Source organism: Herbiconiux gentiana, assembly GCF_024978135.1.
Taxonomy (GTDB): domain Bacteria; phylum Actinomycetota; class Actinomycetes; order Actinomycetales; family Microbacteriaceae; genus Herbiconiux; species Herbiconiux gentiana.
In genome coordinates, this window is the sequence record NZ_JANTEZ010000001.1 from 57,672 (window position 1) to 173,014 (window position 115,343).

The 115,343-nt window shown below is 70.5% G+C and carries 102 protein-coding genes and 5 tRNA genes (2 of these 107 cut by a window edge); 85 read left to right on the forward strand and 22 right to left on the reverse strand.

The features are described from left to right. A protein-coding gene (locus NVV95_RS00235; protein WP_259484541.1) for an ammonium transporter crosses the window boundary here: on the forward strand, positions 1–192 show its end. The gene continues 1,047 nt to the left of window position 1, outside the view; only the last 192 of its 1,239 coding nucleotides appear in the window; the start codon falls outside the window, past its left edge; the stop codon is at positions 190–192. On the opposite strand, the gene NVV95_RS00240 is transcribed toward NVV95_RS00235, so the two are convergent. Together NVV95_RS00240 and NVV95_RS00245 are read right to left on the reverse strand one after the other, a co-directional pair. Then, positions 171–977: an EI24 domain-containing protein gene (locus NVV95_RS00240; RefSeq protein WP_259484542.1), complete on the reverse strand. Its 807-nt coding sequence runs from the start codon at positions 975–977 to the stop codon at positions 171–173. The two genes, NVV95_RS00235 and NVV95_RS00240, sit on opposite strands and share 22 nt — an antisense overlap. Before the next feature lie 56 nt (positions 978–1,033). Beyond that, positions 1,034–1,109: transfer RNA gene (locus tag NVV95_RS00245), tRNA-Val, on the reverse strand. Positions 1,110–1,247: 138 nt separating this feature from the next. Here NVV95_RS00245 and NVV95_RS00250 point away from each other — a divergent pair. From NVV95_RS00250 to NVV95_RS00315, 14 genes are all read left to right on the forward strand, one after another. Beyond that, positions 1,248–1,319: transfer RNA gene (locus NVV95_RS00250), tRNA-Gly, on the forward strand. Positions 1,320–1,372: 53 nt separating this feature from the next. Beyond that, positions 1,373–1,446: transfer RNA gene (locus tag NVV95_RS00255), tRNA-Cys, on the forward strand. Between the two features lie 29 nt (positions 1,447–1,475). Beyond that, positions 1,476–1,550 (forward strand) — tRNA-Val (locus NVV95_RS00260). A 74-nt stretch (positions 1,551–1,624) separates the two neighbouring features. Next, positions 1,625–2,182 (forward strand): alpha/beta fold hydrolase, encoded by a 558-nt coding sequence (locus NVV95_RS00265; RefSeq protein WP_259484543.1) that lies wholly within the window; start codon positions 1,625–1,627, stop codon positions 2,180–2,182. Between the two features lie 61 nt (positions 2,183–2,243). After that, entirely contained in the window at positions 2,244–4,223 is a 1,980-nt protein-coding gene (gene thrS / locus NVV95_RS00270; protein ID WP_259484544.1) for a threonine--tRNA ligase, read from the forward strand. Further along, entirely contained in the window at positions 4,223–4,798 is a 576-nt protein-coding gene (locus NVV95_RS00275; protein ID WP_259484545.1) for an HIT family protein, read from the forward strand. The genes thrS and NVV95_RS00275 overlap by 1 nt, the downstream gene beginning before the upstream one ends. Positions 4,799–4,823: 25 nt before the next feature. Further along, positions 4,824–5,588: a YebC/PmpR family DNA-binding transcriptional regulator gene (locus tag NVV95_RS00280; RefSeq protein WP_259484547.1), complete on the forward strand. Its 765-nt coding sequence runs from the start codon at positions 4,824–4,826 to the stop codon at positions 5,586–5,588. Between the two features lie 33 nt (positions 5,589–5,621). Beyond that, a complete protein-coding gene (ruvC, locus tag NVV95_RS00285) occupies positions 5,622–6,263 on the forward strand; it encodes a crossover junction endodeoxyribonuclease RuvC (RefSeq protein WP_259484548.1) in 642 nt (213 codons plus the stop codon). Continuing rightward, positions 6,263–6,889, forward strand: coding sequence for a Holliday junction branch migration protein RuvA (gene ruvA, locus NVV95_RS00290; protein WP_259484549.1), 627 nt, complete (start codon positions 6,263–6,265; stop codon positions 6,887–6,889). The genes ruvC and ruvA overlap by 1 nt, the downstream gene beginning before the upstream one ends. Then, the gene (ruvB, locus tag NVV95_RS00295) at positions 6,886–7,923 is read left to right on the forward strand and encodes a Holliday junction branch migration DNA helicase RuvB (protein WP_259484550.1); all 1,038 of its coding nucleotides are present in this window, start codon (positions 6,886–6,888) and stop codon (positions 7,921–7,923) included. The genes ruvA and ruvB overlap by 4 nt, the downstream gene beginning before the upstream one ends. 79 nt (positions 7,924–8,002) lie before the next feature. Further along, complete coding sequence (gene yajC, locus NVV95_RS00300) at positions 8,003–8,440, forward strand: preprotein translocase subunit YajC (protein ID WP_259484551.1); 438 nt, start codon at positions 8,003–8,005, stop codon at positions 8,438–8,440. 68 nt (positions 8,441–8,508) lie between these two features. After that, the gene (gene secD, locus NVV95_RS00305) at positions 8,509–10,224 is read left to right on the forward strand and encodes a protein translocase subunit SecD (RefSeq protein WP_259484552.1); all 1,716 of its coding nucleotides are present in this window, start codon (positions 8,509–8,511) and stop codon (positions 10,222–10,224) included. Continuing rightward, positions 10,224–11,228 (forward strand): protein translocase subunit SecF, encoded by a 1,005-nt coding sequence (gene secF, locus NVV95_RS00310; RefSeq protein WP_259484553.1) that lies wholly within the window; start codon positions 10,224–10,226, stop codon positions 11,226–11,228. Before secD ends, secF begins: the two co-directional genes overlap by 1 nt. A gap of 121 nt (positions 11,229–11,349) precedes the next feature. Then, on the forward strand, positions 11,350–13,608 hold the full coding sequence (locus tag NVV95_RS00315) for a RelA/SpoT family protein (protein WP_259484554.1): 2,259 nt from the start codon (positions 11,350–11,352) through the stop codon (positions 13,606–13,608). 30 nt (positions 13,609–13,638) lie between these two features. Here the strand turns inward: NVV95_RS00315 and NVV95_RS00320 are convergent, their stop codons facing one another. The 3 genes from NVV95_RS00320 to NVV95_RS00330 all read right to left on the reverse strand — a co-directional run bounded on the left by NVV95_RS00320 (position 13,639) and on the right by NVV95_RS00330 (position 16,428). Next, positions 13,639–14,214: a type IV toxin-antitoxin system AbiEi family antitoxin gene (locus NVV95_RS00320; protein WP_259484555.1), complete on the reverse strand. Its 576-nt coding sequence runs from the start codon at positions 14,212–14,214 to the stop codon at positions 13,639–13,641. A gap of 92 nt (positions 14,215–14,306) precedes the next feature. Next, positions 14,307–15,536: a DUF349 domain-containing protein gene (locus NVV95_RS00325; RefSeq protein WP_259484556.1), complete on the reverse strand. Its 1,230-nt coding sequence runs from the start codon at positions 15,534–15,536 to the stop codon at positions 14,307–14,309. Between the two features lie 79 nt (positions 15,537–15,615). Continuing rightward, positions 15,616–16,428 carry a peptidylprolyl isomerase gene (locus NVV95_RS00330; RefSeq protein WP_259484557.1) on the reverse strand — a complete coding sequence of 271 codons (813 nt, stop codon included), beginning with the start codon at positions 16,426–16,428 and terminating at the stop codon, positions 15,616–15,618. A gap of 60 nt (positions 16,429–16,488) precedes the next feature. Here NVV95_RS00330 and NVV95_RS00335 point away from each other — a divergent pair, with 60 nt between their 5' ends. From NVV95_RS00335 to NVV95_RS00405, 15 genes are all read left to right on the forward strand, one after another. Further along, positions 16,489–17,892, forward strand: a complete 1,404-nt coding sequence (locus NVV95_RS00335; RefSeq protein WP_259484558.1) for a replication-associated recombination protein A — start codon at positions 16,489–16,491, stop codon at positions 17,890–17,892. A 193-nt stretch (positions 17,893–18,085) separates the two neighbouring features. Continuing rightward, positions 18,086–18,715 (forward strand): 30S ribosomal protein S4, encoded by a 630-nt coding sequence (gene rpsD / locus NVV95_RS00340; protein WP_259484559.1) that lies wholly within the window; start codon positions 18,086–18,088, stop codon positions 18,713–18,715. A 101-nt stretch (positions 18,716–18,816) separates the two neighbouring features. Next, a complete protein-coding gene (locus NVV95_RS00345) occupies positions 18,817–19,254 on the forward strand; it encodes a DUF948 domain-containing protein (protein WP_259484560.1) in 438 nt (145 codons plus the stop codon). A 57-nt stretch (positions 19,255–19,311) separates the two neighbouring features. After that, entirely contained in the window at positions 19,312–19,521 is a 210-nt protein-coding gene (locus NVV95_RS00350; protein WP_259484561.1) for a hypothetical protein, read from the forward strand. Positions 19,522–19,607: 86 nt separating this feature from the next. Beyond that, positions 19,608–22,298, forward strand: coding sequence for an alanine--tRNA ligase (gene alaS, locus NVV95_RS00355; RefSeq protein WP_259484562.1), 2,691 nt, complete (start codon positions 19,608–19,610; stop codon positions 22,296–22,298). A 2-nt stretch (positions 22,299–22,300) separates the two neighbouring features. Beyond that, positions 22,301–22,801: a Holliday junction resolvase RuvX gene (gene ruvX, locus NVV95_RS00360; RefSeq protein WP_259485183.1), complete on the forward strand. Its 501-nt coding sequence runs from the start codon at positions 22,301–22,303 to the stop codon at positions 22,799–22,801. Beyond that, entirely contained in the window at positions 22,794–24,230 is a 1,437-nt protein-coding gene (gene mltG, locus NVV95_RS00365) for an endolytic transglycosylase MltG (RefSeq protein ID WP_259484563.1), read from the forward strand. Before ruvX ends, mltG begins: the two co-directional genes overlap by 8 nt. 8 nt (positions 24,231–24,238) lie before the next feature. Continuing rightward, positions 24,239–25,159, forward strand: a complete 921-nt coding sequence (locus tag NVV95_RS00370; protein WP_259484564.1) for a shikimate dehydrogenase family protein — start codon at positions 24,239–24,241, stop codon at positions 25,157–25,159. Positions 25,160–25,218: 59 nt separating this feature from the next. Further along, a complete protein-coding gene (gene aroC / locus NVV95_RS00375) occupies positions 25,219–26,430 on the forward strand; it encodes a chorismate synthase (RefSeq protein ID WP_259484565.1) in 1,212 nt (403 codons plus the stop codon). Further along, positions 26,427–26,975, forward strand: a complete 549-nt coding sequence (locus NVV95_RS00380) for a shikimate kinase (RefSeq protein ID WP_259484566.1) — start codon at positions 26,427–26,429, stop codon at positions 26,973–26,975. Before aroC ends, NVV95_RS00380 begins: the two co-directional genes overlap by 4 nt. Continuing rightward, entirely contained in the window at positions 26,972–28,051 is a 1,080-nt protein-coding gene (gene aroB / locus NVV95_RS00385) for a 3-dehydroquinate synthase (RefSeq protein ID WP_259484567.1), read from the forward strand. Before NVV95_RS00380 ends, aroB begins: the two co-directional genes overlap by 4 nt. Before the next feature lie 47 nt (positions 28,052–28,098). After that, positions 28,099–28,536 (forward strand): type II 3-dehydroquinate dehydratase, encoded by a 438-nt coding sequence (locus NVV95_RS00390; RefSeq protein ID WP_259485184.1) that lies wholly within the window; start codon positions 28,099–28,101, stop codon positions 28,534–28,536. Between the two features lie 90 nt (positions 28,537–28,626). After that, positions 28,627–29,187: an elongation factor P gene (gene efp / locus NVV95_RS00395; RefSeq protein WP_259484568.1), complete on the forward strand. Its 561-nt coding sequence runs from the start codon at positions 28,627–28,629 to the stop codon at positions 29,185–29,187. A 9-nt stretch (positions 29,188–29,196) separates the two neighbouring features. Then, positions 29,197–29,607: a transcription antitermination factor NusB gene (gene nusB / locus NVV95_RS00400; protein ID WP_259484569.1), complete on the forward strand. Its 411-nt coding sequence runs from the start codon at positions 29,197–29,199 to the stop codon at positions 29,605–29,607. A gap of 24 nt (positions 29,608–29,631) precedes the next feature. Next, complete coding sequence (locus NVV95_RS00405; RefSeq protein ID WP_259484570.1) at positions 29,632–30,567, forward strand: hypothetical protein; 936 nt, start codon at positions 29,632–29,634, stop codon at positions 30,565–30,567. 111 nt (positions 30,568–30,678) lie between these two features. On the opposite strand, the gene NVV95_RS00410 is transcribed toward NVV95_RS00405, so the two are convergent. After that, the gene (locus tag NVV95_RS00410; RefSeq protein WP_259484571.1) at positions 30,679–32,640 is read right to left on the reverse strand and encodes a choice-of-anchor I family protein; all 1,962 of its coding nucleotides are present in this window, start codon (positions 32,638–32,640) and stop codon (positions 30,679–30,681) included. Positions 32,641–32,851: 211 nt separating this feature from the next. Here NVV95_RS00410 and pyrR point away from each other — a divergent pair, with 211 nt between their 5' ends. The 30 genes from pyrR (at position 32,852) to NVV95_RS00560 (ending at position 68,003) form a co-directional block, all read left to right on the forward strand. Then, the gene (pyrR, locus tag NVV95_RS00415) at positions 32,852–33,388 is read left to right on the forward strand and encodes a bifunctional pyr operon transcriptional regulator/uracil phosphoribosyltransferase PyrR (RefSeq protein ID WP_259484572.1); all 537 of its coding nucleotides are present in this window, start codon (positions 32,852–32,854) and stop codon (positions 33,386–33,388) included. Further along, a complete protein-coding gene (locus tag NVV95_RS00420; protein WP_259484573.1) occupies positions 33,385–34,341 on the forward strand; it encodes an aspartate carbamoyltransferase catalytic subunit in 957 nt (318 codons plus the stop codon). The genes pyrR and NVV95_RS00420 overlap by 4 nt, the downstream gene beginning before the upstream one ends. Then, positions 34,338–35,657 (forward strand): dihydroorotase, encoded by a 1,320-nt coding sequence (locus tag NVV95_RS00425; RefSeq protein WP_259484574.1) that lies wholly within the window; start codon positions 34,338–34,340, stop codon positions 35,655–35,657. The genes NVV95_RS00420 and NVV95_RS00425 overlap by 4 nt, the downstream gene beginning before the upstream one ends. Beyond that, positions 35,657–36,190: a PH-like domain-containing protein gene (locus NVV95_RS00430; protein ID WP_259484575.1), complete on the forward strand. Its 534-nt coding sequence runs from the start codon at positions 35,657–35,659 to the stop codon at positions 36,188–36,190. The genes NVV95_RS00425 and NVV95_RS00430 overlap by 1 nt, the downstream gene beginning before the upstream one ends. After that, positions 36,190–37,347, forward strand: coding sequence for a glutamine-hydrolyzing carbamoyl-phosphate synthase small subunit (gene carA, locus NVV95_RS00435; RefSeq protein WP_259485185.1), 1,158 nt, complete (start codon positions 36,190–36,192; stop codon positions 37,345–37,347). The genes NVV95_RS00430 and carA overlap by 1 nt, the downstream gene beginning before the upstream one ends. After that, positions 37,347–40,655, forward strand: coding sequence for a carbamoyl-phosphate synthase large subunit (carB, locus tag NVV95_RS00440; RefSeq protein WP_259484576.1), 3,309 nt, complete (start codon positions 37,347–37,349; stop codon positions 40,653–40,655). Before carA ends, carB begins: the two co-directional genes overlap by 1 nt. Next, positions 40,652–41,518, forward strand: a complete 867-nt coding sequence (gene pyrF / locus NVV95_RS00445) for an orotidine-5'-phosphate decarboxylase (RefSeq protein WP_259484577.1) — start codon at positions 40,652–40,654, stop codon at positions 41,516–41,518. Before carB ends, pyrF begins: the two co-directional genes overlap by 4 nt. After that, complete coding sequence (gmk, locus tag NVV95_RS00450; RefSeq protein WP_259484578.1) at positions 41,515–42,429, forward strand: guanylate kinase; 915 nt, start codon at positions 41,515–41,517, stop codon at positions 42,427–42,429. The genes pyrF and gmk overlap by 4 nt, the downstream gene beginning before the upstream one ends. 5 nt (positions 42,430–42,434) lie before the next feature. Next, the gene (rpoZ, locus tag NVV95_RS00455; RefSeq protein ID WP_259484579.1) at positions 42,435–42,698 is read left to right on the forward strand and encodes a DNA-directed RNA polymerase subunit omega; all 264 of its coding nucleotides are present in this window, start codon (positions 42,435–42,437) and stop codon (positions 42,696–42,698) included. Between the two features lie 31 nt (positions 42,699–42,729). Then, positions 42,730–43,986 carry a bifunctional phosphopantothenoylcysteine decarboxylase/phosphopantothenate--cysteine ligase CoaBC gene (gene coaBC / locus NVV95_RS00460; RefSeq protein WP_259484580.1) on the forward strand — a complete coding sequence of 419 codons (1,257 nt, stop codon included), beginning with the start codon at positions 42,730–42,732 and terminating at the stop codon, positions 43,984–43,986. Further along, positions 43,983–45,191, forward strand: a complete 1,209-nt coding sequence (gene metK / locus NVV95_RS00465) for a methionine adenosyltransferase (protein WP_259484581.1) — start codon at positions 43,983–43,985, stop codon at positions 45,189–45,191. Before coaBC ends, metK begins: the two co-directional genes overlap by 4 nt. A gap of 44 nt (positions 45,192–45,235) precedes the next feature. After that, complete coding sequence (locus NVV95_RS00470; protein ID WP_310796042.1) at positions 45,236–47,347, forward strand: primosomal protein N' family DNA-binding protein; 2,112 nt, start codon at positions 45,236–45,238, stop codon at positions 47,345–47,347. Beyond that, complete coding sequence (gene fmt / locus NVV95_RS00475; RefSeq protein ID WP_259484582.1) at positions 47,344–48,258, forward strand: methionyl-tRNA formyltransferase; 915 nt, start codon at positions 47,344–47,346, stop codon at positions 48,256–48,258. Before NVV95_RS00470 ends, fmt begins: the two co-directional genes overlap by 4 nt. Further along, positions 48,255–50,081 (forward strand): RsmB/NOP family class I SAM-dependent RNA methyltransferase, encoded by a 1,827-nt coding sequence (locus NVV95_RS00480; RefSeq protein ID WP_310796043.1) that lies wholly within the window; start codon positions 48,255–48,257, stop codon positions 50,079–50,081. Before fmt ends, NVV95_RS00480 begins: the two co-directional genes overlap by 4 nt. Positions 50,082–50,094: 13 nt before the next feature. Beyond that, on the forward strand, positions 50,095–50,712 hold the full coding sequence (locus NVV95_RS00485; protein ID WP_259484583.1) for a GNAT family N-acetyltransferase: 618 nt from the start codon (positions 50,095–50,097) through the stop codon (positions 50,710–50,712). A gap of 9 nt (positions 50,713–50,721) precedes the next feature. Beyond that, positions 50,722–51,402, forward strand: coding sequence for a ribulose-phosphate 3-epimerase (rpe, locus tag NVV95_RS00490; protein WP_259484584.1), 681 nt, complete (start codon positions 50,722–50,724; stop codon positions 51,400–51,402). Between the two features lie 9 nt (positions 51,403–51,411). Beyond that, a complete protein-coding gene (locus tag NVV95_RS00495; protein WP_259484585.1) occupies positions 51,412–51,675 on the forward strand; it encodes a phosphoribosyl-ATP diphosphatase in 264 nt (87 codons plus the stop codon). 54 nt (positions 51,676–51,729) lie between these two features. Continuing rightward, complete coding sequence (hisG, locus tag NVV95_RS00500; protein ID WP_259484586.1) at positions 51,730–52,569, forward strand: ATP phosphoribosyltransferase; 840 nt, start codon at positions 51,730–51,732, stop codon at positions 52,567–52,569. Beyond that, positions 52,569–53,339 (forward strand): imidazole glycerol phosphate synthase subunit HisF, encoded by a 771-nt coding sequence (gene hisF, locus NVV95_RS00505; protein WP_259484587.1) that lies wholly within the window; start codon positions 52,569–52,571, stop codon positions 53,337–53,339. The genes hisG and hisF overlap by 1 nt, the downstream gene beginning before the upstream one ends. Further along, entirely contained in the window at positions 53,336–53,701 is a 366-nt protein-coding gene (hisI, locus tag NVV95_RS00510) for a phosphoribosyl-AMP cyclohydrolase (RefSeq protein ID WP_259484588.1), read from the forward strand. The genes hisF and hisI overlap by 4 nt, the downstream gene beginning before the upstream one ends. Then, a complete protein-coding gene (locus NVV95_RS00515; protein WP_259484589.1) occupies positions 53,698–55,224 on the forward strand; it encodes an anthranilate synthase component I in 1,527 nt (508 codons plus the stop codon). The genes hisI and NVV95_RS00515 overlap by 4 nt, the downstream gene beginning before the upstream one ends. Continuing rightward, positions 55,224–55,964, forward strand: a complete 741-nt coding sequence (locus NVV95_RS00520) for a Trp biosynthesis-associated membrane protein (protein WP_259484590.1) — start codon at positions 55,224–55,226, stop codon at positions 55,962–55,964. The genes NVV95_RS00515 and NVV95_RS00520 overlap by 1 nt, the downstream gene beginning before the upstream one ends. A gap of 82 nt (positions 55,965–56,046) precedes the next feature. Then, a complete protein-coding gene (locus tag NVV95_RS00525) occupies positions 56,047–56,277 on the forward strand; it encodes a DUF6704 family protein (RefSeq protein ID WP_173181022.1) in 231 nt (76 codons plus the stop codon). 4 nt (positions 56,278–56,281) lie between these two features. Continuing rightward, the gene (gene trpC / locus NVV95_RS00530) at positions 56,282–57,055 is read left to right on the forward strand and encodes an indole-3-glycerol phosphate synthase TrpC (RefSeq protein ID WP_259484591.1); all 774 of its coding nucleotides are present in this window, start codon (positions 56,282–56,284) and stop codon (positions 57,053–57,055) included. Beyond that, entirely contained in the window at positions 57,052–58,281 is a 1,230-nt protein-coding gene (gene trpB / locus NVV95_RS00535) for a tryptophan synthase subunit beta (RefSeq protein ID WP_259484592.1), read from the forward strand. The genes trpC and trpB overlap by 4 nt, the downstream gene beginning before the upstream one ends. Continuing rightward, positions 58,278–59,075 carry a tryptophan synthase subunit alpha gene (gene trpA, locus NVV95_RS00540; protein WP_259484593.1) on the forward strand — a complete coding sequence of 266 codons (798 nt, stop codon included), beginning with the start codon at positions 58,278–58,280 and terminating at the stop codon, positions 59,073–59,075. Before trpB ends, trpA begins: the two co-directional genes overlap by 4 nt. Before the next feature lie 277 nt (positions 59,076–59,352). After that, the gene (gltB, locus tag NVV95_RS00545) at positions 59,353–63,951 is read left to right on the forward strand and encodes a glutamate synthase large subunit (RefSeq protein ID WP_375163769.1); all 4,599 of its coding nucleotides are present in this window, start codon (positions 59,353–59,355) and stop codon (positions 63,949–63,951) included. Further along, positions 63,944–65,401 (forward strand): glutamate synthase subunit beta, encoded by a 1,458-nt coding sequence (locus NVV95_RS00550; RefSeq protein ID WP_259484594.1) that lies wholly within the window; start codon positions 63,944–63,946, stop codon positions 65,399–65,401. The genes gltB and NVV95_RS00550 overlap by 8 nt, the downstream gene beginning before the upstream one ends. 97 nt (positions 65,402–65,498) lie before the next feature. After that, positions 65,499–66,944 carry a pyruvate kinase gene (pyk, locus tag NVV95_RS00555; RefSeq protein WP_259484595.1) on the forward strand — a complete coding sequence of 482 codons (1,446 nt, stop codon included), beginning with the start codon at positions 65,499–65,501 and terminating at the stop codon, positions 66,942–66,944. 240 nt (positions 66,945–67,184) lie between these two features. Next, positions 67,185–68,003, forward strand: coding sequence for a hypothetical protein (locus NVV95_RS00560; RefSeq protein ID WP_259484596.1), 819 nt, complete (start codon positions 67,185–67,187; stop codon positions 68,001–68,003). On the opposite strand, the gene NVV95_RS00565 is transcribed toward NVV95_RS00560, so the two are convergent. The 5 genes from NVV95_RS00565 to NVV95_RS00585 form a co-directional block, all read right to left on the reverse strand. Beyond that, positions 68,000–68,263, reverse strand: coding sequence for a hypothetical protein (locus NVV95_RS00565; RefSeq protein WP_259484597.1), 264 nt, complete (start codon positions 68,261–68,263; stop codon positions 68,000–68,002). The two genes, NVV95_RS00560 and NVV95_RS00565, sit on opposite strands and share 4 nt — an antisense overlap. Positions 68,264–68,271: 8 nt before the next feature. After that, positions 68,272–69,486, reverse strand: coding sequence for a cupin domain-containing protein (locus tag NVV95_RS00570; protein ID WP_259484598.1), 1,215 nt, complete (start codon positions 69,484–69,486; stop codon positions 68,272–68,274). Between the two features lie 188 nt (positions 69,487–69,674). After that, positions 69,675–70,040: a hypothetical protein gene (locus NVV95_RS00575; RefSeq protein ID WP_259484599.1), complete on the reverse strand. Its 366-nt coding sequence runs from the start codon at positions 70,038–70,040 to the stop codon at positions 69,675–69,677. A 15-nt stretch (positions 70,041–70,055) separates the two neighbouring features. Next, positions 70,056–70,730, reverse strand: coding sequence for a YoaK family protein (locus NVV95_RS00580; RefSeq protein WP_259484600.1), 675 nt, complete (start codon positions 70,728–70,730; stop codon positions 70,056–70,058). A gap of 120 nt (positions 70,731–70,850) precedes the next feature. Next, positions 70,851–70,933, reverse strand: a tRNA-Leu gene (locus NVV95_RS00585). Positions 70,934–70,972: 39 nt separating this feature from the next. Here NVV95_RS00585 and NVV95_RS00590 point away from each other — a divergent pair. Continuing rightward, positions 70,973–71,578 carry an ANTAR domain-containing response regulator gene (locus tag NVV95_RS00590; RefSeq protein WP_092552903.1) on the forward strand — a complete coding sequence of 202 codons (606 nt, stop codon included), beginning with the start codon at positions 70,973–70,975 and terminating at the stop codon, positions 71,576–71,578. A gap of 40 nt (positions 71,579–71,618) precedes the next feature. Here NVV95_RS00590 and NVV95_RS00595 read toward each other — a convergent pair whose 3' ends face one another. Next, entirely contained in the window at positions 71,619–72,035 is a 417-nt protein-coding gene (locus NVV95_RS00595; RefSeq protein ID WP_259485189.1) for a PaaI family thioesterase, read from the reverse strand. 135 nt (positions 72,036–72,170) lie between these two features. On the opposite strand from NVV95_RS00595, the gene polA reads away from it, so the two are divergent. After that, positions 72,171–74,873, forward strand: a complete 2,703-nt coding sequence (gene polA / locus NVV95_RS00600; RefSeq protein WP_259484601.1) for a DNA polymerase I — start codon at positions 72,171–72,173, stop codon at positions 74,871–74,873. Between the two features lie 146 nt (positions 74,874–75,019). Here polA and NVV95_RS00605 read toward each other — a convergent pair whose 3' ends face one another. The 3 genes from NVV95_RS00605 to imuA' form a co-directional block, all read right to left on the reverse strand. Next, positions 75,020–78,475: an error-prone DNA polymerase gene (locus NVV95_RS00605; protein ID WP_259484602.1), complete on the reverse strand. Its 3,456-nt coding sequence runs from the start codon at positions 78,473–78,475 to the stop codon at positions 75,020–75,022. A 63-nt stretch (positions 78,476–78,538) separates the two neighbouring features. Beyond that, a complete protein-coding gene (locus NVV95_RS00610) occupies positions 78,539–80,419 on the reverse strand; it encodes a DNA polymerase Y family protein (RefSeq protein ID WP_259484603.1) in 1,881 nt (626 codons plus the stop codon). Further along, positions 80,416–81,207, reverse strand: coding sequence for a DnaE2-dependent mutagenesis accessory factor ImuA' (gene imuA', locus NVV95_RS00615; protein ID WP_259484604.1), 792 nt, complete (start codon positions 81,205–81,207; stop codon positions 80,416–80,418). Before imuA' ends, NVV95_RS00610 begins: the two co-directional genes overlap by 4 nt. Before the next feature lie 120 nt (positions 81,208–81,327). On the opposite strand from imuA', the gene NVV95_RS00620 reads away from it, so the two are divergent. From NVV95_RS00620 to NVV95_RS00655, 8 genes are all read left to right on the forward strand, one after another. Beyond that, entirely contained in the window at positions 81,328–83,001 is a 1,674-nt protein-coding gene (locus tag NVV95_RS00620) for a DUF885 domain-containing protein (protein ID WP_259484605.1), read from the forward strand. Between the two features lie 2 nt (positions 83,002–83,003). Next, complete coding sequence (locus tag NVV95_RS00625; protein WP_259484606.1) at positions 83,004–83,747, forward strand: DUF4166 domain-containing protein; 744 nt, start codon at positions 83,004–83,006, stop codon at positions 83,745–83,747. After that, the gene (locus tag NVV95_RS00630; RefSeq protein WP_259484607.1) at positions 83,744–84,760 is read left to right on the forward strand and encodes an epimerase; all 1,017 of its coding nucleotides are present in this window, start codon (positions 83,744–83,746) and stop codon (positions 84,758–84,760) included. Before NVV95_RS00625 ends, NVV95_RS00630 begins: the two co-directional genes overlap by 4 nt. Positions 84,761–84,954: 194 nt before the next feature. After that, complete coding sequence (rpsA, locus tag NVV95_RS00635; protein WP_259484608.1) at positions 84,955–86,406, forward strand: 30S ribosomal protein S1; 1,452 nt, start codon at positions 84,955–84,957, stop codon at positions 86,404–86,406. A 110-nt stretch (positions 86,407–86,516) separates the two neighbouring features. Then, positions 86,517–87,164: a dephospho-CoA kinase gene (gene coaE / locus NVV95_RS00640; protein WP_259484609.1), complete on the forward strand. Its 648-nt coding sequence runs from the start codon at positions 86,517–86,519 to the stop codon at positions 87,162–87,164. A 34-nt stretch (positions 87,165–87,198) separates the two neighbouring features. Beyond that, positions 87,199–87,963, forward strand: coding sequence for a LamB/YcsF family protein (locus NVV95_RS00645; RefSeq protein WP_259484610.1), 765 nt, complete (start codon positions 87,199–87,201; stop codon positions 87,961–87,963). After that, positions 87,960–88,673, forward strand: a complete 714-nt coding sequence (locus NVV95_RS00650) for a 5-oxoprolinase subunit B family protein (RefSeq protein ID WP_259484611.1) — start codon at positions 87,960–87,962, stop codon at positions 88,671–88,673. Before NVV95_RS00645 ends, NVV95_RS00650 begins: the two co-directional genes overlap by 4 nt. Continuing rightward, complete coding sequence (locus NVV95_RS00655) at positions 88,663–89,589, forward strand: 5-oxoprolinase subunit C family protein (protein ID WP_259484612.1); 927 nt, start codon at positions 88,663–88,665, stop codon at positions 89,587–89,589. The genes NVV95_RS00650 and NVV95_RS00655 overlap by 11 nt, the downstream gene beginning before the upstream one ends. A 71-nt stretch (positions 89,590–89,660) precedes the next feature. Here NVV95_RS00655 and NVV95_RS00660 read toward each other — a convergent pair whose 3' ends face one another. Next, the gene (locus NVV95_RS00660; RefSeq protein WP_259484613.1) at positions 89,661–90,686 is read right to left on the reverse strand and encodes a 6-phosphofructokinase; all 1,026 of its coding nucleotides are present in this window, start codon (positions 90,684–90,686) and stop codon (positions 89,661–89,663) included. 101 nt (positions 90,687–90,787) lie between these two features. Here NVV95_RS00660 and uvrB point away from each other — a divergent pair, with 101 nt between their 5' ends. The 12 genes from uvrB to NVV95_RS00720 all read left to right on the forward strand — a co-directional run bounded on the left by uvrB (position 90,788) and on the right by NVV95_RS00720 (position 104,803). Further along, entirely contained in the window at positions 90,788–92,857 is a 2,070-nt protein-coding gene (uvrB, locus tag NVV95_RS00665) for an excinuclease ABC subunit UvrB (protein ID WP_259484614.1), read from the forward strand. 83 nt (positions 92,858–92,940) lie between these two features. Continuing rightward, positions 92,941–93,312, forward strand: a complete 372-nt coding sequence (locus tag NVV95_RS00670) for a hypothetical protein (RefSeq protein ID WP_259484615.1) — start codon at positions 92,941–92,943, stop codon at positions 93,310–93,312. Positions 93,313–93,397: 85 nt separating this feature from the next. Next, a complete protein-coding gene (uvrA, locus tag NVV95_RS00675) occupies positions 93,398–96,376 on the forward strand; it encodes an excinuclease ABC subunit UvrA (protein ID WP_259485190.1) in 2,979 nt (992 codons plus the stop codon). Between the two features lie 9 nt (positions 96,377–96,385). Continuing rightward, complete coding sequence (gene uvrC, locus NVV95_RS00680; protein ID WP_259484616.1) at positions 96,386–98,308, forward strand: excinuclease ABC subunit UvrC; 1,923 nt, start codon at positions 96,386–96,388, stop codon at positions 98,306–98,308. A gap of 43 nt (positions 98,309–98,351) precedes the next feature. Beyond that, positions 98,352–99,227, forward strand: coding sequence for an RNase adapter RapZ (rapZ, locus tag NVV95_RS00685; RefSeq protein WP_173180998.1), 876 nt, complete (start codon positions 98,352–98,354; stop codon positions 99,225–99,227). A gap of 26 nt (positions 99,228–99,253) precedes the next feature. Continuing rightward, the gene (gene whiA / locus NVV95_RS00690; protein ID WP_259484617.1) at positions 99,254–100,231 is read left to right on the forward strand and encodes a DNA-binding protein WhiA; all 978 of its coding nucleotides are present in this window, start codon (positions 99,254–99,256) and stop codon (positions 100,229–100,231) included. Between the two features lie 85 nt (positions 100,232–100,316). Beyond that, complete coding sequence (locus NVV95_RS00695) at positions 100,317–100,940, forward strand: superoxide dismutase (protein WP_259484618.1); 624 nt, start codon at positions 100,317–100,319, stop codon at positions 100,938–100,940. A gap of 103 nt (positions 100,941–101,043) precedes the next feature. After that, the gene (gap, locus tag NVV95_RS00700) at positions 101,044–102,051 is read left to right on the forward strand and encodes a type I glyceraldehyde-3-phosphate dehydrogenase (RefSeq protein ID WP_259484619.1); all 1,008 of its coding nucleotides are present in this window, start codon (positions 101,044–101,046) and stop codon (positions 102,049–102,051) included. Between the two features lie 73 nt (positions 102,052–102,124). Then, positions 102,125–103,339: a phosphoglycerate kinase gene (locus tag NVV95_RS00705; protein ID WP_259484620.1), complete on the forward strand. Its 1,215-nt coding sequence runs from the start codon at positions 102,125–102,127 to the stop codon at positions 103,337–103,339. Further along, the gene (tpiA, locus tag NVV95_RS00710; protein WP_259484621.1) at positions 103,330–104,118 is read left to right on the forward strand and encodes a triose-phosphate isomerase; all 789 of its coding nucleotides are present in this window, start codon (positions 103,330–103,332) and stop codon (positions 104,116–104,118) included. The genes NVV95_RS00705 and tpiA overlap by 10 nt, the downstream gene beginning before the upstream one ends. Positions 104,119–104,177: 59 nt before the next feature. Next, on the forward strand, positions 104,178–104,429 hold the full coding sequence (secG, locus tag NVV95_RS00715; RefSeq protein WP_173180992.1) for a preprotein translocase subunit SecG: 252 nt from the start codon (positions 104,178–104,180) through the stop codon (positions 104,427–104,429). Positions 104,430–104,440: 11 nt separating this feature from the next. Continuing rightward, positions 104,441–104,803, forward strand: a complete 363-nt coding sequence (locus NVV95_RS00720; protein ID WP_173180991.1) for an RNA polymerase-binding protein RbpA — start codon at positions 104,441–104,443, stop codon at positions 104,801–104,803. Between the two features lie 103 nt (positions 104,804–104,906). Here the strand turns inward: NVV95_RS00720 and pgl are convergent, their stop codons facing one another. The 6 genes from pgl to tkt are packed head-to-tail and all read right to left on the reverse strand — an operon-like array spanning position 104,907 to position 113,080. Further along, a complete protein-coding gene (gene pgl / locus NVV95_RS00725) occupies positions 104,907–105,677 on the reverse strand; it encodes a 6-phosphogluconolactonase (protein ID WP_259484622.1) in 771 nt (256 codons plus the stop codon). A 20-nt stretch (positions 105,678–105,697) separates the two neighbouring features. After that, positions 105,698–106,672 carry a glucose-6-phosphate dehydrogenase assembly protein OpcA gene (locus NVV95_RS00730; RefSeq protein ID WP_259484623.1) on the reverse strand — a complete coding sequence of 325 codons (975 nt, stop codon included), beginning with the start codon at positions 106,670–106,672 and terminating at the stop codon, positions 105,698–105,700. Then, on the reverse strand, positions 106,669–108,210 hold the full coding sequence (gene zwf, locus NVV95_RS00735; RefSeq protein ID WP_259484624.1) for a glucose-6-phosphate dehydrogenase: 1,542 nt from the start codon (positions 108,208–108,210) through the stop codon (positions 106,669–106,671). The genes NVV95_RS00730 and zwf overlap by 4 nt, the downstream gene beginning before the upstream one ends. Before the next feature lie 29 nt (positions 108,211–108,239). Then, entirely contained in the window at positions 108,240–109,844 is a 1,605-nt protein-coding gene (locus tag NVV95_RS00740; RefSeq protein ID WP_259484625.1) for a glucose-6-phosphate isomerase, read from the reverse strand. Further along, complete coding sequence (gene tal / locus NVV95_RS00745) at positions 109,841–110,947, reverse strand: transaldolase (protein ID WP_259484626.1); 1,107 nt, start codon at positions 110,945–110,947, stop codon at positions 109,841–109,843. Before tal ends, NVV95_RS00740 begins: the two co-directional genes overlap by 4 nt. Before the next feature lie 39 nt (positions 110,948–110,986). Then, the gene (gene tkt, locus NVV95_RS00750) at positions 110,987–113,080 is read right to left on the reverse strand and encodes a transketolase (RefSeq protein ID WP_259484627.1); all 2,094 of its coding nucleotides are present in this window, start codon (positions 113,078–113,080) and stop codon (positions 110,987–110,989) included. Positions 113,081–113,218: 138 nt separating this feature from the next. Between tkt and NVV95_RS00755 the strand changes: the two genes are divergently transcribed. The 3 genes from NVV95_RS00755 to sufB form a co-directional block, all read left to right on the forward strand. After that, on the forward strand, positions 113,219–114,139 hold the full coding sequence (locus NVV95_RS00755) for a heme o synthase (protein ID WP_259484628.1): 921 nt from the start codon (positions 113,219–113,221) through the stop codon (positions 114,137–114,139). Further along, complete coding sequence (locus NVV95_RS00760; protein ID WP_259484629.1) at positions 114,139–115,104, forward strand: COX15/CtaA family protein; 966 nt, start codon at positions 114,139–114,141, stop codon at positions 115,102–115,104. The genes NVV95_RS00755 and NVV95_RS00760 overlap by 1 nt, the downstream gene beginning before the upstream one ends. A gap of 135 nt (positions 115,105–115,239) precedes the next feature. Then, positions 115,240–115,343, forward strand: the beginning of a protein-coding gene (sufB, locus tag NVV95_RS00765; RefSeq protein ID WP_259484630.1) for a Fe-S cluster assembly protein SufB. The gene runs 1,315 nt beyond the window's last position; only the first 104 of its 1,419 coding nucleotides appear in the window; its start codon is at positions 115,240–115,242; its stop codon lies off the right edge, out of view.

The following is a 115,343-nucleotide window of genomic DNA, read 5'->3' on the forward strand; positions in this document are numbered from 1 at the left end:
GGCTCGCTGGAGCAGCTGGGCAAGCAGGCGGGCGCGGCCGCGGTCGTGCTGGTCTACTCCTTCGTGATGGCGTTCATCATCGGCTGGATCATCCAGAAGACGATGGGCTTCCGCATCAAGAACGAGGACGAGGTCGCCGGCGTGGACACCACGGTGCACGGCGAAGAGGGCTACGTGCTCGAGACCGTCTGATCCGTCTCTCCCCGATAGCGGGGCGTCACCTGCGGGTGGCGCCCCGCTTCGTCGTTCGCGGCGCGGGCGAGGCGCGTCGCCCCCACGACGGCCGCGGGCATCGCGACGACGGCACCGAGCGGGATGAGGAACACGAGGTAGGCGGCGACGCCGAAGCCGAGGGTGCGCGCGCGGCGGTGGCCGAGCATCCGTCGCCGCTGTTTCAGGGGGACGTCGCGCGCGTCGAAGGCGAAGCCGGTGAGCTCGAGGGCGAGCACCCAGCCGCCGAACAGGGCGCCGAGCACCGGGCCGGCGATCTGGCCCACCACGGGTACGAGCCCGACCGCGAACAGCATCACGCCGATGCCGAGTGCGAGCAGCAGCAGTCGCAAGGCGTTCAGGATGCCGCGGGCAAGCTGCTCCCAGAATCCGCCGGCGGGCTCGCCTGGGGCGTCTCCCAGGCTCTCCTCGGTGGCGCGCCAGATGCGCTCGTAGAAGGGGTCTCCGACGGCCAGGGTGATGGCGGTGAAGGTCAGCACGACGAGCAGCACGGCGAGCCCGACGAGGGCGAGCGAGGCGGCGGCGCGGGTGATCTCGCGCCAGGGCTCGTCCCAGTCGTCGGCGAACGGGGTGGCCCAGTCGGCGATGGCGGGGGAGTTGATCACGAGCAGCACGACGCCGGTGACGTAGACCGCGCCGACGATGGCGGCGGGGATCGCGCCGAGGAGCATGAGGCCGGGACGGTTGAGCCAGGTGCCGAGGCCGCGGCCGAACAGGCCGACGCCTTCGAGGAACGAGCGGATCATGCCGCGAGCCTATGGTGATGCGGGGCCGATGCCGACTCGTCTGCCGCGGGAGTTTCTGGTGGGCGATACCGGACTCGAACCGATGACCTCTTCCGTGTGAAGGAAGCGCGCTACCAACTGCGCCAATCGCCCGCGGTTATCGATAGTAGCGGACGAAAGGGGGTGCTCGTGAACACCAGGGGGGCGCGACACGCGGTTCCGGTGTCGATTTGGCAATCGCCGAAAGAGTCGGCTAGTGTCTAATCCGTTCGCAGGAATGCTGAACGAAATGCGGATGTGGCGCAGTGGTAGCGCATCACCTTGCCAAGGTGAGGGTCGCGAGTTCGAATCTCGTCATCCGCTCGAGTGAAGTTACTCGGTTGTGAGAACCCCGGTTCATCACAGTGCACGAACTGGGTGGCGTGGCCGAGAGGCGAGGCAGCGGCCTGCAAAGCCGTCCACACGGGTTCAAATCCCGTCGCCACCTCCACTCCACCACCAGCGGAGCCTGTCTCCACTGGGCGATTGGCGCAGCGGTAGCGCGCTTCCCTGACACGGAAGAGGTCACTGGTTCGATCCCAGTATCGCCCACCACCACGAACCCTCGACCTGCCGGCCGGGGGTTCTTCTGGTTCTGCAAGCCGGTACCCCTCGAAAGGACTCCCGACATGGCCGACATCCAGATCCTCGAGGCCGGCGGCCGATCGATCCCCGTCGTCGACGAGGGCGTCGGCCCGGCCGTCGTCATCCTCACCGAGCAGGGTGAGGGAGTCGACTACCTCGACGCGCTCGCCCACGTGTTGGTCGAGGAGGACTTCCGCATCGTCCGTGTCGGCACGGTGGCCTCCGATGCCCGTTCGGGCGTCGACAACGTCACCGCCGTGCTCGACCACCTCGCCATCGCCGACGCCTGGGTCGGCGGCCACGGCTTCGGCGGCACCGTCGCCCGCCATCTCGCCCACGACCAGCACGAGCGCGTCAACGGCGTGCTGCTGTTCGGTGTCGAGGCCGGCGACGACCTTCCTGCGCCGGTCGAGGGGATGCCCGTGCTCGTGATCCAGGGCGACGCCGACGAGGTGAACCCGCCGGCCAACGGCGAGGCCCTCCGCGCCGCGGCCCCCGGCCTCGTCAGCGTCGTTCCCATCGAGGGCGGCGGCCACCGCTTCCCGGCGACCCACGTCGGCGCCACCTCCTGGGCGATCGAGGACTACCTCGACTGGGACTGACCTCCCGGCAGCGCCGGTAGAGTTGGTTCGTTCTGCACCGACAGCTAGGGAGCATGCGAGCGTGGCAACTGGATTCGACCTCTTCACCGACCGGGCCGTCGTGGCCCTCCGCGTCAACGGAGAGCTGAAAGACCTCGCCACGACCGTGTCCGACGACGACACCGTCGAGCCCGTCACGATCGACAGCCCCGACGGCCTGGCCATCCTGCGCCACTCGGCCGCCCACGTGGCCGCCCAGGCCGTGCAGGCCATCAACCCCGAGGCGAAGCTCGGCATCGGCCCGCCCGTGACCGACGGCTTCTACTACGACTTCGACGTCGCCGAGCCCTTCACCCCCGAAGACCTGAAGGCCATCGAGAAGGGCATGGAGCGCATCGTGCGCGCCGGCCAGCGCTTCGTGCGCCGCGTCGTCACCGAGGACGAGGCGCGGGCCGAGCTCGCCGACGAGCCCTACAAGCTCGAGCTGATCGGGCTGAAGGGCGGCTCGGCCGACGACGCCGAGCTGAACGGCGACAACGAGTCGGTCGAGGTCGGCGGCGCCGAGCTCACCATCTATGACAACGTCGACCCGAAGACCGGCGAGACCGTCTGGAAGGACCTCTGCCGCGGCCCGCACCTGCCGAGCACGCGGATGATCGGCAACGGCTTCGCGCTCACCCGCCTCGCGGCGGCGTACTGGCGCGGCTCCGAGAAGAACAAGCAGCTGCAGCGCGTCTACGGCACCGCCTGGCCCACCAAGGACGAGCTGCGCGCCTACCAGACCCGCCTCGAGGAGGCCGCCAAGCGCGACCACCGCAAGCTCGGCGCCGAGCTCGACCTGTTCTCCTTCCCCGACGAGATCGGCTCGGGCCTCGCGGTCTTCCACCCGAAGGGCGGCATCATCCGCTCGCAGATCGAGGACTACCTGCGCCGTCAGCTGGTGGCCAACGACTACGAGCTGGTGAACACCCCGCACATCACCAAGGCGCACCTGTTCGAGACCAGCCAGCACCTGCACTGGTACAAGGACGGCATGTTCCCCGCGATGCACCTCGACGAGGAGCAGGACGCCGACGGCAACATCACCCGCCAGGGCCAGGACTACTACCTCAAGCCGATGAACTGCCCGATGCACAACCTGGTGTTCCGGGCGCGCGGCCGCAGCTACCGCGAGCTGCCCCTGCGCCTGGCGGAGTTCGGCACGGTCTACCGCTACGAGAAGAGCGGCACCCTCTCCGGCCTCACCCGCGTGCGCGGCCTGACGCAGGACGACGCCCACATCTACGTCGCGCAGAGCGAGGTGCGCGAGGAGCTCACCCGCCAGATCGACTTCATGCTGGAGGTGCTCCGCGGCTACGGCCTCGACGACTTCTACCTCGAGCTGTCGACCCGCGACCCCGAGAAGTCGGTCGGCACCGATGAGATGTGGGAGACCGCGACCGAGACCCTCCGCGAGGTCGCCCTGGCCTCCGGCCTGGAGCTCGTTCCCGATCCCGGGGGAGCGGCGTTCTACGGCCCGAAGATCTCGGTGCAGGCGCGCGACGCCATCGGCCGCACCTGGCAGCTGTCGACCATCCAGCTCGACTTCAATCAGCCCGAGCTGTTCGAGCTGGAGTACACGGCGCCCGACGGCACTCGTCAGCAGCCCGTGATGATCCACCGCGCGCTGCTGGGCTCGATCGAGCGCTTCTTCGCCATCCTGCTCGAGCACTACGCCGGGGCGTTCCCGGTCTGGCTCGCGCCGGTGCAGGTGGTGGGCATCCCGATCGCCGACGACCACGCCGACTACCTCGCCGAGGTCATCCGCCGGCTGAAGAAGCGCGGCATCCGCGCGCAACTCGACGACTCGGCCGAGCGCATGCAGAAGAAGATCCGCACCCACACCAAGGACAAGGTGCCCGTGCTGCTGATCGCCGGAGGCGAGGACGTGGCGGCCGGCTCGGTGAGCTTCCGCTTCCGCGACGGTTCGCAGGAGAACGGCGTGGCCGCTGACGAGGCGATCGAGCGCATCGTGGCGAGTGTCGAGAAGCACCTGCAGGTCACCTCCGCCGGTCAGCTCTGATGGAGCGCGAGCCGGTCGACGGGGTCGAGCCGGAGGCCGTCGAGCTCGAGGGCTCCGACGGCTTCGCGGGCGTGCCCGACGAGTTCCAGCGCCTGTGGACCCCGCACCGCATGGTCTACATCGAGGGCGGCCCGCAGCCGCACATCGACGAGTGCCCGTTCGATCGTGCCCCCACGCTCTCCGACGAGGAGGGGCTGATCGTCGCCCGGGGCGAGCACGCCTACGTGCTGCTCAACCTCTTCCCGTACAACTCCGGCCACCTGCTCGTCTGCCCGTACCGGCACGTATCGACGTACGACCTGGCGACGGATGCCGAGGTGGCCGAGATCGCGAGCCTCACGCAGACGGCCATGCGGGTGCTCACGGCCGTGTCGAACTGCGACGGCTTCAACATCGGCATGAACCAGGGCCGGGTCGCCGGCGCCGGCGTCGCCGGTCACCTGCACCAGCACATCGTGCCCCGCTGGGCCTCCGACGCGAACTTCTTCCCGATCATCGCGCGCACCAAAGCCCTGCCGCAGCTGCTCGGCGACGTGCGCGCCACGATCCAGGCGGCCTGGCCTCAAGTAGACTGACCACCGACTTCCGAAGGAGATTCTCGTGTCCGGACATTCCAAATGGGCGACGACCAAGCACAAGAAGGCCGTCATCGACGCTCGCCGTGCGAAGTCGTTCGCGAAGCTCATCAAGAACATCGAGGTGGCCGCCAAGATCGGCGGAGCCGACATGTCGGGCAACCCGACCCTCGTCGACGCGGTGCAGAAGGCCAAGAAGACCTCGGTGCCGAACGACAACATCGACCGCGCGATCAAGCGCGGTGCCGGCCTCACCGGTGAGGTCATCGACTACCACACGATCATGTACGAGGGCTACGGCCCCAACGGCGTCGCGCTGCTGATCGAGTGCCTCACCGACAACAAGAACCGGGCCGCGGCCGACGTGCGCACGGCGATGACCCGCAACGGCGGCACCATGGCCGACCCGGGCAGCGTGGCCTACAACTTCAGCCGCAAAGGCGTCATCACCGTCGCCCACGCCGGTGAGCTCAGCGAGGACGACGTGCTGATGGCCGTGCTCGACGCCGGGGCGGAAGAGGTCACCGACCGTGGCGAGACCTTCGAGGTGCTCACCGACCCGTCGCACATGGTCGCCGCGCGCACCGCGCTGCAGGAGGCCGGCATCGACTACGACTCGGCCGACGTCGAGTTCGTCGCCAGCCTCCAGGTCGAGGCCGACGCCGAGACGGCCCGCAAGGTGTTCCGGCTGATCGACGGGCTGGAGGACTCCGACGACGTGCAGAACGTGTACACGAACATGGATCTGACCGCCGAGGTGCAGGCCGAGCTCGAGAACGAGTCCGACTAGCCGACTGGCACCGAGCGGCCGGAAGGGCGCGACATGAGGGTTATCGGCATCGACCCCGGGCTCACCCGCTGCGGCGTCGGCGTGGTCGACGTTTCGCCGACCCGCACGGCCGTGCTCGTGCACGTCTCGGTCATCCAGACCCCGCCCGAGATGCCGCTCGAACTCCGCCTCCTGGCGGTCGCCGCCGGCATCGAGGCGGTGCTCGACGAGCACCGGCCCGACCACCTCGCGGTGGAGCGGGTGTTTGCGCAGCACAACGTGCGCACCGTGATGGGCACGGCCCAGGTGAGCGGTCTCGCGCTGCTCGCGGCGGCGCGCCGGTCGCTTCCCGTCGGGCTGCACACGCCGTCCGAGGTGAAGGCCGCGGTCACCGGGTACGGGCAGGCCGACAAGAAGCAGGTCGGCACGATGGTGGCCAAGGTGCTGAAGCTCGACGAGATCCCGCGTCCGGCCGATGCGGCGGATGCTCTGGCCCTCGCGATCTGCCACGCCTGGCGACTGCCGCTCGGGAGCTCGGGCGGTGCGTCGGGCGGTGGTGCCGGATCGTCCGGGGGCGGCGCGTCGGCCTCGTCCGCGGGCGGCGGCGGAGCATCCGGACTCACCCCGGCGCAGCAGGCGTGGCGCGCCGCCGAGCAAGGGACGAAGTCGCGGGTGGCCGCCCGTAGGCTGGTCTGATGATCTCAGCCTTGCGCGGCACCGTGCTCTCCCTCTCGGGCGGTACCGCCGTCATCGACGTGGGCGGTGTCGGGTTCTCGGTGGCCGTCACCCCGCGGCACGCCCTCTCGCTCCGCACCGGCTCGGAGACGACCGTGCTGACGACCCTGATCGTGCGGGAGGACAGCCTGTCGCTGTTCGGCTTCCCCGACCAGGACTCGCTCGACATCTTCTCGGCGCTCGTCGGCGTCACCGGGGTGGGCCCGAAGTCGGCGCTCGGCGTGCTCGCCGAGGTGACGCCGAACGAGGTCGCCTCCGCCGTCGCCCGGGAGGACGACGCCGTCTTCCGCAAGGTCTCGGGCATCGGCCCGAAGACCGCCAAGCTCATCATCGTCTCGCTGGCCGGCAAGCTCGCCGTGCGCCAGGTCGAGGCGCCCGCCGAGCCCTCGGCCGGCCCCTCGCCCGTCGTGCGCGGCAACGTCGAGCGCGCGCTGGTGGGCCTCGGCTACCCCGAGCGGAGCGCCACCGCCGCTCTCGACGAGGTGCTCGAGGCCGCCTCGGCCGCCGACGCCGGCAACGTGCAGACCCTGCTGCGGCTCGCCCTCGCCGTGCTCGGCCCGGCGAAGAACACCGGGGGAGCGCGATGACGCCCGGGTTCGACGGGAACGAGGTCGTCAATCCCGAGGTCGAGGGCGACGCCGAGATCGCGTTCGAGGGAGCCCTGCGCCCCAAGTCGCTCGCGGAGTTCGTGGGGCAGCGCAAGGTGCGCGGCCAGCTCCAGCTGCTGCTCGACGCGGCCGCGATGCAGGACAGGACGCCCGACCACATCCTGCTCGCCGGCCCTCCCGGCCTCGGCAAGACCACACTCGCCATGATCGTGGCGCACGAGACCGGGCGTCCGCTGCGCATGACGAGCGGCCCGGCCATCCAGCACGCCGGCGACCTCGCGGCCGTGCTGTCGTCGCTCGTGCCGGGCGAGGTGCTGTTCATCGACGAGATCCACCGCATGGCCCGCTCGGCCGAGGAGATGCTCTACCTCGCGATGGAGGACTTCCGCATCGACATCATGGTGGGCAAGGGGGCGGGGGCGACGAGCATCCCGCTCGACCTGGCGCCGTTCACCCTGGTCGGCGCGACCACCCGGGCCGGGCTTCTGCCGAACCCCCTGCGAGACCGCTTCGGCTTCACGGCCCACCTGGAGTTCTACGAGACCGACGAGCTCGTGCGCGTGCTGCACCGTGCGGCCGCGCTGCTCGGCGTCGAGATCGAGGAGGAGTCGCTGCGCGAGATCGCGTCGCGCTCCCGGGGCACGCCCCGCATCGCGAACCGCCTGCTGCGGCGGGTGCGCGACTTCGCGCTCGTGGCCGGCACCGGGGCGACCCTCGCCGCCGTGCGCGCCGCCCTGGAGCTCTACGACGTCGACGAGCTCGGCCTCGACCGCCTCGACCGCGCCGTGATGACCACCATCCTGCAGCGCTTCGACGGCGGCCCCGTGGGGCTCAACACCCTGGCCGTGTCGGTCGGCGAGGAGGGCGAGACCATCGAGGCGGTCGTCGAGCCGTTCCTCGTGCGGATCGGCCTGATCTCGCGCACGCCGCGAGGCCGGATCGCCACGAAGTCGGGCTGGGCGCACTTCGGCCTGGAGCGCGATTCCGCGGCCCTCTTCGGCGATGACCTATAATTCAAGCTGGTCTTCAGGCTCAGCACCCTAAGCTGTTCCTCGCTCAACAACCCCCACCATCTGGAAGGCGCCGTTTTTCATGGCATTCGATCCGTTAACCATCGTCATGCTGGTCGTCCTGGCCGTGCTGGTGATCTTCATGTTCCGCAACAGCCGCAAGCGCCAGCGCGAGGCCCAGGAGCTGCAGAGCAAGGTGGCGGTGGGCGCCGAGGTCATGACGAACTTCGGCGTGTACGGCACCGTGCTCGAGATGGACGACGAGGAGAACCAGGTCCTCCTCGAGACCACCCCCGGCACCGTGCTGAAGGTTCACCGCCAGACGGTCACCCGCGTCGTCACCCCCTCGCCCCTGGCCCCGGTCGACGAGCCGGTCGCCCTCGACGGCGAGCCCGCCTACGGCGAACGCCTCGACGAGCCCACCGACTCGAGCGCGTCGCCGCTGCTCGACGGTCCCTCCACCCGAATCACGGATGCCCCCGACTCCGCCGCAAAGTCCGACAAGAAGGGCGACGAGTAACAACTCGTCCGACCTCTGACTCACGCTCGTCGCGATGGCGCTCGAGCGAACAGAAAGCTGAGTAACTGGTGGCACAATCGACCGCCGTGAAGAAGGCGTGGAAGACGCTGATCTGGCTCGGAGTGATCTTCGCGGTCCTGATCGGCACGATCGCTGGAGGCGTGCTGTTCAGCACCGCCACGTGGACCCCGAAGCTCGCCCTCGACCTCGAGGGCGGCACGCAGATCATCCTGACCCCGAAGCTCGAGTCGGGGCAGGAGGTCTCGGCCGAGCAGCTCGACCAGGCGGTGTCGATCATCCGGCAGCGTGTGGACGCCAGCGGTGTCTCCGAGGCCGAGGTCACCACGCAGGGTGCCCGCAACGTCGTCGTGTCGATTCCGGGTCAGCCCGACGACGCCACGCTGAACCGCATCGAGTCCTCCGCGAAGCTCGACTTCCGCGCGGTGCTGCTGGCCGGCGTCGCCACGCCGTCGGCGTCCACCTCGCCGAGCGCGTCGCCCGACCCGAGCCTGTCCACGGTTCCCACCGCGACGCCCACCAACGGCAGCGACCTGGCCTACGTGACGCCCGCTCTGCAGGCGCAGTTCGACAGCTTCGACTGCGCGTCCGAGGCCGCGGAGGACGCCGGTCAGGCCCCCGCCGACCAGCCGCTCGTCACCTGTGACGACAACGGCGTGAAGTACCTGCTCGGGCCTGTCGAGATCGAGGGCGCCGACATCGCCGACGCCTCGGCCGGCGTCGCCACCACGCAGCAGGGCGCCTCCACCGGCCAGTGGGTCGTCGACATCTCGTTCAACGACGCCGGCACCCAGAAGTTCGCCGACGTCACCACCCGGCTGTTCGGCCTGCAGGGCGTGCAGAACCAGTTCGCCATCGTGCTCGACGGCAAGGTGATCACCGCCCCCACCACCGGAGGCGCCTTCACCGACGGCAAGGCCCAGATCTCGGGCTCGTTCACGCAGGACTCCGCGCAGACGCTCGCCGACCAGCTGAAGTTCGGCGCGCTGCCGATCGGCTTCACCACGCAGTCCTCCGAGGCCATCTCGGCGACGCTCGGATCGACGCAGCTGCTTTCCGGCCTCATCGCCGGCGCGATCGGCCTGATCCTCGTGGTGATCTACTCGCTGCTGCAGTACCGCCTGCTCGGCACGGTCACCATCGCCTCGCTCGTCGTGGCGGCGGCGCTCACCTACCTCCTGGTGACGCTGATGTCGTGGCGCATCGACTTCCGGCTGTCGCTCGCCGGCGTCGCGGGTCTCATCGTCGCGATCGGCATCACGGCCGACTCCTTCATCGTCTACTTCGAGCGAATACGAGACGAGCTGCGCGACGGGCGGGCTCTGAACTCCTCGGTGCAGGCCGGCTGGAAGCGCGCGATCCGCACGATCACCGCCTCCGACGCCGTGAACTTCCTTGCCGCCGCCGTGCTCTACGTTCTCGCCGTCGGCAACGTGCGCGGCTTCGCGTTCACGCTGGGTCTCACGACCATCGTCGACATCGTCGTGGTGATGCTGTTCACGCACCCGCTCATGACGCTGCTCGCCGAGCTGCCGTTCTTCCGCGACGGTCACAAGCTCTCGGGTCTCGACCCGCGCGCCCTCGGCGCGGTCTACCGCGGACGGGCCCAGTTCCGGGCGCCGTCCGCGAGCGTCACGGCGGCCAAGAAGGGCTCGTCGAGCCGGGAGGCCGTGAAGCGCCAGACCATCGCCGAGCGCAAGGCCGCCGAACTCTCCGCGAGCGGCACCGGCTCGACCCGCACGACCGACGAGGGGAAGAACTCCTGATGGCCAGCTTCTCCCAATTCGGAAACGACCTCTACTCGGGCAAGCGCTCGATCGACTTCGTCGGTCGCCGCCGCATCTGGTACATCATCTCGGCGGTGCTCGTGCTGGTGGCCCTGATCGGTCCGTGGCTGCGCGGCGGCTACGAGTTTGGCATCGAGTTCCGCGGTGGCTCGGAGTTCACCGTGTCCCAGGTCTCGACCATGGACCAGACGCTCGCGACGAACGCCGTGAACGAGGCGGCCCCCGGCGTGAACCCCCGGGTCAGCACCCTCGGTGGCGACTCGGTGCGCGTGCAGACCGACGAGCTCGACAAGACGCAGACCTCGACGGTTCAGGATGCCCTGGCCACCGCCTACGGTGTGCCGGCCGACGACGTCACCACCTCCTTCATCGGGGCGACCTGGGGCCAGGACATCACGACCCAGGCCATCCGGGGCCTCGTGATCTTCCTCGTGCTGGTGGCCGTGTTCATGGCGCTGTACTTCCGCACCTGGAAGATGGCGGCGGCGGCGCTGATCGCGCTGCTGCACGACCTCGTGATCACGGCGGGCGTCTACGGTCTGACCGGGCTGGAGATCACCCCCGCCGCGGTGATCGGGTTCCTGACGATCCTCGGCTACTCGCTCTACGACACCGTGGTGGTGTTCGACAAGATCCGCGAGAACACGGCCGGTATGACTGAGCGCGGCACGCAGACGTTCCCCGAGATGGTGAACCTCGCGATCAACCAGACGCTCGTGCGGTCGATCAACACCTCGATCGTGGCCGCCCTGCCGGTGGCGTCCATCCTCATCATCGGGTCGTTCGTGCTCGGCGCCTCGACCCTGCGCGACATCTCGCTCGCGCTGCTGATCGGCATCATCGTCGGCACGTACTCCACGATCTTCGTGGCGGCGCCGCTGTACGTGCAGTTCCGGCAGAACGAGGCGAAGATGCGCAAGCACGACGCCCGCGTCGAAGCCGATCGGGAGCGCGCGGCCAAGACGGCCGTCGCCTCCGCCTGATCGTCCGTCCGGGCCCTGCCGCGCATCCGAACCCGGGTGTGCGGCAGGGCCCGGCGTGCTTCCGGGCCGCCGCGTGCATCGGTGCCTCCGCGCTGGGGGATAATCGACGTGGAGGCCTGACATGACCGAGACGAGCACCACCTCGACCGCGACGCTGCGACGTCTCGTTCCGCGCCTGTTCTCCCGCGCCCAGCCGGCCGGTGCGGTCGACGAGCTGCTGCGCACGGTGCGCACGAACCACCCGAAAGCCGACCTCACCATCCTCGAGCGCGCCTACGCCACCGCCGAGAAGGCGCACGACGGACAGAAGCGCCGGAGCGGCGAGCCGTACATCACGCACCCGATCGCCGTGGCGCAGATCCTCGCCGAGCTCGGGCTCGGCTCGAAGGCCGTCGCCGCCGCCCTGCTGCACGACACGGTGGAGGACACCGAGTACTCGCTCGACATGCTGCGGCACGACTTCGGCGACGAGGTCGCGATGCTCGTCGACGGCGTCACCAAGCTCGACAAGGTGAAGTACGGCGACAGCGCCCAGGCCGAGACCGTGCGCAAGATGATCGTGGCGATGTCCCGCGACATCCGCGTGCTGATCATCAAGCTCTGCGACCGGCTGCACAACGCGCGCACCTGGGGCTTCGTGCCCGCCGAGTCGGCGGCCCGCAAGGCCAAGGAGACCCTCGAGATCTATGCGCCGCTGGCGCACCGCCTGGGCATCCAGTCGATCAAGTGGGAGCTCGAGGACCTCTCGTTCGCCGTGCTGTACCCGAAGCTCTACGTCGAGATCGAGAACCTCGTGCGCCAGCGCACCCCGCAGCGCGAGGAGTACGTGCAGCAGGTCATCGACGCCGTCGGCGACGACCTCAAGTCGGGCCGGATCCGCGGCAAGGTGGTCGGCCGCCCCAAGCAGTACTACTCGATCTACCAGAAGATGATCGTGCGCGGCCGCGAGTTCGACGAGATCTACGACCTCGTGGGCATCCGCGTGCTGGTGAACACCGTGCGCGACTGCTACGCCGTGCTCGGCTCGATCCACGCGCGCTGGAACCCGATCCCCGGCCGGTTCAAGGACTACATCGCGACGCCGAAGTTCAACCTGTACCAGTCGCTGCACACCACGGTGATCGGGCCGGGTGGCCGTCCCGTCGAGATCCAGATCCGCACCACCGAGATGCACCAGCGCGCCGAGTTCGGTGTGGCGGCGCACTGGAAGTACAAGGAGCGGATGAACGGCGGCAAGTCGTCGTCGACCGCCCCCGCCGGCATGCCCGACACCGACATGGCCTGGCTCGCCCGCATCAGCGATTGGCAGGCCGAGACCGTCGACCCCGGGGAGTTCCTCGACTCGCTGCGCTTCGAGATCGGGGCGAAGGAGGTCTACGTCTTTACCCCCAAGGGTAAGGTGATCGGCTTGCCCGCCGGGGCGACCCCGGTCGACTTCGCCTACGCCGTGCACACCGAGGTGGGGCACCGCACCATGGGCGCCAAGGTCAACGGGCGGCTGGTGCCGCTGGACTCCACCCTCGGCTCCGGCGACGTCGTCGAGGTGTTCACCTCGAAGAACCCGGATTCCGGCCCGTCGCAGGACTGGCTGAGCTTCGTGCAGAGCCCGCGGGCGCGCAACAAGATCCGTCAGTGGTTCACCAAGGAGCGGCGCGACGAGGCCATCGAGCAGGGCCGCGACGCCATCGCCCGCGCGATGCGCAAGCAGAACCTTCCGCTGCAGAAGCTGATGAGCCAGGACTCCATCGCCGACGTGGCCTCGCAGCTGCACTACGACAACGTCTCGGGGCTGTACGCGGCCATCGGCGAGGGTCACATCTCGACCCAGTCGGTGATCGAGAAGGTGCTCGCGTCGCTGCAGACGGAGGTCGAGAGCGACGACTCCGATCTCGACGTGTTCGTGGGCAACCGTCCCCGGGTCACGCACAGCGACTCGGGTGTGCTGGTGCGAGGCGCCCCCGACATCCTGGTCAAGCTCGCCAAGTGCTGCACGCCGGTGCCCGGCGACCCGATCGTGGGCTTCGTGACGCGGGGTTCCGGCGTCTCGGTGCACCAGTCCGACTGCCACAACGTGGCATCGCTACTGAACGAGCCCGAGCGCATGATCGACGTCGAGTGGGCGCCGTCGTCGAAGAGCGTGTTCCTCGTGCAGATCCAGGTCGAGGCCCTCGACCGCTCGGGGCTGCTCTCCGACGTCACGCGCGTTCTGTCGGAGCACCACGTGAACATCCTCTCGGCCTCGGTGAGCACGTCGAGCGATCGCCTGGCGATCAGCCGCTTCGTGTTCGAGATGGGCGACACGACCCACCTCGATCGTGTGCTGAACGCGGTGCGGCGCATCGACGCCGTGTACGACGTGTACCGCGTCAGCGGAGGCTGAGCGCGCCCGGCCGGCGGCACTGCTGCCGCGTCAGCGGAGGCTGAGCGCGGCCAGGCGGTCGAGGGCGCGCTGCTTGTGCGGCAGGTGCGGTGACCGGTGCAGGGCCGCCGCCGCCCGCTCGCGCCCCGAGGTCTGCATCAGGAGCAGCGTGATCACCGCGCTGCGGTGCCGGCCGTCATAGCGGTCGTCGGGAGGAAGGCGCAGCAGGTCGAGCGCCGTGCGGAGCGGCGTGGTCGACAACACGCCCCGCACCAGGATGAGCTCGTCGGGCCGGAGCACCGCCTGCCTAACGCTCCACGCGACGTCGGGCACCACCCGCACGCGGTGGTCGCTGCGTACGCACAGCTCGAGCGGCCCCGGCGGCGCGGCCCACGCGCCGTGCAGCCACGCCGCGGTGCGCCGCTCCACCACGAGACCCACGGGCAGTCGTGGCAGCAGGGAGAGTGCCCGGAGCTCCCGAGCGCCCCGCAGGTCGACGGTGCCGGCGATGTCGGCGGGGGAGAAGCGGTCGCCCACTCCGACGAGGTCGCCGTCGAGCCGAGCCGCGTGGAGCTCCGCCAGATGCAGGTCGGTGCGGTCGAGGAGGAAGGGCAGCGAAGGGGGCATGCCCCGATGGTGCCAGGAGACGGCGAAGGCCGGGACGAGCATCCGGAATCTGTGGATGACCGCCCCGGCCCGCGTGCCGGTGGAGGAGAGGACTAGCCCAGGGCGTCGAGCCAGACCTTGCGCGCGTCGAGCGCCTCCTGCAGCTCGGCCACCTTCTTGGTGTCGCCTGCGGCCTTCGCGTCGTCGATCTCGCGCTGCAGCTTGTCGATCGCGCCGGTGAGCTGCGAGGCGAGGCCTTCGCTGCGGGCCTTCTTCTCGGGGTTGTTGCGGCTCCAGTGCTCCTCGTCGAGCTTGCGCACCGCGGCCTCGACGCGGCGCAGGCGCTCCTCGACGGGCTTGACCTGATCGCGCGGGACCTTGCCGATCTCGTCCCAGCGACGCTGGATCGAGATGAGGGCCTCCCGGGCCTTCGTTCGGTCGGTCTCCTTCAGCAGCGGCTCGGCCTCGTCGAGCAGCGCGAGCTTGGCCGTGAGGTTCTCGCCGAACTCGGACTCGTCGCGCGCGACGACCTCGCTGCGAGCGGAGTACAGCACGTCGCCGGCCGCCTTGAAGCGGTCCCAGAGCGCGTCGTCGTATTTCTTGCCGGCGCGCCCCGTGGCCTTCCACTGGGCGAGCAGGTCGCGGTAGGCGGGGATGCCGTCGGAGCCGCGCGCCTCGAGGGCCTCGGCCTGCTCGACGAGCGCCTGCTTGCGGGTGCGCGCGTCGCGGTGCACCTGATCGAGCTCGGCGAAGAACGCCTTGCGCTGGGTCTCGAGCGAGGTGCGGGCCTCGCGGAACCGCTTCCAGAGCTCGCCCGCCTCGGTGCGGGGGAGCCGGGGGCCCTCCTGCTGGTGCTTCTGCCACCGGCTGAACAGCTGGTCGATCTGCGAGGTGACGGTCTTCCACTGCGCCTTGGCCGGGTCGTGGCCGGCGAGGGTCTCCATCTCGACCACGATCGCGGTGCGGTCGGCGACGGCCTGCTCGACGAGCGCCTTGTCTTCGGCCGACTGCTTCTCGGTGATCTCGGAGACCGTCGACTTCAAGGCCTCGACGCGCTTCTGCAGCGCAGCCAGGTCGCCGACGGCGTTCGCCGACGCCACGGAGGCCGAGAGCGAGGTGACGGTCTTGGCGATGTCGGCGGCCGGAGCGCCGCGCTTGGCCCGCTGCTCGAGCAGCGTCACCTGACCGGCGAGGTCGGTGAACTTGCGCTCGAAGTAGGCGATGGCCTCGTCTTTGCTGCCATCGGGGTACTGACCGACGAGACGCTCGCCCTCGGCCTCACGGACGTAGACGGAGCCGTCGTCGTCGACTCGCCCCCACGGGTGCTGATCTGAATCGGTCACGGAACCATCCTGTCGACGATGTCTGGAGTACGGCCACAAGCCTAGAGCACGACGCGACCCGCGCACGGGCCGCGCGGCGTCACTGGACGGTGACGTCGGTGATGACGGCCGACGCGGCGGGCTTGCCGTCGCTCGCGCCGTCGGCGGTGCCGGCCGCGATCACCGAGGAGTCGAGCTGGTCGAGCCCCGAGGTGATCTGCCCGAGCACCGTGTAGCCGCCCGCGGCGTCGGAGGGGATCGTCGAGTCGTCGTAGACGATGAAGAACTGGCTGCCCATGCTGTAGCCGTTGCCGCCCTGGCGGGCCATGGCGAGGGTGCCCGCCGGGTACACGTCGTCGGCGGGGGCGTTCTCGACCGGGCCGTAGCTGTAGCCCGGGCCGCCGGTTCCCGTGCCGGTCGGGTCGCCGCACTGCAGCACGAAGATGCCGCTCGTGGTGAGCCGGTGGCAGGAGGTGCCGGTGAAGAAGCCCGACTGCGCCTGCGAGATGAAGGCCGAGACCGCCTGCGGGGCCGCGGCGCCGTCGAGCGTGATGCCGAGCGGCACGTCGTTGATCGTCATCGTGCCGGTCCAGTCGCGGCCCTCGGCGATGGTCGACGCCGGAACGTCGCCGGTGTTCTCGCCTTCCGCCGCGGGCGCGTCGGTGGGGGAGTCGGTGGCGGCGGGGGTCGCGGTGGGAGCCGCCGACGACGCGGTGGCGCCCGGGCCGCCGCTGAAGTAAAACAGCTGCGCGGCGGTGACGCCGGCGATCAGCACGACCACCACGACCGCCGCGATCACGTTGTCGCGGGTGCGCCGGCGGATGCGCTCGGTGTGCGCCTGCTGCCGGGCCTGGTACTCGCGCAGACGGGTGCGGGCCTCACGAGCCGCGCGCTCCTGGTTGCTGGGTGCCACAGGTCCTCCAGTGTCATCGATCCGCCGGGCGCTGTCGGCCCATCACAGTACCCTAGACGCATGGCTCTTCAGCAACCGGGACTCCACTCCGGGGCGGTCCCTCTCGCTGTGCGGATGCGCCCCAGAAGCCTCGACGAAGTGGCCGGTCAGCGTCACCTCCTGCGGCCCGGTTCGCCGCTCGTCAACCTCGCCACCGATCGCACCGGCGCGGCGGGTTCGGTGTCCGTCATCCTCTGGGGGCCGCCCGGCACCGGCAAGACCACGCTCGCCCAGGCCATCGCGCACTCCTCCGGCCGCAAGTTCGTCGAGCTCTCCGCCGTCACCGCCGGCGTCAAAGACGTGCGGCAGGTGATGGAGGACGCGTTCCGCAACCGCGACCTCTACGGCCTGTCGACCGTGCTCTTCCTCGACGAGATCCACCGCTTCACCAAGGCGCAGCAAGACGCGCTGCTGCCGGGGGTCGAGAACGGCTGGGTCATCCTGGTGGCCGCCACCACCGAGAACCCGTCCTTCTCCGTCATCTCCCCGCTGCTCTCCCGCTCCCTGCTGCTCACCCTCGAGCAGCTCACCGACGACGACCTCGGTGTGCTCATCGATCGTGCGGTGACGGATGCACGGGGGCTCGCCGGCACGGTGGAGCTCGACCCCGAGGCGCGGGCCGCCATCATCCGCATGGCCTCGGGTGACGCCCGCCGTGCTCTCACGGCGCTCGAGGCGTCGGCCGGCACGGCGCTGGCGGCCGTGGAGGGTGCGGGAGCCGGGGGCCACGACGGTGACGAGGACGACGAGGACGACGAGGAAGCGGGCGGCGAGCATCCGCTGCCCGTCATCACCCCCGAGGTGCTGGAGCAGTCGGTCGACCGGGCCCTGCTGCGCTACGACCGCAACGGCGACGAGCACTACGACGTGATCAGCGCCTTCATCAAGTCGGTGCGCGGAAGCGACGTCGACGCCTCGCTGCACTACCTCGCGCGCATGTTCGAGGCCGGAGAAGACCCGCGGTTCATCGCGCGCCGGGTGATCATCCTGGCAGCCGAAGACATCGGCATCGCCGACCCGCAGGCCCTGCCGATCGCGGTCGCCGCGGCCGAGGCCGTGCAGATGATCGGCATGCCCGAGGGGCGGCTGCCGCTCGCCGAGGCCGTGGTGTACCTGGCGACCGCGCCGAAGTCGAACGCGGCCTACCTCGGCATCAACGCCGCCATCGCCGACGTGAAGGCCGGCAACTTCGGCCGGGTGCCCAAGCACCTCCGCGACGCGCACTATGCGGGGGCGAAGCGGCTGGGCCACGGCAAGGGCTACAAGTACCCGCACGACACCGACGTGGGAGTGGTGCGACAGCAGTACCTGCCCGACGAACTGACCGGGAAGGTCTACTACGACCCCACCGATCACGGTCACGAGCGGGAGGTCTCGGCGCGGCTCGCGAAACTCCGCGACATCACGCGGGGAACGCCGGGTTGACGGCATCCGCTGTGCTATTCTCGTAGACGCCTAATCAGCGTCATTTCGGAGCGGCTGCCGATCGACGTTCGATAACGGGACAGTGCTCTTTAGCCGAGCCGCCCGGCGACAACCCTCTTACTTGGACTCCTGTGGAGTCACGCGCACTCGCGTGCGCAATCCATCTTGTAAGAACTTCTACGAAAGGACGTAAGTGGCTACCAAGTCGCGTACGCGCAGCAAGACCCGCCTCTCCCGGGCGCTCGGCATCCCCCTCACCCCGAAGGCGGCCAAGTACCTCGAGAAGCGCCCCTACGCTCCCGGTGAGCACGGCCGCACCAAGCGCAAGCAGGACAGCGACTACGCCGTCCGTCTGCGCGAGAAGCAGCGTCTGCGTGCCCAGTACGGCATCCGCGAGAAGCAGCTGACCATCGCCTTCGAAGAGGCCCGCCGCTCGAAGGGCCTGACCGGTGAGAACCTGGTCGAGCTGCTCGAGATGCGTCTCGACGCCCTCGTGCTGCGTGCCGGCTTCGCCCGCACCACCGCGCAGGCCCGTCAGATGGTCGTGCACCGCCACATCCTCGTCGACGGCCAGCTCGTCGACCGTCCCTCCTTCCGCGTGAAGCCGGGCCAGATGATCCACGTCAAGCAGCGCTCCGAGGGCACCGAGCCCTTCCAGGTCGCCGCGGCCGGCGGTCACATCGACCTGCTCCCGAAGACCCCGGCGTACCTCGAGGTCGAGCTCGACAAGCTCCAGGCGCGCCTCGTCGCCCGCCCGAAGCGCGCGCAGGTCCCCGTGACCTGCGAGGTGCAGCTCGTCGTCGAGTACTACTCGGGCCGCTAGCAGCAACGAGTCACGACATACTAGAGAGCGGGTCGCCCACGGGGTGGCCCGCTCTCGTCGTATCCGGCGTCGTCCGGGTCGCTTTTTCCGAAGGAGTCACCATGACCGGTGGAGATATCGCAGGCCTGATCGCCGCCGGAGTGTTCGCCGTGCTGGTGGGCCTGATCGCGGTTCCGCTGCTGAAGCTCGGCGGCGTCTTCGACCAGACCCGCGACTCCATCAAGGACGTCAGCGACGGCATCACGCCGATCCTCGCCGAGTCGACCGTCACGGTGCAGGAGGCGAACAAGCAGCTCGCCCGGGTCGACGTCATCACCCGCAACGTCGAGGAGGTGACGGGCAACGTCACGTCGCTCGTCGCGCTGTTCGCGGCGTCGGTCGGCGGGCCGCTGATCCGCCTCGCGGGCTTCAGCGCCGCCGTGCGTGCGGGGATGTCTAGCCTCCGTACGGCCAAGGAGGCCGACGGCACCGGCGGCTCCGGCCGCTCGGGCAAGACCGTGAAGACCGCCGCGAAGAAGCCCAAGAAGTCCACGCGATAGTCTTGATGCAGGCTTGACGGCCGCCCGCGTGCGCCCGTCACGAACGAGGAGAACGCAATGAAGAAGATCCTGTGGCTCGTCATCGGCGTCGGTGTCGGTTTCGCCGTCGCCCACCAGGTGAACCAGACCAAGAGCGGCAAGGAGTTCTTCTCCGAGCTCGACCGCAAGACCAAGGAGTTCGGCGACTCGCTCGTCGACGGCTACCGCGAGCGCGAGGCCGAGCTGCGCGACGCCATCTCCGACGCCGGGGACAAGCTCTCCAAGTAGTCCGGCCCGGGGCCGGGCCGCAAGCCCGGGCCCCCGATGCCGATCCGAACTCCGCGCCGATCCGAACCGGGAACACCACTTCACCCATGCTCACCGCTGACATCCGCAACCGCTGGCTCGACTTCTTCGGCGAACGCGGCCACACCGTCGTGCCGTCCGCCTCGCTCGTCTCCGACGACCCGTCGCTGCTGTTCACCGTCGCCGGCATGGTGCCGTTCATCCCCTACCTGTCGGGGCTCGTGCCCGCACCGTACCCGCGCGCCACGAGCGTGCAGAAGTGCATCCGCACCCTCGACATCGAGGAGGTCGGCAAGACGACCCGGCACGGCACTTTCTTCCAGATGAACGGCAACTTCTCGTTCGGCGACTACTTCAAGGAGGGCGCGATCGGGTACGCCTGGGAGCTGCTCACCACGCCCGAGAACGAGGGCGGCCTCGGTTTCGCCGAGCGCGACCTCTGGGTGACCGTGTACGAGGACGACGACGAGGCCATCGACCTCTGGAAGCGGGTCGCGGGAGTGCCGGCGTCGCGCATCCAGCGGCTCGGCAAGGAGGACAACTACTGGTCGACCGGCCAGCCCGGCCCCGCCGGCCCGTGCTCGGAGATCTACTTCGACCGCGGCCCCGCCTACGGCGCGGAGGGCGGCCCCGCGGCCGACGAGAACCGCTACATCGAGATCTGGAACCTCGTCTTCATGCAGTACCTCCGCGGCGAGGGCACGTCGAAGACCGAGTTCGAGATCCTCGGCGAGCTGCCGCGCAAGAACATCGACACCGGCATGGGCCTCGAGCGCGTCGCGTTCCTCAAGCAGGGCGTCGAGAACCTCTACGAGATCGACCAGGTGCGACCGGTGCTCGACCGCGCCGCCGAGCTCTCGGGCCGACGCTACGGCGCCGACCACGACGACGACGTGCGGATGCGCGTGGTCGCCGATCACGTCCGCTCCGCCCTGATGCTGATGAGCGACGGCGTCACACCGTCCAATGACGGGCGCGGCTACGTGCTGCGGCGACTGCTGCGGCGCACGGTGCGCTCGATGCGGCTGCTCGGAGTCGACACCGCGACCATGCCCGAACTTCTGACCGCCTCGCGCGACGCCATGAAGGCCGCCTACCCCGAGGTCGAGACCGACTTCTCGCGCATCTCGCGCGGTGCCTACGCCGAGGAGGAGTCGTTCCTCCGTACCCTCTCCGGCGGCACGACGATCCTCGACACCGCGGTCGCCGCCGTGAAGCAGCAGGCCGCCGCCTCGGGCACCGCTCCCGCCCCCGTGCTGGCCGGCGACACCGCGTTCCTGCTGCACGACACCTACGGCTTCCCGATCGACCTGACCCTCGAGATCGCCGAGGAGTCGGGCCTCGCGGTCGACCGCGTGGCCTTCGAGTCGCTGATGGCCGAGCAGAAGCAGCGCGCCAAGGCCGACGCCAAGGCGAAGAAGCTCGGCATCACCGACCTGACGGTCTACAGCCAGTTCCGCGCCCTCGGCGAGACCGTGTTCCGCGGCTACGACGAGCTCGAGGCGGAGTCGCCCGTGCTCGGCCTGATCGTCGACGGCGTCTCGGTGACGTCGGCGGTGGCGGGGGAGCAGGTCGAGATCATCCTCGCCGAGACCGCGCTCTACGCCGAGTCGGGCGGGCAGGAGGCCGACGCCGGCACGATCCTCGGCAACGGCTTCGAGCTCACCGTGCTCGACGTGCAGAAGCCGGTGAAGGGGCTGATCAGCCACCGCGTCGAGGTGACGAGCGGCCAGGTCGCCGTCGGCGACGCCGCGCGCACCGTGGTCGACCCGTCGTGGCGCCGCGGCGCGACGCAGGCGCACTCGGCGACGCACCTGATCCACGCCGCCCTGCGGCAGACGCTCGGCGAGGAGGCCCACCAGGCCGGCTCGTACAACAAGGCCGGCTACATGCGCCTCGACTTCTCGTGGAACCAGCCGCTCTCGTTCGCCACCCGCACCGAGATCGAGGAGATCGCGAACAACGCCATCCGCGACGACCTGCAGGTGGTCACCCGGGAGCTGCCGCTCGACGAGGCCCGCTCGATGGGGGCCATGGCGCTGTTCGGCGAGAAGTACGGCGAGGTCGTGCGCATGGTCGACATCGGCGGTCCGTGGTCGCGTGAGCTCTGCGCGGGCACCCACGTGTCGACCAGCGCCCAGATCGGCCTGATCAACCTGCAGGGGGAGTCGTCGATCGGGTCGGCGAATCGCCGGGTCGAGGCACTCGTCGGGCTCGAGGCGTTCCGCGAGTTCGCCGCCGAGCGCGCCCTCGTCTCGCAGCTCACCTCGTCGCTGAAGGCACCGCGCGACGAGATCGCGAGCCGCGTGGCCGACCTGGCCGCGAACCTCAAGGCGGCCGAGAAGAAGATCGCCGCCTTCGAGGCGTCGCAGCTGTCCACGCGCATCCCGGCCCTCGCCGCCACCGCGCGCCCGGCCGGTGCGGTCTCACTGGTGGCCGCCGACCTCGGTGAGCTGCGCTCGCCCGACGACGTGCGCCAGCTGGCCACCGGCGTGCGCGAGGCGCTCGTCTCCGGCGGCTCGGCGGCCGCGGTCGTCGCCCTCGCGGCCGCCGTGAACGGCAAGCCCGTGGTCATCGTCGCGACCACCGACGGCGCCCGCGCGGTCGGTGCCAAGGCGGGCGCCCTCGCCAAGATCGCCGCGGGTGTGCTCGGCGGCGGAGGCGGCGGCAAGGACGACCTCGCCCAGGGCGGCGGCACCGACGTCGGAGCCATCCCCGCGGCGCTCGAGGCCATCGGGCAGGCAGCGACGGCCGCTTGAGCATGCGCAGCGGAGTGCGGGTCGGCGTCGACGTGGGCAGGGCCCGCATCGGCGTCGCCCGCACCGACCTGCACGGCATGCTCGCCACCCCCGTCGAGACGGTGCCGCGCACGGCCCCGGGCGAGGTGCCCGAGACGGGTCCGAGCCCCGACGTCGTTCGCATTCTGGACATCGCCGACGAGCTCGACGCGCTCGAGTTCGTGGTCGGTCTGCCCCTGTCGATGAGCGGCTCCGAGACGGCGTCGACCGAGGATGCGCGGGCCTTCGCCGCCCGGCTCGGCGCGGCTTCCGGCCGCCCCGTGCGCCTGATCGACGAGCGTCTGAGCACCGTCTCCGCCCAGGCCGCCCTGCACCGGAACGGCCGGAACACCAAGAACTCCCGCCCCGTGATCGATCAGGTCGCCGCGGTTATACTCCTTCAACATGCCCTCGACAGCGAGCGTGCCACCGACAGACCCCCCGGCATCCTCCTCGACCCGAGTCAAGGAAAAGGCAGTGACTGACCGACAGCCCGCACAGGACCATCCGTTCGCCGAGTTCTTCCGACAGGAGCCGGCGGCGCCGCCGAGCCCCGCGGAGTCACCCCGGCGGGCGGCCAGACAGGCCGCGGAACCGGCGGCGCCGGCCCCTCGCGCGGCGACCCGCACCGCCGACGACGACGTCGAGCACGTGGGCATCGAGCACTTCGGGCTGGGCGACGACGCCGAGCACGGCAGCGGGTCGGGCGGGTATGGCTCGGGCGGCTTCGGCGGGTCCGGTGGCTCAGGACGCTCCGGCCGCTCCGGCGGCGGCTCGGGCGGGTCGGGATCGGGCGGCTCCGGTTCCGGCGGCCGCCGTTCCTCGGGTGGCGGCCGACCGCCGCGCGAGCGTCGTCGCCGCCGCTGGGTGACCCCCGTCATCGTGCTCGTCGTCATCCTCGGCCTGATCGCCGGCGCGGGCGCCTTCGTCTGGAACGTCTTCGGCGAGCAGGTGCAGAGCCTGATCGCCGGGAGCCCCGCGGCCGACGACTACGAGGGGGCGGGCACGGGTGAGGTCGACTTCGTCGTCAACGACGGCGACGTGGGCGAGACCATCGGCGACAACCTGGCCTCCCAGGGTGTGATCGCGAGCTCCCGCGCCTTCTACGAGCTGCTGCTCGACCAGGACCCGGCGCCCGTCTTCCAGGCCGGCACCTTCAAGCTGGCCGAGAAGATGAGCGCCCAGGCGGCGCTCGACGCCCTGCAGAACCCCGACTCGAAGATCGACTTCACCGTCACGATCCCCGAGGGCTCGAGCGCCAAGGGCATCTACCAGGAGCTCACCGACGTCACGGGCATCCCGATCGAGGAGTTCCAGGCCGTCGGCGCGAACTACGCCGCTCTCGGCGTCCCCGCGAACGCCCCGTCCATCGAAGGCTTCCTGTTCCCGGCGACCTACGTCTTCCAGCCGGGCGAGACCGCTACCCACATGATCACGACGATGGTGAACCGCAGCTTCCAATCGCTCGACGCCGCCGGGGTCGCCCCCGACGACCGCCTCCGGGTACTGTCGCTGGCCGCGCTGATCCAGAAGGAGGCCGGCAGCGTGGAGGACATGGCGAAGGTCTCCCGCGTCTTCACCAACCGCCTCGACCAGGGCTGGAACATGGAGTCCGACGCCACGGTGGCCTACGGTGCCGGCCACAGTCGCGTGGAGACCACCCAGGCCGAGCGCGAAGACCCGAACAACATCTACAACACGTACTACTACCCGGGCCTCCCGGTCGGGCCGATCTCGAATCCGGGCGACGACGCGATCAACGCGGCGCTGCACCCGGCCGACGGCCCGTGGATGTTCTTCGTCACGGTCGACCTCGACACCGGCGAGACGGTCTTCTCCACGACCGCCGACGAGCACGCCGCCGCCGTCGAGCGCCTGCAGGCCTGGTGGGCCGCCCACCCCGACGTGCAGTAGCCGGCACCGTGTCCGAGATCTTCGTGAGCGAGGGGGCCGACGGGGCCGACGAGTTCGCGCGCGAACGCCTCCTGGGCGTGCTCGGGTCGCCCATCGCGCACTCGCAGTCGCCGCTGCTACACCGCACCGCGTACCGCGCGCTCGGGCTGCCCTGGCACTACGACGCCCACGAGGTGACGACGGATGCTCTGCCGGCCTTCATCGACGGCCTCACGGCCGAGTGGCGCGGCCTCTCGCTCACCATGCCGCTGAAGGAGACGATCCGGCCGCTGCTGACCGGTGTCGACGCGGTGGCCGAGGCGAGCGGAGCCGTGAACACCGTTCTCGTCGCCGAGCACGACGGCCGGCGGGAGCTCACCGGCTTCAACACCGACGTGCACGGCATCCGAGAGGCGCTGGAGCGCGCCGGGCTCGCCGAGGCGCGCCGCGTGATGATCGTGGGCGGTGGCGCCACCGCCCGCTCGGCGGCCGTCGCCGTGGCCCAGCTGGGTGTCGAGCACGTCGACATCGTGCTGCGGAGCCCGGGCAAGGCGGGCGGGGTCGTCGAGGCCGCGCGCCGCGCCGGGCTGACCAGCGAGGTGGTGGCCCTGCACGATCCGGGCATGCGCCTGCTCGAGCCCGACCTGACGATCAGCACGCTGCCCGGCGGGGTGGGCGTGGGTGTCGACTTCACCGAGGCTGCGGCACCGCGCAGCTCGGGCATCCTGGACGTGGCGTACCACCCCTGGCCGAGCGAGCTCGCGACGATCTGGGAGGAGGCCGGCAGCCCGGCCGTGCCCGGCCTCGCGATGCTCGTGCACCAGGCCGTCGCGCAGATCCGGGTGTTCGTGCACGGCGACCCGCTGGTGGCCCTCGACAGCGAGGAGCGCATCCTCGCCGCGATGCTCGACGCCGTGGGACTCGACGCGGCGGGCCGACTGCTCGGCTGACCGCCGGCCGACTGCTCGGCTGATCGGGAGTGTCCTCCGTCTGTGGGAGGATCGTAACCATGCTTCGTTGGCTCACCGCCGGGGAGTCCCACGGTCAAGAACTCGTCGCCATCGTCGAGGGTCTTCCGTCCGGCATCCCGGTCACACTCGATCAGCTGCGCACCGACCTCGCGCGGCGAAAGCTCGGCTACGGCCGCGGCGCCCGCATGAAGTTCGAGCAGGACGAGCTCGCCATGACCGGCGGCGTCGTGCACGGCAAGACCCTCGGCAGCCCCGTCGCCGTGCGCATCGGCAACACCGAGTGGCCGAAGTGGACCGAGGTGATGGGTGTCGAGCCCCTCGACGAAGAGCTGCCCGGCCGCGGCCGCAGCGCCCCGCTCACGCGCCCCCGCCCGGGTCACGCCGACCTGGTGGGCATGCAGAAGTACGACTTCGACGAGGCCCGGCCCATCCTCGAGCGCGCGAGCGCCCGCGAGACGGCCGCCCGCGTCGCCCTCGGCGCCATCGCGCGCGCCTTCCTCGGCGAGCTCGGCATCACCCTCGTCAGCCACACGCTCTCCATCGGCCCCGTGCGCGTGCCCGAAGGCGCCGCCCTGCCGAAGCCCGGCGACGTCGACGCCCTCGACGCCGACCCGGTGCGCTGCTTCGACGCCGCGACGAGCGCGCTCATGGTCGCCGAGATCGACGACGCCCACAAGGAGGGCGACACCCTCGGCGGCGTCGTCGAAGTGCTCGCCTACGGGCTTCCCCCGGGCCTCGGCTCGCACGTGCACTGGGACCGCCGACTCGACTCGCAGCTCGCGGCCGCGCTGATGGGCATCCAGGCCATCAAGGGCGTCGAGGTCGGCGACGGCTTCGAGACCACGAGGCGCCGCGGCTCGGCCGCGCACGACGAGCTCTACCGCGAGGGCGCCGACGGCGACTCCGTGATCACCCGGTCGACCGACCGCGCGGGCGGCACCGAGGGCGGCATGTCCACGGGCACCGTGCTGCGGGTGCGTGCCGGCATGAAGCCGATCGCGACCGTGCCGCACGCCCTGCACACGATCGACGTGGCCACGGGGGAAGACGCGGCGGCCCACCACCAGCGCTCCGACGTCTGCGCCGTTCCCGCCGCAGGTGTCGTGGCCGAGGCCATGACCGCCCTCGTGCTGGCGAACGCCGTGCTCGAGAAGTTCGGCGGCGACTCCGTCGGCGAGACCCGCCGCAACCTCGAGGGCTACCTCGCGGCCATCCCCGAGGCGCTGCGCACCGGCATCACCCGCGCATGAGGGTGGTGCTGATCGGGCCGCCGGCCTCGGGCAAGTCGCGCATCGGCAAGAAGCTGGCGCGGATGCTCGGCACCGGCTTCACCGACACCGACCGCCTCGTGGTGACCGCCCACGGCCCGCTCCCCGAGCTCTTCGCCAGCCACGGCGAGGCCCACTTCCGTGCCCTGGAGCGGGCCGCCGTCGTGACCGCCCTCCAGGCCGACGGCGTGGTGGCCTTCGGCGGGGGAGCCGTGCTCGACCCCGACACGCAGCGCGATCTGGCGGCATGGCCCGTGGTGCTGCTGAGCGTGCATCCGGATGCCGTGGCCACCCGCCTCGGCAACGGCAAGCGCCCCACCGTGCCCGACGTCGAGACCTGGAAGGTCGTCTACGAACGGCGCCGAGCGCTCTACGAGAGCCTCGCCGACCACACCGTCGACACCAGCTCGGTGCCCACCGAGAAGGTCGCGGCCGAGATCATGGAGTGGCTCGGCAGCGCGGCCGGCCAGAAGAGCGCCGCCACCCGGAAGAGCGCCGCCACCCAGAACAAGGAGATCGTGCCATGAGCGCCGAGCCCACCGTCATCCCGGTCACCGGGGAGAACGGCTACGACGTGCTCGTCGGCCGCGGCATCCTCTCGCGGGTCGCCGAGGGCTTCGGCCCGGCGGTGAAGAAGGTGCTGATCGTGCATCCGCCGACCCTCGGCCAGGCAGCCGCCGAGCTGCGTGCCGGCCTCACCGATCGCTACGAGGTGCTGCTGGCCGAGATCCCGGATGCGGAGGCCGGCAAGCGCATCGAGGTCGCCTCGTTCTGCTGGCAGGTTCTCGGCCAGGCCGACTTCACCCGCACCGACGCGGTGGTCGGCTTCGGCGGCGGCGCCGTCACCGACCTCGCGGGTTTCGTCGCGGCCACCTGGCTGCGCGGCGTCACGCTGGTGCAGGTGCCCACCACGCTGCTCGGCATGGTCGACGCGGCCGTGGGCGGCAAGACCGGCATCAACACCAATGAGGGCAAGAACCTCGTCGGCGCCTTCTACGCCCCGTCGCTCGTGGTGGAAGACCTCGACGTGCTGGCGCCGCTGCCGCGGAACGAGATCCTCGCCGGCTTCGGCGAGATCGTGAAGTGCGGCTTCATCGCCGAGCCCGAGATCCTCGACATCATCGAAGCCGACGTCGACCGGGCGACCGATCCGTCGTCCGCCGAGCTGCGGCGGCTGATCGAGCTGTCGGTGGGGGTCAAGGCCCGGGTCGTCAGCTCGGACTTCAAGGAGGCGGGGCTCCGCGAGATCCTCAACTACGGGCACACCCTCGGGCACGCGATCGAGCACGCCGAGCGGTACCAGTGGCGGCACGGCGCGGCGGTGGCCGTCGGAATGATGTTCGTGGCCGAACTCGGACGCCTGGCGGGGTCGCTGTCGGATGAGGTCGTCGACCGGCACCGGCGCATCCTGACCTCGCTCACCCTGCCGACCGAGTACCCGGCCGGTCGCTGGCCGACGCTTCTCGCCACGATGCAGCGCGACAAGAAGTCCCGCGGCGGCATGCTGAGGTTCATCGTGCTCGACGACCTGGCGCGGCCGTCGGTGCTCGCCGGGCCCGACACCTCGTTGCTGTTCGCCGCGTACCAAGAGATCGCCTCGTAGGAGTCGTCATGTCGTCTGAGTCCGTTCCTGTGCCCGCGACTGGGCCCGTGTCCTCCGTGCTCGTCCTCAACGGCCCGAACCTCGGCCGGCTCGGCAGCCGCGAGCCCGACGTCTACGGCTCGCAAGACCTGGAGTCGCTCCGCGCGCTGCTCGAGACGGACGCGGCCGGGCGGCTCTCGATCGATCTCAGGCAGACGAACGACGAGGCCGAGCTGGTGTCGTGGCTGTACGAGGCCGTCGACACGGCGACCCCGGTCATCCTGAACCCCGCCGCGTTCACGCACTACTCGTACGCCCTGCGGGATGCGGCCGCGCTCGTGACGAAGGCCGGGGTGCCGCTGATCGAGGTGCACATCTCGAACCCGCACGCGCGGGAGACGTTCCGGCACACCAGCGTGATCTCGGGGATCGCGACCGGGGTGGTCGCCGGGTTCGGGTTCGGGTCGTACCGGCTGGCGCTGGCGTCGCTGCTGTGGGGCGTCTGAGCGCGCTCGAGGCTGAGCCGGTACACTCGTCCAGGACCTCCGCGACCGCCCGCCGGTCGCACCGATACTTCGAAACGGAACATCTCCTCCATGGCTTCAACGAACGACATCAAGAACGGCACCGTGCTGGACATCGACGGCCAGCTCTGGAACGTGATCGAGTTCCAGCACGTCAAGCCGGGCAAGGGCGGCGCCTTCGTGCGCACCAAGATCAAGAACGTGCGCACCGGCAAGCTCGTCGACCGCACCTTCAACGCCGGGGCGAAGATCGAGACGGCCAACGTCGACCGCCGCGACTTCCAGTACCTCTACCGCGACGGCGAGGACTTCGTGTTCATGGACACCAGCGACTACGACCAGATCACCATCCCGGGCACGATCGTGGGCGACGCCGCCAACTTCCTGCTCGAGCAGCAGACCGCGACCATCGCGCTCACCGACGGCGAGCCGCTCTACGTCGAGCTCCCCGCCTCGGTCGTGCTCGAGATCACCTACACCGAGCCGGGCCTGCAGGGCGACCGATCGACCGGCGGCACCAAGCCCGCCACGGTCGAGACCGGCTACCAGATCAACGTCCCGCTGTTCCTCGAGATCGGCACCAAGGTCAAGGTCGACACCCGCACGGGCGACTACCTCGGCCGGGTCAACTAGGTCCCGTCGTTGAGCGCACGCACGAAGGCCCGTAAGCGGGCTCTCGACATCCTCTACGCCGCCGACGTGCGGCAGATCCCGATCGCCGAGGCCCTCGCGGCCGAGGCGGGTCGGGCGGCCAACGAGCCCGACCGGCAGAACTCCTGGCTCTACGCCCGCGACATCGTCGACGGTGTCGCCGACCGATTCGACGAGATCGACGAGACGATCGAGAGCTACGCGCAGGGGTGGACGATCGCGCGCATGCCGACGATCGACCGGGCCCTGCTGCGTATCGGCGTCTGGGAGATCCTGTACAACGACGAGGTGCCGGCCGGCGTCGCGATCGCCGAGGCGGTCGAGCTCGCCAAGACGCTCTCCACCGACGACTCGGGCGGCTTCGTGAACGGCGTGCTCGGCAAGGTGGCCCAGGCGGCCTGAGCCGTACCGGGGGGTGAGGTGGGGATGCGCGGGGTCGTCGGCGGGGGAGCGGTCGTCTCGGCGGCGGCGGTCGCCATCGCGCTGAGCGGATGCACGGCGGCGGCTCCGGCCGCGGCTCCGTCGTCCGCCGCGGTCTCCGTCGGGCCCGAGGTGTGGGGGAGCGGCGCCCTCTGGGTGTCTCCGTCCGGGTCGATCTCGCTCTGCCAGGAGCCGTTCGGCGACTCCGGCTGGGGCCCGCCGACGGTCTGCGACGACGGACCCGAGGTCCTCGGCGTGGAGGCGTCCGAGCTCTCGCCAGGCTCCCAGGCGGACGACGGGTGGACCTGGTCGGTCCACGCGCTCATCGGACACGTCGAGGGCTCGGCGTTCCGGGTGACCGGGCTCGACACTCCCGAAGCGATCGCCCTGACCGACGCGGCCTCGGCGCCACCGGTCAGCACCGAGCCCCAGCCGGTGTACGAGACCGACGAGGAGAAGGCCGCGGCGCTGTTCGCGGAGGCCGATCCGGCGCAGTACGGCTGCGCCGAACCGGAGGGCGGCTGGCGCGACGCCGGCGACCTGGAGGGGCTGATCGGCCCGTACTCGGCGGGGTATCCCGGGCAGGTCCTGGGCTGGGCGCCGCTGTACGTCGCCGACGGTGTCTCCGTGGCGCTGATCGGCGCCGCGGCCGGGGCCGATCTCGACGCGGTGCGCACCGGCATGCAGACGCTCTTCCCCGACGCGGCGTGCATCGTGAGCTCGACGGTCTCGGCCGCCGACCTGCAGCGTGCGCTCGACGACCCGCTGCTCGGCCCGGAGACCGTGCTCATCCGCACCGGATCGGACGCCGCGGGACGAACGACCGCCGACCCGGCCCTCTGGGTCTTCCGCCTCGCCCCGAGCGACGCCCTCGACGCGGCGGTGGCCCGCTACCCCGCCGGCCTGGTGCGCGTCGACACCTGGTTCCACCGCCTCCCGTAGCCGCGCCGCCCGACGCGACCGCCCCAGGTCGTCCCCTCCACCTGGCGAGTGGTCACTTTCCGCTCCAAGACGCGGTATGTGCAGCGGAAAGTGACCACTCGAGAGAGGGGGTCAGGCGCGGCGGCGGAGGCGGCGGGTCAGGTGGGCCGCGAGGGCTCCCGCGCCGACGAGGAAGACCGCGAGGGCGGCGAAGCCGGCCGCGTCGGAGCCCGTCGCCGCGAGCTCCGCGCCCGGAGCCGCGGGGGCCGCTCCGGGGGCGGGGTTCGCGCCGGGTGCCGGAGCGCCGGGCTGGGGGCCAGGCGCGGGGGCGGGCGACGGAGTGGTGGGCGTCGGCGTCGGGGTGGGCGTGGGGGCCGCCGTCGAGGTGACCGCGAAGGTGGTCGTCGTGCCCGAGACCTCGTTGCCGACGAGGAGGAGGGGCGCGCCCGTGGGGGAGTCGGATGCCGGGACGAAGGCGAGGCCCTCGGGGCCGAGGTCGCCCGACGCCGCGAGCGCCTCGGGCGAGGCCGACGGGTCGGCGACCGAGAAGTCGCGGTTGTTCACGTAGGTGACGAAGGTCGCGCCCGCCGGGTCGGTGATGTCGTAGACCATCACGCCGCCGACTCGCTCGAGCCCGATGAAGGCGTAATCGCGGTCGCCGACGCGGCCGAGGGCGAGGCCCTCGGGCTCCGGGCCCTTGTCGTCGCTGCGGGAGTCGAAGGCGACCTCCACGTGATCGGAGTTGAAGGCGCCCTCGGGCAGAGCGGCAGCGGTGATCCGCTCGAAGTCCGAGCCCGAGTCGAAGACCTGCTGCCCGTCGGACGACCAGATCGAGAACGACCGCCCACCGAACGCGTACAGCGACGAGTAGCATCCGGCGGCCTCGTCGAAACCGTCGGCCGTGGTCACCTTGAGGCGGCCGAGCTGCTCGTCGGCGGTGAAGGCCGCGAGCGGCTCGCAGACGTCGAGATCCTTCACGCGGGCCTCCTCCGAGTAGCCGTCCCAGTCGCGGCTGTCGCCCTCATTGGCTGAGACGACGAAGCTCTCCCCGTCGACCACGTAGCTGCCGATCGCGTCGGGCTGGAAGAGCCCGCGCACCGGCCACGTCGAGATGTCGACCGCCCCGTCGCGGTCCGAGGCGTCGAGCCCGGTCACCGAGAAGTCCTGGTAGCCGAGCGGGTGGATGTCGGTGACCGTCGCCGAGGCGATGTCGAGCACGGCGATGGCGTTCGCCTCCTGCAGCGACACGTAGGCGGTGCCGCCCGAGACGGTGACGTACTCGGGCTCGAGGTTCTCCGACACGGGGTTCACGGCGCCGTCCCGCACCCCGAAGACGCGAACACCCTCGGGCAGCGTTTTCGATCCACCCGCCTCGTAGGCGTGGAAGTCCGCGCTCCGCACGTCCGTCTGGGCAGGCGCGTCGATCGTCTCCGGCACCGCGACGACCGACACGGTGCCCTCGGGGTCGCTGCTGTAGTCCTCGGCCGGCTCGCCCTCGTTCGCCACCAGTGCGGTCGCGCCGTCGGGGGAGAAGGTCACCATGTCGGGCAGGGCTCCGACACGCACGGCCCCGAGGGCGGTTCCGCTGCCGGAGGCGTCGAAGAACACCAGCCAGCCGGCGTCGGTCTTCGGGTCGGCCTCGACGGCGAGCGCCACCAGTCCGTCGGCGCGCACGGCGACCGAGTTCGCCACTGCGGACGCCGGGATCGTGGAGCCGTCGGCCGCCACCACTCCGGCGGTGACGAGATCGAACAGCCGCTCGGGCGTCGTCGGGTCGGAGAGGTCGAGCACCTGCGCGACCCCGGCCTGCGCGTTCACGACGAACGCCCGCTTCGAGCCCCCGTGGAACTGCACGATCTCGGCCGCGCTCTCGTCGAACACCCCGGTCGAGAAGCTGCCGAGCGGGCTCAGCCCGATCGCCGCGTCCGGCGCGGACGACGCGACGGGCGAGAACGCACCCGGGTCTGGCTCGACCGCGGCCTGAGCGGCGGCGGGCCCGAAGGCGATCCCGGCGACGATCGTGCAGGTGGCGAGCGACGTGGCGGTCAGGCCGGTGCGGGTGGTCAGGGCGGTGCGGGCGGTGCGGCGGCGCATGGGGCTCCTCGGGCGGGGTCTCGGCGTACGGATCCCCCACCCGACCGCATCCGGATGAACGCCCGGTGACGCCGGCCTGAACAGAGCGGTCCGCACCCCATCGCCCGAGACCGTATACTGAGGATAGCTCGAGCATCTGGACTGCTAGAGTGACGGGGTACACAGGCATCCTTTAAGGCCGTCCGGGAGGCGGGGAAGGAGGTCGGTCGTTATGGCACGAACCGTGCTGCAGCAGGCTGACATAGCCCGGGCGTTGACTCGGGTCTCGCACGAGATCCTCGAGTCCAACCGGGGAGCGGACGATCTGGTGATCCTCGGGATCCCGACACGAGGAGTGCTGCTGGCCGAGCGCATCGGCGAGCTGATCGGCGGCATCGAGCCCGGCAGCGACCCGGCCGGCATGGTCGGCGCCCTCGACATCACGATGTACCGCGACGATCTGGCGAAGCATCCGACGCGCACCCCGCAGCCCACCCAGGTGCCCCGTCAGGGCATCGACGGCAAGACCGTGGTGCTCGTCGACGACGTGCTCTACTCCGGCCGCACCATCCGGGCCGCCCTCGACGCCCTGAACGACCTCGGCCGGCCCCGCGCGGTGCGCCTCGCCGTGCTCGTCGACCGCGGCCACCGCGACCTGCCGATCCGGGCGGACTTCGTGGGTAAGAACCTGCCGACCTCGCGCGCCGAGCGCATCAACGTGCGCCTGTCGGGGCTCGACGCCACCGAAGAGGTGACGATCGAAGGATGAGACACCTCCTGTCCACCCGGGACCTCAGGCGCGACGAGGCCGTCCGCATCCTCGACATCGCCGAAGACATGGCCGACGTGCAGAACCGCGAGGTCAAGAAGCTGCCGACCCTCCGCGGCAAGACGGTCGTGAACCTCTTCTTCGAGGACTCCACCCGCACCCGCATCTCGTTCGAGGCCGCCGCGAAACGCCTCTCGGCCGACGTCATCAACTTCTCGGCCAAGGGCTCCAGCGTCTCTAAGGGCGAGAGCCTGAAAGACACGGCGCAGACCCTCGCCGCGATGGGCGCCGACGGCGTCGTCATCCGCCACCACGCCTCCGGGGCGCCCCAGGTGCTCGCGCAGAGCGACTGGATCGACGCGGGCGTCGTGAACGCGGGCGACGGCACCCACGAGCATCCGACCCAGGCCCTGCTCGACGCCTTCACGATGCGCCGCCGCCTGCACGGCACCGCGAGCCGGGGCAGGGCGCTCGACGGCGTGCGGGTCGTCATCGTCGGCGACATCCTGCACTCGCGGGTGGCCCGCTCGAACCTGTGGCTGCTCGAGACCCTCGGTGCCGAGCTCACCTTCGTCGCCCCGGCCACCCTCGTGCCGGTCGGCGCCGAGACCTGGCCCGCGTCGGTCGGCTTCGACCTCGACGCGGCGCTGGCCGAGGTGCGGCCCGACGTGCTGATGATGCTGCGCATCCAGAGCGAACGGATGCACGCCGCCTACTTCCCCAATGCCCGCGAGTACGCGCGGCAGTGGGGCCTCGACGACGAGCGGATGGCGGCCCTTCGCCCGGATACGATTGTGATGCACCCCGGACCGATGAACCGCGGCCTCGAGATCTCGTCGGGCGCGGCCGATTCCGCGCAGTCGACCGTGCTCGAGCAGGTCGCGAACGGGGTGTCCATCCGGATGGCAGTGCTCTACCTGCTGCTCTCCGGCGAGCGAGAGGCCCTGAGTTGAGCGAGCAGAGCTACCTGCTGAAGGGTGCGACCCTTCCGAGCGGCGCCGGTGCCGACATCCTGATCGAGGGCGGCCGCATCGTGTCGACGGAGACGGGAGCCGGCCACGGCGCCGACGTCGCCGTGGTCGACGCCGACGGGCTCGTGGCCCTGCCCGGCCTCGTCGACCTGCACACCCACCTGCGCGAGCCCGGCTTCGAGCAGAGTGAGACCGTGCTCACCGGCACCCGGGCCGCCGCGGCGGGCGGTTTCACCGCCGTCTTCGCCATGGCCAACACCCTTCCGGTCGCCGACACCGCGGGCGTCGTCGAGCAGGTGCAGGCCCTCGGCCGCGCCGCCGGGTACGCCACCGTGCGCCCGATCGGCGCCGTCACCGTCGGGCTCGGCGGCGAGCGCCTCAGCGAGATCGGCGCGATGGCCCAGTCGCGTGCCGGCGTGCGGGTGTTCTCCGACGACGGCAAGTGCGTGCACGACTCGCTGCTCATGCGCCGGGCGCTCGAGTACGTCAAGACCTTCGACGGCGTGATCGCCCAGCACGCCCAAGACCCGCGCCTCACCGAGAACGCGCAGATGAACGAGGGCGCCCTCAGCAGCGAGCTCGGCCTGAAGGGCTGGCCCGCCGTCGCCGAGGAGTCGATCATCGCCCGCGACGTGCTGCTCGCCGAGCACGTCGGTGCACGCCTGCACATCTGCCACCTCTCCACCGCAGGGTCGGTCGACGTGATCCGCTGGGCGAAGGCGCGGGGCATCCAGGTCACGGCCGAGGCGACGCCGCACCATCTGCTCCTCACCGAGGAGCTCATCCGCAGCTACGACGCCCGCTACAAGGTGAACCCGCCGCTCCGCCGCGACGAGGACGTGCAAGCGCTCCGCGAGGCCGTCGCCGACGGCACGATCGATATCATCGCCACCGACCACGCACCGCACCCGCGCGAGGCGAAGGAGTGCGAGTGGGACGCGGCGGCCTTCGGCATGGTCGGCCTCGAGTCGGCCCTGCCCGTGGTGCAGACGGCGCTCGTCGACACCGGCCTGCTCGACTGGGCCGGGGTCGCCCGGGTGCTCTCGCAGGCGCCCGCCGCGATCGGCCGGCTCGACGGTCACACGCACGCGTTCGAGCCCGGTTCGGCCGCGAACGTCGTGCTCGTCGACCCGGCGGCCTCGAGCGTCTTCGACCTCGAGCGCCTGCACGGCCGCAGCCAGAACTCGCCCTACCTCGGTGCCACCCTCTCGGGCAGCGTGCGCTGGACCTTCCACGAGGGCTTCGCCACGCTGCGCGACGGCGTGCTCGCCCCCGTCGCCGAAGCGGCGGTGCGCTGATGGAGCGGCTCGTCCCCGGTGTGCTCGTCACGCTGTTCGCCCTGCTCGTGCTGGGCGCCATGGTGTGGGCCTGGCGGGCCAGGCGCCGCCGCCAATCGGCGTTCGGCCGGGCGACGGATGCTCCCGCCGAGGCCGCGCGCGGCCGCGAGCTCGCCCGCGCATCCGTTCTCTACGTCGCCACCACGGCCGCGGGCGACCCGTTGAACCGCCTGACCATCCCGGGGCTCGCCTTCCGCGGCCGTGGAGTGCTGACGGTGACCGAGACCGGCCTCTCGCTCGTCGTGCCCGGAGAGCCCGAGACCTTCATCACCCGCGAGCGCCTGCGCTCCGTGGGCACCTCCACCTGGACCATCGATCGTGTCGTCGAGCCCGGCGGGCTCGTGCGCATCGACTGGACCTACGACTCCACCACCGGCCCGGCCGAGGTCGAGAGCTTCGTGCGCGCCACCGGCCTTGGTGACGCCGCGCGGCTGATCGACGCCGCCTCGGCCATCATCCCGAACAACACCCCTCAGGGAGGAACCTCGTCGTGATCACAACCGAACCCGCCGTGCTCGTGCTGGAAGACGGTCGGCGCTACGAGGGCCGTGCGTACGGTGCGCGCGGTCGCACCCTCGGCGAGGCCGTCTTCGCCACCGGCATGACCGGCTACCAGGAGACGCTGACCGACCCCTCGTACGCCGGCCAGATCGTGCTGCAGACCGCACCCCACATCGGCAACACCGGTGTCAACGACACCGACAAGGAGTCGTCGAAGATCTGGGTCGCCGGCTACGTCGTGCGCGATCCCTCCCGGGTGGTGTCGAACTTCCGCGCCCAGCGCTCGCTCGACGACGACCTGCAGACCGACGGGGTCGTGGGAATCTCGGGCATCGACACCCGAGCCGTCACGCGGCACATCCGCAACTTCGGCGCCATGCGCGCCGGCATCTTCTCGGGCTCCGACTACGAGCTGTCGGCCACTGAGCAGCTCGGCGCCGTGCGCGGCGGCACCGAGATGGCGGGCCAGAACCTCTCGAGCATCGTGTCGACCCCGGAGCGCTACCAGGTGCCCGCCGTCGGCGACCGCATCGGCTCGGTCGCCGTGCTCGACCTGGGCGTCAAGACCTCCACGCTGAACTACCTCGCCGAGCGCGGGCTCGACGTCGAGGTGCTGCCCGAGTCGGTCACGGTCGACGAGGTGCTCGAGCTCGCTCCGGATGCCCTGTTCTACAGCAACGGCCCGGGCGACCCCGAGGCCTCCGAAGGTCATGTCGAGCTGCTCCGCGGCGTGCTGAAGAGCGGCGTGCCGTACTTCGGCATCTGCTTCGGCAACCAATTGCTGGGACGGGCCCTCGGTTTCGGCACCTACAAGCTGCCCTTCGGCCACCGCGGCATCAACCAGCCGGTGCTCGACAAGCTCACCGGCCGGGTCGAGATCACCAGTCAGAACCACGGTTTCGCCGTCGACGCGCCCCGCGAGGGCGTCGTCGACTCGCCGGCCGGTTTCGGCCGGGTCGAGGTGAGCCACGTCAGCCTCAACGACGACGTGGTCGAGGGCATCCGCTGCCTCGACATCGACGCCTTCTCGGTGCAGTACCACCCCGAGGCGGCCGCCGGCCCCCACGACTCCATGTACCTGTTCGACCGGTTCCGCGAGATGATCCTCGCGAAGACGACCCCTGTGCTCTCTGAAGGAGACGACGAGTAATGCCCAAGAGAGACGACATCCAGAGCGTTCTGGTCATCGGCTCCGGCCCGATCGTCATCGGTCAGGCCGTCGAGTTCGACTACTCGGGAACGCAGGCCTGCCGTGTGCTGCGCGAGGAGGGCGTTCGCGTCATCCTGGTGAACTCCAACCCGGCGACCATCATGACCGACCCCGACTTCGCCGACGCCACCTACGTCGAGCCCATCACCTGGCAGGTCATCGAGACCATCATCGCCAAGGAGAAGCCGGATGCGATCCTGCCGACCCTGGGTGGCCAGACCGCGCTGAACGCGGCCATCCAGCTGCACGAGCACGGCATCCTCGAGAAGTACGACGTCGAGCTGATCGGCGCGAACTTCGAGGCCATCAACAAGGGCGAGGACCGCCAGATCTTCAAGGAGCTCGTGCTCGAGTGCGGCGCCGACGTCGCGCGCTCGTACATCGCGCACACCGTCGAGGAGGCCGTCGGTTACGCCGAAGACCTGGGCTACCCGCTCGTGGTGCGCCCCTCGTTCACGATGGGCGGCCTCGGCTCGGGCTTCGCCTACGACGAGGAGGAGCTGCGCCGCATCGTCGGCGACGGCCTGCACCAGAGCCCCACCACCGAGGTGCTCCTGGAGGAGTCGATCCTCGGCTGGAAGGAGTACGAGCTCGAGCTCATGCGCGACACCGCCGACAACACGGTGGTCGTCTGCTCCATCGAGAACGTCGACCCCGTGGGCGTGCACACCGGCGACTCGATCACCGTGGCGCCCGCGCTCACGCTGACCGACCGCGAGTACCAGAAGCTCCGCGACATCGGCATCGACATCATCCGCGCCGTCGGCGTCGACACCGGCGGCTGCAACATCCAGTTCGCGGTCGACCCGTCCAACGGCCGCATCATCGTGATCGAGATGAATCCGCGGGTGTCGCGCTCGAGCGCCCTGGCCTCCAAGGCCACGGGCTTCCCGATCGCGAAGATCGCCGCGAAGCTCGCGATCGGCTACCGGCTCGACGAGATCCCGAACGACATCACCAAGGTGACCCCGGCCTCCTTCGAGCCGACGCTCGACTACGTCGTGGTGAAGGTGCCCCGCTTCGCGTTCGAGAAGTTCCCGGCCGCCGACCAGACCCTCACCACCACCATGAAGTCGGTGGGCGAGGCGATGGCCATCGGTCGCAACTTCACCCAGGCGCTGCAGAAGTCGCTGCGCTCGCTCGAGAAGCGCGGCTCGTCCTTCCACTGGGACGGCGAGCCCGGCGACAAGGACGAGCTGCTCGCGATCGCCAAGGTGCCCACCGACGGCCGCATCGTCACGGTGCAGCAGGCGCTCCGCGCCGGCGCGACGATCGAGGAGGCCTTCGAGGCCACCAAGATCGACCCCTGGTTCCTCGACCAGATCGTGCTGATCAACGAGGTCGCCGAGGCGATCCGCGCCTCCGAGAACGCCGACCACGCCATGTTCACGCTCGCCAAGGAGCACGGCTTCTCGGATGCCCAGATCGCGTCCCTGCGCGGCTTCGGCGAGAAGGACGTGCGCGAGGTGCGCCACATCCTCGGCATCCGCCCGGTCTACAAGACGGTCGACACCTGCGCGGGCGAGTTCCCGGCGCTGACGCCCTACCACTACTCGAGCTACGACCTCGAGACCGAGGTCGAGCCGTCGGACGCCCGCAAGGTCGTCATCCTCGGCTCCGGCCCGAACCGCATCGGGCAGGGCGTCGAGTTCGACTACTCCTGCGTGCACGCCTCGTTCGCCCTGCACGACGCCGGGTACGAGACGATCATGATCAACTGCAACCCCGAGACGGTCTCGACCGACTACGACACCAGCGACCGGCTGTACTTCGAGCCGCTCACGCTCGAGGACGTGCTGGAGGTCATCCACGCCGAGTCGCAGGCGGGCGAGCTCGTGGGTGTCGTCGTGCAGCTCGGCGGCCAGACCGCCCTCGGCCTCGCGAAGGGGCTGAAGGAGGCCGGCGTGCCGATCCTCGGCACCACCCCCGAGGCCATCGACCTCGCCGAGGAGCGCGGGCTGTTCTCGGGCATCCTCGATGCCGCGGGCATCCTGGCGCCGAAGAACGGCACCGCCGTCGACTACGAGTCGGCCGTGGCGGTCGCCGAGGAGATCGGCTTCCCCGTGCTGGTGCGCCCGAGCTACGTGCTCGGCGGCCGCGGCATGGAGATCGTCTACGACACCCCGTCGCTCGCCGACTACTTCGAGCGCATCGCGGGCCAGGGCATGGTCGGCACGGCCAATCCGCTGCTCGTCGACCGCTTCCTCGACGACGCCATCGAGATCGACGTCGACGCGCTCTACGACGGCCACGAGCTGTACATCGGCGGCATCATGGAGCACCTCGAGGAGGCCGGGGTGCACTCCGGCGACTCGAGCTGCTCCCTGCCCCCCGTGACCCTCGGCCACTCGCAGATCGACGCCGTGCGCGACGCCACCCTCGCCATCGCGCAGGGCATCGGCGTGCAGGGCCTGCTGAACGTGCAGTTCGCGATCGGCGCCGGCATCCTCTACGTGCTCGAGGCCAACCCCCGCGCCTCGCGCACCGTGCCGTTCGTGTCGAAGGCCCTGGGCATCCCGCTCGCGAAGGCGGCTTCGCGCCTCATGGTCGGCGTCACCATCGCCGAGCTGAAGGCGGAGGGCATGCTGCCCGAGCAGGACGGCTCGCGCGTGCCGCTCGACTCGCCGGTCGCCGTGAAGGAGGCCGTGCTGCCGTTCAAGCGCTTCCGCACCAAGGAGGGCCTGATCGTCGACTCTGTGCTCGGCCCGGAGATGCGCTCGACCGGTGAGGTCATGGGCATCGACCGCGACTTCCCCCGCGCCTTCGCCAAGAGCCAGGAGGCCGCCTACGGCGGTATGCCGCTGTCGGGCACCGTCTTCGTCTCGGTCTCCGACCGCGACAAGCGCGCGATCGTGCTCCCGGTGCTGCGGCTGCAGCAGCTCGGCTTCGAGATCCTGGCCACGAGCGGCACGGCCGAGGTGCTGAACCGCAACGGCATCCACGCCGGCATCGTGGGCAAGTACTCCGAGAACGTCGGAACCGATGGCGCCGACGGCGCCGAGCCCGTCGAGACGATCGTCGACCTGATCAACGCGAACAAGGTCGACATCGTCATCAACACGCCCTCGGGCCGCTCGGCCCGGGTCGACGGCTACGAGATCCGCGCGGCGGCCGTCGCGGCCGACAAGCCGCTGTTCACGACCATCGCCCAGCTGGGTGCTGCCGTGGCCTCCTTCGACGCCCTGAAGGACGGTTTCGAGGTCACCTCGCTGCAGGAGTACGCCATCGCCCGGAACGCGCGCCGATGAGCGGCGCTCCCTTCGGCGCCCGGCTCGACGGCGCGTTCGCGGCGCACGGGCACCTGTGCGTCGGCATCGACCCGCACCCCTATCTCCTCCAGGAGTGGGGGCTCGGGCGGGACGCCGAGGGCGCGCGCGACTTCGGCCTGCGGGTCGTCGACGCCGCCGCGGGGCGGGTCGGCATCGTCAAGCCGCAGGTGGCGTTCTTCGAGTCGTTCGGCTCGGCGGGCTTCGCCGCCCTCGAGCACGTGCTCGCCGCCGCCCGTGCGGCGGGACTCCTCGTGATCGGCGACGCCAAGCGCGGCGACATCGGTTCGACCAACGACGGCTACGCGGCCGCCTGGCTGGCCGAAGGATCGCCGCTCGAGGTCGACGCGCTGACCGTCACCGCCTACACCGGCGTCGGTGCCCTCGCGGGCCTCATCGACACCGCCGACGCGACCGGCAAGGGCGTCTTCGTGCTGAGCGCGACCTCCAACCCCGAGGCGCGCGGCCTGCAGACGGCGACGACGGATGCCGGTGAGACGGTCGCCCGGCTCGTCGCCGACGGGGTCGCCGCCCGCAACACCGACCGCACCCGACTCGGCGACCACGGCCTCGTGCTCGGAGCCACCCGGAAGCTCGACGAGTACGGCTTCACGAACGACGCCGCCCGCGCGCTGTCCACCACCCCGGTGCTCGCTCCGGGCTTCGGCTTCCAGGGGGCGGCCTTCGAGTCGATCCCCGCGGTGTTCGGCCAGCTCGCGCCGAACGTCGTCGTCAGCGTGTCCCGCTCGGTGCTCGCGCTCGGGTCGGCGTCCGACGCCGGGGCCGCCGGGCTCGCCGAGGCGATCGAGCGCGAGAGCGCCGCCCTCGGGGAGGTGCTCCGATGAACCCGCCCGAGGTCGACCGCGTCGCCGCCTCCCGGGCCGCCGTCGCCGCCCGCCAGGCCCGGGCAGCCGTCAAGCGCGCCGTCACCGAGCGCCGGCTGAGCGCCGTCGCGGTGCTCGAGACCGCCCTCGGCAGCACCGAGAGCATCGAGGCCACCATGCGGGTGCGCGACCTGCTGATGGCCATCCCGGGTCTCGGCCCGGTGCGCATCGACCGCGTGATGGGCACCCTCGGCATCGCCGCCACGAAGCGGCTCTCGGGGCTCGGCGTGCACCAGCAGGTGCGACTGCGGGAGTACCTGCAGCGCCGGGCGCCGAAGGTCGCGGCCACGGGCGACAGCCGCCTCGTGGTGCTGGCCGGGCCGACCGCCGTGGGCAAGGGCACCGTCTCCACCTACATCCGCGAGAACTTCCCCGAGGTGCACCTCTCGGTCTCGGCCACCACGCGGGCGCCGCGCCCGGGCGAGGTCGAGGGCGTCAGCTACTACTTCGTCTCCGACGAGGAGTTCGACCGGATGATCGAGGCGGGGGAGTTCCTCGAGTGGGCCGTGGTGCACAACAAGTCGCGCTACGGCACGCCGCGAACCCCGATCGACCGCGCCCTGGCGGCGGGGACGAGCGTGCTGCTCGAGATCGACATCCAGGGCGCGCGCCAGGTCAAGGCGGCCGAGCCGAGCGCCACGCTCGTGTTCCTGCTGCCCCCGACCTGGGACGAACTGGTGCGCCGGCTGATCGGCCGCGGCACCGAGACACCCGAGGAGCAGGAGCGCCGACTGACCACCGCGAAGGTGGAACTGGCGGCCCAATCGGAGTTCGACTTCCGCGTCGTGAACAGCGATGTGCAGGCCGCGGCGGCGGAGGTCGTAGAATTGATGCAGATTCAGAAGGCGACTGACCTTCCCAGCAAGGAGTGAACACCGTGCCCACCAACAAACTCGGCATCATCGACCCGCCCATCGACGAGCTGCTCTCGAAGGTCGACTCGAAGTACGCCCTGGTGATCTTCGCGTCCAAGCGGGCCCGCCAGATCAACGACTACTACGCCGACCTGCACGAGGGCAGCCTGTTCGACAACGTCGGCCCGCTGGTCGACTCGACCATCGACGACAAGCCCCTCTCGGTCGCCATGCACGAGATCAACGAGGACAAGCTGACGGTCCGCCCCGCGGCGCCCATCGAGTAGCTTCTCGTCCGTCCTCCTCATGGGAGCGCAATTGAACATCGTCGTCGGGATCACGGGTGGCATCGCGGCCTACAAGGCCGTGAACGTCATCCGTGGTCTCGTTCTGGCGGGCCATGACGTGCACGTCGTCGCCACCGAGCACGCCCTGAAGTTCGTCGGGCGTCCGACGCTCGAGGCCATCTCGCGCAACCTGGTCTCGACCGACCTCTACGACGGCGTCGCCCAGGTGCGGCACGTGGCCATCGGCCAGGCCGCCGACCTCGTCGTCATCGCCCCCGCGACCGCGAACACCATCGCGAAGCTCGCCGCCGGGCTCGCCGACGACCTGCTCGGCAACACGGTGCTCGCCAGCCGGGCGCCGCTCGTCATCGCGCCCGCGATGCACACCGAGATGTGGCAGAACCCGGCCACCGTCGCGAACGTCGCCACGCTGCGCTCGCGCGGCGTGCACCTCGTGGGGCCGGCCAGCGGGCAGCTCACCGGGTCCGACTCCGGGGTGGGGCGCATGGCGGAGCCCGACGAGATCGTGGCCCGTGCACTCGAGGTCGCGGCGGGGGCTGCCACGTTCGCGGTGCCCGGGGGTTCTCGGGCGGGCGACGGCTCGGCGAGCATCCGTGACCTGGAGGGCCGGCGGGTGCTGGTGACCGCCGGTGGAACGCGGGAACCCCTCGACCCGGTTCGGTATATCGGCAACCGCTCGAGCGGCAAGCAGGGTGTGGCCATCGCTACTGCCGCCCGCGACCGCGGGGCCCACGTGACGCTGATCGCCGCGCACGTCGAGGTCGAGCTGCCCGAGGGCGTCGACGTCGTGCGGGTCGAGACGGCGGCCGAGCTGCTCGCCGCCACCACCACGGCAGCGCCCGAGAACGACCTCACCGTGATGGCGGCCGCCGTCAGCGACTACCGGCCCGTGTCGGTGAGCGAGTCGAAGATCAAGAAGACCGCCACCGGGGAGCGGCTCACGCTGGATCTCGTGCAGAACCCCGACATCCTCGCCACGATCTCGGCCGGCCCTCGCGACGGGCGCCTCGTGGTCGGCTTCGCGGCCGAGACCGCCGCCACGCGCGAGGAGCTTCTCGAGCTCGGGCGCGCCAAGATCGCCCGCAAGGGCTGCGACTTCCTCGTGGTGAACGCCGTGGGCTGGACCACCGGTTTCGCCACGGAGAGCAACACCGTGCTGGTGCTCGATGCCGCCGGGGCTATAGTCGTCGAGGCATCCGGCAGCAAGACGTCGGTGGCTGATGGCATTCTCGGAGTGTTCGCCGCCGCCCTATCAGGAGCACCATGACCTCCCTTCGCCTCTTCACCTCCGAATCCGTCACCGAGGGCCACCCCGACAAGATCTGCGACCAGGTCTCCGACACCATCCTCGACGCGCTGCTGACGGTCGACCCGCACGCGCGTGTCGCCGTCGAGACCCTCGTCACCACCGGGCTCGTGCACGTCGCGGGCGAGGTCACCACGAGCGGGTACGTCGAGATCCCGGCGCTCGTGCGCGAGAAGATCTCGTCGATCGGCTACACCTCGAGCGACGTCTGGTTCGACGGGCGCTCGTGCGGCGTGTCGGTGTCGATCGGCGGTCAGTCGCCCGACATCGCGCAGGGCGTCGACAACGCCTTCGAGACCCGCGAGGGCTCCTCCACCGACGAGGCAGACCGGCAGGGCGCGGGCGACCAGGGCATCATGTTCGGCTACGCCACCACCGAGACGCCGCAGCTCATGCCGCTGCCGATCTGGCTGGCCCATCGGCTCTCGGCCCGCCTCGCCGCCGTGCGCAAGGAGGGTGTGCTCGACTACCTCCGGCCCGACGGCAAGACCCAGGTCACGGTCGGGTACGACGGCGTGGTGCCGAAGAGCGTCGACACGGTCGTGCTGTCGACCCAGCACTCGCCGTCGGTGGGGCTCGACGAGCTGCGCCGCGAGGTCGAGGAGACGGTGATCCGCCCGGTGCTCGCGCAGGCCGAGGTCGACGGGGTGTCGCTGTCGTCGACCGATGCACGCATCCTGATCAACCCGACCGGCCGGTTCGAGATCGGCGGGCCGCAGGGCGACGCCGGGCTCACCGGGCGCAAGATCATCGTCGACACCTACGGCGGGGCCGCGCGGCACGGCGGCGGCGCCTTCAGCGGAAAAGACCCGTCGAAGGTCGACCGCTCGGCCGCCTACGCCATGCGCTGGGTCGCGAAGAACGCCGTGGCCGCGGGGCTCGCCTCGCGCCTGGAGGTGCAGATCGCGTACGCCATCGGCAAGGCGGCGCCGGTGGGCTTCTACGTCGAGACCTTCGGCACCGGGGTCGTCAGCGACGAGGTCATCACGGCGGCGCTGCAGTCGGTGTTCGACCTGCGTCCGGCCGCCATCATCCGCGACCTCGACCTGCTGCGCCCCATCTACGCCCAGACGGCCGCCTACGGGCACTTCGGCCGCGAGCTCCCCGACTTCACCTGGGAGCGACTCGACCGGGTCGACGAGATCCGGGCCGCCGCGGGGCTCTGACCGTGGCGGGTGCAGGGGCGCCCGCGGGTGAGGCAGTCGCACCGGTGCCGGGCACGCCGGCGGTGCCGGGTGCGCTGGCGGTGCCGGGTGCGCTGGCGGTGCCGGTCGAGACCATGTCGTCGGGGGTCGTCGCGCGGGTGATGCTCGAGTCGCCGCTGCCGCAGCTCGATCGGCTGTTCGACTACCTCGTGCCGCCGGCGCTGGTTCCGGATGCCCGTCCCGGCGTGCGGGTGAAGGTGCCCTTGCGCTCCGCCGGTCGCACGGCGCGGGGCTACATCATCGAGCTCGCCGCCCACGTGCCCGGGGAGCGCGCGCTGAGCGAGCTCGACGAGGTCGTGTCGTCGCTGCCCGTGCTGACCCCGGAGGTGTGGGTGCTCGCCCGACGACTCGCCGACCGCGCCGCCGGGAGCGCGTGCGACATCGTGCGGCTGGCCATCCCGCCGCGCTTCGTGCGGGTGGAGAAGGCGTTCGTGGCGAGGCAGGCCGCCGCGGCAGCCACAGCCGCAGGTGCCGACTCCGACTCCAACGCGGCGCGACCCCGTCACGCGCCCGGGGCGTTCGCGCTGACGGGCTACTCGGCCTCCGACGGTGCGCACCTCGCCGAACCCGGAGCCCGCAGCGCCATCGACGCCGTCGCCACGGTCACGGCGGTGCGCGCATCCGGAGACCAGATGCACACCGTCGGCCACTGGGCCCTCACCATCGCCGAGCTCGCCGTGGGGGTGCACCGGGCGGGGGAGTCGGTGATCGTCGCCGTGCCCGACTACCGCGACCAGCTGCAGGTCGAGCAGGCGCTCGAGAGCCTCGGGGCGGGCGACACGATCGTGCGGCTCGACGCCCGGCAGGCGCGCGGCGAGCGGTACGCGAACTTCCTCACGGCGCTCGACGGCTCGCCGCACATCGTCGTGGGCAACCGCTCCACGGTCTACGCGCCGGTGTCACGTCTCGGGCAGATCATCGTCTGGGACGAGGGGGACTCCCTGCAGTCCGAGCCGCACGCCCCCTACGTGCACGTGCGCGACGCCGCCCTGGTGCGCCAGGAGCAGTCGGGCTGTCGGCTGGCCTTCGTCTCGCACTCCCGCAGCACCGACATCGAACGGCTGGTCGAGCTCGGTTTCCTGCACCCGGTGTTCCCCACCCCGCGCCACCTGCCGCGCGTGCTGCCGACCGCCGAGCAGGACGACGCGGACGCCCCTCAGAACGCCGCCCGCATCCCCACGGCCGCGTGGCAGGCCGCCCGTCGCGCCCTCGAGCAGGGGCCGGTGCTCGTGCTGGTGGCCCGGCCGGGCTACGCTCCGGTACTCGCGTGTCAGAGCTGCGGGCATCCTGCTGCCTGCACCGTCTGCGGAGGGCCGCTGCACGTGCACCGGGCGGGGGAGCGGCCCTCGTGCACGCTCTGCGGGGCGATCGCGGCGAACTGGTCGTGCTCGCACTGCCACGGCACGACGTTCCGCTTCGCCTCGGTCGGGGCCGGCCGCACCGCCGACGAGCTGGGCCGGGCGTTCCCCGGCACCCGGGTGATCGTCAGCGACGGCGAGCGCCCGGTGCTCACGGTCGACGCCAAGCCGGCGCTCGTGGTCGCCACCCGCGGCGCCGAACCGGTGGCCGAGGGCGGCTACCGAGCCGTGCTGCTGCTCGACGGCCCGCGGATGCTCGCCCGGGAGTCGCTGCGCGTCGCCGAGGACTGCCTGCGGTGGTGGTCGAACGCCATCGCGCTGTCGGCCCCGCGGGCTCCGAACGTGCTCGTGGGGGTCGGCGGAGAGCTCGCGAAGGCCCTCGTCACCTGGCAGCAGGAGACGGTGGCCTCGGCCGAGCTCGCCGACCGCCGGGCGCTGCGCTTCCCCCCGGCCGTGCGGCTGGCGACCGTCACCGGGGCGGCCGACACCGTGGCCGGCGCGCTTGCCGAGCTGCAGAAGCTCGTGACCGAGGCCGAATGGGCGAAGATGGATACCCTGGGCCCGGTGCCCACGGGCGACGGCATGGTGCGCGCCATCGTGCGCTTCGACTACGCGATCGGGGCCTCGGTCGCCCGTCACCTGCGGGCGCTCGTGGTGAAGAACGCCACCACCCGGCGAGGCAAGACGGGCAGCGGCTCGGGCTTCCGGCCGCCGCCGACGCTGCGGGTTCGACTCGACGATTCGGAGATCATGGAATGAGACTCGTCTTCGCGGGCACCCCCGCCGTGGCCGTGCCCGCCCTGCGTGCCCTGGCGGCCCGGCACGAGGTGGCCGCCGTCGTGACGCGGCTCGACGCGCCGCTCGGACGCAAGCGGGTGCTCACCCCCTCGCCCGTCGCCGCGGCCGCCGAGGAGCTCGGTATCGAGGTGATCAAGGCGAACCGGCTCGACGACGAGGCGACCGCCCGGATCGCGGCCGTTGGCGCCGAACTCGGCGTGATCGTGGCCTACGGCGGGCTCGTGCGCGAGCCGCTGCTCAGCACACCCCCGCGTGGCTGGATCAACCTGCACTTCTCGCTGCTGCCGCGCTGGCGCGGGGCGGCTCCCGTGCAGTGGAGCGTCATCGCGGGCGACACCGTCTCGGGGGCGACGGTGTTCCAGCTGGTGCCGGGGCTCGACGCCGGGCCGGTGTTCTCGATGCGCTCGACCCCGATCGCCGCGCACGAGACCTCGGGCGGGCTGCTCGCCCGGCTGGCCGACTCGGGCGCCGAGCAGCTCGCTGACACGGTCGACGGCATCGCTGACGGCAGTCTCACCGCCGTCGAGCAGACGGGCGAGGTGACGCTCGCTCCCAAGCTGGGTCTAGCGGATGCGCGGCTCGACTTCACCGGCGACCTCGAGACGGTCTACGCCCGGCTGCGTGGTGTCACGCCCGAGCCCGGCGCGTGGTTCGAGCTCGACGGCCTGCGCGTGAAGGTGCTCGAGGCCTCGCCGGCGCGTGACCGCCCCCGACTCGCGCCCGGCGCCCTCGACGGATCCGGACGCACCCTGCACGTGGGCACCGCGACGGCGCCCCTGGAACTCCTGACGGTGCAGCCGGCGGGGAAGAAGCCCATGGCGGCCGCCGACTGGTGGCGCGGCGCGGGCGCGGAAGGACTGGTGGCACGATGAGCGACGACAGGCGACAGGGCGGCGGGAGCCGCGGCGGGGCGTCCGGCGGGTCGGGTTCCGGGCGCGGCGGTGCCGGGTCCGGCGGGTACGGACAGGGCGGCGAGCGCGGCGGTGCGTCCGGCGGGTCGGGGCGGCGGGGGCACGACGGCCGGCGCACCGGTGGCGGTGCGGGCGGCGGCGTGGGCGGGCGGCGCGGGCCCGAGCGGCGGAAGCCGGCGACACCCGCGCCGTCGAAGCCCGGCGTGGTGCAGGCCGCCCGGCGGGTGGCGCTCGAGGTGATCGCCGCCGTGCGCTCCGACGACGCCTACGCGAACCTGCTGCTGCCGGTGCGCATCGCCGACGCCCGGCTCTCGCCCGCCGACGCGGGCCTCGCGACCGAGCTCACCTACGGCACCCTGCGCCGGCGCGGCTACTACGACCGGGTGATCGAGCTCGCCTCCGGCCGGCCGATCGACGAGATCGACGGTGCCGTGCGCGACGTGCTCGAGCTCGGCGCCCACCAGCTGCTGTCGATGCGCGTCGCCCAGCACGCCGCCGTGAACGAGTCGGTGGAGCTCGCCCGAGCGGTCGCCTCCCGCTCGGCGACCGGCTTCGTCAACGGTGTGCTGCGCGCCATCACCCGCACCCCGGCCGAGGAGTGGCTCGGGCGCGTCACCGAGTCGGCGGAGTCCGACGACGATCGCCTTGCGCTGACCTCCTCGCACCCCGCCTGGATCGTGCGCGCCTTCCGCCGCGCTCTTGTCGCCGACGGCGTGCCCGAGAGCGAGGTCGATGCCGAACTCGACGCCCTGCTCGAGGCCGACAACACCCCGGCGCGGCTCAGCCTCGTCGCCCTGCCCGGCCTCGCCGACCGCGCGGCCCTCCAGCGCGATGCGACGGCCGCGGCACCCGCGACCGACGCAGTCACCGAGCCGGGCGCCACCGCCCCCGAGCCGGGCGCCGACCCCGAGGAGCTCGAGCTCGCCCTGGCGGCGGCCACCGACCCGGCCGACGACGACGGCAGCGGCTTCGACGCCGCCCCCGCCGCCTCGGGCACCGCCGTCGGCGACACGGCCCGCCGCGTGCCGACCGCCTTCGAGCCGGCCCCGCTCTCGCCGATCGGCCTCGTCGCCCCTACCGGCGACCCGGCGGCCATCCCCGCCGTGCGCGCGGGCACGGTGCGGGTGCAGGACGAGGGCTCGCAGCTCGCCGCCCTCGCCCTCACCCGCAGCCGGCCCGTCACAGCCGGCGAGCGCTGGCTCGACCTCTGCGCCGGCCCCGGCGGCAAGACCGCCGTGCTCGCCGCCGAGGCGGGTCTCGCGGGCGCCACGGTGATCGCGAACGAGCCGATCGCGGCCCGCGCCGGCCTCGTGCGTCGCGCCGTGGCCGCGCTGCCCGAGCCGCCCGAGGTCTGGGAGCGCGACGGGACCCGGCTGGGTCGCTCGACCGACGAGGGCTTCGACCGCATCCTGGTCGACGCGCCCTGCACCGGGCTCGGCGCCCTGCGCCGGCGCCCCGAGGCGCGCTGGCGCAAGACCCCCGCCGACGTCGCCGACCTCGTGGCGCTGCAGCAGCGGCTGGTCGACTCGGCCGTGGCCGCCCTGAAGCCCGGTGGCCTGCTCGCCTACGTCACCTGCTCGCCCCACGTCGCCGAGACGCGCGGCCAGGTGCAGGGCGCGCTGCGGCGCTGGCCCGACACCCTGGTGCAGCTCGACGCGCAGGAGGTGCTCCGGGAGATCACCGGCGGCGCCGTGCAGCTCGGCGGCGCCGATGCGGCCGTGCAGCTGTGGCCGCATCGCAACACCACCGACGCCATGTTCATCGCCCTGTTCGAGAAGCGCTAGCCGAGGTCGAGCGGTGCCCGACCACCCCTTCCGCGACCTCCTGCCGCTCGATCTGGGCGGCGGGCTGACCCTCGAGTTACGCACCCGGGACGGCGCGGCAGCGGCGCACGAGCTCACGATGCGCAACCTCGACCGGCTCCGGCAGTGGGAGCCCTGGGCCCAGCCCGCCCAGAGTCTCGCCGCCACCCGCGCCTTCACCGACTTCGTGCTGGCGCTGCACGAGCAGGGCAAGACCGTGCCGGCGCTGATCGTGCGGGACGGGCATCCGATCGGCAGCATCTCGCTGAAGATCGACCCCGCCACCGCGATCGGGGAGCTGGGCTACTGGATCGATGCCGCCCACGAGAGGCAAGGGGTCGTGACCCTGGCAGCCGCCGCGCTCTGCGACGCGGGCTTCGCGCGGGGGCTGGAGCGGCTCGAGATCCGCGCGGCAGCAGGCAACACCCGCAGCCGGGCCGTGGCCGAGCGTCTCGGCTTCCGCCTCGAGGGTGTGCTGCGCGAGGCGCTGCCGGTCGGCGCCACGCGGCACGACCTCGCCGTCTACGGACGGCTGCCGGCCGATGGCGCGACACCGGCGTCATCGGCACCGGCAACCGCACCGGCACCCGCAGAGGCGTCACCGCCCGGGTAAAGTCGCATCGTGGCCCTTCGCATCAACCCCAGCATCCTCGCCTCCGACTTCGCGAACCTGCAGAGCGAGCTCGGTCGCATCGCGAACGCCGACCTCGCGCACGTCGACGTGATGGACAACCACTTCGTGCCGAACCTCACGCTGGGATTCCCGGTGGTCGAGCGGCTGCAGGAGGTCTCGCCGATCCCGCTCGACATCCACCTGATGATCGACGCGCCCGAGCGCTGGGCGCCGCAGTACGCCGAGCTCGGCGCCTACTCGGTCACCTTCCACGCCGAGGCCGTCGGCCGGGAATCCGACCCGGTCTCCGTCGCCCGCAGCCTCCGTGAGCGGGGCGCCCGCGCGGGCCTCGCGCTCAGGCCCGGCACCGACGCCGAGCCGTTCCTCGAGCTGCTGCCCGAGTTCGACATGGTGCTCGTGATGACCGTCGAGCCCGGCTTCGGCGGCCAGTCGTTCATGCCCGAGACCATGCCGAAGCTCCGCACCCTCTCGCAAGCCGTGCGCGACTCGGGCCTCGACGTCTGGCTGCAGGTCGACGGCGGCATCAACGACGACACCATCGGCATCGCCGCGGAGGCCGGGGCCACCGTGTTCGTGGCCGGCTCGAGCGTGTTCGGTGCCGAGAACGCCGGCGCCCAGGTCGACCATCTGCGCGAGCTCGCGGCCGGACACGTCCACGGACACCGGTAGCCTTGATCCGTGAAGACTTTCGACGAGCTGTTCCTCGAGCTCAGCGCCAAGGCCACCGAGCGGCCTGAGGGCTCCGGCACCGTGCGCGAGCTCGACGCCGGCGTGCACCAGATCGGCAAGAAGATCGTCGAGGAGGCCGCCGAGGTGTGGATGGCGGCGGAGTACGAGTCCGACGAGAACACCGCCGAGGAGATCTCGCAGCTGCTCTACCACCTGCAGGTGCTGATGCTCGCCAAGGGCCTCACCCCGGCCGACGTCTACCGACATCTGTGATCTGAGCACGGCGACCGCCCAGACCACCTCCCACCGAAAGCACCCCTCACCCCCATGCTCAAGATCGCGGTGCCCAACAAGGGCTCCCTCTCCGAAACCGCCGCCCAGATGCTCGCCGAGGCGGGCTACCACGGCCGGCGCGACTCCCGTGAGCTCGTCGTCGCCGACCCGCGCAACGACGTCGAGTTCTTCTACCTCCGCCCCCGCGACATCGCGACCTACGTCGGCTCGGGCGCGCTCGACGTCGGCATCACCGGCCGCGACCTGCTGCTCGACTCCGAGTCGCCCGCTACCGAGACGGCCTCGCTCGACTTCGGCGAGTCCACCTTCCGCTTCGCCCGCCCCGAGGGCACGGCGATCGAGCTCGCCGACCTGAACGGCGCCCGCGTCGCCACCAGCTACCCGGGTCTCGTCGGCGCGTTCCTCGCGACCCACGGCATCACGGCCCAGCTCATCCGCCTCGACGGCGCGGTCGAATCCGCCGTGCGACTCGGGGTGGCGGATGCGGTGGCCGACGTCGTCTCGACGGGTGGGACCCTGCGCAAGGCCGGCCTCGAGATCTTCGGCCCGGTCATCCTCGAGTCGACCGCCGTGCTGATCAGCTCGGGCACCACCCACCGCGGAGCCGAGACGCTGCTGCGCCGCCTGCAGGGGGTGCTCGTGGCCCGCCAGTACGTGCTGATGGACTACGACGTGCCGGTCACCCAGCTCGACGACGCCTGCGCGCTCACCCCCGGCATCGAGTCGCCGACCATCTCGCCGCTGCACGACCCCGAGTGGGTCGCCGTGCGCAGCATGGTGCCCCGCCGCGACACCAACCAGGTGATGGACGACCTGTACGCCGTCGGCGCCCGCGCCATCCTCGTCAGTCCGATCCACGCGGCGCGCATCTGATGTCGCTCGCCGTCCGCGTCATCCCCTGCCTCGACGTGGCCGCGGGCCGCGTGGTGAAGGGTGTCAACTTCGAGAACCTGCGCGACGCGGGCGACCCCGTCGAGCTCGCGGCGCTGTACGCCGCGCAGGGTGCGGACGAGCTCACCTTCCTCGACGTCACGGCCACCGTCGACGACCGCGCCACGGTCTACGAGATGGTGCAGAAGACCGCCGAGCAGGTCTTCATCCCGCTCACCGTGGGCGGGGGAGTGCGCTCCGCCGATGACGTGGCGAAGCTGCTCGCGTCCGGTGCCGACAAGGTGGGCGTGAACAGCGCCGCCATCGCCCGCCCGCCGCTGCTGAACGAGATCGCCGACCGCTTCGGCGCCCAGGTGCTCGTGCTCTCGCTCGACGTCAAGCGCACCGCGGTGCCCGGCCGCACGCCGTCCGGCTTCGTAGTGACCACGCACGGCGGCCGCCGCGAGACCGAGCTCGACGCCCTCGACTGGGCGCGCGAGGCGATCGAGCGCGGTGCCGGCGAGCTGCTCGTCAACTCCATCGACGCCGACGGCACGAAGGACGGCTTCGACCTCGAGCTCGTGGGGCTGATGCGCGAGCTCAGCACGGTTCCCGTGATCGCATCGGGCGGCGCGGGGAAGGTCGAGCACTTCGGTCAGGCCATCGCGGCCGGCGCCGACGCCGTGCTGGCCGCCAGTGTCTTCCACCTCCGCGAGATGACGGTGGGCGACGTGAAGGACGAACTGCGACGAGAAGGGGTGGACGTGCGATGAGCACCGTCACCGAGACCGACGAGATCCTCAGCCGGGTGCACTTCGACGACAAGGGCCTGCTGCCGGCGATCATCCAGCAGCACGACTCGAAAGACGTGCTGATGCTCGGCTACATGGACGCCGAGGCGCTGCGCCGCACCCTCACCGAGGGCCGCGTCACCTTCTGGTCGCGCTCCCGGCAGGAGTATTGGCGGAAGGGCGACACCTCCGGCCACGTGCAGTACGTCAAGTCGGCGGCGCTCGACTGCGACGCCGACACCCTGCTCGTCGAGGTCGACCAGATCGGTGCGGCCTGCCACACCGGTGCCCGCCGCTGCTTCGACGTCGACCCGCTGAACCCCGAGGTGCTCGAGAGATCATGACGACCACGGCCACCACCTCCCGCGCCGAGTTCGACGCGCTGAGCGGCTCGCACCGCGTGCTGCCGGTGATCCGCGAGCTCTTCGCCGACGGCGAGACCCCGGTGGGCATCTACCGCAAGCTCGCCGACGGCCGCCCCGGCACCTTCCTGCTCGAATCGGCCGAGCAGGGCGGCATCTGGTCGCGCTTCTCGTTCATCGGCGTCTCGAGCTTCGGTCTGCTCACCGAGGCGGATGACCGTGCCGTCTGGCTCGACCTCGGCCTCCCGGCCGACCGCGTCTTCCCGGCGGGCCTTCCCGACGGGCCGCTCGACGCCGTCTCGGCGCTGTACGAGCACTGGAAGACCCCGGCCGTGCCCGAGCATCCGCCCCTCACCGGAGGCCTCGTCGGCTTCATCGGCTGGGAGACCGTGCGCCAGCTGGAGCGCCTGCCGAACCGGCCGCCGCGCGAGTACCGCATGCCGAGCCAGGGCCTGTCGTTCGTCTCGGAGATGGTGGTCGTCGACCACCTGCAGGGAACGGTGCAGCTGCTGGTCGCCGTGCTCACCGACGGCGACACGCCCGCCGACGGGCTCTGGGCCGACGCGCAGGCGCGCCTCGACGAGCTGCAGCGTGGCCTCGGCGGCCCGTCGGAGGCCTGGCTCGCGCAGGCCGACTTCGGCATCGCGGGGGAGCCGCGGCATCGCACCGAGCGCGACGACTTCCTCGGCGCGATCGAGGTGGCGAAGGAGCACATCCGCGAGGGTGACATCTTCCAGGTCGTCATCTCGCAGCGCTTCGAGCTGGACTGCCCCGCGCATCCGCTCGACGTGTACCGGGTGCTGCGCACGCTGAACCCGAGCCCCTACATGTACCTGCTGACGCTCGTCGACGCCGACGGCGAGCCCTACCAGATCGTCGGCTCGAGCCCCGAGGCGCTGGTCAAGGTCGAGAAGGGCCGGGCGCACACGCACCCGATCGCCGGCTCGAAGCCCCGCGGAGCCACGCCGCACCACGACCTCGAGCTCGAGCAGGAGCTGCTCGGCGACGACAAGGAGCGCGCGGAGCACCTGATGCTCGTCGACCTCGCCCGGAACGACCTGCTCAAGGTCTGCGAGGCCTCGAGCGTCGAGGTCACCGAGTTCATGCGGGTGGAGCGGTTCAGCCACATCATGCACATCGTCTCCTCGGTCGAGGGGCAGCTGCGCGACGGGGTCGACGCCATCGACGTGTTCAAGGCGACCTTCCCGGCCGGCACGCTGTCGGGTGCGCCCAAGCCGCGGGCACTCGAGATCATCGACGAGCTGGAGCCCGCCCAGCGCGGACTCTACGGCGGCGTCGTCGGCTACTTCGGCTTCGGCGGCGACGCCGACCTCGCCATCGCCATCCGCACGGCGACCATCGTCGACGGCGTGGCGCGGGTGCAGGCGGGTGGCGGGCTCGTCGCCGACTCCGACCCGGCGAGCGAATTCCAGGAGTCGCAGAACAAGGCGGCGGCGCCGCTTCGCGCGGTCGCGATCGCGAACGCCATGACCCGGGTGCGCTGATGAGCGACGCCGCCGCCCCGGGCGAGCCGTCGGCCGACGCCCCGGGCCGCTCGGGCAGGCGCCTGAAGTCGGGCACCATCCTCCTGGTGCTCGCCCTCAGTGCGCTCACCTTCCTCGCCTGGTCGCAGTCGTGGGGCACCCTCGAGCTCGTCGGCGGTACGGTCACCGAGGGCACGCTCGACGTGCCCGGCTCGGTCGCCGCGCCCGCGCTCTCGGCGCTCGGTCTCGCCGGCATCGCCCTCGCGGGGGCGCTCGCGATCGCCGGGCCGATCGTGCGACTCGTGCTCGGCGCCCTCGAGATCCTGCTCGGTGCGAGCGTCGTCTGGTCGGGAGTGCTCGCGCTCACCGATCCGGTCGCCGCCGGAGCCTCGGTCGTCACCACGAGCACGGGGGTCGCCGGCACGTCGTCGATCCGCGAGCTCGTCACGGTCGGCAGCAGCAGCCCGTGGCCCGCGGTCGCCGTGGCGCTGGGCATCCTGATGGTGCTCGCCGGGCTCGCCGTGATCGTCACCGTGCGCCGCTGGCCGGCCTCGAGCCGCAAGTACCAGGCCGTCACCTTCGAGTCGGCCGACGGGCGCCAGAGCTCGAACCCGGCCGAGCTGTTCGACGACGACTCCGCCGAGGTCTCCGCCCGGCCGGTGACGGATGCGCGTCCCGCCCGCCGCCCCGCCGAGAACGCCCGCGACGCCGCCGTCGACAGCTGGGACGACCTCAGCCGCGGCACCGACCCCACCCGCTAGCCGGGCATCCGCCCGACCAGGCGGCCCGGACCGACCGGGTAGACTCGACACGACCCGATCGATTGAGACAGGAAGAGGATCGATGAGCCACGAAGAAGACGAAATGGGCGAAGGCCACTCGCTCGCCGCCTGGACCGGCGTGATCATCGCGCTCGTCGGCATCGCCATCGGCACGGTCGCCTTCTTCTTCGACGTGCAGTGGCTCGTCTGGGCCGCCGCCGGCGTCACGCTCATCGGCTTCCTGGCCGGGTTCATCCTGTCGCGCCTGGGCTACGGCGTGCGCGGAGCCAAGACGCTCCAGAAGGAGCACTGACCCGGTGCTCGCCGATCTCGTAGCCGGAGCGCTCGAGGACGCCGAGGAGCGCCGCCGCACGCGGAGCCTCGCCGAGGTGGAAGCGGCGGCCACGGCCCGGACGGCGGCGCTCGACGCACTCGCCTTCCTGAAGCCGGCCGAGCGGGTCAAGGTGATCGCCGAGGTCAAGCGCGCGAGCCCCTCGCGCGGTGCCCTGGCGTCGATCCCCGACCCCGCGCTCCTCGCGGCGTCCTACGCCGAGGGCGGGGCGAGCGCCATCAGCGTGCTCACCGAGGGCCGCAAGTTCAAGGGGTCGCTCGCCGACCTCGAGGCCGTGCGTGCCCGCGTCGACGTACCGGTGCTCCGCAAGGACTTCATCGCGACCGAGTACCAGGTGCTCGAGGCGCGCGCCGCCGGAGCCGACCTCGTGCTGCTCATCGTGGCCGCCCTCGACCAGCCCGCCCTGCAGCACCTGCACGACTTCGTGCTCGAGCTCGGCATGACCCCGCTGGTCGAGACGCACGACGCCGTCGAGGTCTCGCGGGCCGTCGACCTGGGCGCCCGCCTGGTCGGCGTGAACGCCCGTGACCTCACCACCTTCGAGCTCGACCGCGACCTGTTCGGCCGCCTCGTCGAGCGCATCCCTGCCGGCACGATCACGGTGGCCGAATCCGCCGTGCTCGGTGTCGCCGACGTCGCCCACTACCGCTCGGCCGGCGCCGACGTGGTGCTGGTCGGCGAAGCCCTCGTCACGGGGCCCGATCCTGTGGCGACACTGAAGGAGTTCCTCTCCGTATGACCGACACACGCACCTCCCTCCGCGCCGAGACCGGCCCCTTCTTCGGGGAGTTCGGCGGCCGATTCATGCCCGAGTCGCTGATCGCGGCGCTCGACGAGCTCGACGAGGCCTACCAGCTCGCCAAGCTCGACCCCGAGTTCCACCGCGAGCTCGCCGAGCTCGGCCGCAGCTACACGGGCCGGCCGTCGATCCTCACCGAGGTGCCGCGGTTCGCGAAACACGCCGGCGGCGCGCGCATCATCCTGAAGCGCGAAGACCTCAACCACACGGGCTCGCACAAGATCAACAACGTGCTCGGCCAGGCCCTGCTCGCCAAGCGCATCGGCAAGCACCGCCTGATCGCCGAGACCGGTGCCGGTCAGCACGGTGTCGCCACCGCGACCGCCGCCGCCCTGTTCGGCATGGAGTGCGTCGTCTACATGGGCGAGGTCGACACCGAGCGCCAGGCGCTCAACGTCGCCCGCATGCGCCTGCTCGGCGCCGAGGTCATCCCGGTGAAGAGCGGAACCCGCACCCTGAAAGATGCGCTGAACGAGGCGTTCCGCGACTGGGTCGCGAACGTCGAGTCGACGCACTACCTGCTCGGCACGGTCGCCGGCCCGCACCCGTTCCCGGCGATGGTGCGCGACTTCGTCAAGGTCATCGGCGAGGAGGCGCGTCAGCAGATGCTCGACCTCACCGGCGCGCTGCCCGACGCGGTCACGGCCTGCGTCGGCGGCGGCTCGAACGCCATCGGCATCTTCCACGCCTTCCTCGACGACACCTCGGTGGGCCTCTACGGTTACGAGGCCGCCGGCGACGGCGTCGACACCCTGCGCCACGCCGCGACGATCACCAAGGGCCGCCCCGGCGTGCTGCACGGCTCGCGCAGCTACATGCTGCAGGACGAGGACGGCCAGACGCTCGACTCGCATTCGATCTCGGCCGGGCTCGACTATCCGGGCGTCGGCCCCGAGCACGCCTGGCTGTCGTCGATCGGGCGGGCGAACTACCTCCCGGTCACCGACACGGCAGCCATGGAGGCCTTCCGGCTGCTCTGCACGACCGAGGGCATCATCCCCGCCATCGAGTCGGCCCACGCCCTGGCGGGCACGATCGAGCTCGGCCGTGAGCTCGGCCCCGACGCCACCATCCTCGTCTCGCTCTCCGGGCGCGGCGATAAGGACGTCGAGACCGCGGGCCGCTACTTCGACGTGCTCGACGAGAACGGGAACGCGCGGGTATGAGCGACACCACCGTGAGCCCGGTCGCCTCGACGATCGCGGCGGCCAAGGCCGAGCGGGCGGGGGCCCTCGTCGGCTACCTGCCGGTCGGCTTCCCCAGCCTCGACGCGAGCGTCGACGCGGCCGTCGCCCTGGTCGAGAACGGGGTCGACGTGCTCGAGCTCGGGCTGCCCTACTCCGACCCGGTGATGGACGGCCCGGTCATCCAGGCCGCCACCGTCGCCGCCCTCGAGGCAGGGGTTCGCCTCCGCGACGCCTTCACCGCCGTGGAGCGCATCCGCTCGCGTGTCGACGCCCCGGTGCTCGTCATGACCTACTGGAACCCGGTGCTGCAGTACGGCGTCGACCGTTTCGCCGACGACCTCGTCTCGGCGGGCGGCGCCGGGCTGATCACCCCCGACCTCACCGTCGACTCGGGTGCCGACTGGCTCGCGACGAGCGACCGCACCGGTCTCGATCGCGTCTTCCTCGCCGCACCGACCTCGACCGACGAGCGCCTGCGCCTCGCCGTCGACTCCAGCCGCGGCTTCGTCTACACGGTCTCGACCATGGGCATCACGGGCGCCCGCGCCGACCTCGGCACCGCGGCCCGCGCCCTGGTGGCACGTCTCCGCGAGCAGGGCGCCGACAGCCTCGCGGTCGGCATCGGTGTCTCGACGGCCGACCAGATCGCCGAGATCCTGAGCTACGCCGACGGCGCCATCGTCGGCTCGGCCCTCGTCAAGGCGCTGTCCGACGGGGGAGTGCCGGCGGTCGCTCGGCTCGCGGCCGAACTGGCCGAGGGCACCCGCCGCTGAGCCGATGACCGGTCTTCACCCCAGCCTGGGTTAGAATCGAGCCGACACGTGATCGGGACACGGGCCGAGGGGCGAGGAAGCCTCCGGGCTCCCCGAGATCGAGGCAGTCGACCCGAGCGCCACAAGTGAAATCGGAGCGAAGCCGACCCGCGCAACCACCACAGCACCAGGCGCGGGAGGCCGACACCTCGCAGGCTTGAACGCGACGAGGAATCCCTGATATCCATGGGCCATAGGCGTCCCAGTTCCCTAAGAATGACGTAGAGGACGGTTCTCTATGGCCGATCAGCCCGCATCCCAGTCCCGCTCCCACGCGGTGCCCTTCAGCGCGCTCCCGATGGCCCAGGGTCTGTACGACCCCGCCGACGAGAAAGACGCGTGCGGCCTCGCGATGGTCGCCACGCTCCGCGGCACGCCGGGTCACGACATCATCGACACGGCGCTCGACGCGCTCCGCAACCTCGAGCACCGCGGTGCCGTGGGCTCCGACGCCGGCACCGGCGACGGCGCGGGCATCCTGACCCAGATCCCCGACGAGTTCCTGCGCGCCGTCGCCCCCGTCGAGCTGCCCCCCGTCGGCCGCTACGCGGTCGGCAACGCCTTCCTGCCCCTGCACGCCCGCGAGCGCCAGGAGATCATGGACCGCATCCGCGAGCTCGCCGCCGAGGAGGACCTCGCGGTGCTCGGCTGGCGCGAGGTGCCCGTGCGGCCCGACGAGCTCGGCCGGCTCGCCCGCGAGGCCATGCCCTCGATCTGGCAGCTCTACCTGCAGTCGACCCGCACCACCGAGTCGGGGGCGACCCTCTCGGGCATCGCGCTCGACCGGCAGACCTTCCGGCTGCGCAAGCGCATCGAGCTGCAGCACGAGGTCTACTTCATGTCGCTGTCCAGCCGCACCATCACCTACAAGGGCATGGTGACCACGCTCCAGCTCGAGCCGTTCTACCCCGACCTCTCCGACGAGCGCTTCGCCTCGAAGCTCGCCCTCGTGCACTCGCGGTACTCCACCAACACCTTCCCGTCGTGGCCGCTCGCGCAGCCGCTGCGCATGATGGCGCACAACGGCGAGATCAACACGGTGCAGGGCAACCGCAACTGGATGCGCGCCCGGCAGTCCCAGCTCGAGTCCGAGCTGCTCGGCGACCTGTCGCCGCTCTACCCGATCGTCACGCCGGGCCTGTCCGACTCCGGATCGTTCGACGAGGTCGTGGAGCTGCTCACCCTCGCCGGCCGCTCGCTGCCGCACGCGATCATGATGATGGTGCCCGAGGCATGGGAGAACCAGGCCGACTTCGAAGACGCCCGCCGCGCCTTCTACGAGTACCATTCCATGCTCATGGAGCCGTGGGACGGCCCGGCCGCTCTCATCTTCACCGACGGCACGCTCGCGGGCGCCACGCTCGACCGCAACGGGCTGCGCCCCGGCCGGTACCTCATCACCGACGACGGGCTCGTCGTGCTCGCCAGCGAGATCGGCGTCTTCCCCGACGTCGACCCCTCGCGCGTGGTGCGCAAGGGGCGCCTGCGCCCCGGCAAGATGTTCCTCGTCGACACGGCCGCCGGCCGCATCATCGAGGACGACGAGATCAAGTCGGGACTCGCCACCGCCGAGCCCTACGGCGAGTGGCTCGACGAGGGCCGTATCAACCTCCGCGACCTGCCGGAGCGGGAGCACATCGTGCACACGCCCGCCTCCGTCACGCGTCGCCAGCGCATCTTCGGCTACACGCAGGAGGAGGTGCGCATCCTGCTCGCCCCGATGGCGAAGAACGCGGCCGAGCCCCTCGGTGCGATGGGCTCCGACACCCCCATCGCGGTGCTCAGCGACCGCCCGCGCCTGCTCTTCGACTACTTCACGCAGCAGTTCGCGCAGGTCACGAACCCGCCGCTCGACTCCATCCGCGAAGAGGTCGTCACGAGCCTCCGCCTCGGTCTCGGCCCCGAGCGCAACCTGCTCGACGCCACGCCGGAGCACACCCGCCAGGTCGTGCTCGACTTCCCGGTGCTCGACAACGACGAGCTCGCGAAGATCCAGCACATCGACCCGTCGTCGGGCAGCCGTCTGACGACGACGCTGCACGGCCTGTTCCGCGTCGACGAGGGCCCGAAGGCCATGCAGAACCGCATCGCGGCGATGTGCGCCGAGGCCGACGAGGCCATCGAGAACGGCGCGCAGTTCCTCGTGCTGAGCGACCGCGACTCGAACAAGGACTTCGCGCCCGTGCCGTCGCTGCTCATGCTCGCCGGCGTGCACCACCACCTCATCCGCAAGCAGACCCGTATGAAGGTCGGCCTGATCGTCGAGGCCGGCGACGTGCGCGAGGTGCACCACGTCGCGCTGCTGATCGGCTTCGGCGCCTCGGCCGTGAACCCCTACCTCGCCATGGAGACCTGCGAGAACCTGGTGCGCTCCGGCAGCCTCACGGGCATCACCCCCGAGAAGGCCGTCAAGAACGTGATCAAGGCGCTCGGCAAGGGTGTGCTCAAGATCATGTCGAAGATGGGCATCTCCACCGTGTCGTCGTACGCGGGCGCCCAGACCTTCGAGGCCGTCGGGCTCGCTCCCGAGTTCGTCGCAGAGTACTTCACCGGCACCGCCACGAAGCTCGGCGGCGTCGGCATCGACGTCATCGCGGCCGAGAGCGCGGCGCGCCACCGCCAGGCCTACCCGGAGGACGTGGCCATCGTGGCGCACGAGCCCCTGGCCGTCGGCGGCGAGTACCAGTGGCGCCGCGAGGGCCCGCCCCACCTGTTCAACCCCGACACGGTGTTCCGCCTGCAGCACGCCACGCGCGCGCGCCGGTACGACATCTTCCGCGAGTACACCAAGCTCGTCGACGACCAGGCCGAGAACCTCATGACGCTCCGCGGCCTGTTCAAACTGCGAACGGATGCGCGGCCGTCGGTGCCGATCGACGAGGTCGAATCGGTCGAGTCGATCGTCAAGCGCTTCTCCACCGGGGCGATGAGCTACGGCTCCATCTCCCAGGAGGCGCACGAGACGCTCGCGATCGCCATGAACCGCCTCGGCGGCAAGTCGAACACCGGCGAGGGCGGAGAGGACGTCGACCGGCTGCTCGACCCCGAGCGCCGCAGCGCCATCAAGCAGGTGGCCTCGGGCCGGTTCGGTGTGACGAGCATGTACCTCACGCACGCCACCGACATCCAGATCAAGATGGCGCAGGGCGCGAAGCCCGGTGAGGGCGGCCAGCTGCCCCCGACCAAGGTCTACCCCTGGGTCGCGCGCACTCGGCACGCCACCGCGGGCGTCGGCCTCATCTCGCCGCCGCCGCACCACGACATCTATTCGATCGAAGACCTCAAGCAGCTGATCTTCGATGTCAAGCGCGCCAACCCCGAGGCCCGCGTGCACGTCAAGCTCGTCTCGCAGAACGGCATCGGCGCGGTCGCGGCCGGCGTCACGAAGGCCCTGGCCGACGTGGTGCTCGTCTCGGGCCACGACGGCGGAACGGGTGCGAGCCCGCTGAACTCGCTGAAGCACGCCGGCACCCCGTGGGAGATCGGCCTCGCCGAGACCCAGCAGACGCTGATGCTGAACGGAATGCGCGACCGCGTGGTGGTGCAGGTCGACGGCCAGATGAAGACCGGCCGCGACGTGATCGTGGGCGCGCTGCTCGGGGCCGAGGAATTCGGTTTCGCGACCGCGCCCCTGGTGGTCGAGGGCTGCATCCTGATGCGGGTCTGCCACCTCGACACCTGCCCGGTGGGTGTGGCGACGCAGAACCCCGAGCTCAGGGCCCGCTTCTCGGGCAAGCCCGAGTTCGTCGTGAACTTCTTCGAGTTCCTCGCCCAGGAGGTGCGGGAGTACCTCGCCGAGCTCGGCTTCCGCTCGCTCGAGGAGGCCGTGGGCCACCACGAGCTGCTCGACGTCAACGCGGCGATCGAGCACTGGAAGACCGACGGCCTCGACCTCAGCCCCGTGCTGGTCGGCCCGGCCTTCGCGCCCGACGAGCCCCGCAGCAACCACCGGAAGCAGGAGCACGAGCTCGAGAAGCACTTCGACAACCGCCTCATCCACGAGGCCGCCGCGGCGCTCGAGCACGGCGAGCCGATCGCGATCACCCTCCCCATCCGCAACACCGAGCGCGCCGTCGGCACCATGCTCGGCCATGAGGTCACGAAGCGGCACGGCGAGCAGGGTCTGCCCGACGGCACGATCCAGATCACGCTGCTCGGCTCGGCCGGTCAGTCGCTGGGAGCGTTCCTGCCTTCGGGCATCACGCTGCGGCTCGAGGGCGACTCGAACGACTACGTCGGCAAGGGTCTCTCGGGCGGGCAGATCATCCTGCGCCCCGACCGCAGGTCGGTGTTCCCCGCCGAGCGCAACGTGATCGCGGGCAACGTGATCGGCTACGGCGCCACCCAGGGCAGCATGTTCCTGCGCGGCATCGTGGGCGAGCGGTTCCTGGTGCGCAACTCGGGCGCGACCGCGGTCGTCGAGGGCGTGGGCGACCACGCACTGGAGTACATGACCGGCGGGCTCGCGGTGATCCTCGGCTCCACCGGGCGCAACCTCGGCGCCGGCATGTCGGGCGGAACCGCGTACGTCTACGAGCTGAACCCCGAGCGGGTGAACGCCGACTCGCTGTCCTCCGGTGAGCTGCAGCTGCTGCCGCTCGGCGGCGCCGACATCGAGATCGTGCGCGACCTGCTCGAGCGCCACGAAGCCGAGACCGGGTCTCCGCTCGCCGCACGCCTTCTGGCCGACTTCGACGGCACCGTCGCGAAGTTCGTGAAGGTGCTTCCCCGTGACTACGCCGCCGTGCTCGCCACCCGGCAGACGGCGGTCGAAGAAGGACTTGACCCCGACGGAGACGTCGTCTGGGGCCGGATTTTGGAGGTGACAGGTGGCTGATCCCAAGGGCTTCCTGAAGACGCCGGAGCGCGAGCTCCCCAAGCGCCGCCCGGTCTCGGTGCGGCTGATGGACTGGAAAGAGGTCTACGAGCAGGGCGACGCCGCGACCACGCGCCGCCAGGCGGGTCGCTGCATGGACTGCGGCATCCCGTTCTGCCACCACGGCTGCCCGCTCGGCAACCTGATCCCGGAGTGGAACGACCTCACCTGGCGCGACGAAGGCCGTGCGGCCATCGAGCGCCTGCACGCCACGAACAACTTCCCCGAGTTCACGGGCCGGCTCTGCCCGGCCCCGTGCGAGTCGGCGTGCGTGCTCGGCATCAACCAGCCGCCGGTCACGATCAAGCAGGTCGAGGTGTCGATCATCGATCAGGCCTTCGCGAACGGCTGGGTGCAGCCGCACCCGCCCGAGCGGCTGACGGGCAAGACGGTCGCCGTCGTCGGCTCCGGCCCCGCGGGACTCGCCGCCGCCCAGCAGCTCACCCGCGCCGGCCACACCGTCGCGGTCTACGAGCGCGACGACCGCATCGGCGGGCTGCTGCGGTACGGCATCCCCGACTTCAAGATGGAGAAGAAGCACCTCGAGGCGCGATTGACCCAGATGATGGCCGAGGGCACCCGCTTCCGCGCCGGCATCGAGATCGGCAAAGACCTGTCCTGGGCCGACCTCCGTGCGCGTTACGACGCCGTGATCGTCTGCACCGGCGCCACCGTGCCGCGCGACCTTCCCGTCCCGGGCCGTGACCTCGACGGCGTGCACTTCGCCATGGAGTACCTCGTCCAGCAGAACAAGGTCGGCGCGGGCGACGACATCCTCGGCCAGATCGACGCCGAGGGCAAGCACGTGGTCGTGCTGGGCGGTGGAGACACCGGAGCCGACTGCATCGGCACCGCGCACCGTCAGGGCGCTCTGTCGGTGACGAACCTCGCCATCGGCAAGCAGCCGCCGGCCGAGCGTCCCGAGAACCAGCCCTGGCCGATGTCGCCGCAGCTGTTCGAGGTCGCGAGCGCCCACGAGGAGGGCGGGGAGCGCCGCTTCCTGGCCTCCACCGTCGAGTTCCTCGCGAACGACTCGGGCGAGGTGCGCGCCATCCGCGTCGCCGAGACCGAGTTCGTCGACGGCCGCCGCGTGCCCAAGGCGGGCACCGAGCACGAGATCCCGGCCGACCTGGTGCTGCTCGCCCTGGGCTTCACCGGAGCCGAGAACGAGCACCTCGACGGCCAGCTCGGCACGCGCTTCGACGGCCGCGGCAATATCGAGCGAGCGGGCGACTACCAGAGCACCCACCCGGGTGTGTTCGTCGCCGGCGACGCCGGCCGCGGCCAGTCGCTGATCGTCTGGGCGATCGCCGAGGGGCGCGCCGCCGCCTCCGCCGTCGACCGCTACCTGGAGGGCGACACCGAGCTGCCCTTCCCCGTCAAGCCGACCGACCGCGCCATCGCGGTCTGATAGCCTCCACCGGGACTTCCTCCAGGTTCCCCACGACCTCCACCTCCACCACCACCACATGCGCCTCCCGGCGCAGAACACGGAGCAGTTGACACAGATGAGACGCGCCAAGATCGTCGCCACCCTCGGGCCGGCGACGTCGACCTACGAAACCATCAGGGCCATCATCGACGCGGGCGTCGACATGGCCCGCATGAACCTCAGCCACGGCAGCTACGACGTGCACGAATCCGTCTACAAGAACGTGCGCCAGGCCGCAGCCGACTCCGGCCGCGCCGTCGCGGTGCTCGTCGACCTGCAGGGTCCGAAGATCCGTCTGGGCAAGTTCGAGAACGGCCCGTACGACCTCGCCGAGGGTGACATCTTCAAGATCACCGTCGAGGACATCATCGGCAACCGCGAGATCTCCTCCACGACCTTCAAGGGTCTGCCCCAGGACGTCAAGCCGGGCGACCCGCTGCTGATCGACGACGGCAAGGTCACGCTCCGCGTGCTGGAGACCGACGGCACCGTGGTCACCACGGTCGTCGAGGTCCCGGGCGCCGTGTCGAACAACAAGGGCATCAACCTGCCCGGTGTCGCGGTGAACGTTCCCGCCATGAGCGAGAAGGACATCGCCGACCTGCGCTGGGGCCTGAAGCTCGGCGCCGACTACATCGCGCTGTCCTTCGTGCGCGACGCCGCCGACGTGGTCGAGGTGCACCGCATCATGGAGGAGGAGGGCCGCCGCGTCCCCGTCATCGCCAAGATCGAGAAGCCGCAGGCCGTCGACAACCTCGAGGAGATCATCGACGCCTTCGACGGCATCATGGTCGCCCGCGGTGACCTCGGTGTCGAGCTGCCGCTCGAGGCCGTGCCGATCGTGCAGAAGCGCGCCGTCGAGCTGTCCCGCCGCATGGCGAAGCCCGTCATCGTCGCCACCCAGGTGCTCGAGTCGATGATCTCCTCCCCGCGCCCCACCCGCGCCGAAGCCTCCGACTGCGCCAACGCGGTGCTCGACGGCACCGACGCGGTCATGCTCTCGGGCGAGACCAGCGTCGGCGAGTTCCCCGTCATCACCGTGCAGACGATGGCGCGCATCATCGAGTCCACGGAAGACCACGGCCTCGAGCGCATCCCCGCGCTCGGCACGAAGCCCCGCACCCAGGGCGGCGCGGTCACCCTCGCCGCCGCCGAGGTCGGCGACTTCGTGGGCGCGAAGTTCCTCTGCGTGTTCACCGAGTCGGGCGACTCGGTGCGGCGCATGACGCGGCTGCGGTCGAGCATCCCCATCCTCGGCTTCACGCCGGAGCCGGGCATCCGGGACCGCATGGCGCTGAGCTGGGGCGTGCAGTCGTACCTCGTCGACCGCGTGACGCACACCGACGAGCTGATGGGCCAGGTCGACGACGTGCTGCTCGGCCTCGGCCGCGCGCAGATCGGCGACAAGGTCATCGTCATCTCCGGGTCCCCTCCCGGAGTGGCCGGCACCACCAATGACATGCGCGTGCACGTCATCGGCTCGGCGCACAACCCGCTGGTGCCCGAGAAGTTCGACAACTAGCACGCGACACGGCACCCGAGGTCATACCTCAGGATTCGGCCAGGATTCGATCAGTGTTCGATCGATTCCTGGCCGTTCGCTGTTTCCGGGTGCAGGCGGGGCGATAGATTTCGGATGCCCTGCAGCACTCGTGCGGGGGCTGCACCCTTGCACCCGTGGCAGTCCCCGCACCTCCGCTCTCCCGAGCGGTTCGGCCGGGCATCCGTCGACCGTGCGACACCGCGACCGAAAGATCACCTCATGCCTCGTCAGACCCTCGTCCTCCGCACCGCGGGCATCGCCGCGGCCCTCGCGACCGTCGTCGCCCTCTCGGGCTGCTCCACGATCATGCCCTTCTTCGGCGTGCAGCCGACCGCGCCCGGCGCCGCCGGTTCGGCCGGAGCCGCCGGAGCGGGAGCGGGCGCCACCGGGGCCAAGGATTCGACGACCGCCGACCTCGGAGCCAGCACCACCGACGGCGCGCTGCAGTTCGCCTCGGTCTTCACCGACATGGGCTCGGTGCACCCCACGGTCGACATCGCCGACCAGCTGCAGCTGAAGCTCGACGTCTGGACCGAGCAGAAGACGCACGACTGGACGCCCATGGCCGACAAGCGGTTCTCGTTCGTGATCGGCGTCTACGACAACAAGGTGCCGGCCGAGGCCCCCTTCGACCAGAAGCGTCGCGTCTACATGTCGAACATCACGGTGACGGCCAAGACCACCACCGTCTCGGGCGCCGTCGAGACCGCGTACACCCTCAACAACGACCCGCTGAAGATCACCCTCGACCCCGAGGCGCTGCGCTCGGAGCAGGGGCTCGGGCTGCTGATCACCTCGCCGAAGGGCGGCTTCCAGCTGGAGTCGCAGCAGATCGGCGTCGTCGCCGACGACACGCTCGGCATGATGCTCGACTTCGCGTTCCAGGTCTCGTACGAGACGGCGCCCCTCGCGAACACCTACATGACGCAGGTCGTGCACCAGTACGTGCCGGTGGCGATCTTCTCCGAGGCCGACGCCGTGGCGGCGAAGGCCGTGCCGACCCCCACCGCGACGCCGACGCCGATCCCCGCGGGCTAGGCGAGCCCTTCTATCGCCGGCCGCCCGACCGTCGCGGGCCCTTCGAGGGCCGCGGATCGCCCGACCGTCTCGATCAGCGCCTGGGCCAGCACCTCGCCGAGCAGCGTGGTGCCCGACGCCCGGTCGAGGAAGGACCGGGCCCGGTCGTCCAGCACACCGCGGCGCGTCACGTTGATGACGAGCTCGCGCACGGCCTCGCGACGGGCGGGGGACAGGGCGCCGACGATCGCGTCGGCCTCGACCAGCAGCTCGTGTCGCATCCCGGCCTCTAACGCTTCGGCGTGATGCCCTGGGCACCCCGCGGGAACGTGGCGATCACGTCCTCGGGGATGTTCAGGTGCGCCGCCACGAGGGCCGGCGGCAGGTGGCTCAGCCAGTTCGCCAGCGACACCTCCTCGTAGTGGTCGCTCTTGAACGTCTCGAGGAAGACGAGCTGCTCGTCGCCCGTGTTCTCGACGTAGTGGCCGAAGTTGCGGCGCACCACCCCCACGTCGCCCGCCTTGAAGTCGGTGGTGTTGGCGTGCGGGCCGGTGTTGAACACGGTCATCCGCCCCTGGCCGCGCAGGTAGTACTGCCATTCGTCGGCGTTGGGGTGCCAGTGCAGCTCGCGCATCGCGCCCGGTTCCAGGGTCACGAGGGCGGCGGCCACGGTGGTGGCGGCGGGGAAGTTGGTGCTGTCCGCGATCCGGATGCTCCCGCCGCTGTTGCTGTGCACGGGCTCCGAGCGGCCGAGCCGGTAGATCACGGGTTCGGTCGCGCCCCAGGTGACGCCCGCGGCCGCCTGGTCCTTCTCGAGCTCGCCCGGCACGTCGCCGGGGAAGATCCACAGGTTGTGCAACGGGATGTCCTTGAACACCTCCTGGGCCACGCCGAAGTTCTTCGCGAGCACCTCGGGGGGTGTGTGCGCGAACCAGTCGGTGATCAGCAGCGTGTTGCTCTCCGACTGAGCTCCGTCGTCGAAGGCGAGCACGAACTCCGCCCCGTCCGGTCCGAGCCCCTGCAGGGAGTGCGGGAGGCCGGCCGGGAAGTACCAGAGGTCGCCCTCCTCGACGTCCTCGACGCTCGGCAGGCCCTCCCGGCTGAGCGTGGTGACCCGGCAGCGTCCGCGGGTCATGATCGCCCACTCCGCCGTCTGGTGCCAGTGCAGCTCGCGGATGCCGCCGGCTTCGAGGTACATGTTGACCCCCGAGATCTCGTCCGAGATCGCGAAGTCCTGCTGGGTGACCTCGCGCGCCCAGCCGCCGCGCTGCACCCGGCGGGGCGAGATGTTGAAGCTGCTCCAGAAGAAGGCCTGGGTGCTGATGTCGGTGCCCGGAGCATCCATCTGATTCGGGAACTGACTCTCGAGCGCCGTGTTCTGCGGGCCCGTCATCACCAGGCTCGCCGGGTCGTCGACCACGTTCGACTCGCCCTCCTGGGGAAGGTCGGGGTCTCCCAGGCTCGGGGTCTCGTGGTGCGGCGCCGATGCCGTGTCGTCTGCCATGTCGGTTCTCCCTGTCTCGAACGGTCTGATCCTCCCCATGCCATCACCGGCACCGGGCGAGCTGAAGGGACTCGTGACTCATCCTGTTGCGGCAGTTGTCGAAAGCGTGCCGGCTGTTGGTTGTCGATGCCGATGTCGGTGCCGGTGCCGATGTCGATGTCGGTGCCGATGTCGGCTGTCGGTGTCGGCTAGGCCCGGTCCTCGACCCACGAGCCGATCAGGCCGTCGCGCACCTCCAGCGCCGCGAACGGCGCGCCCTGATCCGGCTCGTCGCCTCCGCTGTGCAGCAGCACGAACGGTTCGAGCACGACCACCCGCCGGAGATCCACGGAGCGACGCCGGAACACCGATCCGCGCCGAAGCACCCGGGCCACCGCCGCGCGGCCGTCGAACGCGGCCCCGGAGATGCAGCGCAGCCGCGCATCCGTCACGAAAAGAGCCTCGAACCTCGTGGCGTCGGGGAAGTGGATCAGCTGGAGGGCGTCCCGCGCGAGCAGCTCGAGCTCCAGCGCGCTGATGGAGTGCACGATCGAGGTCACCGGGTCCGCATTCATCTGTGCCCTCTCCTCTCAGGTGGTGCGGCGGATGCGCGGCAGGGCGACGAGGGCTGCTGCCGTCGCGACGACGAACGCGACCAGGGGGCCGGCACCCAGCGCCAGGTGCAGGACCGCGGTGGCGACGACCGCTCCCGCCGGGACCGCGGCGATCGACAGCAGCCGGAAGAGCTGGCCGGCGTCGTGACGTTCGGCGAGGTCCTGCATGGTGGTGGTGAGCGAGCCGGTGACGTAGGTCGTGGTGATGCCGTCGATGTCGCTCAGACGCTTCGCGGCCACGGTCTGCAGCGCGAGGGCGCCCGCCGACAGGGCGATCACCGCGCACTGCACCGCCACGTCGGGAGCCGCCCCGGTCGCCAGCCAGACCACGACGACCACACCCTGCGCGGCCGAGGACGGCACGAGCAGGCGCCGCACCAGCCGTCGGTGGTCGCCGGCGAGCACCTGGCCGCGGCTGTGCCGGAAGCCCAGGTAGAGCACGACGGCGAACGAGGCGACGGCGACCAGCGCGCAGAGGGCCGTCCGCAGCCAGCCCGGGCGGGTGAACATCGCGGCGAGCACGAGGTTGCCCGTCATGTTCGCGGTGAAGGTGCCGCTGAGGGCCAGGAAGGCGAACGCATCCGCCGCCCCCGCTGCGAACGACAGCATGACGAGCGCGAGGTGCAGCCGTGCACTGGGTGCTGTCGTCATCCCGATCCCTCCGACTCCGGTGGGGACACAGTAGGACGGGTGGGGGCCGACGCGGTACGGACGACTGTCGACTCGGGATGCGACAGATCGCGGATCTCGAGGACGCCCGCTCGAGCGCCGTACCGGTGGTGGGACTCGAACCCACACGCCCTTTCGGACAGCGCATTTTGAGTGCGCAGCGTCTGCCATTCCGCCACACCGGCCTGCTACGAGCGAGCTCAAGAATACCGTAGGGTTGAAACGTGACTGACCAAGAGCCGACGACAGCAGTGCCCCGCCGCGTAGTGGTGGCCGAAGACGAGTCCCTGATCCGCCTCGACATCGTCGAGATCCTGCGTGACAACGGGTTCGACGTCGTGGGCGAGGCCGGCGACGGTGAGACCGCGGTGGCCCTGGCCACCGAGCTGCGTCCCGACCTGGTCATCATGGACGTGAAGATGCCCCAGCTCGATGGCATCTCGGCGGCCGAGCGCCTCTCGAAAGACCACATCGCGCCCGTCGTTCTGCTCACCGCGTTCAGCCAGAAGGAGCTCGTCGAGCGGGCCACCGAGGCCGGCGCCCTGGCCTACGTCGTGAAGCCCTTCACGCCCAACGACCTGCTGCCCGCGATCGAGATCGCCCTCTCGCGCTACGCCCAGATCATCACGCTCGAGTCCGAGGTCGCCGACCTCGTCGAGCGCTTCGAGACCCGCAAGCTCGTCGACCGGGCCAAGGGCCTGCTGAACGAGAAGATGGGGCTCACCGAGCCCGAGGCCTTCCGGTGGATCCAGAAGGCGTCGATGGACCGCCGGCTCACCATGCACGACGTGGCGCAGGCCATCATCGAGCAGCTGTCGCCGAAGAAGTAGGGCTCTCACCCTTCTCGTCGGCTAGTACGCCGGTCTTCGGCTACTTCTGCTCGAAGACCTGCTGGGGCCGTCGCTCCTTGATGATGTTCGTGATGCGCACCGTCGAGAGGCGGCGGCCCTTCTCGTCGTCGATCTCGATCTGATGCGTCGCGAGGCTCCTGCCGAGGTGGATGGCCGTGCAGGTGCCGATCACCCAGCCCTCGGTCGCCGAACCGGAGTGGCTGGCGTTGATCTCGATGCCCATGGCCACCTTGGTGGGGCCCGCGTGCAGGTTCGCGGCGGTCGATCCGAGGCTCTCGGCCAAGACGACGTAGGCCCCGCCGTGCACGAGACCGAGCGGTTGCGTGTTGCCCTCGACGGGCATCCGCGCCACCGACCGCTCGGCACTGAGCTCGAGGAACTCGATGCCCATCTTCTCGGCCAGCGTGCCGATGCCGCGGTAGCCGAACACCGACATCACGTCGATCGGGAGGGCCTCGGCGGTGCTCGCGGGGGCCGTGTCGGGGCGTGGTTCCTCGAGGGATTCTGGCTGCGTCATCGGTGTGGAATCCTGTCTCGAATGACTGTCGGAGGCCCTGTGTAGGCTGGCCGTGTGCCGGACAAAGAACAGCCTACCCTCCTCGTCATCGACGGTCATTCGCTCGCGTTCCGGGCGTTCTACGCCCTTCCGGTCGACAGTTTCCAGACCCGCAACGGGCAGCACACGAACGCCATCCACGGCTTCCTCGCGATGCTCATCAACCTGCTGAAGGCCGAGAACCCCACCCACCTCGCCGTGGCCTTCGACATCTCGCGGCACTCGTTCCGCACCCGCGAGTACCCCGACTACAAGGGCACCCGCGGCGAGACGCCGTCGGAGTTCATCGGGCAGGTGCCGCTGCTGCAGGAGTGCCTGCACGCGCTCGGCATCACCACCATCGAGAAAGAAGACTTCGAAGCCGACGACATCCTCGCCACGCTGGCCCGCCAAGGTGTCGACGAGGGCTTCAAGGTCTACGTCGTCTCCGGTGACCGGGATGCGATCCAGCTCGTCAACGACAAGGTGACGCTGCTCTACCCGTCCCGTCAGGGCGTGTCCGACCTCACCCGCTACGACGAGGCGAAGGTGCAGGAGCGCTACGGCATCCGCCCCGAGCAGTACCCCGACATCGCGGCCCTCGTCGGCGAGACGAGCGACAACCTCCCCGGTGTGCCCAAGGTGGGCGAGAAGACGGCGGTGAAGTGGTTGAACCAGTTCGGCACGCTCGACGCCATCCTCGAGCACCGCGACGAGATCCCGGGCGTGGTCGGCAACAACCTGCGCGAGCACGTCGACAACGTGGTGCGCAACCGCAAGCTCAACCGTCTGCTCACCGACGTCGACCTGCCGGTCGGCCCCTCCGACCTGCTGCGGGCTCCAGCCGACGAGCAGCAGGTGCGCGACGTGTTCGCGCGACTGGAGTTCCGCACCCTGCTCGACCGGGTGCTGAAGCTCGAGGGCATCTCGGGTGACTCCGAGGTCGGTCAGGCTGCCGCCGCCGAGGCCGCGGCGAAGGCCGAGAACGCGCCGGTGCCGGTCACCCTGCTCGACGAGGAGCTCGCGGGCTGGCTCGCCCGCCACACGGCCACCGCGGCCGAGGCGGCGGCCGACATCACCAAGGCCGTCTCGGTGCAGGTCGAGACCATCGACGGCTACCCGGTGGCGGTCGGGCTCGCCACGCTGCACGAGACGGTCTTCCTGCCGTGGACTCAGGGCAGCCGCGACTACGCGCCCTTCGAGGCGTGGCTCGCGAGCGACGCCCCCAAGACCTTCTTCGACGCGAAGCGCCAGATCAAGGCGCTCCGCACGGCCGGGCTCGCCGTCTCGGGCCTCGCGTTCGATCCGGTGATCGCGGCCTGGCTGCTGAAGCCCGACTCCAGCGCCGACCGCTCGCTCGAGAAGCTCGTCGACCGCCACCTGCTCGAGATCCTGCCGAAGTCCGACCCGAACCAGCTGGTGCCCGAAGACGACACCGTCGTCGGGCCGGCCGGCGAGGCCTGGTACGCCCTGCGCGTCGCCCGCGCCCTCACCGCCCAGCTCGACGAGCGCACCCTGCGCGTGCTCACCGAGATCGAGCTGCCGACCCTCATGGTGCTGGCCGAGATGGAGCTCACCGGCGTCACGGTGAGCCACCCCGAGCTCGTCGCGCTCTCCGACGAGCTGGGCAGCTCGGCCACCGAGATCGCCACCGAGGCCTTCGGCATCATCGGGCGCGAGGTCAACCTCGGTTCGCCGAAGCAGATCCAGGAGGTGCTCTTCGACCAGCTCGACATGCCGAAGACGCGTGCCACCAAGACGGGCTATTCGACGGATGCGGGAGCTCTCGCCGATCTGCAGGCCTCCAACCCGCACCCGTTCCTGGGGCTCCTGCTCGCGCACCGCGACGCCACGAAGCTCCGGCAGATCATCGAGGGCGTCGACAAGGCCATCGCGACCGACGGCCGGGTGCACACCACCTACGTTCAGACCGGCTCGTCGACCGGCCGCATCTCGTCCACCGACCCCAACCTGCAGAACATCCCGGTGCGCACGGAGGAGGGCCGGCGCATCCGGCATGCCTTCCGCGTCGGCGAGGGCTACGAGTGCCTGCTCACCGCCGACTACTCGCAGATCGAGATGCGCATCATGGCGCACCTCTCCGGCGACCAGGGCCTGATCGACGCGTTCCACTCGGGCGAAGACCTGCACCGCTTCGTCGGCTCGCGCATCTTCTCGGTCGACCCGGCCGACGTCACGCCGAACATGCGCTCGAAGGTCAAGGCCATGTCGTACGGCCTGGCCTACGGCCTCTCGGCCTTCGGCCTGTCGAAGCAGCTGCGCATCGAGACCGCCGAGGCGAAGCAGCTCATGAGCGACTACTTCGAGCGCTTCGGCGGCGTGCGCGACTACCTCCGCAACGTCGTCGTGCAGGCCAAGGTCGACGGCTACACCGAGACAATCTTCGGCCGCCGCCGCCCCTTCGCGAACCTCACCAGCGCCAACCGCGTGCTCCGCGACAACGACGAGCGCGCCGCCCTGAACGCCCCCATCCAGGGCACCGCCGCCGACATCATCAAGATCGCGATGATCGACATCGCGGCCGACCTCGCCGCCCAGGGTCTCGCCTCCAAGCTGCTCCTCCAGGTGCACGACGAACTCGTCTTCGATGTCGCCCCGGGCGAGTGGGACGCGCTGTCGGCGCTCGTCACGGCCCGCATGTCGTCGGCCGCCGACCTCTCGGTGCCCCTCGAGGTGCAGATCGGCCGCGGCGAGAACTGGAACGAGGCGGCACACTAGCGCGTGCGGGCCCCGCGGGCGGGCCCCGCGGGGGCGCGGGGGCGCGACCTTCTTGGCGAGTGGTCACTTTCGGCGCCAAGCTCGACGCTTTGGCGCCGAAAGTGACCAGTCGCCGGGCGTCGGGTCGAGATGGGGCGGGTCGGGGGTCAGCGGAAGTCGCGGGACGAGGTCTTGGCCGCGAGGGAGAGGGGCTCGAGCTGGTCGGCCACGAGGTTGGTGATGCCCTCGTCGGTGCGCTCGAGGATGCCGCGCACCACGAGCGCCGGTGAGTCCCGCGCGATGCGGCGGTAGCGCTTCCACACGCCGACCCCGCAGATCACGTTCAGGATCCCCGTCTCGTCCTCGATGTTCATGAACGTGATGCCGCTCGCCGTCGCCGGACGCTGCCGGTGCGTCACCACGCCGCCCACCTCGATGCGCCGCCCGTTCTCGGCCGTCGCGAGGTCACCCACCGACAGCGCCCCGCGCCGCCGCAGCTCGGCTCGCGCGTGCGCCAGCGGATGGTCATCGGGCGAGATCCCCGTCGCCCACAGGTCGTAGACCACCTGCTCCTCGGCCGAGAGCATCGGCAGCAGCGGAGGCTGCACCGACACGAAGGTGCCCGGCAGGTACTCCGCCTTCTCCTGCGCGGCGTTACCCGCCTCCCACAGCGCCTCCCGCTTCGTCAGCCCCAGACTCTCGAACGCGCCGGCGGTCGCGAGCGCCTCGAGCTGCGGGGTCGTGAGCCCCACCCGCCGAGCCAGATCGGCCATGCTCAGGTAGAGCCCGTTCTCGTCGCGCTCGGCCACGATCTTCTCGGCCAGCGCGGTGCCGATCGAGGTCACCTCATCGAGCCCCAGCCGCACCGCGACGTCGCCGTCGCGCCGGTGCTCGAGCGTGCGATCGGGCTTCGAGCGGTCGAACACCTTCGGCACCGGGGGCGGCTCGTGCAGGCACGCGTCGAGCCCCGTCTCGGCAACGATGCTGTGCCCGGAGTCGTGCGTGGCGACAGGGCCGGAGTGGGCGGCGGAGAGACGGAGGGGCTCGAGGCCGGCCTGCACGCCCGAGCACTGGATGTCAGGGCGTCGCACCTCGACACCGTGCCGCCGAGCATCCGCCGTCAGAGTCTGGGGTGAGTAGAAGCCCATCGGCTGCGCCCGGAGCAGACCGGCGAGGAAGGCGGCGGGGTAGTGCAGTTTGATCCAGGAGCTGGCGTAGACCAGCAGGGCGAAGCTCGTGGAGTGGCTCTCGGCGAAGCCGAAGTTCGCGAACGCCTCGATCTTCGTGTAGATGATGTCGGAATCGGCGGCGTTGATGCCGTTGTTCGCCATGCCTTCGTAGAGCTTCTCGCGCAGGCTCGAGATCTTCTCGAGCCCGCGTTTGGAGCCCATCGCCCGGCGGAGCAAATCGGCGTCCTCGGCCGAGCAGTCGCCGACGGCCATCGCCATCTGCATCAGCTGCTCCTGGAACAGCGGCACGCCGAGGGTGCGCTCCAGCACCGGCTTCAGCTTCGGGTGCAGGTAGGTCACCGGCTCCTGCCCGAGTTTGCGCCTGATGTACGGATGTACGGCACCACCCTGGATCGGACCGGGACGGATCAGCGCGATCTCGACCACGAGATCGTAGAAGGCGCGGGGCTGCAGGCGGGGGAGCGTGCCCATCTGCGCCCGGCTCTCCACCTGGAAGACGCCGATGGAGTCGGCGCGGCAGAGCATGTCGTAGACGGCCTCCTCCTCCTTGGGGAGGGTGTCGAGGGTCCAGCGCCGGCCGGTCGACTCGTGCACGAGGTCGAAGCAGGACTGCAGCGCGGAGAGCATGCCGAGGCCGAGCAGGTCGAACTTCACGAGGCCCATCCAGGCGCAGTCGTCTTTGTCCCACTGCAGCACCGTGCGGTCGGCCATGCGACCGTTCTCGATCGGGCAGACCTCGCCGACGGGTCGGTCGGTGAGCACCATGCCGCCGGAGTGGATGCCGAGATGGCGCGGGAACTTCAGCACCTCGGTGGCGAGGGCGATCACCTCGTCGGGGATGTCGTGGTCGTCGCTCTCGACCGCCGGGCCCCAGCGCTCGATCTGTTTCGACCAGGCGTCCTGCTGGCCCGGGCTGTGGCCGAGGGCCTTGGCCATGTCGCGCACCGCGAACTTCGGGCGGTACTGGATGACGTTCGCCACCTGGGCGGCGTTGCGGCGGCCGTACTTCTCGTAGACGTACTGGATGACCTCCTCGCGACGCTCGGAGTCGAAGTCGACGTCGATGTCGGGCTCCTCGTCGCGCATGCTCGACAGGAAGCGCTCGAAGGGCAGCTCGCGGGCGATCGCGTCGACCGCGGTGATGTCGAGCAGGTAGCAGACGGCCGAGTTCGCGGCCGAACCCCGGCCCTGGCAGAGGATGCCGCGGCTGCGGGCCTCGCGCACGATGTCGTAGACGATCAGGAAGTAGCCCGGGAAGTCCTTCATCTCGATCACGTCGAGCTCGCGGTCGATGCGCGCCAGGTCGTCGGCGCTCGCCCGCGGGTACTTGCGCGGGATCGCATCGAGCACGAGCTGACGCAGCCACGACATGGGGGTATGGCCCTCGGGCACCTTCTGCCGGGGGAGCCGGGGCTTCGCCATGCGGAGCTGGAAGGAGAGGTCGGCCGCCACCTCGACGGTGCGCTCGACGGCGCCGGGGTAGCGGGCGAAACGCCGCGCCATCTCCGCGCCGGAGCGCAGGTGCGCCGTCGGGGCAGCGGGCAGCCAGCCGTCGAGCTCGTCGAGACTGCGGCGGGCGCGTACCGCGGCCAGCGCCTGCGAGAGCCGGTGCTGCTTGGTGGTGGCGTAGTGCACGTTGCCGGTGGCGACCGTACCGAGGCGCCGCTGCTGGGCGATGCCGGCCAGGGCGTCGTTGCGGGTGCTGTCGAGCGGGTCGCCCCGGTCGGTGAGCTCGACCAGCACGTTCTCGCGGCCGAAGAGGGCGACGAGCCGGTCGACCTCCCGGGCGGCTCCGTCGACCCCCTCGAACTCGAGCGCCTGGCGCACCGGACCCTTGCGGCAGCCGGTGAGCACCATCCAGTCGCCCTGGGCCTGGGCGGCGAGGTCGTCGAGATCGTAGAGCGGGCGACCCTTCTCGGCGCTCGGGGCGAGCTGGGCGGAGGTGATGGCGCCGGCCAGGCGGTGGTAGCCCTCCTTCTTGCGGGCGAGCACGAGCAGGTGGGAGCCCTCGGGGTCGGCGACACCGTTCTGCGGCTTACTGAGGTCGAGCGAGAGCTCGGCACCGAAGATCGTGGCCATGCCATGCTTCTCGGCGGCCTCGGCGAAGCGCACGATGCCGTAGAAGCCGTCGTGGTCGGAGAGGGCGAGGGCGTTCAGGCGCAGGCGGGCGGCCTCCTCGATCAGCATCTCGGGCGAGGACGCGCCGTCGAGGAAGCTGAAGTTGGAGTGCGCGTGCAGTTCGGCATAGGGAACCACCGGTTCGGCGGGTTCTGTGGGCGTCTCCGGCTGAAGGTTCTCGGCGGCCTCGGGATCGTAGGGCGCTCGCTTGGCCGACTCGGTCACGCCGTCGCCCGGGGGTGGGCCCGGTCTCGTGCGGTCGGACAGGGTGCGCTCGAGTTCCGACCAGGGGATCGCGGGGTTGTTGAAGCCCATCAGCTCTCCTTCGGTCGCGCGTGGTGGGTGGACGTGGTGACAGGGCGGTGCGGGGCGAGGCGGTCAGTCATAGCGGGCCTCCGCCCACCAGAGGTGGCGGTCGAGGGCGAGGAGCCAGGCGGTGCCGTCGGCGTCGATGAGTTGGAGGCGATCGAGGCGGCGGGCCTTGCGGCTGTCCCACCAGCGTTCGGACACCGGCCAGGGGCCGGCCCAGGCCTGCACCGGACGGAGCGAGCGACTGGAGACGTCGGGGGAGAAGCGTGCGGGCTCGCCGATGAGCTCGCCGGAGTCGTCGACGTCGACCAGTTCGTTGCGGCTCGTCAGGAGCAGCACCTGCCGGCGCTGCTCGAACACCGTGGTGGGCAGCGGCGGCGGCAGGCTGCCCGGCCACGGCGCCACCTCGGCCCGGGCCGAACTCTTCGGCCCGCGGCGCCGGGCGCCGGCAGACGCCGGTCGCGGCGTCGCGGCGGTGGTGCCGGGCGCGGTCGACGCAGCGGTGATGGAGGGGGTGGCGGAGGTGGGGATGACGGAGGTAGGGGTGGCGGAGGAGGAGGAGGTGGAGGAGGGACCGATCATGTCTTCGGTGCCGGCCAGCGTCAGTCGGGCGCCGCCATTCGGCGACGCGGAGGTGGGGGCGATGCGAGCCAGAGCGCCGCTAGCCGATGCAGTGGATGCCGCACGGCCGGGCAAGCCGGCGGGTGCCGCGCGGCCGGGCGCCGCCGCGGGTGTCGGGGGGCGGTCGCCCCAGGGGACCAGCAGCTGCCGTTCCCGCGGCGAGCGGCCGCCACCGATGGAGGCGGTGAGCACACCCTCGTGGCCCACGATGCTCTGCACCCGCGAGAGGCCGTGGTGGATGCGCTCCTCGGAGCCCGTGCCCCAGAGGCCGGTCTCGTGGCGGGCGCTGTCGTCGACCGTCTCGGCGGTGAGCCGCACACGCACGACCGGCGCCGAGAGGGTGCTCTCGATGGTGCTGCCGCCCTGCAGCTGCCAGCGCACCCGATCGACCACGTCGTTCGCCCCGAACCAGCGCGGGTGCAGCCAGGTGCGCTCCCGCACCTCGCCCCGCTCGGTGGCGATCTCGACGCGCAGCTCGGTGCAGACCAGGCGGGCGGCCGCGAGCTCGCCCACGAAGCGATCGGCCTCGGCCCGGATGCTGAACGTGATCTGGTCGATGCGCTCGAGCGGCGGCTCGAAGGCGTTGACGCTCTCCCGCACCTCGGGCGGGATGCGCGGGACGACCCGCCGCGGGTCGGTGCCGCTGGCACGCTCGTGCGCCCGCGCCCCCGGCTCACCGAAGCGGGAACGCACGTCTTCGGCCGGCAGTGCCGCGAAGTCGCCCAGGGTGCGGATGCCCAGACGCCAGAGCAGGGCGCACAGCTCCTCCTCGCCCAGCAGCTGCAGCGGGAGCCGGGCGAGGAACTCGGGGGAGGCGCCCTCGGGCACGATGCGGATGAGGTCGACCCCCGGCAGCCGCGCCGCCTGCTCGGCGGCGAACAGGCCGTCGGCCACACCGACCCGCGCCTCCGTGACCCCGAGCTCGGCGAAGCGCTCGAGGAAGGCGAGGGCCGCCACGTGCTCGGTGCCGTAGAACCGCTTCGGACCGCGGGCGCGCAGGGCGCAGCTGCCGGCGCGCATGACCTGGACATTCGGGCTCATCTCCTCCAGCGCGCCGATGAGCGGCTCGAAGGCACGGTTGACCCGCACCGGGTCGTAGGGGAAGTCGCGGAGCCGGGGACTGCGCGCCTGCGCTTCCCGGAGACGGAGCCCGCGCCGCACCCCGTCGGAGCGCGCCCCCTCGGAGCAGGCGTAGACCAGCCCCTTCTCGATCACCGCGATCGGGTCGTCGAGTGTCAGCCCCTCGGCCTCGGCCGTGGCCGCCACGGGCCAGTCGGGGCACCACAGCACCATGGTGCGCACGGCTCCGGCCGCCGCGCCGGCGCTCACCCGTTCACCTCGCGCAGCAGTCGCATCGGGGCGAAGGCAGGAGCAGCAGCAGGGGCAAAGGCAGCAGCAGAGGCAGCAACAGCGGCAGCACCCTCACCCCGCCCCGCCATCCCCGGCAACTCGATCACCGGCCGGAACAGCTCGTCGCCGTCGGGCAGCCACAGCCGCCCCCGCCGTGGCCGCCCGTTGCCGGTGCGCGCGGTGACCGACACCATCGCCTGCCGCCCGGCGAGATAGCCGTGCCCCGCGCCGATGCCCGTCCAGGTGCTCTCGGTGATGCGCAGGGTCGCCTCGCTCTGCGGCCAGTCGCCGAGCACGATGAGCGTCGCCTCACGCTGCCGGATGCGCGCCTGCAGCCGCGCCAGAGCGCCGTCGGACACCCGACCCGGCACGCGGGTCACGACGACCCCCACCACGTCGGCCATCGCCGCGGTGACGGTGAGCCACTCGTCTCCCGGATGCGGCACCAGCGCCAGCCGCTCCAGGTCGACTCCGAACCGGGCGGCCGCCTCGACCCCGAAGTCGGGCAGGCCAACGACCCCGCACCAGATGCCGTCGGCCGAGGGCCCCGCCATCAGCGCCATGACGAGCGCGGTCGAGCTCTCGACCGAGTAGGCGGCCCCGGCACGCAGCGACCCCCCGGGCAGCAGCGGCGCGATCGCCGGATGCGTGCGCACCGCCCGGGTGTCGAGCTTGGTGGCCTGCATCTGGGCGATGCGCGACTGGAGCGCCCGGATATCCTCGCCCGCGGAAGCGGGGGAGGAGACGTCGAGTGCGGCATCGGTCATGGCCCCATGTTCGAACATATGTTCGAAGAAGTCAATCGGGTGGATGAGGCTGTGCAGAGCATCCTGAGCCTGTGAGGAACCCTCGACGCCGGTGTCGGTGGGGTGCCCTAGGGTCGTTCCATGACCAGTTCGACAGTACGTCCGACAACCGACATCGACCGCATCGCGGAGCGCTGGGTCGACACCGTGGTGGAACTCGAGCCCGTGATCGGCACCTACATCGGCCGCACCGAGGTGAACGACCGGTTCGGCGATCTCTCGCCGGCCGGGCACGAGCGCTACGTGGCCGCGGTGACCTCCGTGCTCGCCGAGCTCGACAAGGCCACGCCGGTCGACGAGGTCGACCAGGTCACCAAGACCGACCTGTCGAACGAGCTGCGGCTGAGCCTGGCGAGCAGCGAGGCCGGTCTGCAGCTGCGCGACCTGAACGTGATCGACTCGCCCAGCCAGCACATCCGCGAGGTCTTCGACCTCATGCCCACCGAGACCGAAGACGACTGGGCCGTCGTCTCGAAGCGCCTCTCGGCCGTCGAGGAGGCCGTGAACGGCTACATCGTCACCCTGCGCGAAGGCATGCGGCAGGGTGTCGTGCCCGCACGCCGGCAGGTGCTCGAGGTGCTCGCCCAGGCGCGCACCAACTCCGGCCCCGACAGCTTCTTCACCACCTTCGCCACGAGCGCCGAGGCCACCGCCCGCACGGGCGAGGCTCTGCACCGCGACCTCGGCCGCGCCGCCGAGACGGCCTCCGAGGCCTACACGAAGCTCGCGCAGTTCCTCGAGAACGAGCTGGCGCCGGTCGCCGGTGAGCAGGATGCGGTGGGTCGCGAGATCTACGCCCTGCAGTCCCGTCGCTTCCTCGGCGCGACGATCGACCTCGACGAGACCTATGAATGGGGTATCGAGGAGCTGGCGCGCATGGTCCGCGAACAGGAGGCCATCGCCGAGGAGATCACGCCCGGCGCATCCGTTCTCGAAGCCATCGCCCACCTCGACGAAGACCCGAGCCGCAAGCTCCACGGCACCGAGGCGCTGCGGGTCTGGATGCAGGAGACCAGCGACCGCGCGGTGGCGGAGCTCGGCGCGACCCACTTCGACATCCCCGAGGAGGTGCGAACGATCGAGTGCATGATCGCGCCCACCCACGAGGGCGGCATCTATTACACGGGCCCCACCGACGACTTCTCGCGCCCCGGCCGCATGTGGTGGTCGGTGCCCGAGGGCGTCACCGAGTTCGACACCTGGCGCGAGCTCACCACCGTCTACCACGAGGGCGTTCCGGGTCACCACCTGCAGATCGGCCAGGCCGTCGTCAACCGCGCCAAGCTCAACACCTGGCGCCGTCAGCTCGCCGGCACGAGCGGCCATGCCGAGGGCTGGGCGCTCTACGCCGAGCGGCTGATGGAGGAGCTCGGCTACCTCGACGACCCGGCCGACCGCCTCGGCATGCTCGACGGGCAGCGGATGCGCGCGGCCCGCGTGGTGCTCGACATCGGCGTTCACCTGCAGAAGCCGCGGCTCGACGGTCAGGGTGTGTGGGATGCGGGGTACGCCCTCGAGTTCATGCGCCGGAACGTGAACATGGACGACGCGTTCATCCGCTTCGAGGTGAACCGCTACCTCGGCTGGCCCGGGCAGGCCCCCTCCTACAAGGTGGGCCAGCGCATCTGGGAGGAGGTGCGCGACACCCTGCGCGCCCGCGAGAAGGAGGCCTTCTCGTCGAAGGAGTTCCACCGTCGCGCCCTCGACCTCGGCGGCGTGGGCCTCGACACCCTGCGCTCGACGCTCCTGGGCTGATCGTGGTCGCCCGCGCGCGTTCCCCGTACGAGCTGACCTCCGGGTCGTCGCTCGACGACCTGCATCCGGTGGTGCGCCGCTACGTCGGCGGCATCCGCCCCGGCTTCCGCGGCTACGGCAGCGGTGTGTTCGAGCAGATCGGCACACCCCGGCGCTGGCTCTGGCCTCTGCTCCGGATGCTCGGCCCGCAGGGCATCCTGTTCCCGGCGTGGGAGCACAACGTGCCGTTCAGCGTCATCAACGCGCCGCTCGTCGACCGCGACGGGCGCACGGGAGTCGTGGCGGTGCGTCGCTTCCACTTCCTCACCGGCGCCCAGACGATGGTCGACGTGATCACCGCCGAGAACCCCGGCCCCGACGGGCTCGTCGACCATCTCGGCGTCGACCGGCGCTTCCGGGTGCGGCTCTCCACCCGGGTGGTGCGAGGTGAGCTGCACCTCGTCTCCACCGCGGTCGAGCTGCGCGTGGGCCGGCACTTCGTTCCGCTGCCGCGTGCGGTGACACCGCGGGTCACCGTCGTCGAACGCTTCGACGACGCCGCGAACGCGGGCGAGGGGGCGCAGCGGGTGACCGCCGTCGTCGAGGCGCCACTCGTGGGGCGGGTGTACGAGTACACGGGAACGTTCGGGTACGAGGTCCGGGCCGAGCCCGTGAGGGCCGAGCCGTCACTCTCAGGCACCGAGCCGTCTGAGCGCACCGAATCGGCGGCGCCCGCCCCGTCCACCCGTCCCGGTCGCCCCGAATGACCGCGCCGCGGCGGGTCGTACTCGCCGGAGCATCCGGCTTCATCGGCACCGCGCTCGCGCAGTCCTTCCGCGACGAGGGCGCCGAGGTGCTGCTCATCGGGCGTCGGGGGCCGGATGCGCGGTGGAACGACTCCGCCGCGATCCTCGCCGCCGTCGACGGCGCCGACCTGGTGATCAACATGGCCGGCAAGAGCGTGAACTGCCGCTACGACGCGGCGAACCGTGCCGAGATCTTCCGGTCGCGGCTGGAGACCACGCGAGCGCTGCACGATGCCGTGACCGCCGCCGCGCATCCGCCCCGCCTGTGGATCAACTCGTCGACGGCCACCATCTACCGCCACGCCGACGACCGGCCCATGACCGAGTCGACCGGGGAGATCGGCGAGGGCTTCTCGGTCAACGTCGCGACGAGCTGGGAGGCCGAGTTCTTCCGCGGCGGGCTGCCGTCGACCCGCCGGGTGGCCCTGCGCACCGCGATCGTGCTGGGCGACGGCAGCGCGCTCGCGCCCATCATGATGCTCGCGCGCCTCGGTCTCGGCGGCCCGCAGTTCGACGGGCGCTGGCCCGCCACCCGCGCCGGGATCGCCGCGGGTACGTACCACCGCTACCGCCCGAACTCTCGGCACGGCCGGCAGCGGTTCAGCTGGATCCATCTCGACGACGTGGTGGGCATCGTGCGCTTCGTCGACGACCACCCTGAGCTCGAGGGCGTCGTGAACGTCTCGGCGCCGAACCCCACCGACAACCGCACCTTCATGGCGTCGGTGCGTCGAGCCGTCGGGGCGCGCATCGGCATCCCCACGTGGCGGTGGATGCTCGAGCTCGGGTCGATCGCCATCCGCACCGAGACCGAGCTGGCGCTGAAGAGCCGGTGGGTGCTGCCCGAGCGGCTGGAGGCGGCGGGCTACCCCTTCCGCTACCGCGACCACGACGCGGCCCTCGCCGCGATCGTCGCCGCCCGCGGCGCGAGCAGTCGCGGGCCCCGCGGTGCGCCTCGCGCGCCGCGTCCCTGAAGGAATGCCCGGCGCCACCCCGGCGTTGATCAGAGAGTGCCTGAATCTGCGCTTGCCGCGCCCCTTCCCGCATAGCTAGACTAGAGCGTCACTTCTGTGACTTCTATCCGCCTGCCAGTCGCGGAAAACCTCGATCCTCAACCGGGATCCCGCGCGACCGGCCTGAATCATGTCCATAACGGAGCAACCACTACATGACAATCGCAACGACCGAAAAGGCAACCAAGCAGGTCGCCATCAATGACATCGGATCTGCTGAAGACTTCCTCGCCGCGGTCGAAAAGACTCTGAAATTCTTCAACGACGGAGACCTCATCGAGGGCACCGTCGTGAAGATCGACCGCGACGAGGTCCTCCTCGACGTCGGTTACAAGACGGAGGGCGTCATCCCTTCGCGTGAACTCTCGATCAAGCACGACGTCGACCCGACCGAGGTCGTTCAGGTCGGTGACCTGGTCGAGGCCCTCGTCCTCCAGAAGGAGGACAAGGAAGGCCGTCTGATCCTGTCGAAGAAGCGCGCCCAGTACGAGCGCGCCTGGGGCGACGTCGAGAAGATCAAGGACGCCGACGGCGTGGTGACCGGTTCGGTCATCGAGGTCGTCAAGGGCGGTCTGATCGTCGACATCGGCCTGCGCGGCTTCCTCCCCGCCTCGCTGATCGAGCTCCGCCGCGTTCGCGACCTGACCCCCTACCTGGGCCAGGAGATCGAGGCGAAGATCCTCGAGCTCGACAAGAACCGCAACAACGTCGTGCTGTCGCGCCGCGCCCTGCTCGAGCAGACGCAGTCCGAGAGCCGCACCACCTTCCTCAACAACCTCCAGAAGGGGCAGGTCCGCAAGGGCGTCGTCTCGTCGATCGTCAACTTCGGTGCGTTCGTCGACCTGGGCGGCGTCGACGGTCTGGTGCACGTCTCCGAGCTCTCCTGGAAGCACATCGAGCACGCCTCCGAGGTCGTCGAGGTGGGCCAGGAGGTCACCGTCGAGATCCTCGAGGTCGACCTCGACCGCGAGCGCGTCTCCCTGTCGCTCAAGGCGACGCAGGAAGACCCGTGGCAGGTGTTCGCCCGTACCCACGCCATCGGCCAGGTCGCGCCCGGAAAGGTCACCAAGCTGGTGCCGTTCGGTGCGTTCGTCCGTGTCGCCGAGGGCATCGAGGGTCTGGTGCACATCTCCGAGCTCTCCGGCAAGCACGTCGAGCTCGCCGAGCAGGTCGTGTCGGTCGGCGACGAGGTCTTCGTCAAGGTCATCGACATCGACCTCGAGCGTCGCCGCATCAGCCTCTCGCTGAAGCAGGCGAACGACGGAGTCGACCCCGAGGGCACCGAGTTCGACCCGGCGCTCTACGGCATGCTCACGGAGTACGACGACCAGGGGAACTACAAGTACCCCGAGGGCTTCGACCCCGAGACCAACGAGTGGAAGGAAGGCTTCGACACCCAGCGCGAGGCATGGGAGCAGCAGTACGCTGAGGCCCAGGCTCGCTGGGAGGCCCACAAGAAGCAGGTCGCCACGTCGAACGCCGAGGCGCTCAACAGCGACATCCCCTCGGGCTCGAACTCGTTCTCGAGCGAGTCGACCGGCGCCGGCACCCTCGCCGACGACGAGACCCTCGCCGCTCTGCGCGAGAAGCTCAGCTCGAACAGCTAGTAGTCGAACACCCCGCAGCAGAACACCGCTGCACCGGATGGCCGTCCCTCTCCAGGGGCGGCCATCCGCCGTTTCCGGCCGGCGTCGGAGGCTCCCGCTAGCATGGGCACGTGTTCGTGACAGCTCTCACCGGAGGCATCGCCGCCGGCAAATCCACTGTGGCCCGCCGCTTCGCCGAGCACGGTGCGGTCGTGATCGACGCCGACCGGCTGGCCCGTGAGGCCGTCGAGCCGGGCACCCCCGGCCTCGCCGCCATCGCCGAGCGCTTCGGCCCCGGGGTCATCGACTCTGAGGGCCGTCTCGACCGCCCCGCCCTGGGTGCCGTCGTCTTCGCCGACGACGCGGCCCGCCTCGATCTCAACGGCATCACCCACCCGGCCGTCGCCGAGCTGCTGAAGCATCGCCTCGCCGAGTCGACCGCCGCCGACCCCGACGCGATCGTGGTCTACGACGTGCCGCTCCTCGCCGAGTCAGGCGGGCGCCGCGACGGCCTGTTCCGCTATGTCGTCGTGGTCGAGGCGCCGGCCGATACTCGGGTGAGGCGCCTGATCGAACTCCGCGGAATGGCGGCCGACGAGGCCGAGCGGCGGGTGGCGTCCCAGGCTTCCGACGACGAGCGCCGCGCCCTCGCCGATGTCGTCATCACCACGGGCGGCACCCTCGACGAGACGGTGCAGCAGACCGACGCCGCGTGGCTCTCCATCCGCGAGGCGGCCGCCCGAGCATCCGCTGCCGACCGACCGGCCTGGCAGAGCTGAACCCACCAAGAGTGACACCAAGAGCGACGACACCGTGACCACCATCGACCTCAACGCCGACCTCGGCGAGTCGTACGGCGCCTGGACTCTCGGCGACGACCGCTCGATGCTCGAGCTCGTCACCAGCGCGAACGTCGCGTGCGGTTTCCACGCCGGCGATCCGTCCGGCCTGCTCGCGACGGTGCGCCAGGCCGCCGCGCACCGCGTGAGCATCGGCGCCCAGGTGTCCTACCCCGACCTCCGCGGCTTCGGCCGCCGTGACCTCGACCTCCCGCCCGCCGACCTGATGGCCGACGTCGTCTACCAGCTGGGGGCTCTGCAGGGGCTGGCCACCGCATCCGGCACCCGCGTCGCCTACCTCAAGCCCCACGGCGCCCTCTACAACCGGGTCGTGCACGACGAGCTGCAGGCGGCGGCCGTGATCGAGGCGGTGCTCGCCGTCGACGCGACGCTGCCCGTCGTCGGGCTGCCCGACTCTGAGATCGGCCGGCTGGCCGAGGCCGAGGGTCTGCGCTTCGTGCCCGAGGCGTTCGCCGACCGCAATTACCGTCCCGACGGCACGCTGGTGCCGCGCAGCGAGCCCGGCGCCGTGCTGCACGATCCCGACGAGATCGCCGAACGGATGCTCCGCCTGGCCGCCGAGGGCGTCGTCATCGCGATCGACGGCAGCGACCTGGCCCTCTCGGCCGAGACCATCTGCGTGCACGGCGACACCCCCGGCGCCGTGCGCATCGCCCGAGCCGTGCGCGACGCCCTGGAGTCTTCGGGGCTGACGGTCGCGGCCTTCGCGGTGCGATGATGCCGCCTGGTCCGGTGGCGGGCGGGCCGCCGGTGGGCCGGCCGTCACGTGGCGAGCCACTCGCGGGCCTCGTCGTGCGGCCGGCGGGCGAGGCGGCGCTGCTGGCCGAGGTTCCGGATGCCCGTTCCGCCCTCGCCCTGTACTCCGCACTCCGGGCGCATCCGTCGGCACAGCCGTCGCTCGACGGCGTGATCGACGTCGTGCCCGCCGAGCGCACGGTGCTCGTCACCTTCGACGCCGACCGGCTGACGTCAGCGCGCGTGCACCACTGGCTGCAGGAGGCGGCGACCGCTCCGCACTCGCCCGAGCCGACCGCTGTGCAGGCACCGCGGGTCGAGATCGCGGTGACCTACGACGGCGCCGATCTCGACGAGGTGGCGACCACACTGGGTCTCACCGTCGCCGAGCTGATCGCGCTGCACACTTCCACCCGCTGGACTGCCGCCTTCATCGGCTTCGCCCCGGGCTTCGCCTACCTGATGGGCGACGACGCCGGACGGCTCACCCTGCCCCGACGGTCGAGCCCGCGGGCGGTCGTGCCCTCGGGATCGGTCGCGCTGGCGGCGGGCTACTGCGGGATCTACCCACGCGAGTCGCCCGGCGGCTGGCACCTGATCGGCCGCACCGACGCCGTGTTGTGGGACAGCGCGCGCAGCGAGCCGGCCCTGCTCGCCCCCGGAACCGTCGTGGGCTTCGTCGATGCCGGCTGAGCACGCCGTCGAGGTGCGGGCGACCGGGCCGCTGACCCTGCTGCAGGATGCGGGCCGGCCGGGCTTCGCGCACCTCGGCGTCACCGGGTCGGGCGCCGCCGACCAGGGCGCGTATCGGGCCGCCAACCGGCTCGTCGGCAACACTCCGGGGGAGGCGGTGCTGGAGTCCGTGCTCGGCGGCGTCGCCCTGCGTGCGCGGGGGGCGCTGCTCGTGGCGGTCACGGGGGCGAGCGCGTCGGTCGTGGTGGAGCGGGGCGACGGGCGGGCGGCGGTCGAGCATCCGATGGGCTGTTCGTTCACCCTCGGCGACGGAGACGTCGTGACGGTGGGGATGCCGACGGCGGGACTGCGCACGATGCTCGCCGTGCGCGGCGGATTCGCCGTGCCGACGACGCTCGGCAGCCGGTCGAGCGACGTGCTGAGCGGTCTCGGGCCGGCGCCGGTGCGGGTGGGTGACGTGCTGACGGTGGGCGAGCATCCGGGTGACTGGCCCGAGGCGACGCTGCTGCCTGCCGTCGTGGGCCGGCAGGTCGCCTCCGGTCGGCGCGGTGACGAGCGGATGCTCGCGGTGATGCCCGGGCCCCGCGCCGACCTGGCGGGCGCCGCCGGCTGGCCGCGGCTGCTCGCGTCGGCGTGGACGGTCTCGCCCTCGTCGAACCGCGTCGGGGTGCGGCTCCTCAGCGCGCCGGGCAGCGCCGCACCTCTGGACACCGCACCCGCGAGCACCCTGCCCAGCGAGGGGATGGTCGTCGGCGCGGTGCAGCTGCCGCCGAACGGCGAGCCGGTGGTGTTCCTCCGCGACCATCCGGTGACCGGGGGCTACCCCGTGATCGCGGTGCTCACGGCCGCCGCCGTCGACCTCGCGGCGCAGCTGCGGCCCGGCGACGTCGTGCTCTTCGCCGCGGTGCGGGGCTAGACGCACGAATGCGGGCTGCCGAACACCCTGGAGCGTCGGCGGCCCGCATCCGAGCGCGAAGCCCGCCGGGATCAGCCGAAAAGCATCGCCGCTTCGTCGTAGCGGTGCTGCGGCACGGTCTTGAGCTTGCCGAGCGCCTCCTCGAAGCCGACCGTCTCGATCTCGGTGCCGCGGAGCGCCACCATACGGCCCCAGGCGCCCTCCTGCACGATGTCGCTCGCGGCCATGCCGAGGCGGGTGGCGAGCACCCGGTCGTAGGCCGTCGGTACACCGCCGCGCTGGATGTGGCCGAGCGTGGTGGCCCGGGTCTCGATGCCGGTGATCTCCTCGATCATGGGGGCGAGCCGCTCGCCGATTCCGCCGAGGCGCGGGCGGCCGAAGGCGTCGAGGCCGCGCTCGGAGTGGGCGTCGTCGGCGTGGTCGGGCGTGAAGCCCTCGGCGACGACGACGAGCGGCGCGCGACCGCGGTCGGCGGCGCTGCGCACCCACTCGGCGACCTGCTCCATGCTGGTCTTCTGCTCGGGGATGAGGATCGCGTGGGCGCCTGCGGCCATGCCGGAGTGCAGGGCGATCCAGCCGACGTGCCGGCCCATCACCTCGGCCACCATGCAGCGGCTGTGCGAGTCGCCGGTGGTGCGCAGGCGATCCATGGCCTCGGTTGCGATCTCGACGGCGGTGTCGAAGCCGAAGGTGTAGTCGGTCGCGTCGAGGTCGTTGTCGACGGTCTTCGGCACACCCACGATCTTCAGTCCCGCATCCGTCAGCCGCTTGGCCGCCGCGAGGGTGCCCTCGCCGCCGATGGCGATGATGGCGTCGATGCCGAGACGGTCGAGGGTCTCCTGGATGCGCTCGGGGCCGCCGTTGCCCTCGAAGGGGTTCGTGCGCGAGGTGCCGAGGATAGTGCCGCCCTGCTTGGCGATGCCGCGCACGTCGCTGCGCTCGAGCGGGCGGATGTCGCCCGCCACGACGCCGCGCCAGCCGTCCTTGAAGCCGACGAACTCCTGGTCGTTGATCTCCGTGCCCTTGAGCACGGCGCCGCGGATGACGGCGTTCAGACCGGGGCAGTCGCCGCCGCTGGTGAGGATTCCGATTCGCATGGTGATGTCTGCCTCGTGGTGGTGGTGGTGAGGTAACGCTCGGCATGACGCTCTGAGCGAGCACCGACGCTGATGTCGGTGGCTCTCCCTAAACTTAACGCATGGAACCCACCCGCTCCGTGCACCCCTTTGAAGTCATCTCTGAATACACGCCGAGCGGAGACCAGCCGGCGGCCATCGCCGAGCTCGCCGGGCGCATCAACGCGGGCGAGACCGACATCGTGCTGCTCGGCGCCACCGGCACGGGCAAGTCGGCCACCACGGCCTGGCTGATCGAGCAGGTGCAGCGCCCGACCCTCGTGCTCGCGCACAACAAGACCCTGGCGGCGCAGCTGGCGAACGAGTTCCGCGAGCTCATGCCGAACAACGCGGTCGAGTACTTCGTGTCGTACTACGACTACTACCAGCCCGAGGCGTACGTGCCGCAGACCGACACCTTCATCGAGAAAGACAGCTCGGTCAACGCCGAGGTCGAGCGGCTGCGTCACTCCACCACCAACTCGCTGCTGTCGCGCCGCGACGTCGTGGTGGTCTCGACCGTGTCGTGCATCTACGGCCTCGGCAAGCCGGAGCAGTACCTGAACGCGATGATGGCCCTGCAGGTGGGGCAGCGTATCGACCGCGACCACCTCATCCGTCGCTTCGTCTCGATGCAGTACCAGCGCAACGACATCGACTTCTCGCGCGGCAACTTCCGGGTTCGGGGCGACACCATCGAGATCATCCCGATGTACGAAGAACTGGCCATCCGCATCGAGATGTTCGGCGACGAGATCGAGGGGCTCTACAGCCTGCACCCGCTGACCGGCGACATCGTGCAGAAACTCGAGAGCGTCTCCGTCTTCCCCGGCTCGCACTACGTGGCCGACACGAACGTCATGCACCGCGCCATCGAGACCATCCAGACCGAACTGCACGACCGGCTGGCCCAGCTCGAGCGCGAGGGCAAGCTGCTCGAAGCCCAGAGGCTGCGGATGCGCACGACCTTCGACCTCGAGATGATGCAGCAGATCGGCTTCTGCTCCGGCATCGAGAACTACTCCCGCCACATCGACGGGCGCAACCCGGGCGAGGCGCCGCACTGCCTGATCGACTACTTCCCCGACGACTTCCTGGTCGTCATTGACGAGTCGCACGTGACGGTGCCGCAGATCGGCGCGATGTACGAGGGCGACTCCTCGCGCAAGCGCACTCTGGTCGACCACGGCTTCCGGCTGCCGAGTGCGCTCGACAACCGTCCGCTGAAGTGGAACGAGTTCAAGGAGCGCGTCGGCCAGACCGTCTACCTCTCCGCGACGCCGGGGCGCTACGAGATGGGCATCGCCGACGGGGTGGTGGAGCAGATCATCCGCCCCACCGGCCTGATCGACCCGACCCTCATCGTGAAGCCCTCGAAGGGGCAGATCGACGATCTGCTCGAGGAGATCCGGCTGCGCTCGGCGCGCGACGAGCGTGTGCTCGTCACCACCCTCACGAAGAAGATGGCCGAGGAGCTCACCGACTTCCTCACTGAGGCGGGGGTGCGGGTGCGGTATCTGCACTCGGATGTCGACACGCTGCGCCGGGTCGAGCTCCTGACCGAGCTCCGGCAGGGTGTCTACGACGTGCTCGTCGGCATCAACCTGCTGCGTGAAGGTCTCGACCTGCCCGAGGTGTCGCTCGTGGCGATCCTCGACGCCGACAAGGAGGGCTTCCTGCGGTCGTCGACGTCGCTCATCCAGACGATCGGTCGCGCGGCGCGCAACGTCTCGGGCGAGGTGCACCTCTACGCCGACAAGATGACCGACTCGATGCGGCTCGCCATCGACGAGACCGACCGGCGGCGCGAGAAGCAGGTCGCGTACAACACGCTGCACGGCATCGACCCGCAGCCGCTGCGCAAGAAGATCGCCGACATCACCGAGGCCCTGGCCCGCGAGGGCGCCGACACCGCCGACCTGCTCAAGGAGCGCGCCGGCCGCGGCAAGAAGAGCCCCACGCCGAACCTGCGCCGCGAGGGCATCGCCGCACAGGGCGCGAACGACCTCGAGTCGATCATCGCCGACCTGAACGGCCAGATGCTCGAGGCGGCGGCCGAGCTCAAGTTCGAGCTGGCGGGCCGCCTCCGCGACGAGGTCTCGGAACTCAAGCGCGAACTCCGCCAGATGGAGAAGGCGGGCCACATCGCCTGACCTGGACGGCGGAGTGACACCGGAGCAGATTGAGTAGAAACTGACCATCACGCCAGAAGGTTCGGCCGACGTAGCTTTCTGGAATGATCCGAATCAATCGCACACTCCTGTCCGCCGTCCTCGGCGGCGTCCTGGCCACGACCGCCGTGGTCGCCGCCCCGCTGGCCGCACACGCCGAGCTGACCAACCCGCCGGCGTGCGTCGAGAGCCCGTACGGTGGCTGCCAGGACGGACCGCTCGGCAACGGCGGTGGCGGCTCCTGGTCGACCACCGGCGACGTGTTCTCCGAGTTCTTCGCGTACTCCGACGGGACGATCCGGTACGAGGGGATCTGGGAGTTCCGTCGTTTCGACGGCGCGGCCCCTCGGGCTGAAGATGCCTCCCGCATCCTGTCGACCTCCAACACATTCACCAGTTGCACGGTCTGGGATATGAGCGTGACCTGCTTCGACTGATCGGTGAGACGACCCACCGGCGGTGTCGCTCCGAGCGAACGGGGACGTCAGTGTCGGTGGGTCCACGTACAGTTGAGGGGTGTCGATTTCGAACGTAGAGAACGTTGATTCCCTTGCCGTCAAGCCCTTCAATTCCCTCGGGAAGCTGACGGTCAAAGGCGCCCGGGTGCACAACCTGCGCGACGTCGACATCGAGATCCCGCGCGACTCGCTCGTGGTGTTCACGGGCCTGTCGGGCTCGGGCAAGTCGAGCCTCGCGTTCGACACCATCTTCGCCGAGGGTCAGCGCCGCTACGTCGAGAGCCTCAGCGCCTACGCGCGCCAGTTCCTCGGTCAGGTCGACCGACCCGACGTCGACTTCATCGAGGGGCTGAGCCCCGCGGTGTCGATCGACCAGAAGTCGACGAACCGCAACCCGCGCTCCACCGTCGGCACGATCACCGAGATCTACGACTACATGCGCCTGCTCTGGGCGCGCATCGGCATCGCCCACTGCCCCATCTGCGGGGAGCGCATCTCGGCGCAGACCGTGCAGCAGATCGCCGATCAGCTGATGGAGCTCGAGCCGGGCATTCGCTACCAGGTGCTCAGCCCCGTCGTCTCGCAGAAGAAGGGCGAGTTCGTCGACCTCTTCAAGGAGCTGAGCGCGAGCGGGTACTCCCGGGCCATCGTCGACGGCGAGATGATCCAGCTCTCCGACGCCCCCAAGCTCAAGAAGCAGTTCAAGCACGACATCTCGGTCGTCGTCGACCGCCTGGTCGCCGGGCCCGATATCCTCGGGCGGCTCACCGACTCGCTCGAGACCGCGCTGCGGCTCACTGACGGCCTCGTGCAGATCAACTACGTCGACGAGAACGGGCCTGAGGCCTGGGCGACCTTCTCCGAGAAGCTCAGCTGCCCGAACCAGCACCCCATCCAGCTCTCCGAGATCGAGCCGCGCACCTTCTCGTTCAACGCCCCCTTCGGCGCCTGCCCCGAGTGCTCGGGCCTCGGCACCCGCATGTCGGTCGACCAAGATCTGCTGCTCGGCGACGAAGACCTCAGCATCAACGACGGCGTCATCATCCCGTGGACGACGCAGGGCAAGGGCCTGTTCCAGTACTACGAGAAGCTGCTCGACGGCCTCGCCCGCGACCTGAAGTTCTCGCTGAACACCCCGTGGAAGAAGCTCACCCCCGAGGTGCGCGAGGCGATCCTGCGCGGAGACAACTTCGAGGTCAAGGTCAAGTGGAAGAACCGCTACGGCCGTGAGATGAGCTACACCTCGGGCTTCGAGGGGGTCATGCCCTACATCGAGCGCCAGTTCCTGCAGGCCGAGAGCGACTCGCAGCGCCAGCGCTGGGGGGAGTACCTCCGCGAGGTGCCCTGCCCCGTCTGCAACGGCAAGCGGCTGAAGCCCGAGGTGCTCGCCGTGACGGTCAACGAGCACAGCATCGCCGACGTCGCCGAGCTCAGCCTCAGCGACGCGCAGCAGTTCATGGGCACGCTCACTCTCACCGACCGCGAGGCGATGATCGGTGCGCAGGTGCTGCGCGAGATCCGCGCCCGGCTCGACTTCCTGATCGAGGTCGGCCTGAGCTACCTCGACCTGGCCCGCGCCGCGGGGTCCCTCTCGGGCGGCGAGGCCCAGCGCATCCGTCTGGCCACCCAGATCGGGTCGGGCCTCACCGGCGTGCTCTACGTGCTCGATGAGCCGTCGATCGGTCTGCACCAGCGCGACAACCGCCGCCTCATCGACACCATCGTGAAGCTGAAGAACCTCGGCAACACGCTGATCGTCGTCGAGCACGACGAAGACACCATCCGCACCGCCGACTGGATCGTCGACATCGGGCCGGGCGCCGGCGTGAACGGCGGCACCGTCGTGCACTCGGGCCACTACGACGAGCTGCTGGCCAACACGGAGTCGCTCACGGGCGACTACCTGTCGGGGCGCAAGGCGATCGAGGTGCCCACGAAGCGCCGGCCGATCGACAAGAAGCGCGTCATCACGGTGGTCGGCGCCGAGGCGAACAACCTCAAGAACGTCACGGCCGAGTTCCCGCTCGGAACGCTCACCGCCGTCACCGGCGTGAGCGGGTCGGGCAAGTCGAGCCTCGTGAACGACATCCTCTACCGGGTGCTCGCCAACAAGCTCAACGGCGCGCGCAAGCTCCCCGGCAAGCACAAGCGCGTCACCGGGCTCGAGAACCTCGACAAGGTGGTGCACGTCGACCAGGCGCCCATCGGCCGCACGCCGCGGTCGAACCCGGCGACCTACACGGGTGTGTTCGACCGCATCCGCACCCTCTTCTCCGAGACCGCCGAGGCGAAGGCGCGGGGCTACCTGCCCGGTCGCTTCAGCTTCAACGTCAAGGGAGGCCGCTGCGAGGCCTGTGCGGGTGACGGCACGATCAAGATCGAGATGAACTTCCTGCCCGACGTCTACGTCGCGTGCGAGGTCTGCGGGGGAGCGCGCTACAACCGCGACACCCTGAGCGTGCACTACAAGGGCAAGAACATCGCCGAGGTGCTCGACATGCCGATCAGCGAGGCGGCCGAGTTCTTCGAGCCCATTTCGGCCATCCACCGCTTCCTCAACACCCTGGTCGAGGTCGGCCTGGGCTACGTGCGGCTCGGCCAGAGCGCCACGACGCTCTCGGGCGGCGAGGCGCAGCGCGTCAAGCTCGCCACCGAGCTGCAGCGGCGCTCCAACGGCCGCAGCATCTACGTGCTCGACGAGCCCACCACCGGTCTGCACTTCGAAGACGTGCGCAAGCTCCTCATGGTGCTGAACGGCCTGGTCGACAAGGGCAACTCGGTGATCGTCATCGAGCACAACCTCGACGTGATCAAGTCGGCCGACTGGCTGATCGACCTCGGGCCCGAGGGCGGCTCGGGAGGCGGTACGATCATCGCCTCGGGCACCCCCGAGGCGCTGGCCAAGGTCGAGGCGAGCCACACCGGGCACTTCCTGGCCGAGGTGCTGCCGGCTCCCCGCTCGGGCGCCGACAAGGCTCCGACCCGACGACCGCGCAAGACCGCGGCCGACAAGGCGGAGAAGCAGCCCGCCCTGACGAAGTAGCGACGGCCCATGGCAGACACCGTCTCCTACCGCCCCAAGGCGGGGGAGATCCCCACCCAGCCCGGCGTCTACCGCTTCAAGGACGCGAAGGGCCGCGTGCTCTACGTCGGCAAGGCGAAGAACCTCCGCGCCCGCCTGAGCAACTACTTCGCGCCGCTCCGCAGCCTGCACGAGCGCACCCGCCGCATGGTGCTGAGCGCCTCCGGCGTGGAGTGGACGGTGGTGGCGACCGACATCGAGTCGCTGCAGCTCGAGTACACCTGGATCAAGGAGTTCGACCCGCCGTTCAACGTCAAGTTCCGGGACGACAAGACCTACCCCTTCATGGCGGTGACGCTCGGCGACGAGGCGCCCCGGGTGATGGTGACCCGCAACCACCGCATCAAGGGCGCCAAGTACTTCGGGCCCTACCCGAAGATCTGGGCGGTGCGCGACACCATCGACCTGATGATCAAGGCCTTCCCCATCCGCACCTGCTCCGACTCGAGCTACAAGCACGCGATGCAGACCGGCCGCCCCTGCTTCCCGGGTCAGATCGGCCGCTGCGGCGGCCCCTGCTCCGGCAAGGTCACGATCGAGGAGCACCGGAAGGTGGTCGACGACTTCGTGGCCTTCATGGCGGGCGGCGACAAGCGCTTCGTCACGGCGGCGACCAAGAACATGAAGGCCGCGGCCGAACGTCAGGACTACGAGGCGGCCGCGAAGTACCGCGACCAGCTGCAGGCCCTCGAGGCCGTGCTCGCGAAGAGCGCCGTGGTGCTCCGCGACAAGGTCGACGCCGACCTCTTCGGCATCGAGCACGACGAACTGGCCGCCAGTGTGCAGCAGTTCATCGTGCGCGGCGGGCGCATCCGGGGCGAGCGCTCGTGGACGGTCGACAAGGAGATCGACATCGACACGGGCGAGCTCGTCGACACGATCCTCCTCCAGGCCTACGAGGGCGAGGTGCCGCCGAAGGAGATCATCGTGCCGGCGCTGCCCGACGACACCGACGAGCTCGAGGCCTGGCTCGGCGAGCGGCGCGGCCGCGGCCAGGTGCATCTGCGCACGGCGCAGCGCGGCGAGAAGGCGGCGCTCATGTCGACCGCCACGATGAACGCCAAGAACAACCTGATGCTCTACAAGACCCGGCGCTCCTCCGACTTCGTCGCCCGCTCGCAGGCGCTCACCGACATCCAGGAGGCGCTCGGCATGACCGACGCCCCGCTGCGCATGGAGTGTTACGACGTCTCGCACCTGCAGGGCACGAACATCGTGGCCTCGATGGTCGTCTTCGAAGACGGCCTGGCCCGGAAAGACCAGTACCGCCGCTTCTCGATCGCCGATTCGACAGATGACACCGAGTCGATCTACCAGGTCATCACCCGGCGGCTCGCCTACCTGAAGACCGACGAGAGCCCCGAAGCGGTGGCCGCCGAGGCCAAGGCCGCCCTCGAGGCGCAGACGCAGGTCTTCGCCGAGGGGGAGGGGCCGGTCGAGCCCGAGCGCAAGAAGAAATTCGCCTATCCGCCGAACCTGCTCATCGTCGACGGCGGCCAGCCGCAGGTCAACGCGGCGGCCAGGGCCCTCGAGGAGTCGGGCGTGCAGGGCATCTTCCTCGCGGGCATCGCCAAGCGGCTCGAGGAGATCTGGCTGCCCGAGAGCGACTACCCGGTCATCCTGCCCCGCGGCAGCGAGGCGCTGTTCATGATCCAGCGCATCCGCGACGAGGCGCACCGCTTCGCCATCACGCATCAGCGTTCGAGGCGCAAGCGCGACATCGCCAGCGTGCTCACCGAGGTGCCCGGCCTCGGCCCCTCACGGGTGCGTGAACTGCTGCGGCACTTCGGCTCGGTCGCCGAGCTGAAGAAGGCCGATGTCGCGGCGATCTCCGAGGTCAAGGGCATCGGTCCGCTTCTCGCCGAGCAGATCCGCACCACCCTGCACCGGTAGGCTTGACAGCATCCCGTCCCGATCCCCAGAGCGAAAGCGTGTGATGTCCGACTCACCTCAGCAGCAGGAAGTGCTGATCGTCACGGGCATGTCGGGGGCGGGCCGGTCCACCGTGGCCAACGCCCTCGAAGACCTGGGCTGGTACGTCGTCGACAACCTCCCGCCGCAGATGCTCAGGCCGCTCGTCGATCTCGCCGAGCACGCCGGGTCGACCCTGCCGCGCATCGCCGCGGTGGTCGACGTGCGCGGGCGCGACTTCTTCGCCGACCTGCAAGACATGATCCAGGCGCTCCGCAGCGGCACCCAGCTGCGCGTGGTGTTCCTCGAGGCCACCGACCAGGCGCTGGTGCGGCGGTTCGAGCAGGTGCGGCGACCGCATCCGCTGCAGGGCAACGGCACCCTGCTCGACGGCATCGGGGCCGAGCGTTCGCGCCTCAGCCCCATCCGGGAGTCGAGCGACATCATCATCGACACCTCCGACCTGAACATCCACCAGCTCGCCACGGTCGTGCAGGAGAAGTTCTCGCACGCCGACACGGCCGGCGTGCAGGTCACGGTGATGAGCTTCGGCTTCAAGTACGGTGCGCCCACCGATGCCGACGGCATCGCCGACGCCCGTTTCCTGCCCAACCCGTTCTGGGTGCCCGAACTGCGGGCCCACACGGGGCTCGACCCCGAGGTGAGCGAGTACGTGCTCGGGCAGTCGGGCGCGCGCGAGTTCGTCGAGGCCTACGCCAAGGCCCTCGAGCCGGTGCTCGCCGGCTACCAGCGCGAGAACAAGCGCCACGCGACCATCGCGATCGGCTGCACGGGCGGCAAGCACCGCTCCGTCGCCATCGCCCGCGAGCTCTCCGAGCTGATCGGCGCCTTCCCCGGCGTGGTGGTCAACGTCAAGCACCGCGACCTCGGTCGCGAGTGACCAGCAACAGAAGAAGGTTCTGAATAGTGGCTCTCACAGCCGATGTGAAAGACGAGCTCGCCCGGGTCGTCGTCACCAAGACGACGGTCCGCGCGGCCGAGCTCGCGACCGTCCTCCGCTTCGCCGGCGGGCTGCACCTCATCTCGTCCCGCATCGCCATCGAGGCCGAGCTCGACACCGCCGACATCGTCAAGCGCGTGCTGCGCGACCTGGCCGAGCTCTACGGCGTGAAGGGCGACGTCTCGAAGGTCGCGCCCTCGGGCGTCCGACGCGAGGGCTTCTTCCTCGTGCGCGTCATCGAGGGCGGCGAGACCCTGGCCCGTCAGACCGGGCTGCTGGATGCGCGGCGGCGCCCCATCCGCGGCCTCCCCAACCGGCTGACCACGGGCGGCCGAGACGACCTGGCGGCCGTCTGGCGCGGCGCGTTCCTCGCCGCCGGCTCGCTCACCGACCCCGGACGCTCGGCGGCCCTCGAGGTCACCTGCCCCGGCAACGAGGCGGCCATGGCGCTCGTCGGCGCGGCCTCCCGGCTCGGCATCGCCACCAAGGCCCGCGAGGTGCGCGGCGTGCACCGTGTCGTCATCCGCGACGGCGAGGCCATCGCCGCGATGCTCTCCGTGATGGGCGCCGCCAAGACGGTGACCACCTGGGAGGAGATGCGCCAGCGCCGCGAGGTGCGCGCCACGGCGAACCGCCTGGTGAACTTCGACGACGCGAACCTCCGCCGCTCGGCGCAAGCCGCCGTCGCCGCCTGCGCCCGCGTCGAGCGTGCCATGGAGATCCTCGGCCCCGAGATCCCCGACCACCTCAAGTACGCCGGCGAGCTGCGACTGGCGCACCGGGAGTCGAGCCTCGACGAGCTCGGCCACCACGCCGACCCGCCCATGACGAAGGACGCGATCGCCGGCCGCATCCGCCGCCTGCTCGCGATGGCCGACAAGCAGGCCGTCGACCTGGGAATCCCCGGTACGGAGGCCAACCTTCCGCCCGACCTCGACGACTGATCCCGCCCCAGCGGGAATAGACTGATCAGGTCACTCACAGCCGCCGCTCATCCGGCCGGCGGCCTCTAGAACGAGGAGATCATCAATGGCTGAGTACACTCTGCCTGAGCTGCCGTACGACTACGCTGCGCTCGAGCCCCACATCAGCGGCAAGATCATGCAGCTCCACCACGACAAGCACCACGCGACGTACGTGGCCGGCGCCAATACGGCCCTCGCCGCACTGGCCGAGGCCCGCGCATCCGACAACCTGGCGAACGTCAACAAACTGGAGAAGGACCTCGCCTTCAACCTGGGCGGGCACGTCAACCACTCGGTGTTCTGGACGAACCTGACCCCCGACACCCAGACCCCCGAGGGCGAGCTGGCCGCGGCCATCGACGACGCCTTCGGTTCGTTCGAGAAGTTCCAGGCCCACTTCACCGCCGTCGCGCTCGGCGTGCAGGGCTCGGGCTGGGCCGTGCTCGGCTGGGACGTCATCGGCCGGCAGCTCACCGTGTTCCAGCTGTTCGACCAGCAGGGCAACGTGCCGTTCGGCGTCGTGCCGCTGTTCATGCTCGACGTCTGGGAGCACGCCTACTACCTCGACTACCTCAACGTGCGCGCCGACTACATCAAGGCGGTGTGGAACATCGCCAACTGGTCGAACGTCGCCGCCCGCCTCGAGGCGGCCCGCACGAAGACCGAAGGCCTGCTGGTACTGTCATAGCGACGCCGGATGCCGGGGCCGACCACGCCGGTCGCCCCGGCATCCTTCTCCACGGCTACCCACCACCACATGCCCGACAGGGCCCCAGCAACAGGAGCAATCTGTGTCCGTAAAGATCGGCATCAACGGCTTCGGCCGTATCGGCCGTAACTTCTTCCGCGCCGCCCTCGCCAAGGGCAGCGACATCGAGATCGTCGCCGTCAACGACCTGACCGACAACAAGGCGCTCGCGCACCTTCTCAAGTACGACTCCATCACCGGCCGCCTCGACGCCGACGTGACGCTCGACGGCGACAAGATCGTCGTCAACGGCAAGCCGATCATCGTGCTCGCCGAGCGCGATCCCGCCGACCTCCCCTGGGGCGAGCTGGGCGTCGACATCGTCATCGAGTCGACCGGCCGCTTCACCAAGAGCGACGACGCGCGCAAGCACATCACCGCCGGCGCGAAGAAGGTCATCGTCTCGGCTCCCGCCACCGGCGACGACGTCGCGACCCTGGTGCTCGGCGTGAACGAGGGCACCTACGACCCGCAGGTGCACGACATCATCTCGAACGCCTCCTGCACCACGAACTGCCTCGCGCCGCTCGCCAAGGTGCTGCTCGACAACTTCGGCATCGAGCGCGGCCTGATGACGACGGTGCACGCGTACACCGCCGACCAGAACCTGCAGGACGGCCCGCACAGCGACCTCCGTCGTGCCCGCGCCGCCGCGCTGAACATCATCCCCACCTCGACCGGTGCGGCGAAGGCCCTCGGCCTCGTCATCCCCGAGCTCGTGGGCAAGCTCGACGGCTACGCGCTGCGCGTGCCGGTTCCGACCGGTTCGATCACCGACCTCACCGTCGAGCTGACCAACCCGGCCACGGTCGAGCAGATCAATGAGGCGTACAAGAACGCCGCCCAGGGCGACCTCAAGGGCATCCTGAGCTACACCGAAGACCCGATCGTGTCGAGCGACATCGTCTCCGACCCGCACTCGTCGATCTTCGACGCCGGCCTCACCAAGGTGATCGGCAACCAGGTCAAGGTCGCCTCCTGGTACGACAACGAGTGGGGCTACTCGAACCGACTCGTCGACATCGCCGAGTTCGTCGCCGCCAAGCTGTAGCAACCCCTCAGCCGGTGGTGCCCCCTCGCTCTGCGCGTCCGGGCACCACCGGCTCCTGACTGAAAGCGATCCCGTGACGCTCCGCACCCTCGACTCCCTCGGATCGCTCGCCGGCAAGCGTGTCGTCGTCCGCTGCGACCTCAACGTTCCTGTGAAGGACGGGGTCATCACCGACGACGGCCGCGTGCGCGCGAGCCTCCCCACCCTCACCGCGCTGCTCGAGCAGGGCGCCCGCGTCGTGGTCGTCAGCCACCTCGGCCGCCCCGACGGCGCTCCCGAGGCCAAGTACTCACTCGAGCCCGTCGCGAAGCGCCTCGGCGAGCTGCTCGACGCCCCCGTCGCGTTCGCCCACGACACCGTCGGTGACGAGGCGACGGATGCGGTGGCCGCCCTAGAGGACGGTCAGATCGTCGTGCTCGAGAACCTGCGCTTCAACCCCGGCGAGACCAGCAAGGACGAGGGGGAGCGCCGCGCGTTCGCCGAGAAGCTGGCCGCCTACGGCGACGCCTTCGTGTCCGACGGCTTCGGCGTGGTGCACCGCAAGCAGGCGAGCGTCTACGACCTCGCCGAGCTGCTGCCGAGCGCCGCGGGTCTCCTCATCCAGACCGAGCTCGAGGTGCTCGACCGTCTCACCGCGAACCCGGAGCGTCCTTACACCGTGGTGCTCGGCGGCTCGAAGGTCTCCGACAAGCTCGGGGTGATCGGCCACCTGCTTCCCAAGGTGAACACGCTCCTCATCGGCGGCGGGATGCTCTTCACCTTCCTGAAGGCCCAGGGTCACGCCGTGGGCTCGAGCCTCCTCGAGGAGGACCAGCTCGACACCGTGCGCGGCTACCTCTCGAAGGCCGACGAGCTGGGCGTGCGCATCGTGCTGCCGACCGACATCGTCGTGGCCTCGAAATTCGGCGCCGACGCCGACACCGCGGTCACCTCGGCCGACTCCATCGAGGAGACGCCGTTCGGTGCATCCGGTCTCGGGCTCGACATCGGCCCCGACACCGCCGCCGCGTTCGCGGAGATCATCGCCGACTCGAAGACCGTGTTCTGGAACGGGCCCATGGGCGTATTCGAGCTCGAGCCCTTCGCGGCCGGCACCAAAGCCGTGGCGCAGGCCCTCACCGAGGTCGACGGCCTCGGTGTGGTCGGAGGCGGTGACTCGGCCGCGGCCGTTCGCGCCCTCGGCTTCACTGACGACCAGTTCGGTCACATTTCAACCGGAGGCGGTGCCAGTCTCGAATTCCTCGAGGGCAAGCGTCTCCCCGGCCTGGAGGTCCTCGGATGGTCCTGAAGCGCACGCCCCTGATCGCGGGCAACTGGAAGATGAACCTCGACCACCTGCAGGCGATCGCCTTCGTGCAGAAGCTCGCCTGGTCGCTCGACGACGCGAAGCACAGCTTCGACGACGTCGAGGTCGCGGTGTTCCCCCCGTTCACCGACCTGCGGTCGGTGCAGACCCTGGTGGCGGCCGACAAGCTGTCGCTGGCCTACGGCGGGCAGGACATCTCCGAGCACGAGTCCGGTGCCTACACCGGCGAGATCTCGGGGCAGTTCCTCGCCCAGCTCGACACGAAGTTCGTCATCATCGGCCACTCCGAGCGGCGCACGCTGCACGGCGAGACCGACGAGATCGTCGCGGCCAAGACCAAGGCGGCCGTGAAGCACGGCATCGTGCCGATCATCTGCGTCGGCGAGACCGCCGACGACCTCGAGAAGCACGGCCAGAGCGCCGTGCCCGTGGCGCAGCTGACCGCGGCGATCGAGGGCCTCAAGGCCGGCGTCGACATCGTCGTCGCCTACGAGCCGGTCTGGGCCATCGGCTCGGGTCAGGCCGCCACGCCCGAGCAGGCCGAGACGGTGGGCGCCGCGCTGCGCGCCGTGCTCGCCGAGAAGCTCGGTGACGACACGGCCGCGGCGACCCGCATCCTCTACGGCGGCTCGGTGAAGTCGGGCAACATCGCCGGCTTCATGCGTGAGCCGAACGTCGACGGAGCCCTCGTCGGCGGCGCGAGCCTCGACGTGACGGAGTTCGCCGCCATCGTCCGCTACCAGAAGCACGTTGGAGTGTAGACTGACCTCTGGTCTTCGGGGGAAGCAACCCCGCTACCGACGTATGTGAAAGGCAAGCAGTGCAAATCCTTCAGGTCATCCTCCAGGTGGTTCTCGCCATCACGAGCCTGCTTCTGACACTCCTCATCCTGCTCCACAAGGGGCGCGGTGGCGGTCTGTCCGACATGTTCGGCGGCGGCGTCACGTCCAACCTGGGAGCGTCCGGCGTCGCCGAGCGCAACCTGAACCGCATCACCGTCATCCTGGGGCTCGTCTGGGTCGCCAGCATCATCGTGCTCGGGCTGATCACCAAGTTCGACACGGGACTGTAGGGGGAATACGAATGGCTTCAGGAGGAAGTGCGATCCGCGGATCGCGCGTCGGCGCCGGTCCGATGGGGGAGCAGGACCGCGGTTTCCACGCGGAGCGCATCCAGGTCTCGTACTGGGACGCCCTCGGCAACGAGACGGTGCGCTACTTCGCGGCGAACCTGCCCGACGAGGAGATCCCCGAGGTCATCGACTGCCCGACCTCGGGTCTGCCCGCCGGTCGCGACAAGGCCAACCCGCCGTCGGTCGCCAAGCTCGAGCCCTACAAGACGCACCTCGCCTACGTGAAGGAGCGCCGCACCGAGCAGGAGGCCGAGCAGCTGCTCGAAGACGCTCTGACCCAGCTGCGCGAGCGTCGCGGCACGGTCGCCAAGTAGCTCGGACCGAAGCACAGCAGCACGTCGGCACGTCAGCACGGAAAAGGGAGGCTCTCGATTCGAGAGCCTCCCTTTCGCGTACCCGGCGCCGCCGGGATGAACCTCAGTAGCTGGGAGCGATCAGCGCCTCGGGAACCTCGGCCGCAGCCTCCTGGTCGACGAAGAACACGGTGCGCTTGCGCCCCTGGGCGCCGGCGACCGGAACCTCGTCGACGCTCGCGCCCGCCAGGGCCAAGCCGATAGCCGAGGCCTTGTCGGCACCGGCGAGCACCATCCAGATGCGGTCGGCCGACTGGAGCACCGGAAGGGTGAGGCTCAGGCGCTCGGGCGGAGGCTTGGGCGAGTTGCGCACCGGCACCACCGTGGCGTCGGTGATGCGGATCTCGTCGTGCCCGGGGAAGAGCGAGGCGATGTGCCCGTCGGGCCCGACACCGAGGAACATGATGTCGAAGCGCGGGAACTCCTTGCCCTCCGGCGCGGCCTCGGCGAGCTCCCGGGCGTAGACCCGGGCCGCCTCGTCGAGGTCGATGCCGTCGTCGGACGAGGGGAACGCATGCACCTTCGACTCGTCGACCGGAACGTGGTCGAGGAGCGCGCGGCGCGCCTGCAGCTCGTTCCGGTCGGCATCGTCGCGGGCCACGAAGCGCTCGTCACCCCACCAGAAGGTGATGCGCGACCAGTCGATCGAGTGCGAGGCGGGGGAGGTGCGGATGGCCTCCAGCACCTTCTCGCCCATCGTGCCTCCGGTGAGCACGACGTTCGCCTCGTCGAACTCGTCGAGGATGTCGATCATCTTGGTGATGAACCGTGCGGCCACCGAGCCCGCGAGGGACTCCTTGTCGGGGTGCACGAGGACTCGGCGGTCAGTGGTCATCGAATATCGTCCCTACCCTGTCAGACCGCGTCGCGGACGCCGGCGTCTTTCGACTCCAGCAGCTCGGACAGCCCCTGGGAGATCACTTCACCATACAGGTCGTCCGGATCGAGCCGTCGCAGCTCCTCGGCCAGGCAGTCGCGCAGATTGCGGCGCGGCAGCGACAGGTCGTGGGTGGGCTGGTTGGGCTGGCTGAGACGGGCCACGTTGGGCACGTCGCGCACCAGTTCGATGTCGCCGCTCTCCCGCGTGAGGATCACGCCGTGGATACCGCTCGACCCGTTCGACCGCGACAGCAGACCGTACTTCACGGGCACCTGCAGCTGGTGCCGCAGCCAGGCGGCGAGCAGCAGGGTCGAGGGGGAGTCGGACGCGCCGGAGACCTCGATGGCCGTGACCGGCTCGTAGGGCGGCTGGTCGAGCACCGCGGCGAGCTGGGCGCGCCACAGGGTGAGGCGCGTCCAGGCGAAGTCGGTGTCGCCCGGGGCGTAGCTCTCGGCCCGGCGCAGCAGCGCCTCGTAGGGGTTCGGCTGGTTCGACGAGTCGGTGATGCGGCGGGTCGCGATGCGGCCGAGGTCGGACGTCGACACGTCGTCGGGTGCCGCGCCGGGCCACCAGACGACCACGGGGGCGTCGGAGAGGAGCAGCCCGGTCACGAGCCCCTCCTGGTCGCTCGCCGCGGCGCCGTAGGCGCGCAGCACGACGACCTCGCTCGCCCCGGCGTCGCCGCCGACGCGGATCTGCGCGTCGAGACGCGCACCCCGGCCGGTGTTCATGCCGTCGTTCGCGGTGTCGGTGGAGACCACGATGACGCGCATCGGGTGCTCACGGGAGGCGTCGTTGGCCGCCTCGATGGCGTCCTCCTCCTCGCCGAGCGAGGTGACGATCACGAGGGTGAGCACCCGGCCCAGGGCGACGGCGCCGCCCTCCTCGCGGATCTTCACCAGGGACTTCGAGATCTTGCTGGTGGTGGTGTCGGGCAGATCGACGATCACGGGCGTCTCCAAACTCTTCCGTCGCGGGCCAGCAGTTCGTCGGCCGAAGCGGGGCCCCAGGTTCCGGGACGGTACTGCTCGGGCTGGCCCTGGGTGCTCCAGTACTCTTCGATGGGGTCGAGGATCATCCACGACAGCTCCACCTCGCGCTGACGCGGGAACAGGGGCGGGTCGCCGAGCAGCACGTCGAGGATGAGCCGCTCGTAGGCCTCGGGGCTCGCCTCGGTGAAGGCGTGGCCGTAGCCGAAGTCCATGGTGACGTCGCGCACCTGCACGCCGGCGCCCGGCACCTTCGAGCCGAAGCGGATGGTCACTCCCTCGTCGGGCTGAACCCGGATCACCAGGGCGTTCTGCCCCAGCTCCGAGGTCTGACTCTCGGCGAAGAGGTACTGCGGGGCGCGCTTGAACACGACCGCGATCTCGGTGACGCGACGGCCGAGGCGCTTGCCGGCGCGGAGGTAGAACGGCACCCCGGCCCAGCGGCGCGTTCCCACGTCGAGCTTGACCGCGGCGTAGGTCTCGGTGGTGGACTGCGGGTTCATGCCGTCTTCCTCGAGGAAGCCGAGCACCTTCTCGCCGCCCTGCCAGCCGCCGGAGTACTGCCCGCGGGCGGTCACCGTGCTGAGGTCGTCGGGCAGCTTCACCGCGGCGAGCACCTTCTCCTTCTCGGCGCGCAGGTCGGCGGCGTCGAACGAGATCGGCTCCTCCATGGCCGTGAGGGCCATCAGCTGGAGCAGGTGGTTCTGGATGACGTCGCGCGCCGCACCGATGCCGTCGTAGTAGCCGGCACGGCCGCCCACCCCGATGTCCTCGGCCATGGTGATCTGCACGTGGTCGACGTAGTTCGCGTTCCAGATGGGCTCGTAGAGCTGGTTCGCGAAGCGGAGCGCCAGGATGTTCTGGACGGTCTCCTTGCCGAGGTAGTGGTCGATGCGGAACACCGAGTCGGCCGGGAAGACCGACTCGACGACGTCGTTCAGCTCGCGGGCGGTCTTCAGGTCGCTGCCGAAGGGCTTCTCGATGACGACGCGGCGCCAGCGGCCCTCCTGCTGGTCGGCCAGCCCGGAGCGGCGCAGCTGTTCGGTGACGAGCGGGAACGCCTTCGGCGGGATCGACAGGTAGAAGGCGTAGTTGCCCATCGTGCCGCGGTCGCGGTCGAGCTCGTCGATCGTCTCCTTCAGCTGCTCGAAGGCCGCGTCGTCGTCGAACTCGCCCGAGACGAAGCGGATGCCCTCGGACAGCTGACGCCACACGTCCTCGTCGAACGGGGTGCGGGAGTGCTCCTTGACGGCGTCGTGCACGACGCGCTCGAAGTCCTGGTCCTCCCAGTCGCGCCGGGCGAAGCCGACGAGGGAGAAGCCGGGCGGCAGGAGGCCGCGGCTGGCGAGGTCGTAGACCGCCGGCATCAGCTTCTTGCGCGAGAGGTCGCCGGTGACACCGAAGATCACGAGGCCGGAGGGGCCCGCGATGCGGTTCAGACGGCGATCTGTGGGAAGCCGGAGCGGGTTGTACTCCGGGGTGATCTCAACGGGAGGCATTGATCTCCTAGGTTCGGGGCCGGACCTCCTCAGCGCAGGACGCTGAGGAGGGTCGCGGAATCGAGGGACGCGTCAGTGAGGTTCAGTCGCAGCACGGGCCGGCCGTGCTGCTCGAGGACGGCGGCATCACCCGCGGCCTGGGCCTGGATGAGCTGGCCGAAGCTGAACGGGCGGTCGGGGATGGCGAGGTCGGCGCCGGTGTCGGCGGTGATCTGCAGGAACACGCCGGTGGCCGGGCCGCCCTTGTGGTACTGCCCCGTCGAGTGCAGGAACCGGGGGCCCCAGCCGAAGGTGACGGGACGCCCGGAGCGGGCGGCGAGCAGGTCGCGCAGCTCGGCGAGCTGCGGCAGCGCCGTGCGGTCGACGTACGCCATGACCGCGAGGTAGCCGTTCGCCGGCAGCGAGCCGATCAGGGCGTCGACGGATGCGCGCACCGACGTCGCTCCCGAGATCACGCCGGCCGTGCCGCGCACCTCGATGCCGTCGTCGACGAACGCGGGCGCCTCGGGTTCGGGGCGGGAGTCGAGCAGACCGCGGGCGGCCTGCTTCGCCGACTCCACGTCGGGCTGGTCGAACGGGTCGATGCCGAGCAGGCGCCCGGCGACGGCGACCGCGTACTCCCAGGTGAGCAGCATGGCCCCCAGGGAACCGCTGATCAGCACCTCGCCGGGGTGACGCTCGCGCAGGTGGAACTCGTTCGCGTCGGCGACCAGCCGCACGATCTGCAGATCGGGCAGGTGCTCGGACAGCTCGGGGGAGTCGACGTCGAGCACGACGGGCAGGAGACCCTTGCCGTCTTTGCCCGTCGACTCGGCGATCAGCTGCTCGGCCCAGTCGGCGAAGCCCACGATGTGGGTTCCGTCGGAGACGATGCCGGTCTTGTCGCGGAGCGGGGTGGCTCCGGCGATCGCGGCCCCGAGGATGAGGCCGAAGTTCTCGTCGCCGTCCTCCGCGAGGTTCAGCGAGATCGCCTCGGCCTCGTCGAGCAGCTCGTCGATCGCCGCACCGGCGAGCCCCGAGGGCACGAGCCCGAAGGCGGTGAGCGCCGAGTAGCGCCCGCCCACGTCGGGGTCGGCCAGGAACACGCGGTAGCCGGCCGCCCGGGCCTCGGCCTCGAGCGGCGAACCGGGATCGGTGACGATCACGATGCGCTCGGCCGGGTCGATGCCCGCGGCGCGGAACGCCGCCTCGTAGGCCCGGCGCTGGCTGTCCGTCTCGAGCGTTCCGCCCGACTTCGACGAGGCGATCAGCACCGTCGAGGCCAGACGGTCATCGAGCGCGGCCCGGATCTGCTCCGGCGCGGTCGAGTCGAGGATGGTGAGCTCGACACCCAGTGTCTTCGTGATGACCTCGGGGGCGAGCGAGGAGCCGCCCATGCCCGCGAGCACGAAGTGGTCGATCCCGGCGGAGAGGAACTCGGCGCGCAGCGCCTCGATCTCGGCGACGAGCGGACGCGAGACGGAGACTGCCTCGACCCAGCCGAGCCGCTTGGAGGCCTCCGCCTCCGCGGCTGAACCCCACAGCGTGGGGTTCAGCGCGGTGATGCCGGAGGCGACGAGGTCGCCCACCAGCACCGGGACCTGTGCCTGGACGGCCGCTCGCGCGTCGCCCGACACATGGATGGCGATCGTCATTCAGCAGCCTTCAGGGCGGCGGTGACGGTGTCGAGCAGCTCGTTCCAGGACACGATGAACTTCTCGACGCCCTCCTTCTCGAGCAGCTCGGTGACCTCGGCGTACGAGATGCCCAGGGCGCCGATGGCGTCGAGCACCTTGTTGGCCTCGGCGTAGGAGTGGGCGATGGTGTCACCGCGCACCTCGCCGTGGTCGGAGAGGGCCTCGAGGGTCTTCTCGGGCATCGTGTTGACGACCGACGGGGCGGCCAGCTCGACGACGTAGGCGGTGTCGGGAACGCTCGGGTCCTTCACACCGGTCGACGCCCAGAGCGGACGCTGGGTGTTCGCGCCGCCCTCGAGCAGCAGCAGGGCGCGCTCGGTGGCGAAGGCCTGGGTCCAGACCTCGTAGGCGAGCTGGGCGTTGGCGATGCCGGCCTTGCTCTTCAGCGCGAGCGCCTCGTCGGTGCCGATGGCGGTGAGGCGCTTGTCGATCTCGGTGTCGACGCGCGACACGAAGAACGAGGCGACCGAGTGGATCTTCGACAGGTCGTGGCCCGCCTCCTTGGCCTTCTCGAGGCCGGAGAGGTAGGCGTTGATGACGTCGCGGTAGCGCTCGAGCGAGAAGATCAGCGTGACGTTCACCGAGATGCCGGCGGCGATGGTCTCGGTGATCGCCTCGAGGCCCTCGACGGTCGCGGGGATCTTGATCAGCACGTTCTCGCGGTCGACCTTGGCCGACAGCGCCTTCGCCTGGGCGATGGTGCCCTGGGCGTCGTGCGCGAGACCCGGCTCGACCTCGATCGAGACGCGGCCGTCGAAGCCCTTGGTGGCGTCGTAGATCGGCTTGAAGATGTCGCTGGCCGCGGCGACGTCGTCGGTGGTGATCTCGAACACGGCGTCGGTGACGTCGGTGTTCGTGGCGGCCAGCGCGGCGACCTGCTCGCTGTACGACTCGCCGTTGGCGAGCGCGGCCGCGAAGATCGTCGGGTTGGTGGTGACGCCCACGACGTTCTTCTCGTCGATGAGCTTCTGCAGCCCGCCGGAGGAGATGCGCTCGCGCGACAGGTCGTCGAGCCAGATCGAGACCCCGACGTCGGACAGCTTCTGAGTGTTCTCAGTCATTTCTTCTTCTCTCTTGATTTCTCGGCCGTCTGAGCGGACTCAGAGCGCGGCGAGTGACGACTTGGCGGCTTCGACCGCCGCTTCGGCGGTGATGCCGAACTCGCGGAACAGCGTCTTGTAGTCGGCCGAGGCACCGAAGTGCTCGATCGACACGCTGCGGCCGGCGTCGCCGATGTACGTGCGCCAGCCCATGTCGATGCCGGCCTCGACCGAGACGCGGGCCTTGACGGCGGCGGGGAGCACGGACTCCTTGTACTCCTCGCTCTGCTCCTCGAACCATTCGAGGGAGGGCGCGGAGACGACGCGGGCGTTGATGCCCTCGCCGGCGAGGATCGAACGGGCCTCGACGGCCAGCTGCACCTCGGAGCCCGTGGCGATGAAGATCACGTCGGGGGTTCCGTTCGGCGCCTCGGCGAGCACGTACGCGCCCTTCGAGACGTTCTTCGCCGAGGCGAAGACCTCACCGGAGGCGTCGCCGTCGCCGCGTTCGAACACCGGGATGTTCTGGCGGGTGAGCGCGATGCCGGCCGGGTTGTGCTTGCGGCCGAGGATGGTCAGCCAGGCGTGGCCGACCTCGTTGGCGTCGGCGGGGCGCACGACGTCGAGCCCGGGGATGGCCCGCAGCACGGTGAGCTGCTCGACCGGCTGGTGGGTCGGGCCGTCTTCGCCGAGGGCCACGGAGTCGTGGGTCCAGACGAAGATCGAGGGCACCTTCATCAGGGCGGCCAGACGCACCGCGGGGCGCATGTAGTCGCTGAAGATGAGGAAGGTGCCGCCGAACGGGCGGGTCTTGCCGTGCAGCACGATGCCGTTCAGGATCGAGCCCATCGCGTGCTCGCGGATGCCGAAGTGCAGCACGCGGCCGTAGGGGTTGCCCGACCACTCGTGGGTGGAGTGCTCCGACGGCACGAACGACGCGGCCGACTCGATGGTGGTGTTGTTCGACTCGGCGAGGTCGGCCGAACCGCCCCAGAACTCGGGCAGCACGGGAGCGAGGGCGTTGATGACCTTGCCCGACGCGGCACGGGTCGAGACGTCCTTGCCCGCCTCGAACACGGGGAGCGCATCCTCGAGGCCCTCGGGGAGCTCGCCGGCCTCGAGACGGTCGAGCAGCTCCTTCTTCTCGGGGTTGGCGGCGGCCCAGGCGTCGAAGCCCTTCTGCCACTCCGCGCGCTCCTCGGAGCCGCGCTGGAGCGCCTTGCGGGTGTGCTCGATGACGTCGTCGTCGACCTGGAAGTGCTGCTCCGGGTCGAAGCCGACGATCTCCTTGAGGCCCTTCAGCTCGTCGGCGCCGAGCGCCGAGCCGTGGATCTTGCCGGTGTTCTGCTTCTTCGGCGACGGCCACCCGATGATGGTCTTCAGGATGATCAGCGAGGGCTTCGAGGTCTCGGCCTTCGCCTCCTCGATCGCGTCGAAGAGGGCCTGCACGTCTTCGACGTACTCGCCCGTCTTCTTCCAGTCGACCACCTGCACGTGCCAGTGATAGGCCTCGTAGCGGGCCTTGACGTCTTCGGTGAAGGCGATGTTCGTGTCGTCCTCGATCGAGATCTGGTTCGAGTCGTAGATCGCGATCAGGTTGCCGAGCTGCTGGTGGCCGGCGAGCGAGGACGCCTCGCTGGTGACACCCTCCTCCATGTCGCCGTCGCCGGCGATCACGTAGGTGAAGTGGTCGAACGGGCTGGTGCCGGGTTCGGCCTCGGGGTCGAACAGACCGCGCTCGAAGCGCTGGGCGTAGGCGAAGCCGACCGAGGAGGCGAGGCCCTGGCCGAGCGGGCCGGTGGTGATCTCGACGCCCTTGGTGTGGCCGTATTCGGGGTGGCCGGGGGTGAGCGAACCCCAGGTGCGGAGCGCCTTCAGGTCGTCGAGCTCGAGGCCGTAGCCGCCCAGGTAGAGCTGGATGTACTGGGTGAGCGAGGAGTGGCCCACGGAGAGGATGAAGCGGTCGCGACCGAGCCAGTCCTGATCGGCGGGGTCTTTGCGCATGACCTTCTGGAACAGCAGGTACGCGGCAGGAGCGAGGCTGATCGCCGTGCCCGGGTGCCCGTTGCCGACCTTCTCCACGGCGTCGGCCGCGAGGATCTTGGCGGTGGTAACTGCTTTGTCGTCAATGGGTTCCCATTGGAGTGTAGCCACGAGGAAATTCGACCCCTTCTCGAGTGTGCGGACCAGTTCAAGGCCCGGGTTCTCCAATCATATCGAGGCGGACGGGCGCAGCCGTTCGATCCAATACACTTGACATCGGGGACAGCGATGGTCACGTGACGAGGAGTAATGGACGTAGCGGTAGACGGCCGGGTGGCCGAACGGCAGGTCAGCGCGATGGACAAGGTGCGGGGCTACATCTCCCTCACCAAGCCGCGTGTGATGGAACTGCTGCTCGTCACGACCTTCCCCGTGATGATCCTGGCGCAGGGGGGCATCCCGAATCTCTGGCTGGTGCTCGCCACGCTGGTCGGCGGCGCACTGTCGGCCGGCAGCGCCTCGGCGTTCAACTGCTACATCGACCGCGACATCGACCGGCTGATGGATCGCACCTCGCAACGGCCGCTGGTCACCGGAGTGCTCTCCGACCGTGAAGCCCTCGTCTTCGCCTGGGCCACCGGCGTCGTCTCGATCGTCTGGCTCGCGCTCACCACGAACTACCTCGCCGCCGCGCTGGCGCTGGTCGCCATCCTCATCTACGTGCTGCTCTACACGCTGGTGCTGAAGCGCCGCACCCCGCAGAACATCGTCTGGGGCGGCACCGCCGGCTGCATGCCGGTGCTCATCGGCTGGGCCGCCGTCACGAACTCCCTCTCCTGGGAGGCGCTCATCCTGTTCGGCATCATCTTCCTCTGGACGCCGCCGCACTACTGGCCGCTGTCGATGAAGTACCGCGACGACTACAAGACCGCCGGCGTGCCCATGCTCGCCGTGGTGCGCGGCCGGGTCGTCGTGGGCCTGCAGATCGTGCTCTACGCCTGGGCGATGGTGGCGTGCTCGCTGCTGCTCATCCCGGTCGGCCACATGGGGCTCGTCTACACCGCCACCGCCGTCCTCGCGGGAGCCTGGTTCCTCTACGAGTCGCACCGGCTGTACAGCCGCTCCATCCGCGATCTCAGCATCAAGCCGATGCGCGTGTTCCACGGCTCGATCACCTACCTCACGCTGGTCTTCCTCGCCGTCGCGATCGACCCGCTGCTGCCGTTCTGATGTCCACCCCGTTCAGCTGGCTCGCCGCCCGCGTGACGCTCACCCCCCGCGCCCTGCGCTGGGGCACGACCGCGGCACTCGTCGTGAGCATCCTCATCATCGTCACCGGCGGGGTCGTGCGCGTCACCGGCTCGGGCCTCGGCTGCCCCACTTGGCCCACGTGCGACGGCTCGTCGATCGCCACGACTCCCGAGCTGGGCATCCACGGGTTCATCGAGTTCGCCAACCGGGCCCTCACGGGCGTTCTGATCGTGGCCGTCGGCTGGGCGATCGTCGCGGCGCGGCTGCAGAAGCCCCGCGTGCGCAGCATGACCCGGCTGGCCTGGTCGCAGTTCTGGCTCGTGGTCGCCAACGCCATCGCCGGCGGCGTCACCGTGCGCACCGACCTCAACCCCTGGGTCGTCGCGATGCACTTCGTGATGGCCATGGCGCTGCTCACCACGACCACGCTGACGTGGCACCGTGCGCATCGCGGCCAGTCGGCCGCCGTCGACTTCCCCCGCACCGTCGGCCCGCTGGCCTGGGTGCTGGTCGCCGTCACGGCCGTGCTGATCGTCGTGGGCACCCTCGTCACCGGAACCGGCCCGCACGCCGGAGACTCGGCCGACGTGCCGCGCATGCCCTTCGTCTGGGAGCACGTGACCGTCGCCCACGGCATCCTGGGCACGCTGTCGCTCGTGCTCGGCGTGGCCGTGCTGGTGCTGGTCTCCCGGGTTCCGGGCGCCACGCTCGCCCGCCGCCGCGCGGCCACCTTCGTCGTCGTGGTGCTGCTCCAGGCCGTGCTCGGCGTCGCGCAGGCACTGCTCGGGCTGCCCGAGTGGATGGTCGTGCTGCACCTGCTCGGCTCGGCCCTGGTGTGGGTCGGTGCGCTGCGCGTGCTGCTGGACGTGCATCCGCAGCTCTGGGCCCCACCCGCACCCAGCACGTATACAATGAAAGATCAGGAACCGGCCCTCAAGGCCTAGGTTCCGCTCCCGACACACAATCTGCTCCGAGTCCGCGAATCGACGGGCATTTCGGTGTGACGATGGAATGTCGAAGACCTCTGTCCAGTTGTCCCTAACGGTAGAGGTTGCCAGCTGCAAGGAATGGAGTCAGCCATGTCAGACGTATTGATCGACCGGCCAGAACTCGAGAACCTCGGCGTGTACGAATTCGGCTGGTCGGATTCCGACACCGCCGGAGCCACGGCGACCCGCGGGAT

What these genes read in the sequence shown, in the direction of transcription:
- rapZ (WP_173180998.1), top strand. Translation starts at nt 98,352, where the DNA reads ATGTCCGACTCACCTCAGCAGCAGGAAGTGCTGATCGTCACGGGCATG.
- efp (WP_259484568.1), top strand. Translation starts at nt 28,627, where the DNA reads ATGGCTTCAACGAACGACATCAAGAACGGCACCGTGCTGGACATCGAC.
- NVV95_RS00525 (WP_173181022.1), top strand. Translation starts at nt 56,047, where the DNA reads ATGAGCCACGAAGAAGACGAAATGGGCGAAGGCCACTCGCTCGCCGCC.
- zwf (WP_259484624.1), bottom strand. Translation starts at nt 108,210, where the DNA reads ATGCCTCCCGTTGAGATCACCCCGGAGTACAACCCGCTCCGGCTTCCC.
- NVV95_RS00420 (WP_259484573.1), top strand. Translation starts at nt 33,385, where the DNA reads ATGAGACACCTCCTGTCCACCCGGGACCTCAGGCGCGACGAGGCCGTC.
- ruvA (WP_259484549.1), top strand. Translation starts at nt 6,263, where the DNA reads ATGATCTCAGCCTTGCGCGGCACCGTGCTCTCCCTCTCGGGCGGTACC.
- gmk (WP_259484578.1), top strand. Translation starts at nt 41,515, where the DNA reads ATGAACCCGCCCGAGGTCGACCGCGTCGCCGCCTCCCGGGCCGCCGTC.
- hisG (WP_259484586.1), top strand. Translation starts at nt 51,730, where the DNA reads ATGCTCAAGATCGCGGTGCCCAACAAGGGCTCCCTCTCCGAAACCGCC.
- NVV95_RS00275 (WP_259484545.1), top strand. Translation starts at nt 4,223, where the DNA reads ATGGAGCGCGAGCCGGTCGACGGGGTCGAGCCGGAGGCCGTCGAGCTC.
- NVV95_RS00515 (WP_259484589.1), top strand. Translation starts at nt 53,698, where the DNA reads ATGACGACCACGGCCACCACCTCCCGCGCCGAGTTCGACGCGCTGAGC.
- uvrC (WP_259484616.1), top strand. Translation starts at nt 96,386, where the DNA reads ATGGCAGACACCGTCTCCTACCGCCCCAAGGCGGGGGAGATCCCCACC.
- NVV95_RS00755 (WP_259484628.1), top strand. Translation starts at nt 113,219, where the DNA reads ATGGACGTAGCGGTAGACGGCCGGGTGGCCGAACGGCAGGTCAGCGCG.
- metK (WP_259484581.1), top strand. Translation starts at nt 43,983, where the DNA reads ATGACCTCCCTTCGCCTCTTCACCTCCGAATCCGTCACCGAGGGCCAC.
- fmt (WP_259484582.1), top strand. Translation starts at nt 47,344, where the DNA reads ATGAGACTCGTCTTCGCGGGCACCCCCGCCGTGGCCGTGCCCGCCCTG.
- NVV95_RS00315 (WP_259484554.1), top strand. Translation starts at nt 11,350, where the DNA reads ATGACCGAGACGAGCACCACCTCGACCGCGACGCTGCGACGTCTCGTT.
- NVV95_RS00265 (WP_259484543.1), top strand. Translation starts at nt 1,625, where the DNA reads ATGGCCGACATCCAGATCCTCGAGGCCGGCGGCCGATCGATCCCCGTC.
- trpA (WP_259484593.1), top strand. Translation starts at nt 58,278, where the DNA reads ATGAGCGACACCACCGTGAGCCCGGTCGCCTCGACGATCGCGGCGGCC.
- NVV95_RS00650 (WP_259484611.1), top strand. Translation starts at nt 87,960, where the DNA reads ATGATGCCGCCTGGTCCGGTGGCGGGCGGGCCGCCGGTGGGCCGGCCG.
- NVV95_RS00240 (WP_259484542.1), bottom strand. Translation starts at nt 977, where the DNA reads ATGATCCGCTCGTTCCTCGAAGGCGTCGGCCTGTTCGGCCGCGGCCTC.
- NVV95_RS00605 (WP_259484602.1), bottom strand. Translation starts at nt 78,475, where the DNA reads ATGGGCTTCAACAACCCCGCGATCCCCTGGTCGGAACTCGAGCGCACC.
- tal (WP_259484626.1), bottom strand. Translation starts at nt 110,947, where the DNA reads ATGACTGAGAACACTCAGAAGCTGTCCGACGTCGGGGTCTCGATCTGG.
- NVV95_RS00560 (WP_259484596.1), top strand. Translation starts at nt 67,185, where the DNA reads ATGCCTCGTCAGACCCTCGTCCTCCGCACCGCGGGCATCGCCGCGGCC.
- NVV95_RS00520 (WP_259484590.1), top strand. Translation starts at nt 55,224, where the DNA reads ATGAGCGACGCCGCCGCCCCGGGCGAGCCGTCGGCCGACGCCCCGGGC.
- NVV95_RS00430 (WP_259484575.1), top strand. Translation starts at nt 35,657, where the DNA reads ATGGAGCGGCTCGTCCCCGGTGTGCTCGTCACGCTGTTCGCCCTGCTC.
- NVV95_RS00655 (WP_259484612.1), top strand. Translation starts at nt 88,663, where the DNA reads ATGCCGGCTGAGCACGCCGTCGAGGTGCGGGCGACCGGGCCGCTGACC.
- NVV95_RS00320 (WP_259484555.1), bottom strand. Translation starts at nt 14,214, where the DNA reads ATGCCCCCTTCGCTGCCCTTCCTCCTCGACCGCACCGACCTGCATCTG.
- NVV95_RS00350 (WP_259484561.1), top strand. Translation starts at nt 19,312, where the DNA reads ATGAAGAAGATCCTGTGGCTCGTCATCGGCGTCGGTGTCGGTTTCGCC.
- NVV95_RS00670 (WP_259484615.1), top strand. Translation starts at nt 92,941, where the DNA reads ATGATCCGAATCAATCGCACACTCCTGTCCGCCGTCCTCGGCGGCGTC.
- rpsA (WP_259484608.1), top strand. Translation starts at nt 84,955, where the DNA reads ATGACAATCGCAACGACCGAAAAGGCAACCAAGCAGGTCGCCATCAAT.
- NVV95_RS00575 (WP_259484599.1), bottom strand. Translation starts at nt 70,040, where the DNA reads ATGAATGCGGACCCGGTGACCTCGATCGTGCACTCCATCAGCGCGCTG.
- hisF (WP_259484587.1), top strand. Translation starts at nt 52,569, where the DNA reads ATGTCGCTCGCCGTCCGCGTCATCCCCTGCCTCGACGTGGCCGCGGGC.
- pgl (WP_259484622.1), bottom strand. Translation starts at nt 105,677, where the DNA reads ATGACCACTGACCGCCGAGTCCTCGTGCACCCCGACAAGGAGTCCCTC.
- NVV95_RS00595 (WP_259485189.1), bottom strand. Translation starts at nt 72,035, where the DNA reads ATGTCGGTGTTCGGCTACCGCGGCATCGGCACGCTGGCCGAGAAGATG.
- NVV95_RS00740 (WP_259484625.1), bottom strand. Translation starts at nt 109,844, where the DNA reads ATGACGATCGCCATCCATGTGTCGGGCGACGCGCGAGCGGCCGTCCAG.
- NVV95_RS00335 (WP_259484558.1), top strand. Translation starts at nt 16,489, where the DNA reads ATGGCTCTTCAGCAACCGGGACTCCACTCCGGGGCGGTCCCTCTCGCT.
- yajC (WP_259484551.1), top strand. Translation starts at nt 8,003, where the DNA reads ATGGCATTCGATCCGTTAACCATCGTCATGCTGGTCGTCCTGGCCGTG.
- alaS (WP_259484562.1), top strand. Translation starts at nt 19,608, where the DNA reads ATGCTCACCGCTGACATCCGCAACCGCTGGCTCGACTTCTTCGGCGAA.
- aroB (WP_259484567.1), top strand. Translation starts at nt 26,972, where the DNA reads ATGAGCGCCGAGCCCACCGTCATCCCGGTCACCGGGGAGAACGGCTAC.
- NVV95_RS00760 (WP_259484629.1), top strand. Translation starts at nt 114,139, where the DNA reads ATGTCCACCCCGTTCAGCTGGCTCGCCGCCCGCGTGACGCTCACCCCC.
- hisI (WP_259484588.1), top strand. Translation starts at nt 53,336, where the DNA reads ATGAGCACCGTCACCGAGACCGACGAGATCCTCAGCCGGGTGCACTTC.
- secF (WP_259484553.1), top strand. Translation starts at nt 10,224, where the DNA reads ATGGCCAGCTTCTCCCAATTCGGAAACGACCTCTACTCGGGCAAGCGC.
- NVV95_RS00380 (WP_259484566.1), top strand. Translation starts at nt 26,427, where the DNA reads ATGAGGGTGGTGCTGATCGGGCCGCCGGCCTCGGGCAAGTCGCGCATC.
- NVV95_RS00620 (WP_259484605.1), top strand. Translation starts at nt 81,328, where the DNA reads ATGACCAGTTCGACAGTACGTCCGACAACCGACATCGACCGCATCGCG.
- ruvC (WP_259484548.1), top strand. Translation starts at nt 5,622, where the DNA reads ATGAGGGTTATCGGCATCGACCCCGGGCTCACCCGCTGCGGCGTCGGC.
- NVV95_RS00480 (WP_310796043.1), top strand. Translation starts at nt 48,255, where the DNA reads ATGAGCGACGACAGGCGACAGGGCGGCGGGAGCCGCGGCGGGGCGTCC.
- ruvB (WP_259484550.1), top strand. Translation starts at nt 6,886, where the DNA reads ATGACGCCCGGGTTCGACGGGAACGAGGTCGTCAATCCCGAGGTCGAG.
- pyrF (WP_259484577.1), top strand. Translation starts at nt 40,652, where the DNA reads ATGAGCGGCGCTCCCTTCGGCGCCCGGCTCGACGGCGCGTTCGCGGCG.
- NVV95_RS00405 (WP_259484570.1), top strand. Translation starts at nt 29,632, where the DNA reads ATGCGCGGGGTCGTCGGCGGGGGAGCGGTCGTCTCGGCGGCGGCGGTC.
- NVV95_RS00695 (WP_259484618.1), top strand. Translation starts at nt 100,317, where the DNA reads ATGGCTGAGTACACTCTGCCTGAGCTGCCGTACGACTACGCTGCGCTC.
- pyrR (WP_259484572.1), top strand. Translation starts at nt 32,852, where the DNA reads ATGGCACGAACCGTGCTGCAGCAGGCTGACATAGCCCGGGCGTTGACT.
- NVV95_RS00345 (WP_259484560.1), top strand. Translation starts at nt 18,817, where the DNA reads ATGACCGGTGGAGATATCGCAGGCCTGATCGCCGCCGGAGTGTTCGCC.
- carB (WP_259484576.1), top strand. Translation starts at nt 37,347, where the DNA reads ATGCCCAAGAGAGACGACATCCAGAGCGTTCTGGTCATCGGCTCCGGC.
- uvrB (WP_259484614.1), top strand. Translation starts at nt 90,788, where the DNA reads ATGGAACCCACCCGCTCCGTGCACCCCTTTGAAGTCATCTCTGAATAC.
- imuA' (WP_259484604.1), bottom strand. Translation starts at nt 81,207, where the DNA reads ATGACCGATGCCGCACTCGACGTCTCCTCCCCCGCTTCCGCGGGCGAG.
- trpB (WP_259484592.1), top strand. Translation starts at nt 57,052, where the DNA reads ATGACCGACACACGCACCTCCCTCCGCGCCGAGACCGGCCCCTTCTTC.
- pyk (WP_259484595.1), top strand. Translation starts at nt 65,499, where the DNA reads ATGAGACGCGCCAAGATCGTCGCCACCCTCGGGCCGGCGACGTCGACC.
- NVV95_RS00630 (WP_259484607.1), top strand. Translation starts at nt 83,744, where the DNA reads ATGACCGCGCCGCGGCGGGTCGTACTCGCCGGAGCATCCGGCTTCATC.
- tpiA (WP_259484621.1), top strand. Translation starts at nt 103,330, where the DNA reads ATGGTCCTGAAGCGCACGCCCCTGATCGCGGGCAACTGGAAGATGAAC.
- NVV95_RS00565 (WP_259484597.1), bottom strand. Translation starts at nt 68,263, where the DNA reads ATGCGACACGAGCTGCTGGTCGAGGCCGACGCGATCGTCGGCGCCCTG.
- NVV95_RS00570 (WP_259484598.1), bottom strand. Translation starts at nt 69,486, where the DNA reads ATGGCAGACGACACGGCATCGGCGCCGCACCACGAGACCCCGAGCCTG.
- gltB (WP_375163769.1), top strand. Translation starts at nt 59,353, where the DNA reads ATGGCCGATCAGCCCGCATCCCAGTCCCGCTCCCACGCGGTGCCCTTC.
- ruvX (WP_259485183.1), top strand. Translation starts at nt 22,301, where the DNA reads ATGCGCAGCGGAGTGCGGGTCGGCGTCGACGTGGGCAGGGCCCGCATC.
- NVV95_RS00410 (WP_259484571.1), bottom strand. Translation starts at nt 32,640, where the DNA reads ATGCGCCGCCGCACCGCCCGCACCGCCCTGACCACCCGCACCGGCCTG.
- NVV95_RS00580 (WP_259484600.1), bottom strand. Translation starts at nt 70,730, where the DNA reads ATGACGACAGCACCCAGTGCACGGCTGCACCTCGCGCTCGTCATGCTG.
- NVV95_RS00720 (WP_173180991.1), top strand. Translation starts at nt 104,441, where the DNA reads ATGGCTTCAGGAGGAAGTGCGATCCGCGGATCGCGCGTCGGCGCCGGT.
- NVV95_RS00660 (WP_259484613.1), bottom strand. Translation starts at nt 90,686, where the DNA reads ATGCGAATCGGAATCCTCACCAGCGGCGGCGACTGCCCCGGTCTGAAC.
- aroC (WP_259484565.1), top strand. Translation starts at nt 25,219, where the DNA reads ATGCTTCGTTGGCTCACCGCCGGGGAGTCCCACGGTCAAGAACTCGTC.